113 protein-coding genes and 2 tRNA genes (2 of these 115 cut by a window edge) are annotated in these 113,899 nt (G+C 61.0%); 32 read left to right on the top strand and 83 right to left on the bottom strand.

Translation table 11 applies throughout. The annotated features are described in order from the left end of the window. From L1K66_RS09210 to ahcY, 4 genes are all read right to left on the bottom strand, one after another. Window positions 1–835, bottom strand: partial view of an aminoglycoside phosphotransferase family protein gene (locus L1K66_RS09210; protein ID WP_252257599.1) — the 5' portion only. The gene continues 155 nt to the left of window position 1, outside the view; only the first 835 of its 990 coding nucleotides appear in the window; its start codon is at window positions 833–835; the stop codon falls past the left edge of the window. Next, window positions 832–1,275: a tRNA (adenosine(37)-N6)-threonylcarbamoyltransferase complex ATPase subunit type 1 TsaE gene (gene tsaE, locus L1K66_RS09205; protein WP_252260475.1), complete on the bottom strand. Its 444-nt coding sequence runs from the start codon at window positions 1,273–1,275 to the stop codon at window positions 832–834. The genes L1K66_RS09210 and tsaE overlap by 4 nt, the downstream gene beginning before the upstream one ends. Before the next feature lie 8 nt (window positions 1,276–1,283). Next, window positions 1,284–3,629, bottom strand: coding sequence for a PAS domain-containing sensor histidine kinase (locus tag L1K66_RS09200; RefSeq protein WP_252257598.1), 2,346 nt, complete (start codon window positions 3,627–3,629; stop codon window positions 1,284–1,286). Window positions 3,630–3,739: 110 nt separating this feature from the next. After that, window positions 3,740–5,158, bottom strand: a complete 1,419-nt coding sequence (gene ahcY, locus L1K66_RS09195) for an adenosylhomocysteinase (RefSeq protein ID WP_252257597.1) — start codon at window positions 5,156–5,158, stop codon at window positions 3,740–3,742. A gap of 154 nt (window positions 5,159–5,312) precedes the next feature. On the opposite strand from ahcY, the gene L1K66_RS09190 reads away from it, so the two are divergent. Then, window positions 5,313–5,792 (top strand): peroxiredoxin, encoded by a 480-nt coding sequence (locus L1K66_RS09190; RefSeq protein WP_034953759.1) that lies wholly within the window; start codon window positions 5,313–5,315, stop codon window positions 5,790–5,792. Between the two features lie 245 nt (window positions 5,793–6,037). Here the strand turns inward: L1K66_RS09190 and folE are convergent, their stop codons facing one another. After that, on the bottom strand, window positions 6,038–6,658 hold the full coding sequence (gene folE, locus L1K66_RS09185) for a GTP cyclohydrolase I FolE (protein WP_407931938.1): 621 nt from the start codon (window positions 6,656–6,658) through the stop codon (window positions 6,038–6,040). Window positions 6,659–6,855: 197 nt separating this feature from the next. Between folE and L1K66_RS09180 the strand changes: the two genes are divergently transcribed. Continuing rightward, a complete protein-coding gene (locus L1K66_RS09180; protein WP_252257596.1) occupies window positions 6,856–7,266 on the top strand; it encodes a metallopeptidase family protein in 411 nt (136 codons plus the stop codon). A gap of 69 nt (window positions 7,267–7,335) precedes the next feature. On the opposite strand, the gene L1K66_RS09175 is transcribed toward L1K66_RS09180, so the two are convergent. Together L1K66_RS09175 and L1K66_RS09170 are read right to left on the bottom strand one after the other, a co-directional pair. Continuing rightward, window positions 7,336–7,412: transfer RNA gene (locus L1K66_RS09175), tRNA-Arg, on the bottom strand. A 51-nt stretch (window positions 7,413–7,463) separates the two neighbouring features. Continuing rightward, window positions 7,464–7,895 carry a (deoxy)nucleoside triphosphate pyrophosphohydrolase gene (locus tag L1K66_RS09170; protein ID WP_252257595.1) on the bottom strand — a complete coding sequence of 144 codons (432 nt, stop codon included), beginning with the start codon at window positions 7,893–7,895 and terminating at the stop codon, window positions 7,464–7,466. Between the two features lie 76 nt (window positions 7,896–7,971). On the opposite strand from L1K66_RS09170, the gene L1K66_RS09165 reads away from it, so the two are divergent. Further along, window positions 7,972–8,163 (top strand): Flp family type IVb pilin, encoded by a 192-nt coding sequence (locus tag L1K66_RS09165; protein ID WP_034953757.1) that lies wholly within the window; start codon window positions 7,972–7,974, stop codon window positions 8,161–8,163. Window positions 8,164–8,277: 114 nt separating this feature from the next. Further along, window positions 8,278–8,448, top strand: coding sequence for a Flp family type IVb pilin (locus L1K66_RS09160; protein ID WP_084155636.1), 171 nt, complete (start codon window positions 8,278–8,280; stop codon window positions 8,446–8,448). Between the two features lie 88 nt (window positions 8,449–8,536). Here L1K66_RS09160 and L1K66_RS09155 read toward each other — a convergent pair whose 3' ends face one another. From L1K66_RS09155 to L1K66_RS09135, 5 genes are all read right to left on the bottom strand, one after another. Next, window positions 8,537–10,006, bottom strand: a complete 1,470-nt coding sequence (locus L1K66_RS09155) for a M48 family metalloprotease (RefSeq protein WP_252257594.1) — start codon at window positions 10,004–10,006, stop codon at window positions 8,537–8,539. A 111-nt stretch (window positions 10,007–10,117) separates the two neighbouring features. Continuing rightward, window positions 10,118–11,062: an acetyl-CoA carboxylase carboxyltransferase subunit alpha gene (locus L1K66_RS09150; protein ID WP_252257593.1), complete on the bottom strand. Its 945-nt coding sequence runs from the start codon at window positions 11,060–11,062 to the stop codon at window positions 10,118–10,120. Window positions 11,063–11,071: 9 nt separating this feature from the next. Then, window positions 11,072–11,959: a tyrosine recombinase gene (locus tag L1K66_RS09145; protein WP_256471447.1), complete on the bottom strand. Its 888-nt coding sequence runs from the start codon at window positions 11,957–11,959 to the stop codon at window positions 11,072–11,074. 6 nt (window positions 11,960–11,965) lie between these two features. Continuing rightward, window positions 11,966–13,840: a hypothetical protein gene (locus tag L1K66_RS09140; protein WP_252257592.1), complete on the bottom strand. Its 1,875-nt coding sequence runs from the start codon at window positions 13,838–13,840 to the stop codon at window positions 11,966–11,968. After that, window positions 13,837–14,046 (bottom strand): hypothetical protein, encoded by a 210-nt coding sequence (locus L1K66_RS09135; protein ID WP_252257591.1) that lies wholly within the window; start codon window positions 14,044–14,046, stop codon window positions 13,837–13,839. Before L1K66_RS09135 ends, L1K66_RS09140 begins: the two co-directional genes overlap by 4 nt. A gap of 38 nt (window positions 14,047–14,084) precedes the next feature. Between L1K66_RS09135 and L1K66_RS09130 the strand changes: the two genes are divergently transcribed. The 4 genes from L1K66_RS09130 to L1K66_RS09115 are packed head-to-tail and all read left to right on the top strand — an operon-like array spanning window position 14,085 to window position 17,084. Next, complete coding sequence (locus L1K66_RS09130; RefSeq protein ID WP_252257590.1) at window positions 14,085–14,651, top strand: shikimate kinase; 567 nt, start codon at window positions 14,085–14,087, stop codon at window positions 14,649–14,651. Continuing rightward, window positions 14,642–15,772 (top strand): 3-dehydroquinate synthase, encoded by a 1,131-nt coding sequence (gene aroB, locus L1K66_RS09125; RefSeq protein WP_252257589.1) that lies wholly within the window; start codon window positions 14,642–14,644, stop codon window positions 15,770–15,772. The genes L1K66_RS09130 and aroB overlap by 10 nt, the downstream gene beginning before the upstream one ends. Next, entirely contained in the window at window positions 15,769–16,536 is a 768-nt protein-coding gene (locus L1K66_RS09120) for a cyclase family protein (protein WP_252257588.1), read from the top strand. The genes aroB and L1K66_RS09120 overlap by 4 nt, the downstream gene beginning before the upstream one ends. After that, window positions 16,536–17,084, top strand: a complete 549-nt coding sequence (locus L1K66_RS09115) for a chloramphenicol phosphotransferase CPT family protein (protein ID WP_252257587.1) — start codon at window positions 16,536–16,538, stop codon at window positions 17,082–17,084. The genes L1K66_RS09120 and L1K66_RS09115 overlap by 1 nt, the downstream gene beginning before the upstream one ends. Here the strand turns inward: L1K66_RS09115 and L1K66_RS09110 are convergent. From L1K66_RS09110 to pgi, 17 genes are all read right to left on the bottom strand, one after another. Then, complete coding sequence (locus tag L1K66_RS09110; RefSeq protein WP_252257586.1) at window positions 17,081–17,350, bottom strand: hypothetical protein; 270 nt, start codon at window positions 17,348–17,350, stop codon at window positions 17,081–17,083. The genes L1K66_RS09115 and L1K66_RS09110 overlap by 4 nt on opposite strands. Before the next feature lie 216 nt (window positions 17,351–17,566). Then, window positions 17,567–19,609, bottom strand: a complete 2,043-nt coding sequence (locus L1K66_RS09105) for an ATP-binding protein (RefSeq protein WP_252257585.1) — start codon at window positions 19,607–19,609, stop codon at window positions 17,567–17,569. Between the two features lie 85 nt (window positions 19,610–19,694). Further along, entirely contained in the window at window positions 19,695–20,102 is a 408-nt protein-coding gene (locus tag L1K66_RS09100) for a lysozyme inhibitor LprI family protein (RefSeq protein WP_252257584.1), read from the bottom strand. Then, complete coding sequence (locus tag L1K66_RS09095) at window positions 20,099–20,563, bottom strand: hypothetical protein (protein WP_252257583.1); 465 nt, start codon at window positions 20,561–20,563, stop codon at window positions 20,099–20,101. The genes L1K66_RS09100 and L1K66_RS09095 overlap by 4 nt, the downstream gene beginning before the upstream one ends. Next, window positions 20,563–21,357 carry a heme-dependent oxidative N-demethylase family protein gene (locus L1K66_RS09090; protein WP_252257582.1) on the bottom strand — a complete coding sequence of 265 codons (795 nt, stop codon included), beginning with the start codon at window positions 21,355–21,357 and terminating at the stop codon, window positions 20,563–20,565. The genes L1K66_RS09095 and L1K66_RS09090 overlap by 1 nt, the downstream gene beginning before the upstream one ends. Further along, a complete protein-coding gene (locus L1K66_RS09085; RefSeq protein WP_252257581.1) occupies window positions 21,358–22,188 on the bottom strand; it encodes an alpha/beta hydrolase in 831 nt (276 codons plus the stop codon). It abuts the gene before it with no gap. Continuing rightward, window positions 22,185–22,571, bottom strand: coding sequence for a hypothetical protein (locus L1K66_RS09080; RefSeq protein WP_252257580.1), 387 nt, complete (start codon window positions 22,569–22,571; stop codon window positions 22,185–22,187). The genes L1K66_RS09085 and L1K66_RS09080 overlap by 4 nt, the downstream gene beginning before the upstream one ends. Before the next feature lie 53 nt (window positions 22,572–22,624). Continuing rightward, window positions 22,625–24,778 (bottom strand): methylmalonyl-CoA mutase, encoded by a 2,154-nt coding sequence (gene scpA / locus L1K66_RS09075; RefSeq protein ID WP_252257579.1) that lies wholly within the window; start codon window positions 24,776–24,778, stop codon window positions 22,625–22,627. A gap of 90 nt (window positions 24,779–24,868) precedes the next feature. After that, complete coding sequence (mce, locus tag L1K66_RS09070; RefSeq protein WP_252257578.1) at window positions 24,869–25,321, bottom strand: methylmalonyl-CoA epimerase; 453 nt, start codon at window positions 25,319–25,321, stop codon at window positions 24,869–24,871. After that, window positions 25,318–26,085, bottom strand: a complete 768-nt coding sequence (locus tag L1K66_RS09065) for an Abi-alpha family protein (RefSeq protein WP_252257577.1) — start codon at window positions 26,083–26,085, stop codon at window positions 25,318–25,320. The genes mce and L1K66_RS09065 overlap by 4 nt, the downstream gene beginning before the upstream one ends. Window positions 26,086–26,094: 9 nt before the next feature. Continuing rightward, entirely contained in the window at window positions 26,095–27,627 is a 1,533-nt protein-coding gene (locus L1K66_RS09060) for an acyl-CoA carboxylase subunit beta (RefSeq protein ID WP_034953726.1), read from the bottom strand. Window positions 27,628–27,715: 88 nt separating this feature from the next. Next, window positions 27,716–28,438, bottom strand: a complete 723-nt coding sequence (locus tag L1K66_RS09055) for an SDR family oxidoreductase (RefSeq protein ID WP_252257576.1) — start codon at window positions 28,436–28,438, stop codon at window positions 27,716–27,718. A gap of 8 nt (window positions 28,439–28,446) precedes the next feature. Continuing rightward, on the bottom strand, window positions 28,447–29,802 hold the full coding sequence (gene gorA, locus L1K66_RS09050; RefSeq protein WP_252257575.1) for a glutathione-disulfide reductase: 1,356 nt from the start codon (window positions 29,800–29,802) through the stop codon (window positions 28,447–28,449). Window positions 29,803–29,902: 100 nt separating this feature from the next. Beyond that, the gene (locus L1K66_RS09045) at window positions 29,903–30,931 is read right to left on the bottom strand and encodes a hypothetical protein (protein WP_034953720.1); all 1,029 of its coding nucleotides are present in this window, start codon (window positions 30,929–30,931) and stop codon (window positions 29,903–29,905) included. Between the two features lie 102 nt (window positions 30,932–31,033). Further along, window positions 31,034–32,473, bottom strand: a complete 1,440-nt coding sequence (locus tag L1K66_RS09040; RefSeq protein WP_252257574.1) for a DEAD/DEAH box helicase — start codon at window positions 32,471–32,473, stop codon at window positions 31,034–31,036. A gap of 233 nt (window positions 32,474–32,706) precedes the next feature. Beyond that, window positions 32,707–33,123: a hypothetical protein gene (locus L1K66_RS09035; protein ID WP_252257573.1), complete on the bottom strand. Its 417-nt coding sequence runs from the start codon at window positions 33,121–33,123 to the stop codon at window positions 32,707–32,709. A 299-nt stretch (window positions 33,124–33,422) separates the two neighbouring features. Then, window positions 33,423–34,976 (bottom strand): glucose-6-phosphate isomerase, encoded by a 1,554-nt coding sequence (pgi, locus tag L1K66_RS09030; RefSeq protein ID WP_252257572.1) that lies wholly within the window; start codon window positions 34,974–34,976, stop codon window positions 33,423–33,425. A gap of 50 nt (window positions 34,977–35,026) precedes the next feature. On the opposite strand from pgi, the gene lepB reads away from it, so the two are divergent. The 4 genes from lepB to L1K66_RS09010 all read left to right on the top strand — a co-directional run bounded on the left by lepB (window position 35,027) and on the right by L1K66_RS09010 (window position 38,196). Then, entirely contained in the window at window positions 35,027–35,869 is an 843-nt protein-coding gene (gene lepB, locus L1K66_RS09025) for a signal peptidase I (RefSeq protein ID WP_252257571.1), read from the top strand. After that, window positions 35,866–36,567, top strand: coding sequence for a ribonuclease III (gene rnc, locus L1K66_RS09020; protein WP_252257570.1), 702 nt, complete (start codon window positions 35,866–35,868; stop codon window positions 36,565–36,567). The genes lepB and rnc overlap by 4 nt, the downstream gene beginning before the upstream one ends. 76 nt (window positions 36,568–36,643) lie before the next feature. Beyond that, window positions 36,644–37,540 carry a GTPase Era gene (gene era, locus L1K66_RS09015; RefSeq protein ID WP_252257569.1) on the top strand — a complete coding sequence of 299 codons (897 nt, stop codon included), beginning with the start codon at window positions 36,644–36,646 and terminating at the stop codon, window positions 37,538–37,540. Between the two features lie 17 nt (window positions 37,541–37,557). Next, on the top strand, window positions 37,558–38,196 hold the full coding sequence (locus tag L1K66_RS09010) for a hypothetical protein (protein WP_252257568.1): 639 nt from the start codon (window positions 37,558–37,560) through the stop codon (window positions 38,194–38,196). Between the two features lie 3 nt (window positions 38,197–38,199). Here L1K66_RS09010 and L1K66_RS09005 read toward each other — a convergent pair whose 3' ends face one another. The 6 genes from L1K66_RS09005 to plsY form a co-directional block, all read right to left on the bottom strand. Beyond that, a complete protein-coding gene (locus L1K66_RS09005; RefSeq protein WP_330221221.1) occupies window positions 38,200–38,709 on the bottom strand; it encodes a response regulator in 510 nt (169 codons plus the stop codon). A gap of 122 nt (window positions 38,710–38,831) precedes the next feature. Then, on the bottom strand, window positions 38,832–39,155 hold the full coding sequence (locus L1K66_RS09000; RefSeq protein WP_252257567.1) for a hypothetical protein: 324 nt from the start codon (window positions 39,153–39,155) through the stop codon (window positions 38,832–38,834). 69 nt (window positions 39,156–39,224) lie between these two features. Beyond that, window positions 39,225–41,768, bottom strand: coding sequence for a type I DNA topoisomerase (gene topA / locus L1K66_RS08995; RefSeq protein ID WP_252257566.1), 2,544 nt, complete (start codon window positions 41,766–41,768; stop codon window positions 39,225–39,227). 103 nt (window positions 41,769–41,871) lie between these two features. Continuing rightward, entirely contained in the window at window positions 41,872–42,504 is a 633-nt protein-coding gene (locus L1K66_RS08990; RefSeq protein WP_252257565.1) for a glycerophosphoryl diester phosphodiesterase membrane domain-containing protein, read from the bottom strand. Further along, window positions 42,504–43,664, bottom strand: coding sequence for a DNA-processing protein DprA (dprA, locus tag L1K66_RS08985; protein ID WP_252257564.1), 1,161 nt, complete (start codon window positions 43,662–43,664; stop codon window positions 42,504–42,506). Before dprA ends, L1K66_RS08990 begins: the two co-directional genes overlap by 1 nt. 16 nt (window positions 43,665–43,680) lie before the next feature. Continuing rightward, complete coding sequence (plsY, locus tag L1K66_RS08980) at window positions 43,681–44,280, bottom strand: glycerol-3-phosphate 1-O-acyltransferase PlsY (protein ID WP_252257563.1); 600 nt, start codon at window positions 44,278–44,280, stop codon at window positions 43,681–43,683. A 116-nt stretch (window positions 44,281–44,396) separates the two neighbouring features. Between plsY and murI the strand changes: the two genes are divergently transcribed. The 6 genes from murI to L1K66_RS08950 all read left to right on the top strand — a co-directional run bounded on the left by murI (window position 44,397) and on the right by L1K66_RS08950 (window position 49,533). Beyond that, on the top strand, window positions 44,397–45,194 hold the full coding sequence (gene murI / locus L1K66_RS08975; RefSeq protein ID WP_252257562.1) for a glutamate racemase: 798 nt from the start codon (window positions 44,397–44,399) through the stop codon (window positions 45,192–45,194). Between the two features lie 171 nt (window positions 45,195–45,365). Next, window positions 45,366–46,586: a 5-aminolevulinate synthase gene (gene hemA / locus L1K66_RS08970; protein ID WP_252257561.1), complete on the top strand. Its 1,221-nt coding sequence runs from the start codon at window positions 45,366–45,368 to the stop codon at window positions 46,584–46,586. Window positions 46,587–46,619: 33 nt separating this feature from the next. Then, window positions 46,620–47,477, top strand: a complete 858-nt coding sequence (locus L1K66_RS08965) for a TauD/TfdA dioxygenase family protein (RefSeq protein ID WP_252257560.1) — start codon at window positions 46,620–46,622, stop codon at window positions 47,475–47,477. An 82-nt stretch (window positions 47,478–47,559) separates the two neighbouring features. Further along, window positions 47,560–48,252, top strand: coding sequence for a nitroreductase (locus tag L1K66_RS08960; protein ID WP_252257559.1), 693 nt, complete (start codon window positions 47,560–47,562; stop codon window positions 48,250–48,252). Between the two features lie 112 nt (window positions 48,253–48,364). Further along, entirely contained in the window at window positions 48,365–49,006 is a 642-nt protein-coding gene (locus L1K66_RS08955; protein WP_252257558.1) for a cytochrome b/b6 domain-containing protein, read from the top strand. Continuing rightward, window positions 49,003–49,533 (top strand): helix-turn-helix transcriptional regulator, encoded by a 531-nt coding sequence (locus L1K66_RS08950; protein ID WP_252257557.1) that lies wholly within the window; start codon window positions 49,003–49,005, stop codon window positions 49,531–49,533. Before L1K66_RS08955 ends, L1K66_RS08950 begins: the two co-directional genes overlap by 4 nt. A gap of 14 nt (window positions 49,534–49,547) precedes the next feature. Here L1K66_RS08950 and L1K66_RS08945 read toward each other — a convergent pair whose 3' ends face one another. Together L1K66_RS08945 and L1K66_RS08940 are read right to left on the bottom strand one after the other, a co-directional pair. Continuing rightward, window positions 49,548–50,753 carry a type III PLP-dependent enzyme gene (locus L1K66_RS08945; protein ID WP_252257556.1) on the bottom strand — a complete coding sequence of 402 codons (1,206 nt, stop codon included), beginning with the start codon at window positions 50,751–50,753 and terminating at the stop codon, window positions 49,548–49,550. 197 nt (window positions 50,754–50,950) lie between these two features. Next, window positions 50,951–51,508 (bottom strand): LemA family protein, encoded by a 558-nt coding sequence (locus tag L1K66_RS08940; RefSeq protein WP_252257555.1) that lies wholly within the window; start codon window positions 51,506–51,508, stop codon window positions 50,951–50,953. 71 nt (window positions 51,509–51,579) lie between these two features. Here L1K66_RS08940 and L1K66_RS08935 point away from each other — a divergent pair, with 71 nt between their 5' ends. After that, window positions 51,580–52,539 (top strand): DUF3137 domain-containing protein, encoded by a 960-nt coding sequence (locus tag L1K66_RS08935; protein WP_252257554.1) that lies wholly within the window; start codon window positions 51,580–51,582, stop codon window positions 52,537–52,539. Here the strand turns inward: L1K66_RS08935 and L1K66_RS08930 are convergent. Both L1K66_RS08930 and L1K66_RS08925 read right to left on the bottom strand, forming a co-directional pair. After that, a complete protein-coding gene (locus tag L1K66_RS08930; RefSeq protein ID WP_252257553.1) occupies window positions 52,536–53,729 on the bottom strand; it encodes a carboxynorspermidine decarboxylase in 1,194 nt (397 codons plus the stop codon). The genes L1K66_RS08935 and L1K66_RS08930 overlap by 4 nt on opposite strands. Further along, window positions 53,729–54,940: a saccharopine dehydrogenase family protein gene (locus L1K66_RS08925; RefSeq protein WP_252257552.1), complete on the bottom strand. Its 1,212-nt coding sequence runs from the start codon at window positions 54,938–54,940 to the stop codon at window positions 53,729–53,731. The genes L1K66_RS08930 and L1K66_RS08925 overlap by 1 nt, the downstream gene beginning before the upstream one ends. A gap of 228 nt (window positions 54,941–55,168) precedes the next feature. Between L1K66_RS08925 and L1K66_RS08920 the strand changes: the two genes are divergently transcribed. From L1K66_RS08920 to L1K66_RS08900, 5 genes are all read left to right on the top strand, one after another. Next, window positions 55,169–56,182 (top strand): threonine ammonia-lyase, encoded by a 1,014-nt coding sequence (locus L1K66_RS08920; RefSeq protein ID WP_252257551.1) that lies wholly within the window; start codon window positions 55,169–55,171, stop codon window positions 56,180–56,182. 32 nt (window positions 56,183–56,214) lie between these two features. Next, window positions 56,215–57,429: a DUF3419 family protein gene (locus L1K66_RS08915; protein WP_252257550.1), complete on the top strand. Its 1,215-nt coding sequence runs from the start codon at window positions 56,215–56,217 to the stop codon at window positions 57,427–57,429. Continuing rightward, window positions 57,429–58,079, top strand: a complete 651-nt coding sequence (locus tag L1K66_RS08910) for a class I SAM-dependent methyltransferase (RefSeq protein ID WP_252257549.1) — start codon at window positions 57,429–57,431, stop codon at window positions 58,077–58,079. The genes L1K66_RS08915 and L1K66_RS08910 overlap by 1 nt, the downstream gene beginning before the upstream one ends. Window positions 58,080–58,147: 68 nt before the next feature. Continuing rightward, on the top strand, window positions 58,148–58,603 hold the full coding sequence (locus tag L1K66_RS08905; RefSeq protein ID WP_252257548.1) for an MAPEG family protein: 456 nt from the start codon (window positions 58,148–58,150) through the stop codon (window positions 58,601–58,603). Between the two features lie 17 nt (window positions 58,604–58,620). Next, window positions 58,621–59,046 (top strand): MAPEG family protein, encoded by a 426-nt coding sequence (locus L1K66_RS08900; RefSeq protein ID WP_034953676.1) that lies wholly within the window; start codon window positions 58,621–58,623, stop codon window positions 59,044–59,046. Between the two features lie 19 nt (window positions 59,047–59,065). On the opposite strand, the gene trxB is transcribed toward L1K66_RS08900, so the two are convergent. After that, window positions 59,066–60,043, bottom strand: a complete 978-nt coding sequence (gene trxB, locus L1K66_RS08895) for a thioredoxin-disulfide reductase (RefSeq protein ID WP_252257547.1) — start codon at window positions 60,041–60,043, stop codon at window positions 59,066–59,068. 56 nt (window positions 60,044–60,099) lie between these two features. Further along, window positions 60,100–60,891, bottom strand: a complete 792-nt coding sequence (locus L1K66_RS08890; protein WP_252257546.1) for a tyrosine-protein phosphatase — start codon at window positions 60,889–60,891, stop codon at window positions 60,100–60,102. Window positions 60,892–61,051: 160 nt separating this feature from the next. Between L1K66_RS08890 and L1K66_RS08885 the strand changes: the two genes are divergently transcribed. Further along, window positions 61,052–61,513: a response regulator gene (locus tag L1K66_RS08885; RefSeq protein ID WP_252257545.1), complete on the top strand. Its 462-nt coding sequence runs from the start codon at window positions 61,052–61,054 to the stop codon at window positions 61,511–61,513. Here the strand turns inward: L1K66_RS08885 and L1K66_RS08880 are convergent. From L1K66_RS08880 to L1K66_RS08825, 12 genes are all read right to left on the bottom strand, one after another. Continuing rightward, window positions 61,510–62,916, bottom strand: a complete 1,407-nt coding sequence (locus tag L1K66_RS08880; RefSeq protein ID WP_252257544.1) for an alpha,alpha-trehalose-phosphate synthase (UDP-forming) — start codon at window positions 62,914–62,916, stop codon at window positions 61,510–61,512. The genes L1K66_RS08885 and L1K66_RS08880 overlap by 4 nt on opposite strands. Beyond that, on the bottom strand, window positions 62,913–64,709 hold the full coding sequence (locus L1K66_RS08875; RefSeq protein ID WP_252257543.1) for a glycoside hydrolase family 15 protein: 1,797 nt from the start codon (window positions 64,707–64,709) through the stop codon (window positions 62,913–62,915). Before L1K66_RS08875 ends, L1K66_RS08880 begins: the two co-directional genes overlap by 4 nt. A gap of 3 nt (window positions 64,710–64,712) precedes the next feature. Then, window positions 64,713–65,456: a trehalose-phosphatase gene (gene otsB / locus L1K66_RS08870; protein WP_252257542.1), complete on the bottom strand. Its 744-nt coding sequence runs from the start codon at window positions 65,454–65,456 to the stop codon at window positions 64,713–64,715. Between the two features lie 69 nt (window positions 65,457–65,525). Then, on the bottom strand, window positions 65,526–67,646 hold the full coding sequence (locus L1K66_RS08865) for a proprotein convertase P-domain-containing protein (RefSeq protein WP_252257541.1): 2,121 nt from the start codon (window positions 67,644–67,646) through the stop codon (window positions 65,526–65,528). Beyond that, on the bottom strand, window positions 67,646–72,772 hold the full coding sequence (locus tag L1K66_RS08860; RefSeq protein WP_252257540.1) for a hypothetical protein: 5,127 nt from the start codon (window positions 72,770–72,772) through the stop codon (window positions 67,646–67,648). Before L1K66_RS08860 ends, L1K66_RS08865 begins: the two co-directional genes overlap by 1 nt. A 70-nt stretch (window positions 72,773–72,842) precedes the next feature. Further along, complete coding sequence (locus L1K66_RS08855; RefSeq protein WP_252257539.1) at window positions 72,843–73,949, bottom strand: hypothetical protein; 1,107 nt, start codon at window positions 73,947–73,949, stop codon at window positions 72,843–72,845. Between the two features lie 97 nt (window positions 73,950–74,046). Beyond that, complete coding sequence (locus L1K66_RS08850; protein ID WP_252257538.1) at window positions 74,047–74,526, bottom strand: hypothetical protein; 480 nt, start codon at window positions 74,524–74,526, stop codon at window positions 74,047–74,049. A 25-nt stretch (window positions 74,527–74,551) separates the two neighbouring features. Continuing rightward, a complete protein-coding gene (locus L1K66_RS08845) occupies window positions 74,552–75,532 on the bottom strand; it encodes a hypothetical protein (RefSeq protein ID WP_252257537.1) in 981 nt (326 codons plus the stop codon). A 242-nt stretch (window positions 75,533–75,774) separates the two neighbouring features. Continuing rightward, window positions 75,775–76,767: a DUF2891 domain-containing protein gene (locus tag L1K66_RS08840; RefSeq protein WP_252257536.1), complete on the bottom strand. Its 993-nt coding sequence runs from the start codon at window positions 76,765–76,767 to the stop codon at window positions 75,775–75,777. Further along, a complete protein-coding gene (locus tag L1K66_RS08835) occupies window positions 76,758–77,708 on the bottom strand; it encodes a DUF979 domain-containing protein (RefSeq protein ID WP_252257535.1) in 951 nt (316 codons plus the stop codon). The genes L1K66_RS08840 and L1K66_RS08835 overlap by 10 nt, the downstream gene beginning before the upstream one ends. Continuing rightward, a complete protein-coding gene (locus L1K66_RS08830) occupies window positions 77,705–78,376 on the bottom strand; it encodes a DUF969 domain-containing protein (protein WP_252257534.1) in 672 nt (223 codons plus the stop codon). Before L1K66_RS08830 ends, L1K66_RS08835 begins: the two co-directional genes overlap by 4 nt. Beyond that, a complete protein-coding gene (locus tag L1K66_RS08825; RefSeq protein ID WP_252257533.1) occupies window positions 78,373–81,930 on the bottom strand; it encodes a hydantoinase B/oxoprolinase family protein in 3,558 nt (1,185 codons plus the stop codon). The genes L1K66_RS08830 and L1K66_RS08825 overlap by 4 nt, the downstream gene beginning before the upstream one ends. 179 nt (window positions 81,931–82,109) lie before the next feature. Between L1K66_RS08825 and L1K66_RS08820 the strand changes: the two genes are divergently transcribed. Continuing rightward, window positions 82,110–82,901 carry an enoyl-CoA hydratase-related protein gene (locus tag L1K66_RS08820; protein WP_034953659.1) on the top strand — a complete coding sequence of 264 codons (792 nt, stop codon included), beginning with the start codon at window positions 82,110–82,112 and terminating at the stop codon, window positions 82,899–82,901. On the opposite strand, the gene L1K66_RS08815 is transcribed toward L1K66_RS08820, so the two are convergent. Further along, window positions 82,898–84,562, bottom strand: coding sequence for an acyl-CoA dehydrogenase family protein (locus L1K66_RS08815; protein ID WP_252257532.1), 1,665 nt, complete (start codon window positions 84,560–84,562; stop codon window positions 82,898–82,900). The genes L1K66_RS08820 and L1K66_RS08815 overlap by 4 nt on opposite strands. Before the next feature lie 78 nt (window positions 84,563–84,640). Between L1K66_RS08815 and L1K66_RS08810 the strand changes: the two genes are divergently transcribed. Beyond that, a complete protein-coding gene (locus L1K66_RS08810; RefSeq protein WP_252257531.1) occupies window positions 84,641–85,324 on the top strand; it encodes an SDR family NAD(P)-dependent oxidoreductase in 684 nt (227 codons plus the stop codon). A 321-nt stretch (window positions 85,325–85,645) separates the two neighbouring features. Further along, complete coding sequence (locus tag L1K66_RS08805; protein ID WP_252257530.1) at window positions 85,646–87,439, top strand: DEAD/DEAH box helicase; 1,794 nt, start codon at window positions 85,646–85,648, stop codon at window positions 87,437–87,439. Window positions 87,440–87,460: 21 nt separating this feature from the next. Here L1K66_RS08805 and L1K66_RS08800 read toward each other — a convergent pair whose 3' ends face one another. From L1K66_RS08800 to L1K66_RS08775, 6 genes are all read right to left on the bottom strand, one after another. Then, window positions 87,461–88,324: a hypothetical protein gene (locus L1K66_RS08800; RefSeq protein ID WP_252257529.1), complete on the bottom strand. Its 864-nt coding sequence runs from the start codon at window positions 88,322–88,324 to the stop codon at window positions 87,461–87,463. 29 nt (window positions 88,325–88,353) lie between these two features. Further along, window positions 88,354–89,673, bottom strand: coding sequence for a mechanosensitive ion channel family protein (locus tag L1K66_RS08795; protein WP_252257528.1), 1,320 nt, complete (start codon window positions 89,671–89,673; stop codon window positions 88,354–88,356). Between the two features lie 40 nt (window positions 89,674–89,713). After that, window positions 89,714–91,060 carry a serine hydrolase domain-containing protein gene (locus tag L1K66_RS08790; RefSeq protein ID WP_252257527.1) on the bottom strand — a complete coding sequence of 449 codons (1,347 nt, stop codon included), beginning with the start codon at window positions 91,058–91,060 and terminating at the stop codon, window positions 89,714–89,716. Between the two features lie 98 nt (window positions 91,061–91,158). Then, on the bottom strand, window positions 91,159–91,608 hold the full coding sequence (locus tag L1K66_RS08785) for a hypothetical protein (protein WP_252257526.1): 450 nt from the start codon (window positions 91,606–91,608) through the stop codon (window positions 91,159–91,161). A gap of 3 nt (window positions 91,609–91,611) precedes the next feature. Further along, window positions 91,612–91,995 (bottom strand): hypothetical protein, encoded by a 384-nt coding sequence (locus L1K66_RS08780; protein WP_252257525.1) that lies wholly within the window; start codon window positions 91,993–91,995, stop codon window positions 91,612–91,614. Window positions 91,996–92,061: 66 nt separating this feature from the next. After that, a complete protein-coding gene (locus tag L1K66_RS08775; RefSeq protein WP_252257524.1) occupies window positions 92,062–93,507 on the bottom strand; it encodes an alginate export family protein in 1,446 nt (481 codons plus the stop codon). A 187-nt stretch (window positions 93,508–93,694) separates the two neighbouring features. Between L1K66_RS08775 and L1K66_RS08770 the strand changes: the two genes are divergently transcribed. Then, window positions 93,695–94,135, top strand: coding sequence for a helix-turn-helix domain-containing protein (locus tag L1K66_RS08770; protein WP_252257523.1), 441 nt, complete (start codon window positions 93,695–93,697; stop codon window positions 94,133–94,135). 8 nt (window positions 94,136–94,143) lie between these two features. Here the strand turns inward: L1K66_RS08770 and L1K66_RS08765 are convergent, their stop codons facing one another. The 3 genes from L1K66_RS08765 to L1K66_RS08755 form a co-directional block, all read right to left on the bottom strand. Beyond that, complete coding sequence (locus L1K66_RS08765; protein WP_252257522.1) at window positions 94,144–95,079, bottom strand: outer membrane protein; 936 nt, start codon at window positions 95,077–95,079, stop codon at window positions 94,144–94,146. Beyond that, on the bottom strand, window positions 95,080–95,583 hold the full coding sequence (locus L1K66_RS08760; RefSeq protein WP_252257521.1) for an META domain-containing protein: 504 nt from the start codon (window positions 95,581–95,583) through the stop codon (window positions 95,080–95,082). A gap of 167 nt (window positions 95,584–95,750) precedes the next feature. Further along, window positions 95,751–96,383 carry a TetR/AcrR family transcriptional regulator gene (locus L1K66_RS08755; protein WP_252257520.1) on the bottom strand — a complete coding sequence of 211 codons (633 nt, stop codon included), beginning with the start codon at window positions 96,381–96,383 and terminating at the stop codon, window positions 95,751–95,753. Between the two features lie 77 nt (window positions 96,384–96,460). Here L1K66_RS08755 and L1K66_RS08750 point away from each other — a divergent pair, with 77 nt between their 5' ends. From L1K66_RS08750 to mhpA, 3 genes are read left to right on the top strand one after another with little or no spacing between them, the layout of a single operon-like run. Continuing rightward, window positions 96,461–97,477, top strand: coding sequence for a VOC family protein (locus L1K66_RS08750; protein ID WP_252257519.1), 1,017 nt, complete (start codon window positions 96,461–96,463; stop codon window positions 97,475–97,477). Continuing rightward, window positions 97,474–98,313: a fumarylacetoacetate hydrolase family protein gene (locus L1K66_RS08745; RefSeq protein ID WP_252257518.1), complete on the top strand. Its 840-nt coding sequence runs from the start codon at window positions 97,474–97,476 to the stop codon at window positions 98,311–98,313. The genes L1K66_RS08750 and L1K66_RS08745 overlap by 4 nt, the downstream gene beginning before the upstream one ends. Before the next feature lie 3 nt (window positions 98,314–98,316). After that, complete coding sequence (mhpA, locus tag L1K66_RS08740; protein ID WP_252257517.1) at window positions 98,317–99,780, top strand: bifunctional 3-(3-hydroxy-phenyl)propionate/3-hydroxycinnamic acid hydroxylase MhpA; 1,464 nt, start codon at window positions 98,317–98,319, stop codon at window positions 99,778–99,780. Between the two features lie 693 nt (window positions 99,781–100,473). On the opposite strand, the gene L1K66_RS08735 is transcribed toward mhpA, so the two are convergent. The 20 genes from L1K66_RS08735 to aspS form a co-directional block, all read right to left on the bottom strand. Continuing rightward, window positions 100,474–100,875: a hypothetical protein gene (locus L1K66_RS08735; protein ID WP_252257516.1), complete on the bottom strand. Its 402-nt coding sequence runs from the start codon at window positions 100,873–100,875 to the stop codon at window positions 100,474–100,476. A gap of 347 nt (window positions 100,876–101,222) precedes the next feature. Then, window positions 101,223–102,212 carry a tyrosine-type recombinase/integrase gene (locus tag L1K66_RS08730; protein ID WP_252257515.1) on the bottom strand — a complete coding sequence of 330 codons (990 nt, stop codon included), beginning with the start codon at window positions 102,210–102,212 and terminating at the stop codon, window positions 101,223–101,225. Continuing rightward, complete coding sequence (locus tag L1K66_RS08725) at window positions 102,199–102,399, bottom strand: hypothetical protein (protein ID WP_252257514.1); 201 nt, start codon at window positions 102,397–102,399, stop codon at window positions 102,199–102,201. The genes L1K66_RS08730 and L1K66_RS08725 overlap by 14 nt, the downstream gene beginning before the upstream one ends. Then, complete coding sequence (locus tag L1K66_RS08720; protein ID WP_252260472.1) at window positions 102,396–102,914, bottom strand: MerR family transcriptional regulator; 519 nt, start codon at window positions 102,912–102,914, stop codon at window positions 102,396–102,398. Before L1K66_RS08720 ends, L1K66_RS08725 begins: the two co-directional genes overlap by 4 nt. A 62-nt stretch (window positions 102,915–102,976) precedes the next feature. Further along, the gene (locus L1K66_RS08715) at window positions 102,977–103,381 is read right to left on the bottom strand and encodes a hypothetical protein (protein ID WP_252257513.1); all 405 of its coding nucleotides are present in this window, start codon (window positions 103,379–103,381) and stop codon (window positions 102,977–102,979) included. Between the two features lie 152 nt (window positions 103,382–103,533). Then, window positions 103,534–103,878 carry a hypothetical protein gene (locus L1K66_RS08710; protein WP_252257512.1) on the bottom strand — a complete coding sequence of 115 codons (345 nt, stop codon included), beginning with the start codon at window positions 103,876–103,878 and terminating at the stop codon, window positions 103,534–103,536. Beyond that, window positions 103,875–104,318, bottom strand: coding sequence for a hypothetical protein (locus L1K66_RS08705; RefSeq protein WP_252257511.1), 444 nt, complete (start codon window positions 104,316–104,318; stop codon window positions 103,875–103,877). Before L1K66_RS08705 ends, L1K66_RS08710 begins: the two co-directional genes overlap by 4 nt. Then, on the bottom strand, window positions 104,315–104,779 hold the full coding sequence (locus L1K66_RS08700) for a hypothetical protein (protein ID WP_252257510.1): 465 nt from the start codon (window positions 104,777–104,779) through the stop codon (window positions 104,315–104,317). The genes L1K66_RS08705 and L1K66_RS08700 overlap by 4 nt, the downstream gene beginning before the upstream one ends. Before the next feature lie 221 nt (window positions 104,780–105,000). Further along, window positions 105,001–105,135, bottom strand: a complete 135-nt coding sequence (locus L1K66_RS16455) for a hypothetical protein (RefSeq protein WP_256471446.1) — start codon at window positions 105,133–105,135, stop codon at window positions 105,001–105,003. A gap of 116 nt (window positions 105,136–105,251) precedes the next feature. Then, on the bottom strand, window positions 105,252–106,547 hold the full coding sequence (locus L1K66_RS08695; protein WP_252257509.1) for a phage major capsid protein: 1,296 nt from the start codon (window positions 106,545–106,547) through the stop codon (window positions 105,252–105,254). Between the two features lie 140 nt (window positions 106,548–106,687). Then, window positions 106,688–106,963: a hypothetical protein gene (locus L1K66_RS08690; protein ID WP_252257508.1), complete on the bottom strand. Its 276-nt coding sequence runs from the start codon at window positions 106,961–106,963 to the stop codon at window positions 106,688–106,690. After that, window positions 106,956–107,189, bottom strand: coding sequence for a helix-turn-helix domain-containing protein (locus tag L1K66_RS08685; protein ID WP_252257507.1), 234 nt, complete (start codon window positions 107,187–107,189; stop codon window positions 106,956–106,958). The genes L1K66_RS08690 and L1K66_RS08685 overlap by 8 nt, the downstream gene beginning before the upstream one ends. A 264-nt stretch (window positions 107,190–107,453) precedes the next feature. Further along, window positions 107,454–108,797 carry an AAA family ATPase gene (locus L1K66_RS08680; protein WP_252257506.1) on the bottom strand — a complete coding sequence of 448 codons (1,344 nt, stop codon included), beginning with the start codon at window positions 108,795–108,797 and terminating at the stop codon, window positions 107,454–107,456. A gap of 270 nt (window positions 108,798–109,067) precedes the next feature. Further along, a tRNA-Met gene (locus L1K66_RS08675) sits at window positions 109,068–109,144 on the bottom strand. A gap of 123 nt (window positions 109,145–109,267) precedes the next feature. After that, entirely contained in the window at window positions 109,268–109,924 is a 657-nt protein-coding gene (locus tag L1K66_RS08670) for a Crp/Fnr family transcriptional regulator (RefSeq protein WP_034953429.1), read from the bottom strand. Between the two features lie 53 nt (window positions 109,925–109,977). Beyond that, window positions 109,978–110,496, bottom strand: a complete 519-nt coding sequence (locus tag L1K66_RS08665) for a 2'-5' RNA ligase family protein (protein ID WP_252257505.1) — start codon at window positions 110,494–110,496, stop codon at window positions 109,978–109,980. A 1-nt stretch (window position 110,497) separates the two neighbouring features. After that, entirely contained in the window at window positions 110,498–111,466 is a 969-nt protein-coding gene (gene mltG, locus L1K66_RS08660; RefSeq protein WP_252257504.1) for an endolytic transglycosylase MltG, read from the bottom strand. Window positions 111,467–111,470: 4 nt separating this feature from the next. Further along, window positions 111,471–112,730, bottom strand: a complete 1,260-nt coding sequence (gene fabF / locus L1K66_RS08655; protein ID WP_252257503.1) for a beta-ketoacyl-ACP synthase II — start codon at window positions 112,728–112,730, stop codon at window positions 111,471–111,473. A gap of 164 nt (window positions 112,731–112,894) precedes the next feature. Then, entirely contained in the window at window positions 112,895–113,131 is a 237-nt protein-coding gene (locus L1K66_RS08650; RefSeq protein WP_034953426.1) for an acyl carrier protein, read from the bottom strand. A gap of 129 nt (window positions 113,132–113,260) precedes the next feature. Continuing rightward, window positions 113,261–113,899: the end of an aspartate--tRNA ligase gene (gene aspS, locus L1K66_RS08645; protein ID WP_252257502.1), read on the bottom strand. Its footprint extends 1,155 nt past the window's final position; only the last 639 of its 1,794 coding nucleotides appear in the window; its start codon lies off the right edge, out of view — the gene reads right to left on this strand; the stop codon is at window positions 113,261–113,263.

Here is a 113,899-nt window from a genome sequence, read left to right as displayed (position 1 = left end):
GTTTGTGGAGCCGGGTAAAAATACCGACAATCTTGGCGTTCCGCTGAGCACCCAGCGTGGCGTAATCGCCGATGAAATGTTCGTCGAACTGCCCCGCCTGTTCGCGATAATGCTCCAGCATCAGCTCGGCAAAACCGGGATCGACGTCGCGGCGTGCGTCCTGCAACAGCGACACCAGATCATAGGCCGGATGGCCGACCAGCGCGTCCTGAAAATCGATCAGCCCCTGCGGCGCGGTCGCCACGCCGCCCAGCAGCATGATGTTTTCGGCGTGATAATCGCGCAGCACCGTCACTCCCGGCGATTGCCGCGCCTCAAGCGGGGCCAGCACTTCGCGCCATGCGGCCTCGAAACCGGCCTCATCCACGGTAAGGCCCACCGCCGGAGTGTACCATTCTATGAACAGCCGTGCCTCGCGCAGGTAAGTCTCCATGTCGTAAGGCGCGAACGGCCCCGGTGGCTGCCGATGCAATTCGACAAGGGCATCGATTGCCGCAGTATAGGCTGTTTCTTCCTGTGCCGGGTTCACGTCCAGCCAGTCACGCATCCGGTCATTGCCGAAATCCTCGGTCAGCACCCAGCCCAAAGCAGGATCGGCGGCGAGAATCTCCGGCGCGCGCATTCCGCAATCATTCAGCCACGCGGCGACCTTTAGGAAGGGCTCCGGGTCTTCGTGCGGCGGCGGCGCATGCATCAGCATCGCCGTCTCATCCGAAGCACGGCGCAGGCGAAAGTAGCGACGGAACGAGGCATCACCGGGGATCGGATCGATATCCGCATCGCCCCAGCCTGCCTGCGCAACGAATTCGGTAAGACCCGCAGGGATTTCGATCATGGCAACCGCCCTAGCCAATCTCGCCCCGGTTTCACAATTGCAATCCGCCCCTGTTCCGCAACTTCGAGCGCAATCGTGAGGCAGGCGGGTTCATGGTCAAATCCGCCCGCATGATCGGGCCATTCCGCCAGCAAGGCGGCACCGTCGCGATAATCATCAAGGCCGAGTTCCTCGACCTCCGCCGGATCGTCGAGCCGATAGAAATCGGCATGCAACACGGGCAGCCGCAATGGCGGCGCGTCATAGGTTTCGATGATGGTGAAGGTAGGCGAAGGGACCTCGCCTTCATGCCCCAGGGCTGCAAGGATAGCGCGTGACAGGGTTGTCTTCCCCGCCCCCAGACCGCCTTCGAGAGCGACGACATCGCCCGGCTCCAAGCGCTCCGCAATGCGGCCTCCGAATGCGTCCATTGCGGCAAGATCGGGCAGTTGATGTCGCACGTGTTCGCTCACGGAAGGGTGATCGCGGCGACTGTCCCGCGGCCTTTCTCGCTCGCCATTTCCAGAGTGCCGCCGTGCGCTTCGACCAGTTGGCGCGCCAGACGGATGCCCAGCCCGGTGCCCTCGCCCGCTTCATCGCCGCCCCGCAAGGACCCCTCGGCACGGGCGAGTTCGTCAGGCGTCATGCCTTCGCCATTGTCGCTGACCACGATCATCCCTCGCCATTCGTCGTTCTCCGAAGGCTTCGGTATCTCGATCACGATCTTGCCGCCCTCCGGCGTGTGTTCGATCGCGTTGTCGAGCAAATTGCCGACCGCCCGACCCAGCTGGCGCGGATCGGCATCGACGACGCGCCCGCGCCGTCCTTTGAGATCTAGCCCAAGCCTTGCGCCGATGATCGCCTGTTCCCTTTCGCGCACCAGACCCGTTAGGAACGCCAGAAGATCGATCTCCTGCTTGTCGATAGGCAGCAACCCGGCCTCGCTTTGCGACAGGTCGAGGACGTTTTCGACCTGCTCGGTCAGTCGTGCGGTCGAAGTCAGGATCGCATCGACATATTCGCCCGCCTGCTCGCCCAGATCGCCAGCCGCTCCGCTCTTGAGCAGTTCGGCATAGCCGCCAATCGTGGTCAGCGGCGTGCGGAATTCATAGGACATGTTGGCAAGGAAGCGGGCCTTCACCGCGTCGGCTTCCTCGAGCGCGATTGCCCGTTCGCGCAGCGCCTTTTCCGCCTTCTGTGAGTCGGTGATATCGAGCACGGTCAGCAGGCCGTTGCCGTCCGGCAGCGGAACGCCCGCGAACCTGAGTGTCCGGCCATCGGTGAGAGTCACCTGACCGTTCTTCTCACGCCGATCCAGCGTGGCTGCGCGCACGACGCTGCCGATCAGTTCCGCCTCTTGTGGATTGGCAAGGTTCTGCCCGATTGCCTCAAGCAGCCCTTCCGCGCTGGGATGGGTATCGAGAAATTCGCTCGGCAGACCCCAGGTCCCTGCAAAAGTGCGGTTCCATAGCTGCACCGATCCGTCAGGCGCGAAAATGGCCAGAGCCTCGAACAGGCTGTCGAGCGTCGCCGTCCGCGTCCGCAAGAGCGTGTCACGGGTGGCGGAAAGCGCCAGTTGCTCGGTCCTGTCCTCGGCAATCATCACCAGACCGCCATCGGGCATCGGTTGCGCGACCACCCGCAAGTGAGTGCCGCCGGGCAGAGGCCAGTTTTCTTCCTGCGTGTCTGCCGCGTCGAACCATGCCGAACGTTCGCGGCGCCATTCGGGAAAGTCGCGGACTTCAGGCGTGCGGCCGAAATCGCGCGCGTCCGACAGAAGCCGCTCGAACGGAATGCGCGCTTCCACCACGCCCTGCGACAGGCCGAACTGGCGACGGAATGGCCGGTTGGCAAAGGTCAGCTGCTCCTTCGCATTGAACTGCGCAACGCCAACAGAGAGCTGATCGAGCATGGCGCGCTGGGCATCCTTGAACGCCCGGAATTCGCGAGTGACCTGCTGCTGTTCCTCGATATCGATGGCGTATCCTGCGACGCCGTCGTGCCCCAGCGGCAGCTCGGTCACCCTTACGCTGCGACGCTCCCCGTCAATCGTCACCGCATCATCGCGCTGCAATTCGGCCTGCCGCTCAAGGCATTCGCGCGCAATCTGCGCGGGAGTACGCCCGCCTTCGGGTTCGAGCAACTCGATTTGACCGTCGATCACAGCCTGAAGGCTTTCAGCCCCCACAGCTTCAACATAGGCCTGATTGACGAGGCGCAGGCGCATATCGGGATCGCGGAACCACATCGGCACCGGCGCCGCTTCGATCAGGCCGATCAAGGCGGTGAAATCGGCTTGGGATCGTTCCGCGACCTCCCGCAGGCGGACCAGTTCCTCTTCGCTGCTCGTGAAGTCGAAGACCCAGACAATCGCCGCGCCAGCGGGTGAGACTTGCGGGTCAGCCAGCGCGCCCTGCATCGCAAGGCTGCGGCGCGAACCCGGAGGAGTGATCACAATCTGGAACGGTGTCGCGCTTTTCTGCGTCAGCCTGACCTTTGCATTGAGCGTCTCGACCTGATCCTTTGACAGGCCTTCGCCATCGGTTCCTTCAAGCTCGCTCAGATACTTGGGGACCGATTGCAGCCCCAGCCATCGTGCGAGCCGCTCAGGCGCTTCGATCCTGCCGTCAACCCGTACCAGCATCGGTATCGCAGGCGCGACATCCAGCATCCGCTGCATCCGCTTGAGCGAGGTCTGCAAGGCCTTGGCCCGCCTCGCCTTGGCCGATGCTCGCAGGATGACCACCGCAGCCGCGATCGTCCAGAGCGCCAGAAGCAGTCCGATTACAATCAAGGCTGTGGGCGTGATTTCCATCCTGTCCAGCTATGCCGGACCTTTCTTCCTTGCAACCGTTACAGAGACGGAAAGCCCCCGCAATCTGGTCGGATTGCAGGGGCTGTCTGAACAAGTTGACCGGATCGATCCTAGTAGCGGTAGTGATCCGGCTTGAACGGGCCTTCCTGCGGCACGCCGATATAGTCCGCCTGCTTCTGGCTGAGCTTGGTCAATTGCACGCCGAGCTTCTCCAGGTGCAGTGCGGCGACCTTTTCATCGAGGTGCTTGGGCAGGACGTAGACGTCGTTTTCATATTCGTCCGACTTGGTGAAAAGCTCGATCTGAGCCAGCGTCTGGTTGGTGAAGCTCGCGCTCATCACGAAGCTGGGGTGGCCGGTGGCGCAACCCAGATTCACAAGGCGGCCCTTGGCGAGGATCAGCAGCTTCTTGCCATCAGGCAGCGTCACCATGTCGGTGCCTTCCTTGATTTCCTTCCACTCGTAATTGTTGAGCGCGGAAATCTGGATCTCGCTGTCGAAGTGGCCGATGTTGCACACGATGGCCATGTTCTTCATCGCCTTCATGTGTTCGCCGGTGATCACGTCTTCATTGCCGGTCGCGGTCACGAAGATGTCGGCACGCTTGCACGCCTCTTCCATCGAGACGACTTCATAACCGTCCATGGCCGCCTGCAGGGCGCAGATCGGATCGATTTCGGTGACCATCACGCGGGCGCCGCCGTCACGCAGCGACGCGGCAGAGCCCTTGCCCACATCGCCATAACCGGCGACGCAGGCGACCTTGCCCGCCAGCATCACGTCAGTTGCGCGGCGGATCGCGTCAACCAGCGATTCCTTGCAGCCATAAAGGTTGTCGAACTTCGACTTGGTCACGCTGTCGTTCACGTTGATCGCGGGGAACGGCAGCTTGCCCGCCTTGGCGATCTGGTAAAGCCGCATCACGCCCGTGGTCGTCTCTTCCGACACGCCCTTGATCGCTTTCACCGAACGGGTGAGGTAGCCCGGCTTTGCCTTCACAAAAGCCTTCAGCGCGCGCTGGAATTCGATTTCCTCGGCATTGGCAGGGGCCGGCATTTCCTCGCCCGCTTCGATCCGCGCGCCCCACAGCGCGAACATGGTGGCATCGCCGCCATCGTCGAGGATCATGTTGGCGGTGAGATCGGGATCGGCCTCGCTCGACCAGTCGAAGATGCGGCCAACATAGTCCCAGTAATCCGCCAGCGTTTCACCCTTCACCGCGAACACCGGAATGCCTTGTGCGGCGATTGCGGCAGCGGCGTGATCCTGGGTCGAAAAGATGTTGCAGGTCGCCCAGCGGACTTCGGCACCCAGCGACACCAGCGTTTCGATCAGCACCGCAGTCTGGATCGTCATGTGCAGCGAGCCGGTGATGCGCGCACCCTTCAACGGCTGGGCCGCGCCATATTCCTCGCGCAGTGCCATCAGGCCGGGCATTTCGGTTTCGGCGATGGAAATTTCGTCGCGGCCATATTGGGCGAGCGAAATGTCCTTGATGATGTGTTCCTGAGCGGGCGCGAGCGTAGCCATGACTGTCTCCTGATATTTTCTTGCCCTGCGCCCTAGCTGCGGGCTGCGTTCTTCGCAAATATAAACTTATCTTTATATCTGTAATTGTTGCCGCACGGCGATCCGGGTCTATATCGTTCCGGCAAGCTTCCCTCACACGAAAGGATATTTCTCGATGACTATTTCCGTTGGCGACAAACTCCCCGAAGTAACCCTCGTCAAAGCCACCGCCGAAGGGCCGCAGCAGGTGAAGTCGTCGGAATATTTCGCGGGCAAGAAAGTCGCGCTGTTTTCCGTTCCCGGAGCCTTCACCCCGACCTGTTCGGCCCGCCACCTGCCCGGCTTTGTCGAGAAGGCCGCCGACCTGAAGGCCAAGGGCGTCGATGAAATCGTCGGCACCGCCGTCAACGATGCGTTCGTCATGGGCGCATGGAACAAGGCCGCCGGATCGGACGAGATCACCATGCTGGCTGACGGCAATGCCGAATTCGTCGAAGCGATCGGCCTCACCATGGATGCCGCCGGTTTCGGCATGGGCAAGCGCGGTCAGCGTTTCTCGATGGTGGTCAACGACGGCGTCGTCGAACAGCTCAATGTCGAAGCACCCGGCGATTTCAAGGTGTCGAGCGCCGAGTTCATGCTCGATCAGTTGTAAGACCTTCGTGGCAGGTGCAGCAGCGCAATGCTGCACCTGCGAACGAAGTTGACAAAGCCGACACGGTGTCAGCCGGGTTTTCTCCCGGCAAGTTTCTGAATTCACGTCAAAATCGCCCCAAAAGGCGAAATTGACACTTATCCAAATTTAGAAAATTTTCCCGCCGCATCACCATTGATGCAAGCCCTCGCACGGCGACGGGCCTGTAGGAAAGCGGCGCGGAAAATCGGGCAGGCGTTACCGCCTCAATACCCCATCAGGCTCATGACTTCCTGGCGGCTGCGGTGATCGTCGAGGAAGCAGCCGAGCATGCGGCTGGTCAGCATCTCCACCTCGTGCACCTTCACCCCGCGGCCCGTCATGCAGCCATGTTCGGCGCTGATCACCACGGCGACGCCGCGCGGTTCAAGATTGTCCCAGATGCACTGTGCGACCTCTGCGGTCAGCCGCTCCTGCACCTGCAGGCGATTGGCAAACCCGTGCAGCACGCGGGCCAGCTTCGAAATGCCGACGACCTTCTTGTCAGGCAGATAGGCGATGTGCGCCTTGCCCGTGATCGGTGCCATGTGATGTTCGCAGTGCGACTGGAACGGAATGTCTTTCAACAGCACGATTTCGTCGTAGCCGCCGACTTCCTCGAAGATGCGCGACAGGTGGATCGCTGGGTCTTCCTGATTGCCACGGCAGTATTCCAGCCACGCGCGGCCCACGCGCTTGGGCGTATCAATCAGTCCTTCGCGGGTCGGATCATCGCCCGCCCAGCGGATCAGGGTGCGGACGGCTTCCTGCACGTCTTCGGGTACGTCTGGCTTGTTCAAGGGATTATCCGGGTCAAAATCATCATGGTCATGGGACATATAGTTCATGGCGTTATCTCTCTGTAGCCGTTTTCCGGCCTATTCGTGGCAAGCAATTGGACCCGGTCCACGGTCCCTTACTTCCTCATTGTGATCCCTGGGATTAAAAGCCACGAGACTTCAGGGAGTTCCATGCGAAATTTGCAACTGAAGCCGAAGCGGACATTTGCGGCAGCGTTTTGCCGCTGCGTATGGGTGATATAGGCATGACTGAGAGCAATTCACCCCTCGCCCAGCCGACTCGCGCCGATTTCGAAATTGCCGCGCAAGCGGTGATGGCGCGCATCCCGGCGCGTCTGCGTGAGGAATTGGCGGAGGTGACGGTGCGAATCGAGGAGTTCGCGACGGCAGAACAGCTCGAATCGGTCGAGATCGAGGATCGCTGGGAACTCACCGGTCTGTACGAAGGCACGCCCCTGCCGGAGCGATCGCTGTGGGATGAACCCTCCCTGCCGCCAGTGATCACACTGTTCCGGCAACCGCTGCTGCGGGAGATGGACGAGACCGGCGTCGGGTTCGAGGAACTGGTGCGTCACGTCGTGATCCACGAGGCAGGCCATCACTTCGGTTTCTCCGACGAGGACATGCACGCGCTCGAAGCCATGGTCGAAGACTGACGCATCCACGGCGCCCCTTCCCTGATCCACAAACAAAAAAGCCGGCCCCGCTGGGACCGGCTGTTTTGTTGGCGCACCCGAAAGGATTCGAACCTCTGACCCCCAGATTCGTAGTCTGGTGCTCTATCCAGCTGAGCTACGGGTGCGCGCTGAGGGGCGGCACATAAGGGGGTGTGCGCGGCATTGCAATCCCTGTTTCACGCTTTTTCGAACAGATTATGCGCCAGTTCCCGATCAAGCGGCGGCTTTTCAAGCGCCATCACGCCCGCTGCGTCGAACCATCGGATTTCCTCACCTTCGACCGCACGCGGTTCACCGGCCCAATCCGTGATCTTGTAAAGGAGAATTAAAATCGCCGGGGAAGCCGCCGCAGATCGGTCTTCGGCAAAGGCAACCGGCCGACAAGCGTCCGGCATGACATTGATCGCGAGTTCCTCCTCCAGTTCCCGCACCAGTGCTTCTATTGGTTTTTCAGCACCTTCGACCTTGCCGCCGGGGAATTCCCAAAGCCCGCCGTGGTGCTTGTCAAACGGTCTGCGATGCATCAGCCATCGCCCGTCCCTGCCCTGCAGCGCACCCGCCACGACCCAGATCGGCGCATCGGCATTGTCGGAAATTTTTCCAACCATCGGGCTTCCTTCAACCATTTCTTAACGCCTTGAGCCGATTACCGGTCTCATCAGGGACGTAGCCACGGGTGACATCATGAAATTGACGACATTCCTCAAGCACATTGGGAACGACAATTCTGGCGCCACCGCTGTTGAATACGGACTGATCGTTAGTCTGATCGTGATCGCGATGATCGGTGCTCTCCAAGGCGTAGCCACGGCGACCATCGAAACATGGAGCACGGTCGAGACGCAATCCGTGGATGCCATGAACGGCAATAACTGATTGGAAAGGTTCCAAGTTAGGACTTTCTCAACTGCTGCTCATTAATCCCACGTATGTCTGTTCGGAATTTTTGGACGGGCACGGGTACCGAAGACTGAAACCAGGAGACTTACAATGACCTTTTTCAAGAACCTCGTTCGTGACGAGCAGGGCGCAACCGCCATCGAATACGGCCTGATCGCTGCTCTGATCGCCGTCGCTGCAATCACTGCCATGGGTTCGCTGGGCAACACCCTGTCGGACACCTTCTCGGAAGTGAACACCTCGATGCAGAACGAAGGCTAATCGCCCGTTCGAAACGAGTTAAACGTTTCAAGGAAGCGGCGGGGTTTTCCCCGCCGCTTTTCTTTTGTGCCCGGCGCAGGTGATCCGCCTAGCGACCGCGCACCACCAGCTTGACCTTCTGACCCGCCACCAACGAATCGTTGGCACCCAGCCCGTTAAGCACCCGGAACCGTTCTACCTGCCCGCGATCATAGGCCATGCGCCGTGCGAGGCTGGCAATGGTATCGCCCCGCTGCACCGTTACGACCTGAAGCCGGCGCGGAATCACCTGCCCTGCCTCGGCCTGCGTGATTCGCCGCATCGACTGGAACATCGGCGCAAAGGTGTTGCTGCGCCCGGCGGGCGTGATCGCGGCGAAGTGATAGGCGCGGTCATTCGAAAATTCATAGGCGTAGATCGTCACATCAACCTGGCTGTTGCCGTTGTTGACCCGCGCCTGCCCATAGGCTGCGCGCAAGCCGTTGACCGTGGTTCGCTCCAGTGTTTGCGGGGCGAGATTGTTGTTCTGCCCGCCCAGCGCACGGAATTGCTGGCGCACATAGCTGTCGAGATCGCCATTATAGGGCGCGAGCGACAATTGCGCCTGCCCGCCCTGCCCGTTGATGCTGACGGCGGTGGTCGAATTGACCATGTAGAACCCCTGCGGCGCGGTGAAGCTGAGCCGCAGGACGGGATGGATGAAACGGCTGCCTTCGATCACGCCCTGTTCGGGATCATCGCCATACAGCAGCCCGTCGATCCGGGTCAGGAATGTGTCACGATTGGTCACACTGCCCGGCAACCCCTGCGATGCCGAGAACGCGCGCTGCACTCGGCTCGCGGGATCGGGGTGAGTCGAAGCCCATTCGGGCACGCTTGCATTGCGGCCCTGCAATTGCGCGTCGAGACTATTCTGCGCTGCAAGGCTGGCCAGCACGGTCGACATGGCGCGCGGATCGTAGCCCGCACGGGTCAGATACTGGATACCCAGATCATCCGCCTCAAGTTCCTGAGAGCGCGAGAAGCTGAGCGTAAGCAGCTGCGAACCCTGTAGAAACCCACGCGACAATGTGCTGCCAAGGCTGCTGTCGCCCAGCAGCAAGGAGCTGCCGATTGCGCCCAGAACGCCGAGGATCGAATTGCGTTGCGCGGTCTGCTGGCGGCGCTGCGAATGGCGTGCGGCGACGTGGCCGACTTCGTGGCCCAGCACCCCTGCCAGCTCCGCCTCGTTGTTCATCAGAGTGACCAGCTGGCGCGTGGTGTAGATATAGCCGCCCGGCACCGCGAAAGCGTTGTTCACCGGGGAATTGAGCAGGCTGACGGTAAAGCTTTCGCGCGCATTGCCGAGGTCCGATTGCACCGCGATATTCTTGCCCACCTGCTCGACATATTGCGCCTGCGAGCCGCCCATCGCGCCGCCGAACTGTGCCAGCAATTGCGGGTGATATTGCGCGCCCTGTTGCGCTTCGGAATTGGTGATCGGTGTTGATGCCGAAGGGATTTCCCCGCCACCCATGCACCCGCTCAGCGCCAATGCCAGCGGCGCGGCCCCGGCAATCCAGAATTTGCGTGCAGTCATCCCCATCGCGTCTCTCCCGCATCGGGGCGTCGCATGATGACCGCGACTTACCCACCCCGGCGCATGGTTTAACTATCGGGAAATTACGTGGCAGGGCAAGCCCGCCTGTCTCTATCCGCCCAGTTGCAGGAACCGTTCCTCGCGCATCCGCATCAAGCTCTGGCTGTCGAGTTTGTCCAGCGCATCAAGCTCTTCGTTGATCGCCTGCCCCAGATTGGCCGCAGCCTCGGCCGGATTGCGCTGGGCGCCGCCGACGGGTTCTTTCACGATTCGGTCAATCACACCCAGTCGCTTGAGATGCTGCGCGGTGATCTTCATCGCCTGCGCCGCATCAGCCGCCTTTTCGGCGGTGCGCCACAGAATCGAGGCACAGCCTTCGGGCGAAATGACCGAATAGACCGCGTGTTCGAACATCAGCACGCGTTCGGCACTGGCCAGCGCGACTGCCCCGCCCGATCCGCCTTCGCCGACGATCACCGAAACCATCGGCACCGGCAGTGCGAGACACGCCTCGGTAGACCGGGCAATCGCTTCGGCCTGGCCGCGCTCTTCCGCTTCGATCCCCGGAAACGCGCCTGAAGTGTCCACCAAAGTCACGACCGGCAGGCCGAACCGTCCCGCCATTTCCATCAGGCGGATCGCCTTGCGATACCCTTCGGGTTTGCCCATGCCGAAATTGTGCTTGATCCGGCTCTGGGTGTCGTTCCCCTTTTCGTGGCCGATCAGCATTACCCGGCGGCCGTTCAGCCGGGCAAAGCCGCCCATGATCGCCTGATCGTCGCCGTAATAGCGATCCCCGCCCAAGGGCATGAAATCGATGAAGGCATGCGCGACATAGTCACGGAAGTGCGGGCGCTGCGGATGGCGGGCAACCTGAGTCTTCTGCCACGGCGTAAGCGAGGCATAGGTGCTGGCCAGCAATTCGGCGCTTTTCGCTTCCAGCCGCTCGATCTCGGCTTTCACGTCGACATCGCCATTGCCATCGAGGCCGCGCAATTCCGCAATGCGCTCTTCCAGATTGGCGACGGGCTTCTCGAATTCGAGGTATGAAATCATGCCTCGTCGCTAGTCGCAACTGCGCCGCGCGGCAAGAGGATGGCGGGAATTTACAAGTTCGACCAGCCGCGCCGCATCAACATGGGTGTAAATCTGCGTGGTGGATATGTCGGCATGGCCCAGCAGCGTTTGCAGCACCCGCAGATCCGCCCCGCCTTCCAGCAGGTGGGTGGCAAAGGCATGCCTGAGCACATGCGGGCTGATCCCCTCCGGATCGAGCCCGGCGCGCACCGCCAGATCCTTTAGCAACTGGAACAGCCGCACCCGCGTCAGATGCTTGCCCCCGCGCGAAGGAAACAGGAACCGCGAAGGCGGTGTCGTGGGCCGCACCTTGATCCATTCGGACAGCGCCAGCCGCGCCCTTTCGCTGACAGGCACCATGCGCGCCTGCCCGCCCTTGCCCGTCACCGTGATCAGCGGCGCATCGCGCGGCACGGCGGATAGCGGCAGGCTGACCAGTTCGGTCGCCCGCAAGCCCGAACCGTACAGCATTTCGATCAGGGCCAATTGCCGCAACGCTGCGGGATTGCCGCTGCCCGCCTCAAGCTCCGCGCGTTCGAGCAGGGTTTCTACCGCTTCATGCGACAACACCTTTGGCAGGGGCCTGCGATTGCGCGGATTGGGGAGCGCGCCCGAAGGGTCATCCTCGCGCCAGCCTTCGTCCACGGCGAAGCCGAAGAACTGCCGCAAGGCGGAGCTCTTTCGCGCGATCGTGGAGGGGGCGAGATCGGCCCATTGCCCCGCCAGTTTGGCCACCGCCGCGCGGCTCGCCTGCGCCAGATCGCCCAGCGCCTCCTCCGCGCCATCAAGATCGCGCCGGTATGCTGCCAGAGTGTTTGCCGCAGCGCCGCGCTCTGCGGCGAGCATTTCAAGGAAAGCCTGTGTCGCCGCCGACACCGGAAATCAGCCGCGCGCGACCGCTTCGGCAGCGATCATCCGGGCTTCGGCTTCCATCCCGACACGGCGCAGGCTGGAGGTGAGGTAATAGAGATGCAGCGGGGTCATCTGCGACCAGCTTTGCCCCTGCATCCCCAGTCCTGCCAGCAGCGCGACCATCACCGGGTTTTCCACTTCCGCCGCGCGATCGATGATCCGGGTCCAGCGGGTCTGACGCGAAAGGTCAACGCCATAACCGTCCGCCGCATTCACCGGCAAGCGGCCCAGCCCCGCCAGAGCGGCCACGAGAAAAGCGGACTTGCGTTCTTCCTCGCTATCGTCGGACGCGACGAAGGCGTTGAGCGCATCGTCCTCAACCCGGCCCGCATCAGGATCGGCGAGCGCGATCAAGGCCCAGCCGAGCGATCCCGCTTCGACCGTTCCGGCCCATGCCGCCGCATCCTTGTCCAAGCCAGCGGTAAGCATCGACGCGATCAGTTCTCCTGCATCATCGGCCTGATCGGCGGCAGGGGGAATACGAGCAGCGGCAAAGGCCGTCAGGATCTGCCCAGAAAATCCGATGGTCCCTTCACCCCACAGGCCGCGCATGGCGGTGATACGGCTATCCGGCTCGACGCCCAGATAGGCTTCGCGCAGCCGCGCTGCGCGGTCGGAGAATTCCCCGCCAATCGTGGGTTCGGCGTAAATCTGGCTGTAGAGATCGACCATGGCCGATGCCGAAAGGATACCCCGGCTCGCCGCGAGCTCCGCATACCCGGCACGCACGTCCAGCGGCAGCATCGGCGCGGTTGCGCCTGCCATTGCGTAATAGTCGGCGCGCGGCCCCGCGATCGCATCTTCGATCAGTCCCGCCGGGATTTCCTCGCCCAGCGCATTGGCAAGCGCGAACCGCCAAGGGGTCAATTCCTCAACCCCGTCCCAGCTTACAGTGGTTCCGCCCCGGCCCCGACCGGCCGCTCCGGCAAAGCGTTGTGCCAAAAGCAGGTCAATCTCTGGTGCGATCTCGCGGTTCTGCGCGGCGTTGAGCTGCGATGCGGCGAGCGCCCCTTCACCGGCATAGGCGTTGCAGATTGCCTGGAGCATGTCCCACTGTGCATCCTCACGCGCCGAACCCTGCAATCGCACAGCCGGGCAAGCGCCGACGATATCGGACGTCGCGATATAGGCTTTCAACGCCTCCGTCGTCATCGCCGGGCTCCAATTGCCGGCATCTACATCCTGCACCAGACCGCGCGCGACAGCGAATTCACCCATGGAATTGAGCACTTGCGCGCGCAATGCGACGAATTCTGCCGGGTTCATTCCGCGTGGCGCTGCCAGACGGCTCGCCAGAGCGCGCCGCATCATGATGTGGCCCCAGCGCGATACCAGCGGGCCCTTTGTCCCCTTCAGGATGGCTCGCACCAGCTTGGCCGGTTGGCGGGCCAGCGCCTGCGACGGCAAACCGCCTTCATCGGTGCTGATCAGCCCAACACGCGCCATGGAGCGGCGCGCTGCAGGCGGGATGTCGAATTTCGGTTTGAGCCCGAGCAGATCGTCAAGCTGATCGGTGGACAGTTCCTCCAGTTCCTCAAGCGAGGGCAGGCGCGACAATTCCTCCTCGGACAATTGCGGGGCAGCGGGCAGATCTGCAGGAGTACCGGGAACGGGAGGCGGCAAGGGGCCGGTCGGCACCGCACCCGGCGCGGCAGGCACCGGGGTTGGAGCCGCGGTCGGCCGTGGAGCCGGGGTCGGCGTGGGGGCCGGATCGTCAAAACCGGGCGGCAAGAGGGATTCAGGCGCCTGCTGCGCGCTCGCCAGGCCAGTCGAAAGCCCTGCTGCCAACGCGCCGCCCAGTGCAATCGCGGCCACTCCCGCGACAAGACCCTCGCGCCGCATCATTGCGCACCTTCCGATGTCGGCATGGCGACCGGTTCGATGATCGGGCGGATCGGCTCCTGCCCACCGTCGATATAGGCAACAATCAGCACCGCGATCACCACCAGACCAAGATACAGCGGCCACCGGCGCGGCGGACTGCCGCGCTTGATCGGAGAACCGGAAGGATTTTTCGGTTGTGCATGGGTCGCGCCCGGATTGTCAGACATATTGCGCGCGCTCTACCCCATCTATAGGCCAAGCCGCAATGACTGGTAACGCAAGTTTGACCCGCAAGGATATTGCCGATGTGGCCGCAAGGCTGGATCGGCCTGTCGTGCTGGTCGGCCTGATGGGGGCTGGCAAGTCGACAGTGGGGCGCAGGCTTGCCGGGATGCTGGGCCGCAAATTTGTCGATGCCGACGACGCGATCGAAGAAGCGGCGCAGCGTTCGATCCCGGAAATCTTCGACGAATTCGGCGAAGCCTATTTCCGCGACGGGGAACGCCGCGTTATCACGCGCCTGATCGAAGAGGAACGCGGGGTGATTGCCACCGGGGGCGGCGCCTTCGTCGATCCGGAAACGCGTGCGCTGATCCTTGAACGCGCCGTCGCAGTGTGGATCGATTGCGATATCGACACGCTGGTGGAGCGTACCGCGCGCCGCAACACCCGCCCGTTGTTGAGAAACGGCGATCCCAAGCAGATCCTGACCGATCTCATGGAAAAACGGCGCGAATTCTACGCGCAGGCGCATATCCGCGTGACAAGCGACAACGCCCCGCACAAGGACACGGCGCGTTCCATTATCGAGGCGATAGACAAATGGCTGTGACCAACCCGCCACCCGTCCGGGTCGAATTGGGCGGGCGATCCTACGACGTGCTGATCGGACAGGGCTTGCTCGACGACGCAATCGTACAGGCGCGCAAATTCATCGAACCCTATGCCGGGCGCACAGTGCCGGTGGTGGCGGACGTGAATGCCCGCAAGTATCACGGGGAACGCCTTGCCCGCTCGCTCGCCAGCAACGGCTATGAGATCGCATGGTATGAAGTCGCCTCGGGCGAAGCTTCGAAAAGCTGGGACAGCCTTGCGCGGTTGACCGACTGGCTGCTCGGCCTCGGCATTACCCGCAGCGATCACGTCTTCGCGCTGGGTGGCGGCGTAGTCGGCGATCTTGTCGGCTTTGCCTGCGCGATTCTGAAGCGTGGCTGCGGATTTGTGCAGATACCCACGACACTTCTCTCGCAGGTCGATTCTTCGGTCGGCGGGAAGACCGCGATCAACACCGCCGCGGGCAAGAATTTGATCGGCGCCTTTCACCAGCCCTCGCTGGTGCTGGCGGACACCGCGACGCTCGACACCCTGCCCGACCGCGAGATGCGCGCCGGTTATGCCGAGGTCCTCAAATACGGCCTGCTTGGCGATGCCGAATTCTTCGCATGGCTGGAGGCAAACGGCGGCAGGGTACTGGCACGCGATCCCGAGGCCTTGAACCAAGCCGTCGCCACATCGATCCGCGCCAAGGCCCGCATCGTGGCCGAGGACGAGCGCGAGACGAGCGGGGTGCGCGCTTTGCTCAATCTCGGCCACACATTCGGCCACGCGCTTGAGGCGGAAACGGGCTTTTCCGACAGGCTGCTGCATGGCGAAGCCGTGGCGCTGGGCATGGTGTTGGCTGCGCGATATTCGGCGAGGCGAGGCGAGCTTTCACAAGCGGAGGCAGAGCGCACCGCCAGCGCCATCGCCGCTGCGGGCCTGCCGCCGGAAATCGGAACGCTCGGCATGGATTGCGACGGACGGCGGCTGGTCGATCACATGCTTCACGACAAGAAGATGGAAAGCTCCGGCACCCTTCCTTTCCTGCTGATGAAGGGAATTGGCGCAGCCTACATGGCGCGCGATGTCGCACTGGCGGATGTCGCCGCGTTTCTGGATGGGGAGCTTGAATGACCCGCTTCGTCGATCTGTCGATCCCGATCACCAAGGACGTGATCTCCGATCCCGAAGTCATGCGGCCCAAAGTGACCTACATGACGCATCAGGACACTTGGGCGCAGATCGCGATGTTCTTTCCGGGGCTGGAAAAGGACGACCTGCCCGATGGCGAAGGCTGGGCGGTCGAGATGCTCGAACTCAGCACGCATAACGGCACCCACATGGACGCGCCGTGGCATTACCATTCGACCACCGATGACGGTGCATCCCCCGCCCCCAGCATTGACGAGGCTCCGCTGGACCGGTTTTTCCGCCCCGGCGTGAAGCTCGATTTCTCGCACCTGCCCCACGGCCATGTGGTCAGCGCGGCGGAGGTGGAAGCGGAATTGGCGCGTATCGGATACGATCTGCAACCGCTCGACATCGTGCTGGTTCAGTCAGGCGCGGTTTATGGCACCGACAATTTCACCGACCAAGGCGTAGGCCTGGGCGCCGAAGCGACGCTGTGGCTGACGCAGCGCGGGGTCGAAGTGGTCGGCACCGACGCGTGGAGCTGGGACGCGCCCTTCAGCCACACGGCGAAACGCTGGGCTGAAAGCCGCGATCCGGCGATCATCTGGGAAGGCCACAAGGCCGGGCGCATCCGACCCTATTACCAGATCGAAAAGCTGACCAATCTCGAAAGCCTGCCCCTGCACGGCTTCATGTTCAGCTGCTTCCCGGTGAAGATCGAACGCGCCAGCGCAGGCTGGATCCGCGCCGTGGCGATTGTCGACTGATGCCAAAGACCGTCATCATCCTCAACGGGGTCAGCAGTTCGGGCAAGACCACGCTCGCCAAGGCGATCCAGAAATACTCGCACGAAATCTGGCTGCATGTGGCGATGGACAATTTCATCGCCATGTTGCCCGACGGGCGTGAATTCGACCGCGAGTGGTTTCCCATGGCCGAAGTCAGCCGCGAAGGCGAAGTCTTGCCTCAGATGACAAACGGGCCTTCGGGCGAGGCATTGCTGCTGGAAATGCGCCGTCTTGTCAGAGGGCTTTCGGAAACCGGCTTCAACGTCATCGTGGATGAGGTTGCCAAAGCGGACACGATAGCGGATTACCGTGCGCGCTTGGGGAACAACTGCCTTGTCGTGAAAGTCGATGCCCCGCTGTCGGAGCTTAAGCGGCGGGAAAGAGAGCGCGGGGATCGGCTCATCGGGCTTGCGTGCGAGCAGTCCCAACGCGTGCACAATGGCATCAGCTATGATTTGGAAGTCGATACCCACGCACAGACGCCGGATGCTCTGGCGCGGCTGATTCTGGAACGGATCGCAGCTTAACCCGCAGGCCGCGGCAGTTTCGTAACCTTGTCGCCCAGATCGGCATCCTTCGCCGCTTCGTGTTCGGCGAGCATCTCGTCATGTTCGGCAAACAGCCGCTCAATTTCCGTCAGGCGGTCCAGCAGCATGTGCGCGATCCCCGGCGCAAGGCTTTCGCCCTCGCCGATCTGGCCCAGCAATGCGGCAAGATCGCTGACAGTCGCATCGCGCGGGGTTTTGAAGAAATGCCCCTTGCGGTCGAAGTATCCAGTGCCTTTCTTAGCCATAATCAAATCCCCCACAGGTTGATCATGCGGACACAGTCCGAATCAGCACTTGAATTGTCCTACAAAACCCATCCTGTAGAAAGTGCAGCTGTGGAGAAAGCCGCTGTTTCCACGGCTTTCGTCGTCCGCGTACAATGAGGAAGCGGATTAATAACAGGCGTTTGAAATAGAATTTCGCCAGCAGGAAAGTTGTGGGCAATCCTGCTCGCGACCCGTCTACTCAAGTTCCAGAATCACCGCGTCAACCGCGAGGCTCTCACCCTCGTTCGCGTTGATCTTCGCGATCACGCCTTCCTTTTCGGCGCGCAGGATGTTTTCCATCTTCATCGCTTCGACCGTGGCGAGCGGCTGACCGGGCTGAACTTCGTCTCCCTCGCCAACGTGCAGCTTCACCAGCATCCCCGGCATCGGGCAGATCAGCAGCTTGGACAGATCCGGCGGGATTTTTTCGATCATCCGGCTTTCGTGGCTGGCCAGCCGCAGCGGCAGCACCAGTGCGCGGGTGGCAGCGCCGCGGGTCGTGATGATCCAGTTCGCACCGTCGCGTTCGACGATCAGGCCATAGGTCGCGCCGTCTGCGGTGGTGGCCGTCGCCTGCGACATGCCGGGCAGCCAGTCACAGTTCCCTTCGACACGGTGCCCGTCAACCATGGCATGGCCATCACCCAGGATGACTTCGTGCCGCGTATCGCCGATCTTCACCATCCATTCGCTGGTGACAGCCAGCGCCCCGTCAAGCTGGCCCGAAATGCGCCGCGCCCGGCTCTGCCAGGTGAATTCATTGCCCGCACAGATCGCCGCGAGCATCCGCTGGAAGTCCTCGCTGATGGCCGCACCGTGGAAGCCATCGGGGTATTCTTCCGCGATGAAACCCGTGGTCAGCTCGCCCGAGCGGAAGCGCGGGTGCTGCATGATCGCGCTGAGGAAATCGACATTGTGGCCCAGCCCCTTGATGCGGAACCGGTCGAGCGCCTCGATCTGCAAATCCGCCGCCTCTTCGCGGGTCGGTGCCCAGGTGATCAGCTTGGCGATCATCGGGTCGTAGAACATCGAGACCTCGCCGCCTTCGAACACGCCATCGTCGACGCGCACGCTACCCACGCCATGTGCGACCCCGCGCCGCGGCTTGCCTGCAACCTCTCCGTCATCGGTCCAACCCGGAACCGTGGGCGAATAATGCACCAGCCGTCCGGTTGATGGCAGGAACCCGCGATAGGGGTCTTCGGCGTAGACGCGGTTCTCGATCGACCAGCCGTCGATGCCGATGTCGTCCTGCGTCAGCTCCAGCTTCTCACCGGCAGCCACGCGGATCATCTGTTCGACCAGATCAACGCCCGTGATCGCCTCTGTCACGGGGTGTTCCACCTGAAGCCGGGTGTTCATTTCAAGGAAGTAGAAGCTCTCGCCCGTCGGGTCCGCACCGCTGACGATCAGTTCGACCGTCCCGGCGGAGTGATAATCCACCGCACGGGCCAGAGCGACGCATTGTTCGCCCATCGCCTTGCGCATCTTGGGCGTAACGAAGGGCGAAGGCGCTTCTTCGACCACTTTCTGGTGGCGCCGCTGGATCGAGCATTCGCGCTCGTTCAGGTAGAGGATGTTGCCGTGCTTGTCGCCGAGGATCTGGATTTCGATGTGGCGCGGGTTTTCGATGAATTTCTCGATGAAAACGCGATCGTCGCCGAATGAATTGAGGCCTTCGCGCTTGGTAGCCTCGAACCCTTCGCGCACGTCCGCTTCGGACCATGCAAGGCGCATCCCCTTGCCCCCGCCCCCGGCAGAAGCCTTCATTATCACCGGATAGCCAATGTCGTTCGAAATCTCGACCGCGTGATCGGTGTCGCGGATTTCGCCGACGAAGCCGGGGACGACGTTGACGCCCGCTTCCTTTGCCAGCTTCTTCGATTCGATCTTGTCCCCCATCGCAGCGATGGCTCCGGCGGGCGGGCCGATGAAGGCGATATTCTCCGCCTCAAGCGCCTCGACGAAGCTCGCGCGCTCGGACAGGAAGCCATAGCCGGGATGCACGGCTTCGGCCCCGGTCTGCTTGCACGCAGCGATGATCTTTTCCGGGATCAGATAGCTTTCCGCCGCGGGCGAAGCGCCGATATGGACCGCCTCGTCCGCCATCCGCACAAACGGCGCATTGCGATCCGCGTCGGAATAGACCGCGACGGTCGCAATGCCCATCTTGCGGGCGGTCTGGATCACGCGGCAGGCAATCTCACCGCGGTTGGCAATCAGTATCTTCGAAAACATCGTCTCTCCACGCGAGGAATTCGGGGTTGGCAAAGGCCTATGCCGCGCAGTTGCGAGCGGCGCAACCTAGCTGATTTGCCTTGCCTCAATAGGTTTCGGCCAGTTCGCGCAACTGGGCCGTGCGCAGTTCGGTCAGATGGATCTTGCAGGTCGATACCAGCAGCGGCTCAAGACTGCCGCCGCGCGCCGAGTAACCCTCCGACCGGCAATGCGCGTCGCGATAGGCGATCCAGGCGCGCTGCGCCTCCAGCAAAGTGTCGAAATAGCCCGGACGTTCGTCCCAATCGGGTTTTTCGGCCTCGCTGTCGCGCTCCTGCATTGTCTGCCGGGTCAAACGCCATTGCGCGTTGAGCGCCGCGTCCGCGATCAAATAGTCGCGATGGGCGCAAATGTTCATTTCCTGCTGCACGCCCATTTCCGCTGCCTGCTCGTTGCATTCAGGCAAGTCATCGCCGGGTGCAGCGATCAGCAACATCAGGGAAATCCAGGTCATTGGTCACCTCTGGTTCGCCAATTGGGCACAAATCGGTCTACGTCATAGTGGCGCATTTCGTAGAAATTGCCGGTCCTGTCGGGCGCATCAGGAATGCTTTCGTCGGGAACTGCGCTCCGCTCGATAAAGAACACGCCCGCTCCTTCGACCTGAGGCTGAAAGAAGCGCGTGCACATCACGATCAGGTCTTGTTGGAAAGAGTGGATCGTGTTCCACCCGGTCCCGCGCGGGGTTTCGATCCGGCCAATCAGGGTAACGCCGACCTGAGGGTTTCCTTCGTAGTCGACGAAAGGCGTCTCGATCCGCTCGATTATCCGGAAGGTGCCTTTGACCTTTCGGAAACTGTCCAACTCCTGCTGGCGTTCGGCAATGACACGGTCGCTTGCCTGACCGCAGGCGAGCCCGGCAGTCGGAGCCGAAAGGGCCGCAATGGCAAACGCAACAGGCAAGAGGCGGTTCACTATTTGTGTTCTACTGCATCGGCATATCCGGACAAAGCCGAAACATAGGCGGGCGCCCCGCGCCGGTCGCCTTCGCCGCTGACAAGCGTTTGCACCGCGCGGCCCAGCATGGCGATATTGTCCGCAGACAGCGCACCGAGCGGTTCGACATAGATGCCGATGGTGAACAGGATCGCCCCCGTTTCAGGAAGGCGGCGCAGGGTCTGGCGTTCGGAACGCACGAACAGCGTCTCGCCAGCGTTCTCCGGAGTGACATGGGCAAAGGCCTCTTGCGGGGGCCTGTCGGCGATCCAGCGGCGCTCTCCCGTCGCGGCGATGAACCAGTTGCAGCGCGCATAGATCGGGCCGGGGCGCAGCGTTTCCATGAAGCGGTCGACCCCGCTCGCCAATTGCTCCTCATAACCCGCAATCGGCGCGTGCAGCGCTCGGAGCGGCAGGCCGAGCTTGTCCTTGGGATGCCAGTCCGATGGCCACGCCACCGCCGCGCCGATCAGGCGGTAGTAATCCTCATCCGCGAAACGTTGCAGCAGGCACATGTCCTCATGCGCGGCCAGCGCGGCCTCGGGCAATCCGCCATCGGTGCCGAGCATCGCGGCCAGCTCCCGCCCCGGCGCCTCGGCATAGCGGGTAAGCGCGATCCCTTCGGGCCAGTCGGCAAAGCCATGTTTCCGCGCCGCAAGGTCGGGTTCGGGCTGAAGCCATTGCTCTTCCGTCAGCTTGACCAGCCCCATGCGCAACTGCCCTCCGCCGCGCGCCTTGGGCAGCAGCGAGTCGACGGAGAAGCCGAGCGACATTCAGCCGCCTCGCCGTTCGCAGCGCAGCACCATGCCATATTCCTCCAGCCAATCCGCATCGGTTGCCAGCAGATATTGCAGCGCCTCGGGCAGAAGGCCGTGGAGGCTGTTGGCGTGGACCAGCTCCGTGCGGCGATACGAAAAGCAGAAGGCCTGGCTTTCGGGAAGGCTCGCCAGTAGCCGCTCCATCCCGCTTTCCGTCGCGCCCCCTTCATCCGCGAGGCTGAGGTAGATCGGCGGACGGACGGCATCACCCGGATCGCGGCGGCTCAGCGCCTCGAAATCCCATTGCAGGCTGGGCGAGATCGCGGCGTAGCCGGTGAACATCGCGGGCGGATCGGCCCATGTCTCAACCACGAAATGCCCCGCCGCACTTTCGCCCACCAGAACGGCGGTGCCATCGTGGCGATAACGCGCCTCGACCATCGGCTTGACCACCTCGGTAAGCCATTGCCGGAACGCGGCGCTTTCCCCGGCGGTCGGATAACGTTCGCGTTCTGCAGCATCGCCGGTGGGCGGCAGCAATTCGCGCTGGCGATCCTTCGTCTCGATCCCGACGACAATCGCATCCCGGCTGCGCCCCCACAGCGCGCCCCAGCGCATCAGGCCGACCCCCATCATCAGATCCTGCGTGATCGCGCCGTCGAGCATATAGACCACCGGCCAGCGCCGATCCGGCTCCGCCGCGTAATCGGGCGGCAGGATGACGTTGACCGCGCGTTCTGACCCGACTGCCTCAAGCGTATACGCTTCGCCAATCGTGACGGGCTGCGGTTCCAGCTCTGCCGGAGCCATGGCAGCTGCCGCCCCCGCGAGGATCAAATCAATCACTTTCTCGCCCCACGTGGCTCGAAGTGGACGAAGCTGAAGTTGTCGATCACCCCGTCTTCAAGATCATCGGGATCGGGGTCTTCGTCCCTTTTCAGATAGAAAATTCCGCGCTCTCCATCCTGCACGTAGTAATTTGGAAAGCCGCAATTGATCACGTCTCTGAGGTAAATCCGGTATCGGCGCATTCCCCTGCGGGTTGTGACGTCAACATATCCGATCCGCGCTTGGGAATCCCATTCCTCCTCGACGACTTCCCCTTCAAGATGGAAGGTTCCAGTGATCCTCTTGTCGCTTTCTTCGGCCAGATACCGGGTCTTGTATCGCTGGAATTGCGCGAGGCCTTCCGGCGTCAGGCTCGGGCAAGCGAGAACAGGCGAACTCATAGCGGCGGTTGCCACGCCAAGCGCAGACACAACCACCGCAAGAGGCTTCGATCTCACTCCGCCGCCTCGTCCAATCCCTCGCCTAATGGCGGCATGTTGTGGCCGAGCAGCACGAGAATATCCGCCGCGCATTCGACCACGTTCGAACCCGGCCCGTAGATACCCTGCACCCCTGCTTCGCGCAGGAAATCATAGTCCTGCGGGGGGATCACGCCGCCTGCCGTCACCTTGATGTCGCCGCGGCCCGCTTCCTTGAGCAACCGGATCAGTTCGGGAATCAGGGTCTTGTGACCTGCCGCAAGGCTCGATGCGCCAACCACGTCAACGTCATGCTCCAGCGCCATTGCGCAGGCTTCGGAAGGGGTCTGGAACAGCGGGCCGGAGACGACATCAAAGCCCATGTCGCTGAACGCGCTGGCGATCACGTTTGCGCCGCGATCGTGGCCGTCCTGGCCCATCTTGGCGACCATGATGCGCGGAGCCCGGCCAAGGCGGCGCGCCACGGCATCCACACCGTCCGTCACCTGCGCCCAGCGGCGATCGAATTCATAGGCGCTCTTGTAAACACCCTTCACCGGCGCGGGCGTCGCATCGTGGCGGCCGAACACCTCTTCCATCGCGGCCGAAATCTCGCCCAGCGTCGCGTCGGTGCGTGCAGCCTCTACCGCCAGCGCAAGCACGTTCGCCCCGCTCTTGCAGCCATCGGTCAGCGCAGCCAGCGCCGCGCGGCATGCCGCCTCGTCACGACCGCCACGCACCCGCTCGATGCGAGCGATCTGCCCGGCGCGCACTTTCTGGTTGTCGATGTCGAGCGTGTCGATCGGGTCTTCCTTGTCCTTGCGGTACTTGTTGACCCCGACGATCACGGTTTCGCCCTTGTCGACCTTGGTCTGCTTTTCCGCTGCCGCGCGCTCGATCGCGGCCTTGGGAGCGCCGGTGGCGACATAGGCGGTCATGCCGCCGGCTGCGTCCACTTCTGCGATCAGCTTCTCGGCTTCCTCCACCAGCGTCGCTGTCAGCGCCTCGATGTAATGCGAGCCGCCGAGCGGATCGACCACGTCGGTGATCCCGCTTTCCTCTTGCAGCACCAGCTGGGTGTTGCGCGCGATGCGGGCGCTGAAATCGGTCGGTAGCGCTATGGCTTCGTCCAGCGCGTTGGTGTGGAGCGATTGCGTGCCGCCCAGCACCGCCGCCATCGCCTCGATCGTGGTGCGCATGACGTTGTTGTAGGGGTCCTGCTCCTGCAAGGACACGCCGCTCGTCTGACAGTGGGTGCGCAGCATCTTGGAGCGTTCATCCTGCGCGCCAAGGCCATCCATCACCCGGTACCACAGCGTGCGCGCGGCGCGCAGCTTGGCGATCTCCATGAAGAAGTTCATGCCGATGCCGAAGAAGAACGACAGCCGCCCAGCAAAGGCATCAATATCCAGCCCGCTGGCACATGCACGGGTGACGTACTCCTTGCCGTCGGCGATGGTGAAGGCAAGCTCCTGCACCGCTGTCGCCCCGGCTTCGTGCATGTGATAGCCCGAAATCGAAATGCTGTTGAATTTCGGCATGTTGGCCGAAGTGTATGCGATAATGTCCGAAACGATCCGCATCGATGGTTCGGGCGGATAGATGTAGGTGTTGCGGACCATAAACTCTTTCAGGATGTCGTTCTGGATCGTGCCTGAAAGCTGCGCTTGCGAAACGCCCTGACGTTCCGCCGCGACGATGTAGAACGCCATCACCGGGATCACCGCGCCGTTCATCGTCATGGAAACGGACATGGTATCGAGCGGGATCTGGTCGAACAGCACTTCCATGTCGGCCACGGTGTCGATTGCGACCCCTGCCTTGCCGACATCGCCGGTCACGCGCGGGTGATCGCTGTCATAGCCGCGGTGGGTGGCAAGATCGAAAGCGACCGACAGCCCCTTTTGCCCCATCGCCAGATTGCGGCGGTAAAAGGCGTTGGATTCCTCGGCGGTGGAAAAGCCCGCATATTGCCGGATCGTCCACGGGCGCCCCGCATACATGCTTGCCTTCACGCCTCGGGTGAACGGCGCAAAACCGGGCAGACCGGGATCGAAGCCTGCGTGATCGGCCTCGGTGTAAAGCGGCTTGATCGTGAAGCCTTCGGGCATGGCGCGGGTAAGATCGCGGCCCTTCACTTCCTTGTCTGCGAGCGATTGCCAATCGGCGGTGGTGGGTTTGTCGGTCATGCGATGCCTCTAAGCATAATCGTCATGCCAGTGAAAGCTGGCATCTCGGGCGGCCGGAGACCCCAGCTTGCGCAGGGGTGACAGGAAAATTCAGTTAGACCAGTGCCCGTCGTCCTTGGGCGTTTCCATGATTTCGGTAAGCATGCCCTGCATGTCCTTGGGATGGACGAAAAAGATAGGCGTGCCGTGCGCCCCGATGCGCGTGGGGCCGAGGATGCGCTTGCCCAATGCCTCGAATTCGGCGCGGGCGTCTTCGATGTCGGGGACTTCGAAACAGACGTGATGCTGCCCACCCAGCGGGTTCTTGGCGAGGAAGCCTGCGAGGGTGGAATTCTCACCCAACGGCTCGATCAGTTCGATTTGCGTGCCATTCATCGCCCCATCCGCGCCCGGCGTGTCGACGAAGCAGACCTTCACGCCCTGTTCCTCAAGGTCGAACGGCGTGTGGATCTTCGTCGCGCCCATCACGTCGCGGTAGAAGGCGATCGAGTCCGCGATGGAGGGCGTGGCGACCCCGATGTGGTTGAGACGGCCGAGTTTCATATCTCTCCCTCGCAATTATAGACGAATTTGGCTCCTAACCATGACAATTCAAAACCCTCTAAGTAAACTGACAAATTATTATCTGTTTTAGAAAATCCAAAAGCTTGTACTAATGCCTGACGCTGAAGAGACATCAAAGAAATATCGATGCTTGTACCTTGGACGTAACCTCGCCAAATCTGCCGATACCCTTTCGGGTGACTTTTCTCTCTTACGGTCTCAAATCTCTTGTAAATAACGCAACCGTCAAATGGAAATTCCGGGAAATCCTTCATTATTTCTTTCTCAGAATCTTTTTCTTCGGCTTCTTCAAATCTATTGAAAATCAACGATCTCATAAAGCGGGCCTTGTCCGGAGGCCATGTCGTTGAATTTTCTTGATACATGCCTTTGTACAATTTCAAGAGGTTTTCAGCGTCTTCACTACTTATTTGCGATAGTATATCGAGATACAAGCTATGCCTATTCGAAAAATTCTTGGACGCGGATGAGATTAGGCCAGCCCAAAGGTCGGTGAGAATGGAACTGTCTTCGGAAAAAGAAGCTTTTTGAATTAGAAGGCCAGCAAACCCGGGAGGTAAAGAATTGACGTCCCCATTCTTCATTTTTTCTTCTGCGCGCTTAAAAATCTTCTCAAGCCGGTCGGACCCATATTTTTTGATTTCTTCGCCGATCGCATCGGCTGACGGGCCAAATAACTTATTCAAAAACCAGGCTGATACACCGACAAGCGCTGCGCCCGTTGAAATGACAGGTTCGACCATAATCTTTCCTCACAGCGGAATATTGTCATGCTTCTTCCACGGGTTCTCCAGCTGCTTCGTCCGCAGTTTGCGTAGGCCCAAGGCGATCCGGCGGCGGGTTGAGCTGGGGTGGATCACCTCGTCGATATAGCCGCGCTGGGCGGCGACGAAGGGGTTGGCGAAGCGGTCTTCGTATTCCTTGGTCTTTTCGGCGATCTTGGCCGGATCGTCGCGATCCTGACGGAAGATGATCTCCACCGCGCCTTTCGCGCCCATCACCGCGATTTCGGCGGTGGGCCATGCGTAGTTGAGGTCGCCGCGCAGGTGCTTCGATGCCATCACGTCATAGGCCCCGCCGTATGCCTTGCGGGTAATGACGGTGATCTTGGGCACGGTCGCCTCGGCATAGGCGAAGAGCAGCTTCGCGCCGTGCTTGATGATCCCGCCCAGCTCCTGCGCCGTGCCGGGAAGGAAGCCGGGCACATCGACGAAGGTGATGATCGGAATTTCGAACGCGTCGCAGAACCGCACGAAACGCGCGGCTTTCTTTGACGAATTGATGTCGAGCACACCCGCCAGCACCATCGGCTGGTTCGCCACCACGCCCACCGTGCGCCCTTCGACCCGGCCAAACCCGCAAATGATGTTCGCCGCGTGGCCGGGCTGGATTTCGAAGAAATCGCCCTCGTCCAGCGTCTTAGCGATCACTTCGTGCATGTCATAGGGCTGGTTGGCATTGTCGGGGATGATCGTGTCGAGGCTCGGCTCCTCGCGGTCCCACGGATCGCTGGTCGGGATCTCCGGCACGTCCTCGCGGTTCGACAGCGGCAGGTAGTCAAAGAACCGCCGCGTCGCGAGCAGGGTCTCGATGTCGTTCTCGAACGCGCAATCGGCGACGCTGGTCTTGGTCGAATGGGTGATCGCGCCGCCCAGTTCCTCTTGCGTGACGACTTCGTTGGTGACGGTTTTCACCACGTCCGGGCCGGTGACGAACATGTAGGAGCTGTCCTTCACCATGAAGATGAAGTCGGTCATCGCCGGGGAATAGACCGCCCCGCCCGCGCACGGCCCCATGATCAGGCTGATCTGCGGCACGACACCGCTGGCGAGCACGTTGCGCTGGAACACTTCGGCATAGCCGCCAAGCGATGCGACGCCTTCCTGAATGCGCGCGCCGCCCGAATCGTTGAGCCCGATGACAGGCGCACCGACCTTCATCGCGGTGTCCATCACCTTGCAGATCTTCTCCGCATGGCGTTTCGACAGACTGCCGCCGAAGACGGTGAAATCCTGGCTGAAGACGTAAACCAGCCGCCCGTTGATCGTGCCGCTGCCGGTGACAACGCCGTCGCCCGGAATGCGTTGATCCGCCATGCCGAAATCGACGCAATCATGTTCGACATAGGTGTCGAGCTCTTCGAAGCTGCCTTCGTCGAGCAGCACGTCGAGCCGCTCGCGCGCGGTCAGCTTGCCCTTGGCGTGCTGTGCGTCGATGCGCTTTTGCCCGCCACCCATGCGGGCGGCTTCGCGGCGGCGTTCCATTTCGGCGATATTGGCTGACATTCGTCCCGTCCCTGACTTGTGGGTCTTTTGTCAGGGGTCGTTGCCGCAGCCTTGCCGCAAGGTCAACGTGTCAAAATCACTGGTCGGTTCAGAACCTCAGGGTGACACTGCGGGCCAGAGCCGGAGAAATACTCTCCGCGATCCGCAGCGCCTTGGTCATGCCGATGTTGGCTTCGTCGCGCCCTTGCTCGATAGCGGCGATGATCTGGCGGGCGCATTCGTCGGCGGGCATTTTCTTCATGGGATTGCCATCGTTCATCTGCGTATCGACCACCGGTGGCAGCGCCTCGATCACTTTCACGCCCGTCCCCTTCAACTGCTCGCGCAAGGCCAGCGTGTAGAACCGAAGGCCCGATTTGGTCGCGCAGTAGACAGGAGTGCGCGCTGCAGGCGAAATGGCAAGGCCGGAGGTGACGTTGACGATGGCTGCTTCGGGCCGCGACTTGAGCGCTTCGACCAGCCCGGTGATCAGGCGGATCGGGGCGTTTAGGTTGGCGTAGATCGCAGCATCTGCCGCATCGGCATCGGGCACGCCTTTCCGAAAATCGTGATCGACCAGCTGCCCGGCATTGTTGAGCAAGACATCGATCGCACGCTCACCCCATGCCGCCAGCAAAGCGTCCACACCCGCTGCATTGGAAAGGTCTGCCTCGATCACTTCGAAGCCTTCTGCACGCATCGCCGCGACGCGATCAGGGTTGCGCCCTGTCAGCACGGCCTGCGCGCCCTTGGCACGAAGCTGTAACGCGATTTCGCGGCCGATCCCGTTGGTGCCGCCTGTAAGCAGTACGGTCTTGTCGGATAGGTTCATGGTGCCCCCTATTTCATCAGCACGAGTTCTTCGGCCATGGTCGGGTGGATCGCCACCGTCGCATCGAAATCGGCCTTGGTCAGCTTGGCTTTCACGGCAATCGCGGCGGCCTGCATGATTTCCGGCGCTTCGGGCGCGATCATGTGAATGCCGACGATGCGATCATTCGCGGCATCGACGATCATCTTGTAAAGGCCCCGCTCGTTCCGGCCTGCGACGACGTTCTTCATCGGGCGGAAGTCGGACTGGAACACTTTGACGCTGCCCAGATGGTTGCGCGCCTCGCCTTCGGTCATCCCGACAGCGGCGATCGGTGGATGGCTGAACACCGCGCTGGGGATGCAGGAATGGTCGACAGAATAGGGTTCGCCCGGCCCGAATACGCTATCGGCAAAGGCTTGGCCCTCGCGGATTGCCACCGGGGTCAATTGCACCCGGTCAGTCACATCGCCGACGGCATAGATGTAATCGACATTGGTTTTCGAAAATTCATCGACCTTGATCTGGCCCCGCTCGCCCAGTTCGACGCCGACCTTTTCAAGGCCCAGCCCTTCGATATTGGGGACGCGGCCTGTCGCGATCATTACCTGGTCGAAAACGCGCTCCTCATGCCCGGTCAGCTTGACCAGCAGCGTGCCGTCTTCCTGCTTCTTCACATATTCGAATTCGGTGTTGAAGCAGAACTCGATCCCCTTCGTCAGCGAGATCTGCAACAGCCGGTCGCGCAGCGCCGCATCATAGCTGCGCAGGATCACGTCAGAACGGTTGGCGATCGTCACCTTGCTGCCGAATTCGTTGAATATGCCGGCGAATTCGGTGGCGATATAGCCGCCGCCAGCGATCAGTATGCGCTTGGGCACTTCGTCGAGGTGGAATGCCTCGTTCGAGGTGATTGCGTGCTCATTACCTTCGAAATCGGGCATGTGCGGACGCGCGCCGGTGGCGATCAGGATGTATTTCGCAGTGACAACCTTGCCGCTCGCCAGCGTGATTTCGTGCGGGCCGGTGATTTCAGCCCGCTCGCGGAAGATGGTGACGCCGTGATTGTCGAGCGTTTCGCCGTACAGCCCTTCGAGCCGATCGATATCCTTCTGCACATGATCGCGCAGCTTCACCCAGTCGAAGCTCTTGCCCTCGATCGTCCAGCCGAAGTTCTGCGCATCGACAAGGTCCTCGGCAAAATGCGCACCATAGACCAGCATCTTCTTGGGAACGCAGCCACGGATCACGCAGGTGCCCCCGACCCGGTATTCCTCGGCGGCGGCAACACGTGCGCCGTGTCCTGCCGCGATCCGGCTGGCACGGGTTCCGCCAGAACCGATGCCAATGGTGAATAGGTCGAAATCGTATTGCGTGTCAGCCATCTGTGTTCCTCGCGAATTTGGCCTGTCTATGGGCATGTTCGCCCATATGGGCAACCGCGTTACCGGATGCCCGCAGACATTCGCTTTGGATCAGGAAAGATCAGCTTTCGAGGAACCGCCCGTAATCGCGCAGAAGCTCGAACGCCTTCATGTTTTCCAGCGTGATCAGGCTTTCGTCGGTGATGCCGGTGAGGCGATAGATCAGGCGCAGGATCGCCTTGCGCTCCACTTCGCCGATGTCGACGAGGCTGATCAGCATGTCGGGATTGTCATGTTCGAGCTCGTCAAACAGCATGGCGACGTTCATCGGATCGAACCCGAAACCAAGGAAACCCAGACGTTTCCCGCGCGACATTTCGGCGCGGAGATAGGACTGGAACTGGCGCGAGGCAGCGCGCTGGCTGGCGGTGAAGATGCGCTTTGAAAGCTGGACGATGTTTTCCGGATCGTCCTGCCCCCAGGTCGCGCCGTTTTCCTCATCCCCCTGCCACGGCAACCGCCCGGCAACGCCATAGGGGTGCACGATGCGCAGCCGCCCGGCGACAAGCTCGCACGATTCCTCATAGGTCATGCCGAATGCCCGCTGAACCACCCACGGCAGGTAATGTTCGATTGCCCGGTCATAGTTGAAGCAGACGATCGATAGCTTTTCGAAGCATTCCTCCGCCTTGGCTCGCGGCACGCCTTTCACGATCAGCTGGCCGAGCTGGTACAACCAGTTTTCGGTGCCGCGCAGCGGAAGCTCACCCGCAGCGCGCGGTTCGGCGGCCAGCGTGGACTTCGATTCCGCCTGAAGCGTGTAATAGACAATCGCCAGCTTGCCCGCCGCAAGCACCGCCGGATCATGCCCATATTGTTCAAGGATGGCGTCGATCGAGGTGCTGACAATCGTGGCTTCGCGGATAGCCATCGCCCCGCCGACCAGTTCATCATAGGAAAGGCCGATTTCATCCGAGACGCGCTCGAACAGATTGGCCAAATTCACCAGATCGCGCGATTTCACGTCCGAATGCAGGCGATCGAATTCAAAGCCCGCAGCGATTTTCGCCAACAGGTCAGGCCCGTCGGGCATTTCGATCTCACGATTCGCACCGGCCCCGACAATCAACGTGGTATCGGTGCGGATCATGGGTTTAGCTGGGCCTCTCGTTTGCGACGGAGGCTCCAGATAGGCGTGACATGCTTAATTTTGGCTTAGCTTCGACAGGAAAATTGCTCCCGTTTCTGAAACTTATGCCGACCGTGATCCCGATCCGCGCTGGCCCTTGCCGCCCCGGCGCATTCCGCCCGGCTTCCCGCCAGAACGCTGGCCGGAATTGCCGCCCGGACGGCCACCGGGACGCCCCGATGGCTTGCCCTTGCGCGCAGGATGTTTGCCGCCCGGCTTCTTCGGACGTGGCGCGCCATCACCCTTCGCCTGATCAGCCGATTGCCCTGCGGGCCGCGGCCTGATCTTCTTGGCGGAAACGCGAGTGGCTCCGCGAGGTTCGGGTTTGGTTGGTCCGACACCTTCGACCACGGCACGGAAATTGTCGGGCAGCGGCAGGCGCTCCAGTTCGGCACCGGTCGTCTTGCGGATATCCTTCAAATATGCGCGTTCGTCCTCGGCGCAGAATGCAATCGCCACGCCATCGCGGCCCGCACGCGCTGTGCGGCCGATGCGATGGACATATTGTTCGGGCACGTTGGGCAGTTCGTAATTGATCACGTGGCTGACGCCGGGAATGTCGATCCCGCGTGCGGCGACATCGGTGGCGACGAGGATCGCGGTCTTGCCCCGCCGGAATTCGTCCAGCGCGCGCTGGCGCTGCGGCTGGCTCTTGTTGCCGTGGATCGCGTTGGCCACGATCCCGCGCTGCGACAGCTTCTTCACCACCCGGTCCGCGCCGTGTTTGGTCCGGGTGAAGATCAGCACCCGCTCGAACTCGCCGGGCACCTTATGACGACCGGAAAGGATCAGGTCGAGCAGCGCCTGCTTTTCGTCCTGCTGCACCATGAACAGATATTGTTCGATCCGTTCTGCCGTCGTGCTTTCAGGGGTAACCGATACCTGCACCGGGTTCTTGCAGTATCCGCTCACCAGTTCCTTGATCGCCTTGGGCATGGTGGCACTGAAGAACAGGGTCTGGCGCTCAGCCGGCACCAGCTTGTTGATGGTGCGCAGCGCATGGATGAAGCCGAGGTCGAGCATCTGATCGGCTTCGTCCAGCACCAGAACTTCCACCGATGAAAGGTTGAAGGCCTTCTGGTCAATCAGGTCGAGCAAGCGGCCCGGCGTCGCGATCAGGATGTCGGTGCCGCGGTGCAGCTTGTTGCGATCCTTGCCGACAGAAGTGCCGCCGACGATCGACTGCACCTTCAATCCGGCCAGCGCACCATACTCCTTTGCGCTGGCGGCGATCTGCATCACCAGTTCGCGCGTCGGTGCCAGCACCAGCATGCGGCAGGATTTGAACGGAATACGATTGTCGGCTTCGCGCAGACGATCGATGCTGGGCAGCATGAAAGCGGCGGTCTTGCCCGTCCCGGTCTGGGCGATGCCGAGCAGGTCGCGGCCCGCCAGAACCGGCGGAATGGCCTGTTCCTGAATCGGGGTCGGGGTGGAATAGCCCTTGAGATCAAGCGCCTGGAGAACGGGCTGCGACAGCCCGAGGTCTGAAAACTGTGTCATGAATACTCGCAATAAATGCGGTGCGCACGCGCAAATGGGGCGTGCGAAGCGCGGGGTTTCGAGAACCGCCCGCGTGAATAGGGAAGCTGTAGGGATTGGATCGTGACGCTGCCGGGGCGGAGTTTATGCCGCCGCTTCACGCTGGCAGGTTGCATCACGTGTTGGTGAGCAAATGGGCGCGACCCCGCCGTGTGTCAAGTTATATTGCAGCGCAGCAATGCTGGCGCAGCAGCCTATTCAAGCCGATCGCGCACGTCGGCATAGGCGATACGCGAGGAATAGCTGCCCTCGACCGGCTCCCCCGCAGCGTTTTGTGCGGGTTCGAAATGATGATGTTCGGACAAGACATCGCAGAGCGAATCCGTCACGTGCTTCAGGCGAAAACTCTCGGTCAGTTCACAACCTGTCACGTTGCCTTCTGCATCCACTGTCAGCCGATACGCGAGATGCGAACGCCACACGCGCATGCGGCGCGATGTCTTCATCAGTTCGAAATCGCCATCCCACGAAACCAGCCTGACCGGCGCCTCACCCGTGGCTTCGCCAGAGGCCGAATGCTGCACCATCTCACCGGCGTCATCCTTGGCCAGCGCGGCTGGAGAAAGCGCAAGAGCAAGGACTGCTGCGGGGAGCATGGCAAGGCGGTTCATCAGATGGACCTCGTGGGGAGATGGTTAAGGGGCGGTTGCGACAGGGACAAACTACGCGGATTCTCCAAAAGTGCAAATGTGACTCTGGAGCAGTGAGCAGTTGCAACAAGAATGCGCTTACTCCTGTCTACTCGACATAATCATTCACGTGGTAAAATCTTTATGGCGCTCGCCCGGAATAAGATGCCTCACCATGTCAACAATGTAACACCCGCCGATTCCGGCGTTGCGCACATGCAACAGGCCGCAGGATCGCCACTCCCGACCCCGTCACATCAGACGATTTTATCGTGATCCGCTCAGGCTGAAAGGCCCGCGGCCTTCATCAGTGCTGCCGTGCTGGGGTCGAATTCGCCTTCGCCGCTGTCGATCGCCTTGGCCATTTTCTTGCCCAACTCCACCCCGAACTGGTCGAACGGATTGATACCCATCAGCACGGCATTGGCAAAGGTCCGGTGCTCGTGAAAGGCGATGAGCGCGCCAAACGTTGCAGCATCGCAATCGTCGAGCAGGATCATCGCGGATGGGCGATCCCCGGCAAAGGCACGCGCGGGGTCTTTCCCGTCAGCCGACATATTGCCGCCCGCCATCAATGCGGCCCCTTGCGCAAAGCAATTGGCGAGCAAGGCCTTGTGATGCGCGGGGTCCAACTCGTCACCGGGTGCGATGCTGGCGATGAAATCGACCGGGATCAGGTGCGTGCCCTGATGCAGCCACTGGAACACCGCGTGCTGCGCGTCCGTCCCAACGCCGCCCCAGGTGATCGGCGCGGTCGGCTGGCTGACCGGCTTGCCCGCGCTAGTTACGCTCTTGCCGTTCGATTCCATCTCAAGCTGCTGGAGATAATCGGGCAGCAGTGCGAGCCGTTCGTCATAGGCGAACACCGCGCGCGTCTGGCATTCGCGCACACGGGCATAATAGAGGTCGCCAAAGGCGGCTAGCAGCGGGCCGTTGGCGCGGCCTTGTGCCTCGCGGAAATGCGTGTCCATCGCCTGCGCCCCGGCCAGCATGGCGCCGAATTCCTCCATCCCGATAGCCAGAGCCACGGGGAAACCAATGCTCGACCACAGCGAATAGCGCCCGCCCACGCTTTCGGGGAAAGGCAGCACGCGGGTTTCGTCCACGCCCCATTCGACCGCGCCTTCAGGGTTGGCCGTCAGCGCGATCACCCGGCCACCGGGATCAGACACGCCGTTGTCAGCCAGCCATTTCAGCGCGCTGGCGGCGTTGGTCATCGTTTCGATCGTGGTGAAGGTCTTGGACGCGACCGCGATCAGGGTTGTCGCCGGATCGCAAGCGGCAAAGGCCTGTTCGAGCGCCAGCCCGTCGATGTTCGAGACAACGTGCACATCCACAAGCTTCAGATCACGCGTCAGCGCATCCACCGCCAGATCAGGGCCAAGCGCCGATCCGCCGATACCGATATGGATCAGGTGCTTCACCTCACCCAGAGCGCCATCGTGAATCGCCTCCACCAGCATGCCCATGCGCGCCAGCAGCGCCTCGGCCTCTTCGACCTGCGCATCGGTTCCGCTACCGCGCATGGCTCCGTGGGTCGCGGGGCGTCCTTCGGTCGGGTTGACGATCCCGCCACTGAAAAGCGCGTCTCGCGCCGCATCGAAACCGCTCGCGTCGGCCAGCGCCTCGAATGCGTCGATCACCCCGTCATCCAGATGGGTTTTCGACCAGTCGAGCAGCATGCCCACCGGGCCAAGTTCGCCCAGATCGAATTCGAGCCTTTGGCTGAGCTTGCTCACCCGGTCCGCATCATCGGCGAACAATTCGCCGAGGCTGGGGCGAGGCAATGCCCGCAATTGCTCCCAAAGGGCGTCGGTCTTCGCGGTATCGGTCATCAAGCAAACCCTCTTTGCCAAGGCTAACTGGGCGCGTAAGGGGACTGGTGATGGATGTTAAGACCCAATCTGCCGGCATGCCCGCTGCTTCCACGGATTTGGCTCCGGAACAGAAGCCGGAAAGCCTGCTCAGCTTCCTGTGGTTCCTCGCAAAGCTGTTGATCGCGGTGCTGCTGTTCCGCAGCTTCGTATTCTCGCCGTTTTCGATCCCGTCGGAAAGCATGCTGCCCCGGCTGTGGAACGGGGATTACCTGCTCGCAGCCAAGTGGCCCTATGGCTATTCCAGCAATTCGCTGCCGTTCGACGCCCCGCTCATTCCTGGCCGCATTCTCGCCAGCCAGCCGGAGCGCGGAGACACTGTGATCTTCAAGCATCCGGTGGACAAGACCGATTACATCAAGCGGGTCATCGGACTGCCGGGTGACACCGTCGCAATGGTTGACGGGCAGATCGTGCTCAATGGCGAGCCCGTGCCGCGCGAACCGCTTGGCGATTTCCAGATCCCGCTTTCGGTCAACACCTCGTGCAACTGGGGCGGGAACGAGACGGTGAACGCGGCGGGGGAGCCGGTGTGCAGCTATCGCCGTTTCCGCGAGACTTTGCCGGGCGGCGCGAGCTACGAAGTGCTCGATTTCGGCAACACGCCCGCCGACAACATCCGGCCCAGGATCATTCCCGAAGGTCACATGTTCGTGATGGGCGACAATCGCGACAATTCGCGCGACAGCCGGTTCGAAGCGCGCGCCGGCGATGCGGTGGGGATCGTCCCGCAGGAAATGCTGGTGGGCAAGGCCAGCGTCATCATGTGGTCGACCGATGGCAGCGCGGAATGGATCAAGCCGTGGACATGGTTCACCGCCGCCCGCTGGAACCGGATCGGATCGCAGCTGTGAGCGATCTTCCCCCCGAAACCAGGGATTGGCTCAATTCCGTCGGCTTTGCGGTCAAGAACGAGGCCGTGTGGCTTGAAGCGCTGACCCACGGCAGCTTCAATTCCGGCAGCAATGCGGCGCGCAGCGAAACAGCCGACATCGACTATCAGCGGCTCGAATTCCTGGGCGACCGGGTGCTGGGCCTGTCTGTCGCAAGCTGGCTTTACGGCGCCATTCGCGGGCAGGAAGGCCAGCTTTCGCAGCGGCTCAACGCGCTAGTCAGCGGTTCGATCTGCGCCCGCATCGCCCGTACCATCGGCGTGCCCGACCACATAAGGCTGGGCAAGCAGGCGCGCGAGGATGGCGGCGCGGACAGCGACAATATCCTTGGCGATGTGATGGAGGCCCTCATTGGCGCGAGCTTCCTCGACAATGGCTATGACGCGACCCGCACCGTGATCTATCGCCTGTGGGAAAAGGAACTGGCGGGCGATGCAGGCAAGGCGAAACACCCCAAAAGCGCGCTTCAGGAATGGGCGGCGGGCAATCGCCGGGCCATGCCGCGATACGAGGTGATTGACCGTTCCGGCCCCGATCACGCGGCGCGATTCACCGTCAAGGTCAGCATTCACAAGGTCGGCGAGGCCGAAGCCACCGCATCAAGCAAGGGCGCGGCAGAAAAACTCGCCGCACAGGCATTTCTGGAGCAATTCGGTTGAACCGTCTGAATACCCTCACCAATCGGAACAACTGCACCGCGCCAAAGCGGAGGAATGGCAGCGAGGAAATCACGCAATGACCCAACAGAAATGCGGCATGGTCGCCGTCATCGGCGCGCCCAATGCGGGCAAATCGACGCTGGTGAACCAGCTTGTCGGGCAAAAGGTCGCGATCACCTCTGCCAAGGCGCAGACCACGCGCGCCCGGATGCTGGGGATCGCGCTGCACGACAATGTGCAGATGATCCTCGTCGACACGCCCGGCATTTTCGCGCCCAAGCGGCGGCTTGACCGGGCGATGGTCAGCGCCGCCTGGGAAGGCGCGGAAAGCGCGGATGCGGTGCTGCTGCTGGTCGATCCGATCAAGCAGCGCCGGCACGAACTCGAACCGCTGCTGGAGGCGCTGGCAGGCCGGCCGGAAAAGAAGATCCTCGTGCTCAACAAGGTTGACCGGGCGAAGAAAGAGCCGCTGCTCGCGCTGGCGCAGGAACTGACGGCCAAGGTCGATTTTGCCGAGGTGTTCTTCGTTTCCGCGCTGACTGGTGACGGCGTGCCGGAAATGAAGGCCGCCCTCGCCGCGTCGATGCCCGAAGGGGTGTGGATGTATCCCGAGGATCAGGTGTCGGACGCATCCGAGCGCCTGCTGGCGGCGGAGATCACCCGCGAACAGCTGTACAAGCAGCTGCACGAAGAACTGCCCTATGACAGCGCGGTGCGGCCCGAACAGTACAAGACCCGGCCCGACGGCAGCCTCGAAATCCACCAGCAGATCGTCGTCGCCCGCGACAACCAGCGCGCCATCGTGCTGGGCAAAGGCGGCAGCCGGATCAAGGCGATCGGCGAAGCGGCACGCAAGGAATTGAGCGAAGTTCTGGGCGTGAAAGTCCACCTGTTCCTGCACGTGAAAGTGCTGGAGAACTGGTCGGAGGACAAGGAAGTGTTCGAGGAAATGGGGCTGGACTGGGTGCGTTGATGCATCGCGTGTTCGCCATGCTCATCTTGCCTGCCGCAGCCGCGCTGGTCGGTTGTTCGGGAAGTGGGCCGGACGAAACGGCGGCCATGGATTCCGGCGGGGTGGAGACTTCGATCAGCATCGACATTTCCCCTTACATAAGCGCCGATGCACGCGAAGTGGGCTGTTCGATCGTCACCGACTTTGCGAAAAGCAGGATGGAGAAAGCCGACAAGCCTGTCGTCCTCACCGATGCCAGCAAATCGGGGTTCGACATGCCGGCAGAGGAAGCTGACTTGCTGTTCGCCTATCTGGTTGACGATGAAAATGGCGATCCCGAGAGCGTGGGTATCCGGCAGAGAGCGGGCGCATTCCTCGCACTCACCAAGGAAAGCGCCATCGAGCAATGCGGTGAGCTGACCGCCCTTCACCGGGCGCGTTCACACACACCTGCCCCTAGTGAAGACTCACCTCCCGTAAACCTTGAGGACATGTCCTACGAATACGAGACATATGTCCTGTCGATCCCGCTGGTCGATTTCGATCGCGGCAAGGCTTTCATGTGGTACGGCCACGGTTGTGGCCCGTTGTGCGGCGGAACCGGAATAGAGATCTACACCCGTCTGCCTGACGGCGGCTGGCAAAGGACTGATTATCAGGGCCTCAGTATCAGCTGAGCGTTACCCCCGCCCCAGCCGCTCCAGCTTGTGCCGCAGTGCCGCTTCGTCGAAGGGTTTGACGATGTAGTCGTCTGCGCCTGCCTGAATTCCGGCGTGGACATCGGCGGGCTTGTTCTTCGATGTGCAGAACACCACCACCGGCGCCTTGGGCGTGGGGATGGCGCGGAGCTGTTTGACGAACTCCAGCCCGTCCATTTCCGGCATGTCCCAGTCGGTCAGGATCAGATGCGGCATCGCCTTGCGGCAACGCGCCAGCGCCTCGAAACCGTCCTGCGCCTCCACCGGGACATAGCCCAGCGATTTCGCGATCTTGCTCGACACCTTGCGGATCACGCGGCTGTCATCGACGATCAGGCACATTTTCTGCGCCGCCTGCCGCGCCTGTGCCGGGGCCGCACCGTCGCGCATGGCCTTTGCCGCGCGCACGATGGCATCGAAATCCTTGTCCGGCTCGACAACTTCGCCGCTGACCGGATCGATCAGCTCCTGCACGTCATCCGGAGCTTCCACAGGTTCGCCTTCGGGGACATGCGTGTCACGGGCACGGTTGCGCTCCGCCTGGGCGAGCTTTTCGGCCAGCGTTTCGCCTTCGGAACCCTGTGCCTGCTTGTGCGGGCCGGTCGTGCGTTTGATCAGATTTTGAATGGCTCTGCCTCCCCTGCCAGCGAGGCGAAGTGCCCTTCGTTGCGCAGATCATGCGCAAGGTCTTCGTCGAAATCGTCAAACTCTGCGTCTTGCCCTGCGGCGCTTTCGCCTGGAGTCATGCAGACGTGCAGATAGGGCATCCAGATGTCGCCATATTCGGCTTTCTGATACCAAACGTCGATCACGTCATAGCTGGCCCAGATGCCATCGGGCTCTCTCAGGCGAATTCCTTCGCCAATGCGCGGCACCGCCGCAAAGCGAAGGCGCTGCTGGCTTTGGTGAGTCTCGTTCTGGACTTCGATCTCAATCATGGCACTTGTCCCTGGTCTGACGACAGGGATAGGCGACAATACTAAACGAATTGCCAACGCCGTAAGCGTTCAGCCCTTGGCAGCGGCCTTCTTTTTCGGAGCGGCCTTTTTCTTGGGGGCGGCTTTCTTGCGCCCCTTTTTCTTGGCCGGTCCCTTGGCCGCGCGCGCGTCGATCAGTTCGATCGCCTGCGCCGCCTCGATATCCTCGGGCTTCACGTCCTTGGGAATGGTCGCATTGGTGGTGCCGTCGGTGACATAGGGGCCGTATCGGCCCGGCATCACCTTGATCTCGCCGCCGCTGGTGGGGTGTTCGCCCAGCGTCTTGATCGGCTCCGCCTTGGCCCCGCGCCCGCCGCCTTTGCGATTGGCAGCTTCGGCCAGCAGCGCGACCGCCGCGTTCATGCCGGTTTCAAACACTTCGCGCGTGTTCGACAGCTTGGCGTATTTCCCGTCGTGCCGCAGATAGGGGCCATAGCGCCCGATCGCGGCCTCTATCTCCTTGCCCGTTTCGGGATGCGCGCCGATGATGCGCGGCAGGTCCAGCAGCTTCACCGCCCAATCGAGATCGAAATCGTCCAGGTCCTTGGGGATCGAGGCTCGCTTCTTGGTGCCGTCCTCCTCCATCTCGATGTAGGGGCCGAACCGTCCCGACTTGCGGTGGATGTCCGCACCGGTTTCCGGGTGCTGCCCCATCACGCCTTCCTCTGCCGGATCGGCTCCGTCCGCGCCCGGCTGGGCGAAACGGCGGGTGTACTTGCATTCGGGATAGTTGTGGCAAGCGATGAACGCGCCAAACTTGCCCCCGCGCAGGCTCAGGCGGCCATTAGCGCGGCCTTCCTGCTCGCACAGCGGGCACATCCGCGCATCCTTGCCATCATCACGCGGCGGAAACAGGTAGTCGGATAGGTAATCGTCGAGCACCTCGGTCACTTCCGAAGGTAGCTTTTCCATCACCTCGTCAGCCTTGGGCTTGAAGTCCGCCCAGAAGCGGGCGAGCAGCTTTTTGTAATCCTCGCGCCCGTCCGAAACCGTGTCGAGTTCATCCTCCATGCCCGCCGTGAAGTCATAGGCGACATAGGTGGGGAAGAACCGTTCGAGAAACGCCGTCAGCAAGCGCCCGGATTCCTCGGCAAAGAAACGGTTTTTCTCCATCCGCACGTAATCGCGATCGCGCAGCGTCTGGATGGTGGAGGCATAGGTCGACGGACGGCCGATGCCCAGTTCCTCAAGCCGTTTGACGAGGCTTGCTTCGGAAAAGCGCGGCGGCGGCTGGGTGAAATGCTGGGTCGCCTCAACGGCGTTCTTGGCCGGGAGATCGCCGTTCTTCAGCAGCGGAAGCAAGCCGTCCTCATCCTCGTCCTGATCGTCGAAGCCTTCCTGATAGACCGCGAAATAGCCAGGGAAGACCACAACCTGCCCGGTCGCGCGCAGTTCATGCTGGCCGGTCGCATCGCGCAGAGTGACCGTGGTGCGTTCAAGCTGCGCGGTCGACATCTGGCTGGCCATGGCGCGTTTCCAGATCAGCGCATACAGCTTTGCCTCATCGCCCGTCCCGGCGCGATCGCGGCTGAAATCGGTCGGGCGGATGGCCTCGTGCGCTTCCTGCGCGTTCTTTGCCTTCGTGCTGTAGAAGCGCGGCTTTTCGGGGCAGTATGACGCTTCAAACCGCTCCGAGATTGCCTGGCGACAGGCGGCAATCGCGCTGCCGTCCATCTGCACGCCGTCGGTCCGCATATAGGTGATCGCGCCCGCCTCATACAGCGACTGCGCCAGCCGCATGGTGTGACTGGCGGAGAAGCCGAGCTTGCGCGCGGCCTCCTGCTGCATGGTCGACGTGGTGAACGGAGGCGCAGGATTGCGCTTCAGCGGCTTTTTCTCGACATCCTCAACGGTGAAGCGACCTGCCTCGACAGCCGCTTTCGCCTCCATGGCGATGCCTTGCTCGCCAAGCGAGAGCTTCTCCAGCTTGTCCCCCTTGTAGCGCACCAGCCGCGCGTCGAACTGTGTCCCGTCATGCTCCAGCTTGGCGAGGACCGACCAATATTCGTCAGGCCGGAAAGCCTCGATTTCGCGCTCCCGGTCAACGATCAGGCGCAGGGCGACCGATTGCACCCGCCCCGCCGATTTCGCACCGGGCAGCTTGCGCCAAAGCACCGGCGAAAGGGTAAAGCCGAACAGGTAATCGAGCGCGCGGCGGCCCAGATAGGCGTCGATCAACGGCTGATCGAGCTCGCGCGGCTTGCCCATCGCTTCGGTCACGGCGGGCTTGGTGATCGCGTTGAATGTCACGCGGTCAACCTTGGTCGGCAGGGCCTTGCGCTTCTTCAGCAGTTCCTGAACGTGCCAGCTGATCGCTTCGCCTTCGCGATCAGGGTCAGTTGCCAGCACCAGCCGCGAGGCATTCTTTGCAGCGTCGGCGATTTCCTTGAAGCGGCTCTGCTTGTCCCGGTACAACTCCCAGTCCATCGCGAAGTCTTCATCGGGCCGTACGCTCCCGTCCTTGGGTGGCAGATCTCGGACATGGCCATAGGAGGCCAGGACCTTGAAGTCGCTGCCGAGGTATTTCTCGATGGTCTTCGCCTTGGCGGGCGATTCAACGATGACAAGCTGCATGAGAGAGGTCTGATTTCCTTACACGTGTACGTACGCGCGAGAGTGGGGCCCGGCTTCGGGAAGCGTCAAGTGGGATTTGATGACGCCCGAGGCAAGCCGAAATCTACACTCTCGTGCGCGCCGCGGCATAGACCCCCAAACCGATCGCGATCAGGGTCGCACCGGTTGCGGCGGCGAAGAAATTGGACATGATTGTGGGGCCGAGCGGCACCTGAAGCGATTTGTCCGCCCACGAAGCGATGATCGCAAAGGAAATCACGGACAGGACAAGCGGCACGAACAGCGCCCCGGCGATTTCCCAGAAATGGCCCTTGGTCGCATTCCAGGATCGCCCGAATGCGTCCCTGAAATCACCCGTTTCGCCCATTCCATATCCCAGCACGGCAGAGAAACGGATTCCGAAATAGAATGCGGGAAACACCAAGGCTACCCAGCCAAGGCCGATCACAATCGCATAAAGGAATGTGAGGCCCAGAAAGGCCAACAGCCCTTTTTGCACTCCGTTCGGAGCCAATCCCCCGAAATAGAGCATGTTGATGGTCAGCCAGTAGGACATGAAAAGCGTAATCGCCGAGCCAGCCCATCCGACGGGGACAATTTCGGGAAACCGGTCAACCACGGTTTCCGACAGCGTCATGATCACGAGATAGGCGCCCAGCGTCCCCTTGGCCGAAACCAGCAACCGCCGGGCCTCGGACCAGATATCGATCGTTTCGTAAAGCTTCAGTCCCGCCATCAATCCCCCGTAGCGCCGGACAGGCTGACCGCCCCGTCCGAATGCCGTTCAATCCCGCCCGCCAGTTCGAGTTCGAGCAGCGCCATGTGCACTTCTGCCGCGCTTGCGCCCGATTGGCGGATCAGTTCGTCTATCCCGATTGGAGCCTTGGTCAACAGATTGGTGATGTCGCCGCTCAGATCGGCCCGTGCCTCGCCCCATTGCAGCTTGCTCAGTTCGGCATAGTCGAAAGGTGCGCCCGCATCCTCGACCCGAAAGCTTGATCGCGGCGCGCCGGTGAAGCCTTCGAGCAGTTCGATCACCTCGTCCGGCGTGCTGACCAGCACCGCCCCGTCGCGGATCAGCTGGTTGCAGCCGTGCGAGCGTGTGTCGAGCGGGGAACCGGGGATCGCCATGACCTCGCGCCCTGCCTCCCCGGCCAGCCTTGCGGTGATCAGCGATCCGGATTGCGGCGCGGCCTCCACCACCAGAGTGCCGCTTGCCAGCCCGGCGATGATCCGGTTGCGGCTGGGGAAATGCCGCCCGCGCGGTTCGGTGCCGGGGGGCTGTTCGGCGATCAGGAAGCCTTCGGTGGCGATCCGCTCCTGCAAATCGCTGTGCTGCGGCGGGTAGGCAATGTCGATCCCGCTGGCGATCACGCCAATGGTGCCGCCGCCATGCGCTCCCAAAGCCGCTTCATGGGCTGCCCCGTCGATTCCGCGCGCAAGACCGCTGACGACAGTGAAACCCGCGTTCGCCAGTTCGGCCGCGAAATCGCGTGCCAGCTTCACCGCCGCCGCGCTGGCGTTGCGCGCGCCAACCATCGCCACACAAGGCGCATTGGCGAGTTCGAGCCTGCCCCGGCAAGTCACAATCGGGGGCGCGCTTTCCAATTCGCCTAGCAGCGCGGGATAATCGGGCTGATCGTGGAACAGGTAGCGCGCACCCGCCGCGCGCACCGCCTCTACCTCGCGCTCGACCCGGTCTGCCGCGATCGGGCGATAAGGCGTTTTCCCGCGCGATCCGAGATCGGGCAGCGCCTCCAGCGCGTCCGCTGCCGTCCCGAACCGGGCAAGCAAGGCGCGATAGCTGACCGGCCCGATATTGGGCGAACGCAACAGGCGGATGCGCGCGAAGGCTTCCGGCTGGCTGAGCTTTGGCTGCGACCCCGTTTGCTCCATCAGATGAGCGTTTCCGTCATTTCTTGCCGGCGCCGATTTTCGGCTCCTCACCTTTCATGAGCCGCCCGATATTCTCGCGGTGGAGATAGATGATCAGGGCCGCAATCGCGGCCAGAACGGGGAAGAATTGCGGATAACCGAAAAGCGCCGATGCGGCAGCGGCGGCGACGACCGCGCTCATCCCGGCAAGGCTGGAAATCCGGAAAATACCGAGCATCGAAAGCCAGATCAGCGCATAGGCCAGCCCGACAGGCCAGGCGAGGCCGAAGGATACGCCCGCATTGGTCGCCACACCCTTCCCGCCCTTGAAACCGAGCCAGACCGGGAAACAATGCCCCAGCACCGCGCCACCGGCAGCGAAAGCCTTAGCGACATCGCCCATGTCTCCGGCCCAGATCATCCCGGCCGCCAGCACCGGGGCCAGCCCCTTGATCAGATCGAGCAACAGCGTGCCTGCCGCCAGCCCCTTGTTCCCGGTGCGCAGCACATTGGTCGCGCCGATGTTGCCGCTGCCGATCTGGCGTACATCGCCCAGCCCCGCCGCTTTTGTCAGCAGCAGGCCGAAGGGGATCGATCCGGACAGATATCCCAGAAGCGCTGCGAGTATTGGTTCCACGAATCCCTCTCAACCTATCGCCCCGAACTTGTCGAAGGGCGGTACTTTCTTCTAATGCCCCGCATCGAAAAGAAAAGGACAGGGCTTCGACAAGCTCAGCCCGAACGGAGATAGTTTTGTCGGAAAAGTCCTCCCCCATCCTGCTGTTCGATTCCGGCGTTGGCGGGCTGACCGTCTATGACGCGCTGCGCGAGGTGCTGCCGGGTGCGCCGGTGATCTATGCCGCCGATCTGGCGGGCCTGCCCTATGGCGAAAAGACCGAAGCCCAGGTTGCCGCCCGCGTCGCCGGGCTGCTGGGGCGGATGAGCGAACGGTTCCGCCCGCGTCTCGTCTGCATCGCCTGCAACACGGCGAGCACCATCGCGCTGGGAAATGTGCGCGAGGTGCTGGAAGTGCCGATTGTCGGCACAGTCCCCGCGATCAAGCCCGCCGCCGCAATGACCCAAACCGGCGCAATCGGCCTGATCGGCACGCAAGCGACCATTCGACAACGCTATGTCGATGAGCTTGAACACCAGTTTGCAGCCGACAAGACCCTGCTGCGGATCGCTGCGCCCGAATTCGTCGGCGCGGCAGAGGCGAAGCTGCGCGGCGAGCCGGTCGACATGGCGGTGATAGAGCGCGTGGCGGACGCTTTGCGCGCCATGCCCGGCGGCGACCGGATCGATACGCTGGTGCTGGCCTGCACACACTTCCCGCTGCTCGCCGATGAACTGCGCTTGGTGTTCGGCCCGCAGGTCCAACTGGTTGACGGGGCGGCCGGGATCGCGCGCCGGATCGCGCATCTGCTCGATGGGCAGCCGATGGAAAAGACCGGGCCGAACCGCTTTATCGTCACCGGCCCGATTGACGCGGCGAGCGGGTTGGACGCTGCACTTTCCTCTCGCGAATTCAGCGCCGCAGCGGCTTTTTGACCTGCAAATCGCTCGCAAAGATCGCTGTGGCCAAGCCCGTTTTGACTCCTTAGATAGTCGTCTGAAACCTTTGGGCCGTCGACGGGTTGTATGGCCTGTGTGTATTCGGAATCTGGACGTCAAGAGCGCGGAGAAAGCCGTGCCGTCCACACCAGACATGAAGCGTGAGACATGAATTACGACCAGATCTTCGACCAGGCGATTGACCGTCTTCACGAAGAAGGCCGCTACCGTGTGTTTATCGACATCATGCGCAACAAGGGTGCCTATCCCAATGCGCGGTGTTTCCACGGTCACAACGGGCCAAAGCCGATCACGGTCTGGTGCTCCAACGATTACCTGTGCATGGGCCAGCACGATGTCGTCATCGGCGCAATGGAGGCGGCACTGCACGATGTCGGCGCGGGTTCAGGCGGCACACGCAACATCGGTGGCAACACGCACCTGCATGTCGAACTGGAACGCGAGCTTGCCGAACTGCACGGCAAGGATGCAGCGCTGCTGTTCACCTCCGGCTATGTCTCGAACGATGCGACGCTTTCGACGCTGGCAAAGCTGCTGCCGGGCTGCGTGATCTTCTCGGACGAATTGAACCACGCCAGCATGATCGCCGGCATCCGCAATTCGGGCTGTGAAAAGCGGGTGTTCCGCCACAATGACGTGGCGCATCTCGAAGAGCTGCTTGCCGCCGAGGACGCCAACACCCCCAAGGTGATCGCTTTCGAAAGCGTCTATTCGATGGACGGCGATGTCGCCCCGATCCACGCGATCTGCGATCTGGCCGAGAAATACAACGCCCTCACCTACATCGACGAAGTCCACGCCGTGGGCATGTATGGCGATCACGGTGGCGGCATTTCGGAGCGCGACAACGCCGCGCACCGCATCGACATCATCGAAGGTACGCTGGGCAAGGCGTTCGGCGTGATGGGCGGATATATCGCGGCGAGCAACAAGGTCGTCGACTGCATCCGCAGCTATGCCCCTGGCTTCATCTTCACCACGTCATTGTCGCCCGTTCTGGTCGCGGGCGTGCTCGCATCGGTGAAGCACCTCAAGTCTTCCAATGTCGAGCGCAACGCGCAGCAGCAGGCCGCCGCCATGCTCAAGCTGAAGTTTGCCGAAGCCGGCCTGCCGGTGATGGACAGCGTTACCCACATCGTTCCGCTGATGGTCGGCGATCCGGTGCGCGCCAAGAAGATCAGCGACATTCTGCTGGCCGAATACGGCGTCTATGTGCAGCCGATCAACTATCCCACGGTTCCGCGCGGGACGGAGCGCCTGCGCTTCACCCCCGGCCCGCATCACACCGAAGCGATGATGACCGAGCTGACCGAGGCACTCGTCGAAATCTGGGACCGGCTCGATATGGAATTGCGCGAGGCGGCGTAAGGCGGCACACTCTCCCGCAAGAGGGAGAGGAAAATGGCCACCACATCCGACCGGGCAAAGCTCGATACGGGCACGCTCGATATACGTCCGATGACACCCGCCATCGGCGCGGAAATCCACAGCATCGATCTGGGCGCTCCCGACATTGCCAAACGCGTCCCCGAAATCCGCGCCGCTCTGCTGAAGCACGGAGTCATCTTCTTTCGCGATCAGCACCTGACGCAGGAAGCGCATATCGCCTTTGCACGCCATTTCGGCGAGCTGGAAGTGCACCCGGCCACACCCAAGGACCAGCCCAACCCCGAGGTGCTGAAGATCGCCTACGGGACGAAAAGCCGTGGGCAGGAGAACCACTGGCATTCCGACGTGACCTGGCGTGAATGCCCTTCGCTCGGGTCCATCCTGCTCGCCCGCGAAGTGCCCGAATGTGGCGGCGACACGCTGTTTGCGAACATGCACCTCGCCTATGAACGGCTGAGCGACCAGATGAAGCGGTTGTGCGAAGGTTTGACGGCGGTGCACGACATCAGCCGCGTCTTTGCCAAACGGCTGGGCAAGCAGCCCGAGGAATTGCACGACACCTATCCGCCGATGCGCCACCCGGTGATCCGCACCCATCCCGAAACGGGCGAGCGCGCGATCTACGTCAACACCGCCTTCACCAGCCATATCGAGGGGCTGTCGAAGGAGGAATCGCGCTGGCTGCTCGATCATCTCTACAAGACAGCATGGGACGTGGAGATCCAGTGCCGCTTCCGCTGGCAGGCGGGATCGGTTGCCTTCTGGGACAACCGTGTGTGCCAGCATTTCGCCGTATCCGATTACTTCCCCGCCCGCCGGGTGATGGAACGCGTGACGATTGCCGGGGATCGCCCCTTTTTCACCCCGTAAACCGGACGCTTTCCGTAGGGGATTTTGCGGCAGCCCCGTGCTGCGCTAGCTCTCCTCGCAAACAGATTCGGGAGAGTGATGCGTGTACGGCAATCCAGATCAGAAATATGACGAAGTCGTCCTCGGGCGACGCTCGATCCGGGGCTATCTCGACAAGCCTGTTCCGCGAGAGCTGATCGAGGAAGTGCTGACGATGGCGATGCGTTCGCCGTCCTCGATGAACACCCAGCCCTATCACTTCCACGTCATCACCGGCGAACCGCTCGATCGCATCCGCAAGGGCAATACCGAGCGCATTCTGGCGGGCGAACCCGACAGCCGCGAATTCCGCAAGGGTCACCCGTTTCAGGGCGTGCACCGCGATCGTCAGGTCGGCTGCGCGATCCAGCTGTTCGAAGCGATGGGCATCGGCCGCGACGACAAGGAAAAGCGGCAGGACTGGGTGCTACGCGGTTTCCGCCAGTTCGATGCGCCGGTGTGTGTTATCGTCACCTATGACAAGGAACTGTCCAACGCCGACGACACTGTGTTCGATTGCGGCGCTGTCACCACCGCGCTCGTCAACGCGGCATGGTCACGCGGGCTCGGTTGTGTGATCAACTCACAAGGGATCATGCAATCGCCCGTAGTGCGCGAACACGCCAATATCCCGGACGATCAGGTCATCATGAAAGCCATCGCAATGGGCTGGCCCGATCCGGATTTCCCCGCCAACCCGGTAAAGATCACCCGCCGCAGTGTTGACGAAGCGGCACGGTTCGTGGGGTTTGATTGATCCGCTGCGGGCATAAGCATCTGCTTATTCGCCCTGCATAAGCGCCACTCCAATCGAAAGCCCTGCATTTCGGGCGCATTGTTCCTTCTGCAATTTCTTGCGGAGGAATACGATGACACAGGACCAGACACCCGCGAAACGCTGGGACCCGCTGGTGAAGATAACCCATTGGGGCGTTGCCGCTATTGTGGTGTGCAACGCGCTGATCGTGGGCGAAGGCTCGATTGCGCATATCTGGGCGGGCTACACACTGGCCGGCTTGCTTTCGCTTAGGCTGCTGTGGGGCGTGATTGGCACCCGCCCGGCGCGTTTTGCCTCTTTCCCGCCAAGCCCTTCGCGCGCGCTGGCGCATATCCGGGCAATCCGCGAAGGGCGGCGTGAAGAGCATGACTCGCACAATCCGCTGGGCGCGCTGATGGCTTATGCGATCTGGGCCTGCATTGGCGTGATCGTTGCCAGTGGCATCGCAATGGCAGGTGCCCCGCCAGCCATCGACGCTTCGACCACTCCGGCCCAGATCATTTCGGGCGAAGCAGAAGAAGGCGAGCATGGCGAGTATCGCGAGCACGGCGAAGATGATGAGTATGGCGAAGGCGGCGAAGAAGACGAAGGCGAGGAAGTGCTGGAAGAAGTGCACGAGATAGCCGTCAACCTTCTCTATCTGCTGATCCTGCTGCATATTGGCGGCGTGGCATTCGAAACCGCACGCAGTGGCAAGCGGACAATCACGGCAATGCTGCCCGGAGGGAAATGACCAAGGCATCAACATCGACGCAAAACCGCGGCGGCCTGCGCATCTCGCTGGTCGCCGCGATCGTCGTGATCCAAGCGGTTGCTGCGGTTTTTTTCATCGCCGACGCGGCGATGGATCTGGCGGCGGGAGAATGGGGCCTGCACATCATCGCGGAAGTGGTGATTGCCCTCGCCCTGATGGCGGGCGTGGGCCTTGGCGCGTGGCAGACCCGCCGGATGATCGAACAGTCGCGGCGCGACGAGCAGACGCTCAAGCTGGCGCGCGGAGCCATTGCCGATGTCATAACCCAGCGCTTCAGCGAATGGGGCCTGAGCGATGCTGAAAGCGAAGTCGCGCTGTTTGCGCTGAAAGGGTTTGAAACCGGCGAAATAGCCGGCCTCAGAAGCGTGGCGGAGGGGACCGTGAGAGCGCAACTAACGTCAATCTACGCCAAGGCCGGAGTCGGATCGCGCCACGCTCTTGCAAGCCTGTTTCTCGATGAATTGATCGAGATCGGTCCGGGCGAGGAATCAAGCCAGCCCGCATAATCCGAAATCACCCCTTAGCGCAAACTCACCACATTATCGCTGTCGACGCGCACGCGGCTGCCGTCGAACATGCTCATCATCGGTTCGTCCTCGACGATAACGACTTCGGCTTCGCCGAAACCGTTGAAGCCGGTCTTCATCGCTGCGCCGTATGCCCCCAGCATTCCGATCTCGATGAAATCGCCAGCCTGGATGTCTCCGGGCAGAGCGAAGGGACCGGCCATATAGTCGGCATCATCACAGGTCGGGCCGTAGAAGGCGAAGTCTTCCTTGGCGTCGCGCAAATCGTCTTCCAGCGCCTCCACCGGGAATCGCCACGCGACATGCGCCGCATCGTAGAGCGCGCCGTAAGCGCCATCGTTGATGTACAATTCGTTCCCGCGACGCTTTTCGACCTTGACGATCATGCTCGAATATTCGGCGCACAGCGCACGGCCCGGTTCGCACCACAGCTCGGCGTTGTAGGCGATCGGCAGCGCGTAGAAGTGCTGGTGGATGATCTGGAAATAGTCCTCCAGCGGCGGCGGCTCCATGCCCGGATAGATCGACGGGAAACCCCCGCCGACATCGATCATGTCGATCACCACCGAAGCTTCGGCAATCGCGGCACGGGTGCGGTCAAGCGCCTGGACGAAGGCAAACGGCGTCATCGCCTGGCTGCCGACGTGGAAGCAGATGCCCAGCCAATCGCAATGCTGGCGGACTTGCTGCAACAGCGCAGGCGCTTCGAGCAGGTCGCAGCCGAATTTCGACGCCAGCGACAGCTCCGAATATTCCGAAGACACACGCAGGCGAACGCACAGGCGCAGGTCGCGCGCAGCTTCGCCGGTTTCGGGATTACGGCAGGCCTCGACGATCTTCTCCAGCTCTTCGACGCTGTCGAGGCTGAAGGTCTTCACGCCATGCTTGAAATAGGCTTCGCGGATGGCGCTAGGCGTCTTGATCGGGTGCATGAAGCACAAGGTCGCTTCCGGCAGCGCAGCGCGCACCAGTCGAACCTCGGCGATCGAGGCGACATCGTAATGAGTCACGCCCGCGTCCCACAGCACCTCGATCAGATCGGGTGCGGGGTTGGACTTCACCGCATACAGAACCTTGCCGGGAAACTTGTCGACAAAGAAACGGGCGGCGCGCCGCGCGGCATGCGGGCGATTGAGAATGACTGGTTCGTCGGGGCGAAGTGCCCGCGCTACAGCCTGGGCGTCAGGATAGATGTGCAACTCAAGGGACCCCCTAAAGGTTCAGTGTTCAACCAAACGGTTACGAGCCTGCCTTGCGGTCATGTCCCTTGGGGCAGAAGAAGGGCGCATATAGACACTATCAGCGGCTGCGCAATGAAAATCGCGTGTGCAAACGCGCTTTTCCCGTCCGGCATTTACCTAACCAACGGGCGCAGCAGTGAAAGTTCCGAAAAAGTCTAAAATCCGACGTGCGGGACCTGATCCACGGTGCCGCGTTCGCTGTCGTCAAGCTGGTTGAAATCGGCGGGCTGGAAACCGAGCGATCCGGCCACCAGAACGGCGGGGAAATTCTCGCGCGCGGTGTTGTAACGGGCCACCGCGGCATTGAGCGCACGGCGGGCGGCGGCAAGCTTGTCCTCGATATCGGCAAGCTCGCGCTGCAATTCCTGAAAATTGGCCGAGGCCTTGAGATCGGGATAGGCCTCCCCCAGCGCGAGCAGATTGTCGAGCGCGACGCGCAGCCCCTTTTCGCTGCCGCTGTCGGGATCACCCTTGGCCGCCGCGTTGCGGGCCTGGATCACCGCTTCGAGCGTCGACGCCTCATGCCCGGCATAGCCTTTCACCGTTTCGACCAGATTGGGGATGAGATCGTGCCGCTGGCGCAATTGCGCGTCGATATCGGCCCTGCCCTGCCGCACGTTCTGCCTGAGGCCGACGAGCCGGTTGTAGATGCCGATCACCACGAAGGCGATCACCACCAGCGCGCCAAGAACGATCCAGGTCGAAAATCCCATTTGTCCATCCCTCCTTTACCGGGCTAGGTCATCATAACCGGCAATCGTTAAGGGGAAAGGGAAAGCGTGTGATGCGCGCCGATATTCAGGGATTGATGGGAGGGGAGCTGGGAAACTGGCTGGCCGATCAGCAATCCATGCGCGAAGCGGCGCGCAAGAAGGCGTTCAACCGCTGGTTTTACGGCGGGATCGCGCTGTTGCCGCTGATCGCTTTCCTGTGGTTCGTGCCGGGCATCGGATCATGGCGCATGGTTGTTCCTCTGATCGCCTTCACCGCGCTTTCGGCATGGGGATATGCGCCGATCAGCGAAGCCAAGCGCGCGATCAAGGTCGGCATCAATTCCGTCATCGCACGCGAGTTCGGCATTGAGTATTCGCACGATGTCACCCCCGGCCCCGAATACGAGGCTGCGCGCACCTACGGCCTGATCCCCGGCTGCGACCGCGACGGTTTCGAGGATTACTGGCACGGCACGCTCGAAGGGCACGGCTTCGAGCTTTACGAGGCCCATCTTGAGGAACGACGCGGTTCGGGCAAGAACCGCCGCTGGGTCACGGTGTTTCGCGGGGCGATCATGCGGATGGAGTTCGGCCGCCCGTTCCATTCCACCACCCTGCTCCAGCGCGCGGGAAAGCATCGTAAGTGGCTGGGCCTTGGCGGGCGGGCGGACCATGCAACCTTTCGCGGCCACCGGCTCGACTATGTCGATCAGGTCCACCCCGATTTCGAGGACGTGTTCGAGGTCTGGAGCGATGATCAGGTGGAGGCACGCGTGCTGATCCACCCGTCCTATGTCGAACACCTGCTCGCGCTGGAAAATGCTTTCCACGGTGATGCCGTCAGGGCGATTTTCACCCGCGGCGAGGTGATCCTCGCGGTCGAAAGCGGCGATCTGTTCGAAAGCGGTTCGATGAACGCGGACGAAGACCACGCCCGCGTCGCCGAAGCCGCACAGCAATTTGGCGCGATGGCGGGCCTTGCGCTGGCGATCAACCAGAACGAACGCGGGCGGGTGCTGCGCGCCGATTAGCTCAGCCGGTCGCGGAAATCCTCGTAATCAAACCGCTTCACGCATTCGAGCGCGTCGGTTTCGCTGTCCCACAGCCAGATCGACGGCAGCTGCACCCCGTTGAAAGTGTTGGTCTTCACCATCGAATAATGCGCCTGATCGAGGAACGCGAAACGCGCGCCCGGATCGGCGGGGACAGGCAGGCGATAGTCGCCGATCACGTCCCCTGCGAGGCAGGACGGCCCGCCCAGACGGATCGGGATCTGTGCCTCGTCGGTCAGTTCGCCCAGCATCGCGGGGCGATAAGGCGCCTCCAACACATCGGGCATGTGGCAGGTTGCGGAGATGTCGGTCACGCCGATCGGCACTTCGTTGAAGAAGGTGTCGAGCAGCGTGCCCACCAGTATCCCCGCATCCAGCGCCACGGCCTCGCCCGGCTCCAGGATGATTTCCGCGCCCGTATCCTCGGCTGCGTCTTTCAGGAATTCGACCAGTTCATCGCGCTCGTAATCGGCACGGGTGATGTGGTGACCCCCGCCCATGTTGATCCACTTGAGCTGCCCGAAATAGGGCTCGATCGCATCGAAAACCCGATCCCAGGTCTGGCGCAGCGGCTCGAAGGTTTGTTCGCACAGATTGTGGAAGTGGATGCCCTCCACCCCTTCCATCATCTCCTCGGTCAGCTGGTCGAGCGGGAAGCCGAGCCGCGATCCGGGTGCGCTGGGATCATATTTGGCGACTTCGCCCGTGGGCACCTGCGGATTGATCCGCAGGCCAACGGAGACATCGCCCCCGGTCGTCGCCGCGTGATCGAGGATCAGCGCAGCGCGCTGCATCTGCGCCGGGCTGTTGAAGATCACGTGATCCGAAAGGCGGCAGATTTCCTCAAGATCTTCGGGCTTGTAGGCGGCGGAATAGGTCGCGATCTCGCCATCGTAGAACTCGCTGGCGAGCCGCGCTTCCCACAATCCGCTGGTCGAAACGCCATCGAGATATTCCCCGATGATCGGCGCGACCGACCACATTGAGAACGCCTTCAATGCTGCGAACACCTTGATATTCGCGCCATCAGCCGCCGCAGCATCGCGGATCCCGGCCAGCACCTGACAATTGGCGCGGATCTTCGCCGCATCCACCACGAATGCGGGCGTATCGACGCGCGACAGGTCAAAATGGGCAAAAGCCCCCGGATCGCCGGCTTTGGTTTCCATCAGAAAGAAACCGGCCCGTCCATTTCCACGACCTTCCACGGCAGGCCGTGCGCGTTCAGCATGTCCATGAACGGATCGGGGTCCATTTCTTCCATGTTGAACACGCCGTCCCCTGCCCATTTTCCGGTCACCATCATGGCCGCGCCGATCATGGCGGGGACGCCGGTGGTGTAGGACACCGCCTGATTGCCGGTTTCCTCATAGGCTGCTTCGTGGCTGCAGATATTATTGATGTAGAACGTCTTTTCGCCCGACCCGTCGAGCGCCTCACCCGTCGCGATCACGCCGATATTGGTGTTGCCCTTGGTCGTCTCACCCAGTGTCTCAGGCTTGGGCAGCACGGCGGCAAGGAATTGCAGGGGGATGATTTCCTTGCCCTGATACTTCACCGGTTCGATGCTGGTCATGCCGACATTCTGCAGCACCGTGAGGTGGGTGATGTAGGCATCGCCAAAGGTCATCCAGAAACGCGCACGCTCAAGCTCGGGCACAAATTTGGCGAGGCTTTCCAGCTCTTCGTGATACATCAGATAGGCGTTTTTCGGGCCCACCGCTTCAAAGTCGAATTCGGTCTTCACCTGCATCGCCGGGGTTTCGACCCACTCGCCGTTTTCCCAATGACGCGCGGGCGCAGTCACTTCGCGGATGTTGATTTCCGGGTTGAAGTTGGTGGCGAAATGCTGACCGTGATCGCCGCCGTTGCAATCGAGGATGTCGAGCTGGCGGATCGTCTTCAGTTTGTGCTTCTTCAGCCACATGGTGAAAACGCTGGTCACGCCTGGATCGAAACCCGAACCCAGCAGCGCCATCAGCCCCGCTTCCTTGAAGCGATCATGATAGGCCCACTGCCACTTGTATTCGAACTTTGCCTCGTCCTTGGGCTCATAATTGGCGGTGTCGAGGTAATCGACACCGGCAGCAAGGCACGCATCCATTATCGGCAAATCCTGATACGGCAGCGCGAGGTTGACGACGAGTGTCGCCTCGACCTTCTTGATCAGGTTGATCATCGCCGGGACTTCCTCGGCGTCGATCTCGTAAGTCTTGATATCGACCCCGGTGCGCTGCTTCACGCTGGCGGCGATGGCATCGCATTTCGATTTGGTGCGGCTGGCGAGATGGATGTCGGGGAAGATATCCGCATTCATCGCCATCTTGTGGACGCAAACGCTGCTGACGCCGCCTGCCCCGATTACCAGCACTTTCGACATAACAATCAACCTTTCGAATTCGAATCTGATGCGCGCATTAGGGCAATGCACGGGAAGGCTCAATCGATCCGCGATTTCCTACGCCGAGTGCAGATTGTATATCGCGGTGATGGTCGCAATTCTTTCCCTCCACCGCCTTGCCCATGGCTCCATTGCCGGTCCCGCCAACCCCGGAGTTTTTTCCTCCAGGACTGTGTTCCATGTGTTCCATCCTGTAGGGATTCACTCATGAAGGACAGCATCCGCAAACCGACTCAGGCAGGCGTGATCGCCGCCGCAGACAGCATCGCCGCTATCCTGCCCCCCACCCCGCTGTTGCCGGTGGAGATCAACGGCACGGGCTGCTGGGTCAAGGCGGAGAACCTGCAACCCATCGGCGCGTTCAAGATCAGGGGCGGCTGGTGGCGGCTTTCCTGCCTCGACGAAGAGGGCCGCAAGGGCGGCGTTGTCGCCGTGTCTTCGGGCAATCACGCGCAGGGCGTCGCATGGGCGGCGAAGCGGCTGGGTATCGCCGCGACAATCGTGATGCCCCGCGACGCGCCGCAGGTGAAGCTGGCGAACACTCGCGCGTTGGGCGCAGACATTGTGCTGTACGAGCGGCCCGGAGAAGACCGCGACGAAGTGGCGGCAAGCCTGATCGCGGAGAACGGCGGCACGCTCGTTCATGCCTTTGGCGATTCGTGGGTGATCGAAGGGCAAGGCAGCGCCGGGATCGAAGCGACCGCGCAAATGGGCCATGCGCCGTCGCGCTTCATCGTGTGCTGCGGCGGCGGAGGGCTCGCGGCGGGGCTGGCTCTGGCTTGCCCCAACAGCGCGATCCACGTGGTCGAACCCGAAGGCTGGGACATGGTCGGCCAGGCGTTGACGGCGGGAGAAATCGTCCACGCCGCGCCCGATGCGCCCAAGACGATCTGCGATGCTCTGCAACCCAACGCGACCAAGGCAATCAACCTTGACGTGCTGCATGGCCGCGCGGAGCCAGGCGTCAGCGTCTCCGATGCGGAGGTGCGGACGGCGCAGCGATGGGCTTTTGCCAACCTTCGCATGGTGATCGAACCGGGCGGCGCGGCGGCGCTGGCGGCGGCGCTGGCGGGCAAGGTGCCGGTGGATGCGGATACCGTGATCATGCTGACCGGGGGCAACGCCGATCCCGCCCGCTTCGCCGAAACGATCACGGGCGGCGATGCATCTGTGGATACCGTCACATTGCCGACACGCAGCGGCAATATGTCGGGCGTCTGATCCCGCCCCCCCCCTAAGGACACGCCCCGGACATGACAGTGCAGCCCAAACGCATCATCGCAGACGCAGTCGTGCGCAAGGACGCCTCGGTCGGCGACAAGCTGCTCGACAAGGCTTTCGCCCTCGCCTTCAATGGCCTCGTCTATGCCCAGATATGGGAAGACCCGGTTGTGGACATGGAAGGCCTCGCGATCCAGCCTGACAGCCGCGTGATGTGCATCGCCAGCGGCAGCTGCAACGCGCTGTCCTATCTCATCGCCGATCCCGCGCAGGTGACGGCGGTGGACCTGAACCGCGCACATGTGGCGCTTGGCCAGCTCAAGATCACAGCGATCAAGCATCTGCCCAGTTACGAGCGTTTCCAGCGCTTCTTCGGCCATGCCGACCACGCCGAAAACAAGGCTGTTTATAAGGAGATGATTGCCCCGCATCTCGACGCGGAAAGCCGCAAGTACTGGGAAAAGCGCGACATCAAGGGCCGGCGCCGGATCAGCTACTTCACCAAGGGCCTCTACAAGCGCGGCCTGCTGGGCAACTTCATCGGTTTGGCACACCTGTTTGCCAAGCTGTACAAGATCGACCTGTCAAAGCTGCTCAAAGCCGAAACGCTGGAAGAACAGCGCGAGGTGTTCGAGAAAGAGCTGGCACCGGTCTTCGACAAGAAGTTCATCCGCTGGCTGACCGATCAACCCGCCTCGCTGTTCGGCCTCGGCATCCCGCCCGCCCAGTTTGACGAGTTGGCCGGTGACGAGCGGATGGCTGAAGTGCTGCGACGGCGGCTGGAGAAGCTCGCCTGCGACTTCGAGATCAAGGACAACTACTTCGCGTGGCAGGCATTCGGCCGGGGTTACGACCGCAAGGAAGACGCGCCCCTGCCACCCTATCTCCAGCGCCAGAACTGGGAGATCATGCGCGAGCGGATTGACCGGCTCGATGTGGTGCGCGCCAACATGGTGCATTGGATCGGCGAGCGGGAGGAGGCATCGCTTGACCGGTTCGTACTGCTCGATGCGCAGGATTGGATGAACAACGCCCAGCTCGACGAACTATGGACCCGTATCACCCGCGCTGCCCGGCCCGGTGCGCGGGTGCTGTTCCGGACGGCTGCCGAGCCAAGCCTGCTGCCCGGAAGGCTGGACGATGCGATCCTGTCGAAATGGCGGTATCTGGAGGAGACATCGGCGGACCTGACTGCGCGCGACCGCTCCTCGATCTATGGCGGCGTCCACCTTTACGAGCTGGCGTGATGGCAACAGGAGCTGCCCCCACCCCTCACGCGGCGCTGATGGACAGCGTCTACAAGGGCCAGCGCCACATCTATGATCTGACGCGCAAATACTACCTGTTCGGACGCGACACACTGATTGACGGGCTGGACGCAAAGCCCGGAATGCGCGTGCTTGAGATCGCTTGCGGAACCGGACGCAACATGGGGAGGATCGGCAGGGCATGGCCGGGAGTGCGGCTCTATGGGCTCGATATCTCGGCCGAGATGCTCAAGAACGCGCGAAAGGCCTTGGGTGATGGCGCTACATTGGGCGAAGGGGACGCCTGCTCCTTCGATCCGCTCGAACTGCTGGGCGAAGCGACGTTTGACCGGATCGTCCTGTCCTATGCGCTTTCGATGATCCCCGATTGGGAAGCTGCGGTTTCTCACGCGACCGCGCAATTGGCACCGGGAGGAGAATTGCACATCGTCGATTTCGGCGACCTTGGCGGAATGCCCGGCCCGCTGGAGAGAATGCTGCACCGCTGGCTGGCAAAATTCCACGTCGAAACTCGCAACACTCTGCCCGAAGCGGCCCGGCGGATCGCCATGGCGCAGGGAATGGAGCTAACTTCGCAGCGGGGAATGCTCGGCTACTTCCAGTTGCACGTCCTGTGCATGCCCGGCTGAAGCAAACGCATTTGACAATCGCAAACGCCTCTCGCAGTTAGTCGGCAAAAGAGAGAGGGGATCACTCAATGCAAGCACAAATGCTCGCGCCCGCCGCCGTGCTGGTGGTTTGGACGCTTATCGTACTGCTGTGGATCATTCCGTCGCGTTTCGGCGCGATCGCCAAGCTGGAGGACAAATCCGCGCTCGCAGCCAAGCAGGGCGCACGCGGGAATGATCTGGAAGGCGTGATCCCGGACAAGGCCAACTGGCCTTCGCACAATCACACGCACCTGCATGAACAGCCCACGCTGTTCTACGCGGTCAGCGCGATCCTCGCGATTGTCGGTGCAGGCGCGCTCGATGTGACGTTGGCGTGGGTCTATGTCGGCCTGAGGATCGTGCATTCCCTGTGGCAGATCCTGGTCAACAAGGTTCCGGTGCGATTCCTGTTGTTCCTTGCCAGCACAACCGTGCTGATCGTTCTTGCAGTCAGGGCGGTGATGGCCACGGCCTTCGCCGATCCCGGCATGGCACCGCAGTAAAGGGAGCGCAGAAGATCATGATCGGAATGGATATCTTGCAACCCGTTGTCGCGCTGATGATCTGGACGATGATCATCTGGGCGTGGATGTACATCACCCGCATCCCCGCGATGCAAAAGGCGCAAATACAGCCTGACGATGCTCAGATCGTAGGGCTGCTTGATCAGAAGCTGCCACAAAGCGTCCAGTGGAAAGCGCACAATTACAATCACCTGCACGAAGCGCCGACGGTGTTCTACGCGGTCGCAATCGTGCTGGCGATCATCGGGCAAGGCGATGGCATGAATGCCTTCATCGCCTGGATTTACGTCGGCCTGCGCGTGATCCACAGCCTCGTCCACGTTACCGCGAACAAGGTGATGGTGCGTTTCGTGCTGTTCCTGCTTTCAAGCCTCGCGCTGATCGCATTGATCCTGCACGCGGCGATGGCGGTGTTCCACTAAGCTGGCGGAGCGGCGGAGTTTACTCCGCCGCTTCAACCGCTTCCTCGCGGGATTCCTCTAGGGTCGCCAGAAAACGCTCGCCATCCAGCGCGGCCATGCAGCCCATGCCTGCCGCCGTCACGGCCTGACGATAGACGTGATCGGTCACGTCGCCGGCGGCAAACACACCCGGAATCACAGTTTTGGGCGTGCCCGGCTCGGTCAGCAGATAGCCGCTGTCATCCATCGGCAGCTTGCCCTTGAACAGTTCCGTCGCCGGCGCATGGCCGATCGCGACAAATGCGCCATCGACTTCCAAAGTCGAAGTCTCGCCGGTTTGCGTGTCCTCCAGCACCAGATGGCCCAGCGTGCCGTCTTCGCCCGGCTGGAAGCTGGTCACGCTCTTGTTCCACAAGGTCGAAATCTTGGGGCTCTTGAAGAGGCGTTCCTGCAGGATCTTCTCGGCGCGAAGCTCATCGCGGCGGTGGATCAGAGTCACATCGTCGGAATGGTTGGTGAGATAGAGGGCTTCTTCGACGGCGGTGTTGCCCCCGCCGATTACCGCCACCTTCTTGCCGCGGTAGAAAAAGCCGTCGCAGGTCGCACAGGCCGATACCCCCTTGCCGCCCAGTTCGACCTCTCCCGGTACGCCGAGCCATTTGGCCTGTGCTCCGGTGGCAATCACGATAGTGTCGGCAATGTATTCGTCGCCGCTGTCGCCAACCGCACGAAAAGGCGAGCCGCCTTCGAAATCGACCTCGGTGATAATGTCGTACATCATGCGCGTGCCGACATGCTCGGCCTGAGCCTTCATCTCTTCCATCAGCCACGGGCCCTGCACCACATCACGAAAGCCGGGATAGTTTTCGACATCGGTGGTGATGGTAAGCTGGCCGCCAGGTTGCAGCCCCTGAACCACGATCGGTTCCAGCATCGCGCGCGCGGCATAAATGGCGGCGCTATATCCGGCCGGGCCTGATCCGATGATCAGCATCTTGGTGCGGTGGGTAGTAGCCATGTTGAATACTCTTCAGTGTCGTTGAGCCCGCGATATGGGACGCTAAGCCCTGCTTGTCACGTCAACAGGCGTTCCCTCAGGCGAGCTTTCCTTGTCTCATCCACACCTAATCTTTGCGCAAGATAGGCATCGATCGATCCGTGATCGCGGGTGACCTCGTTCCAGTAGGTTTCGATATATTCGGGCAGCACGCCCATCACGTTGCGCAGCGCATCGGGTTCGATCTTCCCGTAATGGGCTTCCATGCGTGGCAGCGACTGCCGTTCCAGAATGTGCTGCGTGGGCGCATCATTGGTCCGCAGGAATTCGGCGACGATATCGTCCTTGTGAACGCCAAGCACATGCAGCAGCAGACTGGCGGCGATCCCGGTGCGGTCCTTGCCCGCGAAACAATGCACCAGATTGCCGCCATCGCGATCCGACAAGGATTTGAAATAACGAGCGAACATGTCGATCATCGCGGGGTTTACGGGCATCCTTGTATAAACCGCGAGCATTCGTTCGCGTGCCTTTTGCGGGGTCATTTCCACTTTGCCGCCGCCACCTTCGTGAGGGGGCGAATTGCTGGTCTCGCCGTCATAGGCAATGACATCGGCTTCGAATGCCTCATACCGCCGGCAGGGGAAATTCGTACGCTCGCTGGTGCCGCGCAGATCGATGATAGTACGGATGTCGAGCGCGCGGATCGTTTCGAGATCGCCATCGCTGGCTTCCATGTGCTGGCCGGATCGGAACAGCAGTCCGATCTTTACCCTTGCCCCGTCAGCAGCAGCATAGCCGCCGTAATCGCGCAGATTGTGAATACCCTCGGTCGGGATGAACGGATCGGCTGGAGTGTGTCGAATCATCGCCCGCATCACTGGCAGCGCTCCGGGCCTGCCGCAACCCGCTTACCGATCGGCCGTTAGGTAGAGGTGCGGAGACGAGGAAAAAGCGCGGATTGGTGAATCCGGAGTTAAGGATCGTTTCGCTCCTTCAGTCCCCAAACCTGATTTCAGACGGTACCCCATGGCCCATATCCTGATTGCCGATGATGATGAACTGATCGCCGAACTCGCCTCGCAGGTGCTGATCGATGCAGGTCACGCCTGCGGCTGGGTGACCAGCGCTGATGCAGCCTGGAGGCTGCTGGCCCGAAAGCGTCCCGACCTTATGCTGCTGGATCAGGATATGCCGGGCACCTCCGGCGTTACCATGTTGCGGAAATTGCGGTGCTCGCCCGACTTCTATGATCTGCCGGTGATCATGTTCACTTCGATGAACGGCGCTCAGGACGAAGAACAGGCGATCTATGCGGGCGCACAGGACTTCATTCGCAAGCCTTTCGACCCGCGCGGGCTTACTTCCCGTGTCCAACGCGTGCTGGCCAAGCGCAGCGACAAGCCCAAGCATACGGAATTGAAGACCCATCTCGCCCAAAGCGCTGGGATCGTGCGAGAGGTGCCTGCCGCTCCTCGCCGCTTCGTCTAGCCAGCAGCCAGATCGTTGCAGAAACTGGTGGTCCAGGCGCGGACATTGTCGTCGCGAACAGTGCCGATCATCGCCTGATACCGGCGCTTTCGTTCTTCCAGCGGCATGTCCAATGCCCTTCGGATCGCACTGGCGAGCACATCGGGGCTGTGCGGATTGACCAGCACGGCTCCTCCATCCTTGCCGTTCGGCCCCTCGAGGCCAAGTTGATGGGCGGCGCCGGCAAACTCGGAAAGGATCAGCACGCCCGGGTCTTCCGGATCCTGAGCCGCGACATATTCCTTTGCCACGAGGTTCATGCCGTCGCGCAAAGGCGAAACCAGCCCGATCTTGGCCGCCCGGAAAAATCCGTAAAGCTCGGAATGGCTGTAGCCGTGGTTCACATAGCGGATCGGAACGATATCGACTTCGGAGCGGGCTCCGTTGATCTGGCCGGTCTTGCGCTCCAGCTCAGCCCGGATCTTCTGGTAGCTTTCGACATCCTCCCGGCTAGGTGGAGCAATCTGGATGAACACCAGATCGCGCACCCTTTCTGGATGCTCGTCAAAGAAGCGTCCGATACCGTCGATCCGTTCAGGAAGCCCTTTGGAGTAGTCGAGCCGGTCGACACCAATCATCCCGGTTCTTCCCCGGATGGAAGCAAGGAAGCGCTGCTCCGCCGCCTTTGCCTCCTCGGTTTCACCAAGCGCGCTGAAGTGATCCCAATCGATTCCGATGGGATAAGCGCGGGCAATCACCGTTCGCCCTTCAAAGTCTATGCGACCGGTTTCGCGATCAACCTGCGCGCCCAGTTCCGTTTCGCAATAATGGACAAAGCTCGATAGCCACTCGGTCGTCTGGAACCCTATCAGGTCATAGGCCAGCATCGTGCGCACAAGCCGCTCGTGATAGGGGAGCGAGGTCAAAAGCCGGGTCGGAGGCCACGGTGTGTGGAGGAAAAAGCCGATGCGGTTTTCCACCCCGCGCGCCCGCAATCGCTCTCCCAGCGGGATCAGGTGATAATCGTGAACCCAGACCAGATCGTCCGCCTCGATCAGCGGCAGGACGCTGGTGGCAAAGCGATCATTGACCCGTTCGTAGCCTTCGCCGGTCCGCTGTTCGAACCGGGCAAGATCGATGCGATAATGAAACAGCGGCCACAAAGTGGAATTGGCGTACCCATTGTAATATTCGCCCACGTCGCGCGGCGACAGGTCGATGGTCGCTGTCGTCACCCCGTCATTGCGTTGCAGGTCCATATTGCCGGTGCGGTCTTCGCTTTCCTGCCCGGACCACCCGAACCAGACCCCGCCACGGTCCTTCAGCGCGGCGTTGAGCGCGCCCGCAAGTCCGCCCTGTGCACCGGCAACACCGCGCGCTTTGGGAACAGCGACGCGGTTCGAAATGACGACCAGACGGCTCATCGCACCTCACTCCACGGTTTGGACAGCAGGCCGGCACAATTGATGACGCCCACAAGTGAATAGGTCTGCGGGAAATTGCCCCACAACTCGCCTGTTTCATAATCGAGATCCTCGCTGAGCAGGCCCGATTGTGTCGTGTGGCTGAGCATTGTGCAGAACAGCGTGCGTGCTTCCTCGTCGCGTCCAGCCAGATGCAGCGCCTCGATCAGCCAGAAAGTACAGACATTGAACGCCGTTTCGGGTGCGCCGAAGTCATCTTCTGCAGCATAACGCAGCATGTGATCGCCGCGCCGCAGGTGCTTCTCAACCGCTGCGAATGTCTGCTTGAAACGTTCGTTTTCGGGCGAAAGGAAGCGCAGTTCGACCATCTGAAGCAGGCTCGCATCGAGATAGTCGCTTTCAAAGCTGGCACCGTAGTGGCCCCCTTCCCCGTTTTCCTTCCACGCCTTTTCCTCAATCGTGGCGGCAATCGCGTCGGCGCGTTCGCGCCAGACCTCGGCCCGGTCCGGTTTCCCGATATGCGCCGCGACATTGGCAAGACGATCGCACGCCGCCCAGCTCATGACGGCGGAATAGGTGTGCACTTCCTGCCTTGTCCGGAATTCCCAGAGGCCGGCGTCGGGCTGATCGTGCATGGCCCATGCCATCTTGCCCACCTGTTCGAGATTTTCGAAGTCGCGCTCATCAGCCGGGCGCAGCAGACGGCTATCGAAGAAGCCTTGCGCGCTTGGCAGGACAATCTGGCCGTAGCAATCGTGCTGGATCTGCTTGTAAGCCGCATTCCCGCGCCGCACCGGCCCCATGCTACGATACCCGGCGAGATAGCTGGCCGTCGTTTCGTCGAGTTCGCTTTCGCCCATCACCGAATACAACGGCTGGATCTGCCCCCCCCGTGCCCCGTCGACGATGTTGCGCAGGTAAGCGAGATATTTCTCCATCACGTCCAGCGCGCCGAGCCGGTTCAGCGCCTGAATGGTATAGTAGGAATCTCTGATCCAGCAGTACCTGTAGTCCCAGTTCCGCTCCGAATGCGCGGCTTCGGGGATCGACGTGGTAAGCGCAGCGACAATCGCGCCCGTCTCTTCGTGCTGACACAATTTCAATGTGATGGCGCAGCGGATGACTTCTTCCTGCCATTCCAGCGGAATGGCCAGCATCCGCACCCAGTTCTGCCAGTAATGCCTGGTGGACTGCTCCATCGAACGGACTTCCTCGCGCAGGTTCCCGACGAAAGGCTCGTCCGGGCCTAGGAAAAAATGCGTGTCCTGCTCGACCCGAAAAGTCCTGCCTTCGATTATGTATCCAACCGGCGCGTCGGTGGAGAGGCGCAGGGCTTGCGGCTCGACGAGATACCGGATGTGGTTGGTGCCATGGGTCGTGTCTGCCAGCCCAGCGCCGTAATTCTTCGTCGGCTTCAGGACGACACGGATGCGTGGGTTGCCCGAGATCGGGCGCACGATCCGGACATAGGAAACCGGCCGATACATGCGCCCAGAACGTTCAAACCGGGGGCAGAAATCGAGGATCTGCACCGCGCTGCCATCGGATGCCTTTAGCGTGGTGACGAGATTGGGCGTGTTGCGGATGTATTCCTGGGTCGCGCCGGTCTGACCCTCCAGCTCGAACCGCCAGATCCCGGCATTTCGCTGGTCGCCATTGAGCAAGGCCGAGAACACCGGGTCACCATCGACGCGAGGGACGCAGCCCCAGACCAGAGCGCCAGTCTGGTCGATCAGGCCGGAAACCTGACAATTGCCGATAGGCCACAGTTCTAGATTGGAAACGTGTTGCAAGGATCAGAACTCCAGCCATTGGTGTACGGATTGAACATCGGGCAGGCGGTATCTGGCACGGGTATCCGGGCGATTGCCCACAAGGATTCCGGTGCCGCCATGGGCCTCGCAGGCGGCGAAGCCCGCTTCGTCGGTGAGGTCGTCACCGACAAAGAACGCGCGCGCACCCTTGAACGGTTCAATTTGCATAATCTGATGAACCGCAGCCCCCTTGTTCGCATCCGATGCGACAATCTCCACCACGCACTTGCCGCCTTGCACAGCCCAGCCATGCTTCCCCGCAAGCTGCGTGGCAAAATTGAGCACCGCGTCGCCGGCGGACGGATTTTGACGATAGTGCAATGCTCCGCCGTGCGGCTTATGTTCGTAGTCGACCGAGGCGTGTGCTGCGAACGCCCGCAATTCCGCCTCTATCTCGGGCGGGAGCTTGGAGGCTCCCTTACCAATGCCAGCGCCATCCGGACCGCGGATGTCCGACCCGTGCGAACCCGCCATGGGAAGGTCAAGCGGGCCAATATGCCGCTCGATGTCGTCGATTGCCCTCCCACTGACGATAGCACAGCGGCCATCCAACCAGTGAGCCAGAGAGGACAATTTCTGCGAAAGTCCGGAGATCGGGGCAATCGCATCAGGCGAAGGGGCGATGTCAACCAGCGTACCGTCAAAATCGAGGAACAAGGCAATCGCCGAATGGTCCAGCAATGCTGAAATCGGCGGCGGTGCGCTCAATGAGAGGCCGGACTCCATCCCCCTTGCATAAAGGCTGGCCCCATCCGGTCAACGTGTACGCTGCACCGCAGCAAGGAATTCGACTGCCTATTCGATCCGATACCGAACAGTTATGGTGAAGTTCCCACCCCCGGCAAAGGCGCCGCCGGGTCTGACGCGAAAATCGGTAACCGCGGTGTCACACCCTTCTGCATCAGCGCTCGGCGTGTAAGCAAAGCTCACTCCGTTATCGTTGGAGAATTCCAGATCGTCGATTGCGGACGCAAGGCTCGCGAAACTGTAAGTCAGATTGGAATTGGAGCCGGGATCGGCGAAAATCACCGGCCCTCCGGCGCGCGTAATCAGGCACAATTTGGCATCCGCCGGACCATCATCCCACACAACCACGCTGTCCGCGTCTGCAGGCTCGCTGCCGGTATTGCTTACGGTGATCAGATATTCGACCGTCGCACCGGGAATGGCCTTGGGGTTGGTGGCGCCGTTGACCGGGTCGGAGATGATCGAGCTCACCTTGCTAACGGACAGGGTAGTAAAGGGATCGCAAACGGTAATGTCGTGCACACCGATGCCTTGCTGGCCGGGATCAGCCGGTGCGTTCGTGTGGTTGCCATATCGAATGACAACTGTGTCGACCGACTGCGTGAACGTGACCACGACGTTGCCCAGCGCCTGATTGTTGGCTGACGCGCCATCACCAATTGCCACATTGCCCGAAACGGTATTCACATTGCCGTTGGTGAGCGTGGGCAGAACAGTAGCACCACCGCTTCTGCCGATAACTTCGACCCTGTCGGTGAATTGGTTGGCTGCAAAATCGACATCGAAGATCGTGAATTGCAGGCCGGTGAAACCGCGCGGCAGAGTGATAGTGATCTCTACATCGCCGGCTTGGTTGGGCTGGTTCGACAAGATCGTCAGGCTGTCTTCTGCGGGCACAAGGCCGCCGGTGAACGCATCGAAGACTGTTGGTGTCTGCCCGCCAACGGTTGCGTTGTTCAGATATGCGCCGTCGTTAGTAAGCTGGAACCGAACATTGCCAAAGCTCGCAAAAGCATAAGTGTTGTCGATCGAGCCATTTGCCCAACCCGGGATCGCATCCCAGTCGAACACCGAAAAGCCGGCCGGACAGGAAAGGATTGGCGGAACTCCGGGAGCACGGCCGCTTTGTACGACAAAGCTGGCGCTCGCGTAGTCATCTTCACTGGTAACCCCGTTGTTCACCGTTGAATCGATATCGAGCACGCTCGATGCAGTGATTTGTGCGGTATTCGTGATCGTGGCACCGGCAGCGCTGGAAATGGTGCCGACCAGAGTGAGGGTTTTCGTCTCACCCGGAGCAAGTGATCCCACACTCCAATCGCGGGTCGTGGAATTGAAACTTCCATCACCGCTGGACGAACTGAAGCTGAAGCCGCCGGGAAAGGTGTCGCGCACGACAACATTGTTTGCCGTGCTCGGCGAAGTTGCTTCGTTGGCTACCGTCAGTCGCCAGGTTGCGGTGCCGCCCTGAACCGGCGGAGAACCAACCAGAACCTTCGTCAGCGAAAGGTCGGCATAGTTGCTGGGTGCGGATGTCAGATAAAGGTCGGCACGACGAAAGCTGCCATTGTCCGCCGAAGGGAACAGGTCGCAGATTTCGAGCCGCCACGTGCCGGCGGAGTTCTCGCCATTGAAGGCCGACAGCAAGTTCCGCGGCCGGAAGGTGTTTTGATACGGCGGCGCGCTAGTCGAGTGATTGCCGGTGGGGCTATCGGTGTTCACGAGCTGCGCGGCGGAATCGTCGAGCAAGACGTTGAAATTGTCTCCACTCGTGTTCTGCGTGTCGCCATTGGTCAATTGGACGCGCGTACCACTGGGCGATTGCAGCGTGAACTGGAGATCCCCGCGCCAGGTGTGTGTGGTCAGAATGCCGATATTGAAATCGGCAATCGAGAAATTGCTGCCCACGCTGAAATTGCGCACCAGAGGGGCTGCGCAGGTGTTTGTGCCGTTCACCGTGCCGGTGGTTGTGTTCGAAAACGTGCTGGTCGATTGAGCCATCACAGGCTGCGCGAACGCGAGGCACAGCATCCCTGCAAGCAGCATTGCCGCCATGAACAGGGAACGCTCGACCGAGACATGCAGCATGCGCCAGGACATGAACTGCCGATAGCGCGGCATGGTAAACAGCGCGTTTACCTCGTTGGAAATGGGCGATAAAATCGACATCACCGGCGCCCCAAGCCCAGGAAATCGAAGGTATTGGTGTCGAACTTGAGGCGGACCGCAGCGAACACACCCTTTTCGGTGTTGCGCGCAGCGGAGAAATCGCCGTCGCGGAACCCTTCGACGTTGTATCCCACCGTCAGCAGCATCCCATCGACCGGCACGAAACCGACCGTAGGCCCATAGGAGAAGCTGGTGACATTGTCTTCGAGATTGGCGCGAACAGTGCCGCTCGCCCCGATTTCGAACCGCTTGCCGATACCAATCCGCGCATCAGCGCCAGCCAGAACGGTTGTGCCGGAGAACTCGGTGCCTTCGAATTCATCGAAGTTGTATCGCGCACCGACAAACAGCGTGTACTCGTCACGGCGGGTCTGATGCTCGATACCGAACTCGTCAGCATCCCATCCGCGCGGGCTCCAATTGGTCGAGAGGCTGCCCACAAGACGCCGCGACACGGCATCACCATCGACGATCAATGCCGTCCCCCCAGCACCGCCTGAGACGCCCGCCGCCTGGCCAGCGACCGCGCCGGTGATGTCATCGCTGCGGAATTCGATCTTGCCGAGCATGGCGATTTCCGATTCATCCGGGCGATGCGCAAAAGCGATGCTGGCATCGAAGATTTCGGCCGTCGCACCGTTGCGGTCTTCGGCATGGGTCCAGGTAACGCCCGACCCGACAATGCTGCCCTCACCCAGTTGGCGGATCGCGCCGAAGGTCACGCCCTTGCGGTCAGCCTGCTCGCCGTCACGATATTCGCCGCGAGCCGTAACGCTCCAGCGATCCTTGCGCCATGCGCCACCGAAGGTAACCGCTGTGAAGTCCTCGAACTGGAAGTCACCGACAATCTGACCGCCGCTCGCAGCCGGTTGCTGGGGGTTGACGAGATCGGCTGCTGCGGGACCACCGTTGAGGCTACGGTTGCCGTCGATGGTCGCATCAAGCGTGAATTCGGGCGTAACCTGAAGCGTTTGCGCGAGTCCGAATGCAGCGAATGTGCGATTGCCGAATTCGCCGATTGATTCCTGACCAACGGTGGTGATCAATTGGCCGCCCTGCCACGGAGTCGCTTCGATTCCTCCACGAAGCTGGCGGGCATCCACGTTTTCGCCGTCAGCGATTTCATAGGTGCCGACAAGCCGGACGTTGCGCGTCAACGCATAGCGAGCGCCGATCCGGTGGCGCGCCGGCAGATCAACGCTCTCCGCGTCGTCCAGCGCGATTGCGCTCGCCACAGACAGTTCCAGCGAATTGTTGAGCAGGCGCTGAGTCACGCCAGCCTCAAGCACGGTGGAGGTGTTGTTTGAGCCATCGGCCAGCTGGTCGTCGAAATGCGAAAGGCCGAGGCGAAGATCGGTGTTACGGCGGGTCAGGTTCAATTGAGCCTGTGCCGCGCGACGCCGCGAGGTGTCCGTTAGGCTGTCGTCCTGCCAAACGCTACCGGTCAGGCTAAGCTGCTCTGCCAGGAACACGCGTCCATCAAGCCCGAACTTGCGGCGGCCAAGCTCCGCCCCGTTCTGCTGGCCCACGCCGTAGTCGGCATCCAGCTGGCGGGCATAGGCAAGCAGGTCGAGATCGCCCGTCTGGTGCTGCACTTCGGCAATCCAGCCAGTGGAATTCTCGCCCGCGCTGCGGCTCATGGCGAATTCGCCGCGTACTTCGGTGCTTTTTCCGATGCGGGCACGAAGGTCTACCGCGCCGATATCGGTGCGCGCACCCTCGCCCTTGTCCGTGATGGCATTGGCCCCGATCCGCAGGTTTCCGTCGGCGCTGGTCCAGTCGGCGCGAACACCGGCGTTCAATTCGCCTTGGCCGAACCCGTCGGTTTCATACTCGACCACGATGAATTGCGGATTGAGATTGTCGTCACGGCTGAGGATCGGGCGCGAAAAGGTGATAGTTCCCGACAGCAGATCGACGTCGTAGTCGATGAACCGCGTGAGCGTCTGGCTCGACACGATCAGCTCCGAACGGAAGCGATCCCGGACTTCGAGCGTCACTCTTTCGCTGTTTGCCAGAATCCGGCGGCTTCCCAGTTCATAAGGACCGCTGATGCCCTGCCCCTGGATCTCGTCGCGACGCAGACGGGTGGAGATCTCGGCCGCGAAGCCTGTGGCCTTGACCTGCCCCATCCGCGCTTCGCCGCGAACACCCGTGGCCGTGCGATTGTAGCGGGCAAGCCGGGTCTGATCGAAGGCCGTCTCGAAATCGCCATAGAGCGCATAGAATGTCGAAGTCTCGATGCGGACATAGAGCTTTTCGCGGCTAGCAGCATCGAACCGGCGCGACGAACCGTCCGCGAAAACGGTGTAATAGGCCTGCGGATCGATCGTGCCGAGCACCCGTTGATCTTCGCGCTGCTTGGCGCTGTCATAGGCGAGCGTCAGCAAGTAGCGCCCAAGCACGCGGCCCTTTGCATAGAGAGCCACCCGGGCATCATCGCCCAGATCGCTCTCGAAGCGCCCGTCGCGCTCCATGTTCTCTGCGACAGAGCGGGCACCGGCGGTTCCTTCTGCCAAACCGACTATCGTCCATTCGATATCGCCCGGCTCGATCCAGGTTTCCAGCTGCTGCTCGCGTACAAGTTCGCCATCGTTGAAATCGAAATCGAGGCGCAGCGAACCGCTGACCATGGTCGGAGCCAGTTCAATTCGGGCAATGCCATCGGTGCCTTCTACGACCCAACGTGCAGATGTCGGCGCAAAGCCGGTAAGCTGGTTAAGCTGCTGGCGATCAATTGCCTCGGCGCTCTCATATGGCGCGTTGAGTTCGAAGTTGCCCGACACACCTGCGCGCAGCGGGCGATTGTTGCGATCAAGCACGCGAATGGCAACCACGGGACGAGTGCGACCATCGGCAATCAGGTTCGATTCTTCTGGGACGAGTTCGACACGCGCAGGGGTGGTCGTGAAGAACACTTCACGGGTCACAGTCTTGCTCACCATCCCAAAGCTGTTGACGATATCGGCTTCAAGCAGCGTGCGCTCGTTCTCGAGCAGGATGCCGCGCCAAGTGCTGACGGCGAACTGTCCCCGCTCCGGCGTAAGCGTCCCGTCAAAGCTGAGGTTGCTGACTTCCTTACCGTCAACCTTCAGGATGACCGTCTGTCCGCGCCGATGCCTGATGGCGACCCTGATGGATGGCGCGCGCGGGTTCGCTGCAAGACCCGGTGTCAGGAACCCGTCTTCACCGTCGCCGAGCGCAATCCAGTCAGTATTCGGGGCATAATCCATCACCGGAGCGCCATCGGCATGTGCATCGACATCCTTGGCGGCTTCGCGAGCAATCGCATCAACCGCCCGAGCGCCCTCGCCGTCGGGGCGGGTTTCAGCCAGATCAGCTGCCTGTGCGAGCGAACCCACCGGGACGATCGCATGGAAATCGGCAACCACGAGGCTGCCGCCTTGCCCGATCACGAAGCGCGAGCTTGCATTACCGGCACCGCGCGTGTCGCGATAGCAATCAACCAGTTGCGCACCTTCAGGCAAAGTCATGCCCGAAACGGCGACAACATGCGTGCCGGGGACAACGCCTTCAAAATGGTAACGCCCATCGGCATCAGTAATGGCATAGCTGCCATCTTCCATGACGACGCGAACACCCTGGATGCCGGGGCGCGGATCATCAAGCGTGCACGGACCGGCCGTGATGCGACCAATAATCGTCATGCGATCCGCAATCGTTTCGCGCTCGACATCGACGGCGACATTTGCCCGCGCGATGCGACCGAGGCTGTCCGTCACTGCGGCATCGTTGAGCGCACGGCCCGGAGCGGCATCAGGACGAACAGACATGGCGTATGTCACACGGCGGGCGGCCCCACCCGCAATATCGCCAAGGTTGATCGAAAGCGTCCGGCCGTCGGCAGCAATCGTTACCGCTTCGGGAGCTTCTACCCCGTCCACCCGGATGGTGTCGGGACGCAGGCGAAGCGCGCTCGAAGGCGTATCAACCAGCACAACGTTACGCTTGGGCCGCGAGGGATCCTGATTGCGCGCCGTGATAGAATAGAACACGACATCGCCCGGCTGCACCCGCTCGCGCGAGGCAGTCTTCACAAGACCGAGGTCAAGGCTCGGCCGATCGAGCGGAATATCAACCTGCACCGGGGTCGGATCGCTGAGGGTGAATGTCCCGCCATACGAGGCGTCGAGGATAATGAATGAACGGCCATCAGGACGCGAAATCTGCGCAATGCTGGCGGGGCTTGCGACCGAAGGAGCCGAATAGGGTTCGGGCGGACTGATCTCGAGCCGATAGGTGCCGAGGAAAGTCAGTGGGAACCAGAATTCACCCGGCTCCATGTCGATGACATTGCCCGCGCCATCGGTGATGTCCTGACCGGAAATCACGCTCGACGGCCACGCAGTCACGCCGTCTTCGGCGAATACCGTTGCGGGCTGACCTGTCACGGCATCAACCAGTGTGACCCTTGCACCGTCTACCGGCAGGCCCGTTTCACTGTCGAAGACAACGCCAAACGGATCGGCCAGCACGTCAACTTCGGTTTCGACAATCACAGTGTTGTCGTTGGGAAGCGATGCGGCAATGGAAATCCCTGCACCGTCCACTATGCCCAGTCGGCAATCGCCCTGGACAACAGGCGGAGGCATGCGAACAGTGCCGATCTGCCCGACGAAGACGCCGGTGTTCGGCCCGGTTTCAAAAATCGTCTCTGTCTCACGGTCACCAGTCGAAGTGGTGATGGTGATCGAGAGTTCGTCGACCTGAGAGGGATCGACATTTGCCGCAAGCGCGGTCACTTCGAATAGGATAGTCTGTCCGGCACGCACGGAGCTGGTCGGTTCGACTCTGCCTTGCATGGGATCAATCGAGATCTGCGAATTCGCGGTTCCGTTCCCACCGCTTTGCGCCGACTGTCCGGCTACGCTGCACAGCGGTGCCTGAAAGTTGAGTTCCAGCCCTCCCTGTAAGGTCGGGCGGAAAGCGCGGATTTGGGCTGGCGGGATCGTCACATCGAATGTGACGGTGTTGGAGGTGGCCTGCACCCGTCGGCCACCAAAATCCCAACTTGCTTCTGCGGTATTTGTAATCGTGCCGATTGTCTCGGCATTGCCGCTTTGAGCGCTCACCCCCTCTTCGAGCACGCCAAAAGGCAGCAGCACCAACGAGAGTGCTGCTGCCAGACGCCTCAAAGAGGGGGCCACACGCAAAGCCTAGTTCCGAATTTCGATCTTAGTTGATCGTTACGCGGAAATAGAGCGAGCGCGTCGTGCTCGCCGGAATGTCGCTGAGCGTGCCCGAGATCAGGTCGAGACCACCCGTGCCGCCCCCGGCGGTGTAGGTAGCGCTCGTGCCTTCGCCATCGGTGCCGTTCGAGCAGGTCGCGACACCTGCGTTGACAACGGCATCGCCATCGACCCAGATACCGAAATCGTTTTCGGCAAACGTCACGTCGGCAGGCAGATCGTCAGCCACGTTGACCGCAGTTGCCGTCGCTGCATCCGCTCCGTTCGAAACCGCGATACAGTATTCGATCACCGCACCCGGGATCGCCTTCGGATCGGTTGACCCGTTCACCGGATCGCTGACGATGCGGCTCGACTTGACGACAGTGATCAAAGCGCCTGCCACTTCGAACTGACCTTCGTCAGAGAAGTCGCCTTCATTGTCGTTGTCTTCGCCGGTACCGCCATTGCCGTCGGCAAGGACCGTATCGACGCCAGCAGTGTTGGCGCCCGCAGTTGCGGTGATTTCCGCACCCAACACCCCATTGCCGCCCGCTTCATGGGCATCAGCCACCAGCGCGATGTCGAAGATGTCGTCGTTGATTGCATCAGTAGTGATGTCAGCGACGACGAGGACAGAAATGGTCTGCGTCCCGTTGCCATCATCGGCAGCCACTTCATCAAGGAAGGTGATCGGACCGGCGTCGATTTCCGCCTGGTCCAGCACACCGTCGCCATCCAGATCCTGATAGATCGTGATGTTTTCGATGTTGGCGTTGTTGCCAGCCGTCAGCACGGTCGACAGGTCAAGATCGATCGCCGCGTTCGACAGGTTGGTCACATCAAACGAAAGCACGGCCTGGTTCTGGCCGGGTGATACCGACACCGGGGTCGCGCCGGTGAAGTTGACGTTCACGTCGATCCGACGGTCAACCGTGAAGGTATCGCTGTCGGTGACTTCGTTCTGAAGTTCGCCACCGACCTCGAAGGTAACGGTGACGTTGTTAGTAATGTCCGTGCCGGCGGTCGTTCCGACCGCCAACGCAGGACTGCTGGACATCGCGACCAGCGCAAATGCGCTGACCGCACCCAGCAACTGGGTGGTACGTGTCATTGTTGTGGTCCTCTGCGTGTGCCCCGCGTCAAGAAATCCGCCCGCAGGACTTGGCGGTTACCAACCGTCTTTCGACGGAAGATCTCAGGTGCGGCGATCAGCGTATGATCGCCGGATATTCGAGCCGTCCGCTTTCGCCCGGCGCGATCACCGGCAGCGTCCAACGCACATGCGTCACATCGGCATGGCTAGCGGCACGGGGGGAGCCGTCCTCACCGGCGACCGTCAGCGAGGCGAGCACGCCCCAGCTTTTCCCGGCATCGACCGATACGACCAGCTGCGGATCGGCATCGGGCGCAAGGCGCACAGCCGCGGGCAGCGGGTTGGTGACGACAAAGTTTTCAACCGGTTCCGCGCCGTTGTTGGCGTAATCCGTGCCGAATACGAGGCGATCTCCAGGTACGATGACATCGGGATCGACGAGCTTGGTCACCTCGTTCCCGGCATCGTCAACCGTGGTTTCGACCGCTTTCACATCGCCCGAAAGCGAAACCGGGCTTTGTGCGAATGCAGCGACAGGGGCAGCAGTGCTTGAGAGGACAAGCAGAGCTGCGACCATTTTCTTGAACGTATTCATGGCTCTTGTTTCCTCAGTTCAGATTTCAGTCGATCGTGACGTCAAAGGTGATTTCGTGGACGCTTCCCGCCGCGACAGTGCCGAGGTCGACGCTGATCCCGTCAGCATCGGAAGCTTCACCCGCGTCGTCGCCGCTGGCATCGGTCAGGCCTGCGCCATCCAGTGCGAGAGTGCCGGCCGCGTAGGTCGTGCCTGCGGGGATGGAGTCGGTGACGACGAAGTTGTCGACCGAGCCGCTGCCCGAAACGGTGGCGGTAATGGTGAAGGTGGCGACCGTTCCCGGAACTGCTCCCGTACCGCCGAACGGATCAAGCAGGCTGACGCTCTTGTCGAGATCGACCGTCGCGATGCCGACGATCATCGAACCGGTTGCGCTGGCTGCCGCTCTGGTGGAACCGACGATCGCATCTCCGCCATCGACACCCTGACCGGCAAAAGTGGTCCGAGGGGCGCCGGTGCCGGTGACGGCTTCGGCGAGCAATTCGACTTCGCTGGCTTGCCCGTCAATCACACCGTCGGGGACAGTGGCGATAACGAAAACAGTGATTGCCTCCTCAGCCGCGAGTTCAGGCGTAGTGAGTGGGGCGGTCAGGATTTCGTCGACACCCGGATCGTAGGTGCCGTTACCATTGGTATCGATTGCGACCGCCACAATGGCGGTGTCGAAGTCATTGCCGGCAACCGTTGGGTTGGCTGTGAGCAGATAGGCTTCGGGCCCGTTGCCCTTGTTGGTGATCTCATAGGTCAACACCACTTCACCGGGCTGCGCACCAATCGGGCCGCTGTCGAGCGACGTGGTGGTTACGTCGAGCAATTCGTCGACGCGAACGGTTACGGTATTGGAATCGACCGTGCGGGTCGTGTCCCCATCGTCATAGGTTGCCGAAGCCGTGTTCTCGATCAGCGTTCCCGCGCTGACACCGTCCGCCAAGGCAGGCGTGGAAATGGTGAACACCGCCACAACGGATGTGACGAAAAGCGATTTAGTGAGAGTCTGCGTATCCATACTTAGGGGCGGATACTGAGTAATGGTTAGCAAGCGGTTAGCGAACGCCGGAAAACCTCTGAAAATCAGCGGTTTTCTTACTCTAAGCAATGGTTAACAGGATCGCTCAATCTCGCGAAGATCTTGCCGAGTTTCTGGAACAGCCCCTAAATCCAAAGCTGAAATTCTACCGTTCGGTCAGCAGCTTACTGTCAGACCCTGAGGCTTGATCGGGGAACGATTACGCACTCATTTCCGCCGTTTCAGGGCCGAGATTGCAGCGCCAGAAGGGCGAAACTCGCCAACCAATGTTCGCCCATATAGTCGCCCGCGACATGGGGCATAGCGGCGCTGAAGTGGGTCTGAGCGCGTTCCAGCACGAGATTTTCGAGCTCTGGCCGCCCCCGGCAACTGGCCGACAATTCCCAAAGGCACCAGGCCCGGCTGAGGTTGAGGCCATCGAGGTGCGCGATCTTGCCGTCGCTGCGATCGGACACGGTAACGGGATGGCACTCACATTCCAGCCAGCCATTTTCGACCACCAGACCTTCGAACCACGGCAGGAATTCGTCAGCAGGGGTCACAGACTGCACCAGCAGCGCCGCTGTCAGCACCGGCGAGAGGAATTCATCGCCCCCCGGCTCCCACCCGCGATAATCCGACCTGCTGCCAAACTGGCGCGCCGCCCATTCGGATATCTCGCCGCGTAGCGCAGGATCGAACGCGTCGGCCCACTTCCCTGCAAGCCAAAGGGCAAAGGCGGTGTTGAAGTGCGTGCCAACCGTAATCGGATAGGTCAGCACCGCGAGGTACGCCCGCAATCGTTGCGCGATTTCCCGCGCCAGCGGCTCAAGCCGCGCTCCCCACGGTTTGTCACCATGCCTGCTCGCCTCCAGATGGAGGTACAGCAGCCAGCCCCAACCGTAGGGTCTTTCGAAACCTCGTGCTTCAGGCCTCTGAAAATAGGCGAGTTCTGTAGCCAGATTTTCATCGGTAAAGGTCGCGTCCGCCAGCGCTTCGATCTCCCGCGCTTCGGACAGGCCGGCAAACCCGCCGCGCACGGTGAGCAACAGCCACCAGCTGTGCACGCAGGAGTGCCAGTCAAAGCTGCCGAAAAACGCCGGGTGGAGTTCGCGCGGGGTCCGCGCATCGGCATCGCAGCCCAGCACATGACCGGGCGAATTGGGATATTCGCGACCGACATGGCCCAACGCGATCCGGGCGAATTTCGCGGCGATTTCGGCAGTCAGTTCCACAGCAGGAACGCCCCCACATAGACGATCACCACATTACACACCCACAGCGGGACGGCCGTGCCGACCTGCTGGCGGATGACGGCATTCTGGTCTTTGAGCTCCAGCAATGCCGCCGGGACGATGTTGAAGTTGGCCGCCATGGGCGTGAGCAATGTTCCGCAAAATCCGGCCAGCATACCCACCGCACCGATCACCGCCGGATTGCCACCATAGGTTTCCACCAGCAGCGGAATGCCGATAGCAGCAGCCATCACCGGGAAGGCCGCAAAGGCATTCCCCATGATCATCGTGAACAGTGCCATACCCAGCGCAAATACCACCACGGTGAGAAAGACGCTGCCTTCAGGGATCGCGCTTCCGGCAAGGCCGCCGATGATGTCACCCACCCCGGCCAGCGCAAACACCGCACCGAGCGCCGCCAGCATTTGCGGCAGGATCGCTGCCCAACCGATGGAGTCGATCAACCTGCGCCCTTCCTCAGCCGGAGCAAGTACCGGAGGCTTCAACCACACCATTGCCGCAACCAAAGCGATCACGACACCGATCCCGAACAGGATCAGTGTTTCACGCCGGGCTTCGAACAGGCCGGTTTCCGACAAGGGGGTATAATTGTAGAGCAGTGTCCCTGCGACGGCCGTGACGGGAACAATCAAAGCAGGAAAAAACAATTTACTACCAAGCTTACTTGATAATGTTTCTCGCTCCTGAAGGGTCGTCGTTGCCGGATCACTGCGGTTCAATCCACCCAGTCCCGCAATACCCACGAGCGCCAGAACGAGGATCCCGTTGGCGAGATCTGACAGGTGTGAACCAAGGAAGAAACTGCCCGACAATATCCCCCAAAATGCAGCATTTCCAGACCTTTGATCGCGTAGGCTGAGGATCGCCCAGACCGCGAAAAAGGCGCCGGCAAGCCAATAAAGCCATTCATAGGTGATCATGGGCGAACCCTCCCCAACCGGCGATCCAGCGCCCTGATGCGCCATGAATGGATGAAGAATGCACAGATCGCTGTCGGTATTGCCCAGACCGAAAGTTCGAGCGGGGTAAGTGGGTATCCTGAACTTTCAAAAACACCTTGGATCAATAGGATAGAAGCGATAGCGAAGAAAATGTCTTCACCAAAGAATAGCCCGACATTGTCGGTCGCTGCAGACATGGCGAGGACCTTTTCGCGGTCGCCTTCGTCCAGCTTGCCGTGCGATTTTTCCGCCGCGGCCTCTGCCATCGGCGCCACCAGCGGACGCACCGCCTGCGGGTGGCCGCCGATATCCTTCATGCCCAATGCGGCCGTGATCTGGCGGAACAGCAGATAGATCGTCAGCAGCTTGCCCATGGTCGCCCCGCGCACGCTTTCGATCAGCGCCCTTGCCCGTTGCTGCAACCCGTGCCGTTCGAGCAGGCCGATCACCGGCAGGATGATCCACGTCACCGAGATATAGCGATTATCGTTGAACGCCTTGCCCAGCGCCTCCACCACGGCGACGAAATCGAAACCCGCCAGCAATCCGGTTGCCACCGCTGCCGTCACCACGACAAGCAGCGGGTTGAACCGCAAGGCAAAGCCGATCACGACAAGGGCAATTCCCAAGAGCGGCCAATAATTCATACCCCCTCCTTCCCGAAACCGCCGCCCCCCGGCGTCAGAATTACGAATGCGTCGCCTGGCTGCATCTCCGCCGAGCCGGTCGCGCTCAATTGCTCAATTGACCCATCGCCACGCTCCACCCAGTTGCAACCCGGTGCAGCATCGCCGCCGCCACAAATGCCGCTTGGCGGGATCGCTCTGCGATTGGCAAGCATGTTGGCGCGCATCGTTTCAAGGAAGGTCACGCGCCGTTCCACTCCGTCCCCGCCATGATGCAGCCCCGCCCCGCCCGAGCCGTGACGGATCGCGAACCGATCCAGCCGAACGGGCAGGCGCGTTTCGAGGATTTCCGGATCGGTCAGCCGCGAATTGGTCATATGGGTTTGCACCGCGCTGGTGCCGTCATGATCCGGCCCCGCCCCGGAACCGCCGCAGATCGTTTCGTAATATTGGTGCTGATCGTTACCGAAGGTGAAATTGTTCATCGTGCCTTGCGACGGCGCGAGCCTTCCGGTTGCTGCGAACAGGGCATCGGTGACAACCTGACTGGTTTCGACATTACCCGCCACCACCGCCGCACCGGGGCGGGGATTCAGCATAGAGCCTTCGGGCACGACCAAGTCCACCGGCCTCAGGCAACCGTCGTTCATCGGGATTACATCGTCGATCAGCGTGCGCAGGACATAAAGCGCGGCCGCCCGTGTGATCGAACGGGGGGCGTTGAAGTTGTCCGGCAGTTGATCGCTGGTGCCGGTAAAATCGAACACCGCCGAACGCGCCTGCCGATCGATGCGGATAGAGACCGCGACTTTGGCCCCGTTGTCCATCGGATAGGTGAATGCACCATCCTCAAGCCGATCAAGCAGACGGCGCACGCTTTCTTCGGCATTGTCGAGGACGTGGCCCATATAGGCGCTGACCACTTGCGTCCCCTGATCGCGGGCGGCCGCAGCCAGCAATTCGGCGCCGCGGGTGCAGGCCGCAAGCTGCGCGCGCAGGTCGGACAGGTTGCGATCAGGATTGCGCGCCGGATAGCGTGCATTGGCCAGCACCTTGCGCACGGCAGCTTCCTGAAACGCGCCTTCGTCCACCATCAGGAGGTTGTCGATCATCACGCCCTCCTCCTCGATCGTGCGGCTTTCAGGCGGCATTGATCCCGGCGCTATCCCGCCGATGTCGGCATGGTGGCCGCGCGCGGCAACAAAGGCGTCAGGCTGCGCGCTTTCATCGCTGTAGAACACAGGCACAATCACCGTGATATCGGGCAGGTGCGTGCCGCCGCGATAGGGATCGTTCAGGACATAGGCGTCGCCGCGGCGGAAGCCCCTGCCGTCTTTGGGCGTGCCGTGCTCTGCCCCGCGTGCCTCGATCACACGGGCGATGCTGTCGCCCATGCTGCCGAGATGCACAGGGATATGCGGCGCGTTGGCGATCAGCGCGCCTTCCCGGTCGAACACAGCGCAGGAGAAATCGAGCCGCTCCTTGATATTGACCGAGGTCGCGGTGGATTGCAGCACCACGCCCATTTCCTCGGCAATCGCCATAAACAGGTTGTTGAATATCTCCAGCCGCACCGGATCGACCGCAGTGCCGGCGGCACGATCCCGCTGAACCGCTTCGACCCGCGAAAGGACAAGGCTGCCGTCGTCCGCCAATCGGGCTTCCCAGCCCGGCTCCACCACTGTGGTCGATCCCGGATCAATGATGAGCGCCGGACCGTCGATTGTGGCGCCCGACTGCATCCCGCTGCGTTCGATGGTGCGCCATGCGCCTGAAGCCTGATTTCCGGTAGGAACGGGTTTGACCGTTTGTCTGCCCAGCCCTCCGGCATCGCCGATCGCCTCGACACTCAAGGCTTCGACGATGATCCGGGCATCGGCATCGGAATAGCCGAAGCGCTGGCGGTGCAGCTGGCGGAATTCTTCGGCCATGGCGGCGGCTTCACCACAAACGACGGGAAGGACGGAATCGCTCCCTTCGAACCGCAGCCTCGCATGGCTTTCGATACGGATCGCGCTGTCGGCGATCCCCTGCATGATCAGGTCATCACGCGCCTTGCGTTCGAGCGTCTCCAACGCGGCAGCAAAGCTATCCTCCAGCGGGCGGACCACACTGGCCTCGCGCATGGCCTTTACCGGGGCGAGGCCGATGCCGAAGGCGGAAAGCAGGCTGGCGAGCGGGTGGACCAGCACCGTCTCCATCCCCAGCTCATCAGCCACCCGGCAAGCGTGCTGCCCCCCTGCGCCGCCGAAACATGCCAGCGCATAGGTCGTCACATCGTGACCGCGCGCAACCGATATCTTGCGGATCGCATTGGCCATGTTGTCGACCGCAATGGCGAGGAAGCCCTCGGCGATCTCCTCCAGCGTTTTCGCTTCGGGCAATCGCGCCGCCACCGCTTCGAGCGCGGCGCGCGATGCTTCCGGGTCAAGCGGTTGGTCGGCATGGGGGCCGAAGACCGGCGGGAAGAATGCAGGGTCGATCCGGCCGAGGAAAAGGTTGCAATCGGTGACCGTCAGCGGCCCGCCCTTGCGATAACAGGCAGGGCCGGGATCGGCGCCCGCACTTTCGGGACCGACGCGAAAGCGTGATCCGTCAAAACTGCAGATCGACCCTCCCCCTGCGGCTACGGTGTGGATCTTCATCATCGGCGCGGCCACCCGCACCCCTGCTACAACGCTGTCTCCGGTGAGCTCGTAGCGCCCGGCATAATGCGCGACATCGGTGCTCGTGCCGCCCATGTCGAAGCCGATCAGCCGATCATGCCCCAAAGGCGCGCAGGCAGCCACCATCCCCACCACACCGCCAGCGGGGCCGGAGAGGATCGCATCCTTTCCGCGAAACGCGCCGACTTCGGCAAGCCCCCCGTTGGACTGCATGAACCGCAACCGCCCGGCCTCGGGCAATTCGGCGCGCAGCGTGTCGGTGTAGCGGCGCAGAACGGGGGACAGATAGGCGTCCACCACCGTCGTATCGCCGCGCGGGATCAGCTTGATCAACGGCGCGACTTCGTGGCTGACACTGATTTGCGCAAATCCTGCTTCGTCAGCGATACGGGCCAGGCGTGCCTCATGATCACGGTATTTCCAGCAGTGGAGCGAGATGATCGCAATCGCATCGAAGCCATCCGCACGCAGCTGGCGAAACTGATCACGTGCAGCGACCTCATCCAGCGGCACCAGCACATTGCCGTGGACATCGACCCTTTCGTCAATCTCCACGACAGCGCTCGGCAATTGTTCGGGCAACAGGATATGCCTTGCAAATATCTCAGGCCGGGCCTGCGTCCCGATCCTCAGCGCGTCGGCAAACCCGCGGGTGATCGCCAGCGCGACGCGTTCGCCTTTGCGCTCCAGCAAGGCATTGGTGGCGACCGTGGTGCCGATCCGCAATTCCTCGACAGGCCCGGCCCCGTGACGCTCCATCAATCGGCGAACGGCCTCGCTCGCGGCATCAGCATAGTGTTCCGGATTTTCGGACAGCAGCTTGTCCGTGACCAGTTCGCCATCGGGCGTAATCGCCACGACATCGGTGAAGGTTCCGCCCCGGTCGATCGCAAAACGCCAGCCGCTCATGCGTCAGGGTGCCATCGGTTATGCGAGCTGCGGATCATGGCCCAAGCTCATCGCAACCGTATCGCTCCGCGTCAATTGGACCGTGGAGTTCGGCCACACCTGCAAATTGAGAGGTTGCTTTCGCCCGCGCTTTTGGCTGTGTGCATGCGCAAGAGTTACCGAGAACTGGAGAGAGACACATGGCGCAATACGAAACGATCAAGCTGGAACGCGAAGGCGATGTCGCGATCCTCACCCTTAACCGTCCGGAGCGCCTGAACGCATGCCCCCCGGCCATGGCGGACGAGATTTTCGCTGCCATTCGCGATCTTGGCGATGCCCGCGCATTGTTGATCAGGGGTGAAGGCCGCGCTTTCTGCTCCGGCGCCGATCTGGCTGGCGGACGCGGCGAGGATTCCGCCACCTCGGGCGGTGATCGCTCGTACACCGTACTTCAGCAGAGCTACAACCCGATGATGGCTGCGCTCTGGAACCTGCCGATCCCGGTGGTCACCGCCGTAAATGGCCCGGCTGCGGGTATCGGCTGCTCGATCGCGCTGGCAGGCGACTTCGTCCTCGCTGGCAAGAGCGGCTATTTCCTTCAGGCCTTCGTCAATATCGGGCTGGTTCCCGACGGCGGATCAAGCTGGATCCTCCCCCGCCTCGCCGGGCTGGCACAGGCGACCCGCATGATGATGCTGGGCGAACGCATCCACGGGGAAGAAGCCGAACGGATCGGCCTGATCTACAAATGCGTGGAAGATGACGCGCTGGCCGCCGAAGCCCGCGCGCTTGCTGAGAGGCTCGCCGCCGGCCCGACGGTCGCCCTCGCACGGATGAAGGCGAATGTCCGGAACGGATTGCAGAGTGATCTCAACACAGCGCTGATGCTGGAAGCTGATGGCCAACGCATTGCAGGTTCGACGCAGGATGCCCGCGAGGGTGGCCTGTCTTTCCTCGAAAAGCGCAAGCCTGTCTTCAAGGGCTGCTAATTCGAATTCGCGCGCGCGGCCTGTTCTTCCAGCAGCAGGCCGCGCCCGATCACTTGCGCCTGAATCTCGCCCGCACCTTCGAAGATGTTGAGAATGCGGGCATCGCACAGCACCCTGCTGATTTCATACTCCAGCGCATAACCATTGCCGCCATGGATTTGTAGCGCATTGTCCGCATTGCTCCATGCGACCCGCGCGGCCAGCAGCTTTGCCATTCCCGCTTCGATATCGCACCGTTCGCCGCGATCCTTGTCCCGCGCGGCTGAATATGTCAGCTCGCGCGCGAGTACGGTTTCGGTCACCATCATCGCCAGCTTGTCTGCGACACGCGGAAAGGCGATCAGGTTCTTGCCGAACTGCTTTCGGTCCAACGCATATTTCAGCGCGAGATCAAAACCGTTCCATGCGACACCGATAGCCCGCGCGGCTGTCTGAATACGGGCGCCCTCGAAAGTGCGCATCAACTGCTTGAAGCCCTGCCCCTCCCTTGCTCCGAGCAAGCCAGCGGCATCGACTGCGAACCCGTCGAATGCGAGCGCATATTCCTTCATGCCGCGATAGCCGAGCACCTCGATCTCGCTACCGTCGATACCATCGTCAGGGAAGGGATCGACATCGCTGCCGCGTGTCTTTTCAGCCAGCAACATCGACAGCCCGCCATATCCCGGCACATCGGGATCAGTGCGGCAAAGCACCGTCATCAGATCGGCCCGGGCGGCATGGGTGATCCAGGTCTTTGCGCCGTTTATGCGCCAGCTGCCGTCATCCTGCCTGACGGCTCTGGTGCTGACAGAGGCGAGATCGGAGCCGGTATCGGGTTCGGTAAAGACCGCAGTCGGCAGGATCGAACCGTCGGCTATTCGCGGAAGATAGCGCGCCTTTTGCTTCTCAGTCCCGTTTTCGCCGATCAGCTCGCTCGCGATTTCCGAGCGCGTGCCAAGCGACCCTGCGCAAATCCACCCGCGTGAAAGCTCTTCCGAAACAAGGCACATGGCGGTCTTGCCAAGGCCGAGGCCGCCATATTCCTCCGCGATACACACGCCGAACACGCCGAGTTTGGCCATCTCCTCGACAATCTCGATCGGGATCAAAGCATCGGCAAGGTGCCATTGATGCGCGTGGGGCGCGATGCGATCCCTGGTAAAGGCGCGGAACTGCTCGCGGATCAGATCGAGCGTTTCGTCATCGAAGCATTCGTCGGGGCGCGCCCCATCCGCCACCAGTGCAGCCAGAGCCGCGCGAGTGCCTACGGTGTTGCCCTCCGTCAGAAACCGCGACACGCCGCAATCTTCCAGGAAATCGCGCGCCGCTTCCTCAATGCCGAGGTCATTAGGCCGAACGAACTCGCTCTGGCTCATCGACAATCCGTGGCCCAGCTGGTGACAGTATTCACCAAAGCCGATGCGGAGAACCAGTTCCTCCGTTTCGCCAAAGCGTCCACCTTTGGCCGCCCTTGCCGCCCAATCGACCAGCGATTCAAGCGCGGCAACGCTCGTCTCGATCCATGCAAGACCGTGCACCATCCTTTGGTGCTGTTCCATCAACTGCGCCGATGGTTTGCCTTCGGGGGCAACCACGCGTGCGGTTGCGATGCGGGCGGCGCTGCAATAGGTCTGAGCAGCGCTGCAGGCCTCTCGTCCAAGGATGATCCACTCGTTCATGGCCAATGCACTAGCTTGACAGCGCGGCGAACTGAACCGAATTCCCACTGCCAAATTTATGAATACAGGAGCCCTTTCATGACCGCGCGCACCATCATCGTCACCGGAGCATTCGGACATCTCGGCAGCGCGGTCGCCGATCATTTCGAGGCGCTGGGCGATAAGGTGGCACGGATCGATTACGCGCCTGCTCCGGCAGGTTCCCCGGCGCATCACATCGGCGGGGTCGATCTCAGCGATGCCGAGGCCGCGAAGGCGGCGCTGGAGCAAGTGACCCAAGCATTGGGCGCGCCAAGCGTTCTGGTGAACATTGCCGGGGGCTTCGTTTGGGAAACGCTCGATGATGGGGGCCCGGACACGTGGGAGCGCATGTTCCGCATGAATGCTCTGACTGCGGTTACGATGTGCAAGACCTGCGTGCCCAACCTCATCAGCCAACCGGGTGCGGCCATCATCAATATCGGGGCGGCTGCCGCAGCAAAAGCGGATGCCGGCATGGGTGCCTATGCCGCGTCCAAGGCCGCCGTTGCACGGCTGACCGAAAGCCTCGCCGCCGAACTGGCTGGCGAGGACATCACCGTCAACGCCGTCTTGCCAACCATTATCGACACTCCGACAAATCGCGCCGACATGCCCGACGCCGATACGTCCGGCTGGGTTCGCGCCGCCGATATTGCGAGTGTGATCGCCTTCCTCGCCTCGGATGCGGCGCGATCAATTACCGGGGAGTCGATCAAGGTTTCGCGTGGGCGCGGCGACTAACGCGACAACCTAGATCAGGCGCGTTCTGCATCCGGTTTGGCGGTAATGCCGGACTTCCCTCCGAATTGGCTACATCAATCCAGCGCGATGCTATGCGGCTAGGCCCCTGAGTCGCCGCCGTCCGGCAGCGCGCGAAAAGCCGAGCGCCATTGCGTCAGAACAATCCGATCGACGCACGACAGCTTTTTTGCGAGCCAAAACCCGTTTTGCAGTCTAAGGGGCCACAAAAGCGCAAACACGATGCGCCTTGCCACGCTGAATTCCGGTGACTCTGTAAGTCGCCAGATCGTGACGGCTCTCTCTTTCTACAGGCCCTCAAGAATGAACTTCCCCCCCCTACCCGCAGCCCTTGAGGCTGCTCTTGTCGAGCGTGGCTATTCCAGCGCAACTCCGGTGCAATCGGCGGTGATGCAGCCTGATGCTGAAGGGCGAGATCTGCTGGTTTCGGCGCAGACCGGTTCCGGCAAAACGATCGCTTTCGGTATCGCCATGGCCAAGGACATTCTGGGCGAGAGCGACACAATCGCATTCTCGGAGCGTCCACTCGCACTCATAATCGCGCCAACGCGCGAGCTTGCGCTGCAGGTTAGCCGCGAACTGGCGTGGCTTTATGGCAAGGCCGGCGGCCGTGTTGCCACCTGCGTGGGCGGCATGAACCCGCAGCAGGAACGCAAGGTGCTGCGCTCGGGCGCGACCATCGTTGTCGGGACACCGGGTAGGCTGCGCGATCACCTGGAGCGGGGTGCGCTGGATCTCTCGGATCTCAGGGCCGTGGTCCTCGATGAAGCCGACGAAATGCTCGACATGGGCTTTCGCGAGGAGCTTGAGGAAATTCTCGATGCGGCCCCGGCCACCCGCCGGACATTGTTGTTTTCGGCCACAATCGCTCGCCCTATCGAAACCCTCGCCCGCCGCTATCAGAGCGATGCGCTTAGGATTGCCACGATTTCCGAAGGAGTTGGCCACGGCGACATCTCATATCAGGCCGTCACCGTGTCCCCGCCCGAGATAGAGAATGCAGTGGTAAACCTGCTGCGCTTCCACGAGGCGGAAACGGCGATCCTTTTTTGCGCGACCCGTGAAAAAGTCCGGCACCTGCATTCAACCTTGCAGGAACGCGGTTTTGCTGTCGTCGCGCTTTCGGGTGAGCATTCGCAATCGGAGCGCAACCATGCGTTGCAGGCCTTGCGCGATAGGCGAGCGAGGGTGTGCGTGGCTACCGATGTCGCGGCCCGTGGGATCGACCTTCCCTCCCTCAGCCTGGTCATCCACGTCGAATTGCCTCGTGATGCCGAAGCACTGCAGCATCGCTCAGGCCGCACAGGTCGCGCAGGCAAGAAAGGCACCGCCGTCTTGATCGTGCCTTTCTCCAGGCGCCGTCGAGTGGAATCGATGCTCCACCATGCCAAGATCAAGGCGGAATGGACCGACGCGCCAGATCGCGACGCGATCAAGTCGCGCGACCGCGAACGTTTGCTTGAAAAGCTGCTTCAGCCGATCGAAGTCGAGGACGGAGACCGGGAACTGGCGGACCGGCTTTTGGCAGAGCGCACGCCGGAGCAGATTGCGGCTATGCTGGTGCAGGCCCACCGTGCCAACTTGCCCGAACCCGAAGAATTGATCGCGAACACGCCCGATGCCCGGCGCGAGGCACAAAAGGAGAAGCACCGCGCCGGTTTCGAGGATGTCGTCTGGTTCCGGATGGACATCGGCCGACGCGACAACGCAGACCCTCGCTGGATCCTGCCGCTGCTGTGCCGACGTGGGCATATCACTCGCAACGAAATCGGGGCGATCCGGATTGGGCAGAACGAAACCTTCTTCCAGATACCCCGTGCCATTGCCGACAAGTTCGCCGAAGCGACCGTAAGGACCGCACAAGCGCGAGGGGAAGGCGACGAAGAGCCAGTTTTGATTGAACCCTCAAATGGCGGGCCACGCGATATGGCAAAGGACAATCGCCGCCGCTTCAAACCGCGTGACGAACAGGACGCACCACGGGTCAAAGCAAAACCACGTTTCAAGAAGTTCGACAAGAAAGAGCGAAAGCAGGACAATAGGCCCAAACGCCCCAAGAAGGGCTCAGGCACCTTTGGCCGCTCCAAGCGGGTCTGACCCTTTGGGCAGGTGGTAGCGTTAGAAAATCTTTCGCAGATTCAGCGAAAGCCCGAATTGACGTTGCGAGTCCAGGAACGAGGTTCCCACCCGTCCGGACAAGGCAACAGAACGCGACAGCATGGTGCCGTATTCGCCTTCTAGGTCCAGTGTTTCAGCTTCAAGGCCCGTGTGGGACTTCGAATATTTTATGTCCCCCAGGACCCAAGTCGCATTTGTGAAAAGCCTTGCGAACAGCGCTTGGCCTTCGCTTCGGTTGATGTCTTCTCGCTGATCGTCGCCCGCAATCGAGAAATAGTGTTTGTAACCCGCAAACGCGAAAGTCTGCTGATCGAAGGCGTAGACGGCACCAACGACCGGGTTGATTTGCCATTTACCCGTTCCAATGAGGTCATCGGTGGCGGTGGGCACCACCAGCTCGACTGCCGACAGCACTGATACCCGACCGTACGTCCTGACATTGCGGCTGCGAAGTCTGAGATCGCCGATCCCGAACGCGTCGAAAGTAGCGCCTGGCGAGCCCGTGACCGGTCGTTCGGTGTCTTCAACCAATAGCGCAGGGCCACCTCGGGAGGTGACCGGTGGGACTGGGCCACGTAGATTGCTTATCGGCATCTCGATGTTGGCGCCCCAATTGGCATCGAAGGCGATGTCGTATTTCAAAGCCATTGTCGTGACGCTCACCCCATTTTCGAGGTTGTCATGTTGGAAAATGACCTCTGCTTTGGTGATGTTGTCCTTGGGGTTTACACCAGGCGCTGTCTGGGGATTCTCATTATCGGCTGGGTCGTCCAATTCCTGAGCCACCGCAGCACCCGGAAAAGCTGACGCAGACGCTGCGAGGGCTATGGCAGCAATGGTCTTTGCAAGTGTTCGCAGCGTCATGCCCGCGCTCTCAAGAGTGAGTTTCGAATTCAGTTCGCAGGTACATGCTTCAAATGCACATCCTGCTGCGGATAAGGCATAGACAGGCCGTTCTTGTCGAACGCCTCTTTCACCTGCCGGGTCAAATCCCAATAGACATCAATGTAGTCGTCGGATCGCACCCAGGGCCTGCAAATATAATTGACCGAGCTGGCCGACAATTCGTTGGCTTGCACTTGCGGCGCAGGGTCTTCGAGGACTTTCGGATGAGCCGAAACCACACCGTTTATTGTTTCCAGAACAGCTTGAATCGGGTCATCATAAGAGGCTCCGAATGTCAGATCGACCCGGCGAATGTCGCTGGCAGAAGCATTGACGATCACATTGCCCCAGACATTCTTGTTAGGCACGACAATGATCTTGTTATCGGGCGTCGCGATCGTCGTGCCTACGATGCTTACCTTCTGGACCGTTCCCGCGACCCCGCCGACTTCGATGAAGTCTCCTTCGTCGAAAGGTTGGTTGATCATGATCATCAACCCGCTAGCCAGATTGCCGAGCGTGTCCTGAAATGCGAATGCGAGGATGAAGGACGCCCCCCCAATAACCGCAAACAATGGCGTGATATCAATGTCGATGGCGGAAAGGACGACGAGCAGGCCGAGCAGTATGAACAGCCAATAGAAGGCTCCAACCAGAAAGTTCTGCAGGAGTTTTGACAGGGAGGTTCTCCGACCGATCCAGAACCGAGCACCACCCCTTGCCAAACGAGCGACAAAAATGATCGCGCCCAATGCGATGATCGCGACCGAGATGCTGAGCAACACGGCAATTCCGCCGTCACGCCTGCCCAGCCATGCCAGCAACGAGCCTGCAAGCGCACCTGCGCTGGCGAGTGAGGTCTCTTCGTAGAGAATGCTCGAGCGATACGCTCGCAGTTCGTTCACCAAGGCTTCGTCGCCGCCTTTACGCTCTAGCGAGTCCACGACAAGAGTGTATCGCTCCAGTAACCTTGCCCGCTGTTCAACCAATGAAACGATCCGATTAACCCGTTCGTCCCGAACCTCGGCGGGATTCCGGACCCGCTCTGCTTGAAGCAGGGATATTTCGCTGGTCTTGTCCTGGACAATCTTGAGCCACTCACCGCTGACGGACTCAAGCTGCTGCTTGGTCAGTGGGACGAGCAAGTGAGACAGTTCTGCCGTCGAGATCGAAGGATTCGTAATGCGCCCTTCCCAATGAATCGCGGGGTCGGGTTCGGCTGCCTCAGCTTGCGGGCTTTCCGCTGCTGGTGTCTGCGCCTGGATCGCGGGATGAAACAAAGCCATCATGAGGCCTGCCATTGCCAGCACCAGTCTCAGAAAGCGCATTTGAAAGCTCCGAAGCATCATGAATCTTGAATGAGCAGGACTACTCCTTGGACATCAGGTAATCGGCTACCGCCTGGTACGCCGGGAGTGATGTCGGATCCATCCTTCCGTTGGCGGCGGTCGGGAACGAGGCAAATCGTACAAGCACCATTTCTGCGGTCGGATCGACGTAGATGGTCTGCCCGTGTACGCCTCGCGCCGCATAGGCGCCGTTCTCATTGTGGAAGACCCACCATTGACTGGTGTAGCTGCCATTGGGAATGGTCGGAAATCCGCCAAACTTTGACTGGTCGCCGCCTTGCCGAATGCGGGAAACAACCTCCGCCGGGAACAGCCGCTCCCCGTTGATCTCCCCTTCGTTCAGCATCAACTGGCCAAGCCTGCCCAGATCACGCAGGCCTGCGGTCAATCCGCCGCCGGCGAAGGGAACACCTTTGCCGTCGACTGTCTGGTAAGCGGATTGCTCTGCCCCCATCGGCTTCCACAAACGTTCGCTTGCCAACTCCGTAACCGATTTGCCGGTGACACGCGTGATGAGCCAGCCGAGCATGTCGGAGTTGATCGTCTTGTAGTGGAATTCGTCGCCGTGATTGCCCTCCGGCTGGACTTGCTGGAGATACTCCCAATACCCATTCGGGCCGGTATAGCCTTCAGGCTTGGGCAGCGGGCTCGCAGCGCGCGAATAGACCCAGATATCGGCATTGGGATCTGCGTAGTTCTCGGAGTATTTGACCCCGGTGGCCATATCCATGACCTCGCGCACTGTCGCCGAAGCGAAAGCGGAAGTTCCGATTTCCGGGATGATATCGCGAACCAGCGCAGTCTCATCAAGCACGCCTTCCGCAACCAAAATCTGCGCCAGCAATCCGGTGACGGATTTGGTCATCGACATGGCTGCATGCTTTCCGTCTTCTTCAAGACAGCCGAAATAACGTTCGTAAACGACCTTGCCTTTGTGCAGGATCAGGATGCCGTCAGTGTAATTCGCATAGAGCGATTGTTCCCACGACATCGGCTCTGAACCGTTCATCGGCGTGAACGTAAGCGCGTCGATCGCCTGCCGTTCGTCCGCAAAATCGGCGGGCGGAAGATAAGATAGCGGCACCGGAGCTTCGAGCCCCCGGCTGATCTCCTCGGTCGGCAGGAATTCACGCAAATGGCAGACCGACCATCTGAGACGCGGGAAGCTGAAATAGACCGAGTCTGGCTGGGTGATGATCTTGTCTTCCGGCGGCGGAGACCCCTGCATCCAGCCCATCACCCGCGGATCGGAATCCTGTGCAGAAAGAGGAGGTTGGCCTTGCTGAGCATTGGCCGGAGTGAACGAAGCCGCAAGCAGCCCTGCCAAGCCAAGAGCCTTGCACAGATTGGTATTCCAAAGGCGCATCACCATTCTCCAAACGGTTGCGGAGCACGTCCGCACTCAAAACATTCAATTTTTCCCGCCACAGGGCTGGCGGCTGCAAGGCAGATCACTCAGGTCGTTCAGTCGTCATCAGCAATGGCGGCGATCACGCCGACAACGGCTGCTGCAACAACTGCGCCTTTGAGGACGTCAGCACCGTCATTGTCGCGCCGTGCGTAATATCGACGCAGGTATTCATCGCGGTTCCAATATCGGCCATCGCGCCACCAGCGACCGTTCCCGCGGTAGAAGCGATCATAATAATCCTCTCGGATTTCGCGTATGACTTCCCGTCTTGCTTCGCGACGTTCACGCGCCACTTCGCGGTTTGCCTCACGGAATTCACGCTCAGCGCACTCACGCGTCTTGCATCGCATGATCTCACGTGCTGCCTCGCGGCGTTCACGTGCAACCTCGCGGTTTCCTTCACGGATTTCCCTGCGCACTTCCCAGCTTTGCGCCGACACATCTTCAGGCAACGCAGTGAAGACTGTAGCGGCGGCAAGCAGGAACAAGATGTTCTTCTGCATCGGTCAGCCTCCTTGCGCAGCGTTGCGATATTTCGCGGAGCGGGCCTCGTACTGGCGGATCACTTCGGCGCAGTTTTCCTGCTCGACAACCACGCTTGATCCGTATCCGAACGCTGCCGAAAACAGGAACGCCCGGTCGATCCCGAGAAGACGCGTGATGGAAGCGTGAATTTCCAGTACGTCGCGCTCAAAGGCCATCTGCTGGTTTTCTGCGACACAACCACGCGAAAGCCCTGCGATATAGCCGAAGTTCTTCAAGCCGTTGTCGACCTGCTCTTCCTGGCTCATGTCGGGTGCTTCTTCCTGCGCAGAGGCAGATGCGGCGAACATCGCAGTTACAGCGAGAACGGCTGCTCCAAGAGAGCCGGTCAAAACCATTTTCATCATTTCTCCTCCATCCTTTGCTTTCGATCGCAGCCCATTCCCCGCGAACTGCAGATGCATTGCGGTGGCTCAGTAATTGACCACAATGTTCACGAACCCTCCGGTCCAGGCAGGTGCAGAACCGCCAGCAGCAATGCGAATGCCGTCGCCGGGCACGGACACGCTGAATCCGCCGGTCAGAAAGATGTTTGGTGTCAGGACTCGCGTGTATTCGATGAACACATCGTCGGACAAATGAGGGTCGGTAACGCCGGCTACGACACTGCCCAGATCATCCGTCAGATCAAGCCGCGTAGCCTGACCAAACTGGATCGGGCTTCGCAACTCGTTCACCCGAATATGTGCCGTTCTGAGCGTCACAAAATCGCGCGGACTTGGCATCATCTTGAACGTCAGCTGATGCGACTGGACGTTTGAATTGATGAAGACCAAGGCAGACTTCGAACCAGTAGCCCAACTGGCTGGCGAGCCTTCGTAGTTGAGCGGATCGAACCGTTCCAACTTCGTGGTGTTAGGATCATCGCCGGAAAAGGTCTGATAGGTGTAAAACACTTCAGGCCGCCATGGCTTGTTGTTCCATGCGTGCCCCAACTGGATACGTCCTGCCCAGGCGTCCAGATCGATGCGTTCATTCCACTGATATGCGCCATCCAAAGCCACATACAGCCCGGGAAAGGCACCTTTGAGCGGATGGACGCGCCCATAGAATGAAAGCGAATTGAGACCGTCACGCCCCCCATTCAGGAACGCAGGCGGGCCAAAGCCTCCAGGCGCCGCCTGAGGATAAGGCGCGCCGGATTCGATAAGGTTCACATAAGTGGCTCCAATGAAGTCGCCATCCCAATCATAGCGAAGGTCGCCGCCGACGATTTCCGTTCCGGTATCGTTCGAAGCCAGCTCGTTCGGATCCAGATAGAATGCTCTGGCCGTCAGCCCATCGAGCGAAAATTTTGCGATCGCGGTCCGCTCCCAGGCCTTGCGCGGCCCAAGCTTGACGGCCCCACGTTCAAACCCGTTCGAGGCACCATTGGCGATCTGCATCCCCGTGCCCAGCTTGAGCGTCTGCGCACCGATGGAAAGATCAAGCTCTCCGGTTTCTCTCGAGCCTATGCGCAAACCGATGTATGCCTCTTCACTCGTGAGGCGGTTGTTGTTGCTTTGGCCAAGCCCATCCTGCCCAGTCGTCATTGAAGCGACGAATGATCCCCCGGCGTAGACGGTCGCGGAACTGCTAACGCGGCTCTCAATGACGATGCCGGGCTTGATGTATGCTTCAAGCCATTGGGTATCGGAGTTGAAATCGGCCGTCGGAGCAAAGATCTCGGCGAGGTTCCAGAACAGGTTCTCCTCGGCGACAGCGTTAAGGCCGCCTTCGAACGTGACTTTTACATCAAGCTCTTCGCTGCGGCTGTCACCAGCTTGAGTTACCTCCTGTGCCATTGCGGCGGGTGCGGCAACAACGCCAAGCGCAAAAGCTGAAATCAAAACACCGGATTTGGCAGGACGGCGAGCCATAGCACTCCGACCTGCTTCATGACGAATAAGCCTGCAATCGAACAAGGGGAAACCTCCGTAGCGCGACTCCGGTGGTTATGTTTTCTTATGGTGCGAGGCTCCCCAAAATCGGTGCCGCAGTAAACAGAGCCATTGCCCAAAATGGGCGCTGGAGGCTAGTAATCTTACTTTACCCGAGGAGTGACTGATGAAAATCGCGGAATTGCACTTCGGAGCGGTTTGGCCCGTCCATGTCGAAGGCTTCATCCGGCTTCTCTCAGGTCTACGTCAGGTATTCGACGGCGATCTGGATTCGGTGCTGATCCTTGCCGTTGTCGGGTCTGCGGTATTGCCCCGCGACAGATTGCCAAAGGATTTGGCCTACGAAGACTTCCTTACAGGAGAATCGAGGCGGAATCTGGTGACCCCGCTAAATACCCATTCGATTTCGCAGATCACCGGGATCTCGCGTGAATCCGTCAGGCGGAAACTATCGAAACTTCAGAAGAAGGGTTGGACTGTTCGCGACAACCGGGGCCATTGGGCAATCGGAGACGAAGCTCGATCACAACTCCACCCCGTAACCGATATGTCGATGGAGTATTTGTCCAGCGTGGTTCAAGCCTTTGACAAGGCCAGATCTCGCTAGAGGTGAACTCAAAACCGGTATGCGAGCCCGATCAGGGGCCCTTGTATGGTGATATTCAGATCGACCGGAGAGCCTCCTCCGATGGCGGGGCTTTCGCGATCAACGCTAAGCGCCCTGTAAACCAGTTGGAGGGACAAATTGTCCGAAGCATCGTAGGATGCCCCGGCCGCAACGTTCCAGCTGAAATCAGACCCTACCCCGAAACCGCCGATGTCGCCCTGTGCAATCAAACGCCAGTCAGAAGAGACGGAGTGGAGGTATCGCGCGCCGATAATCGGATCGATCCAGTCATCGCCTGTCCGGATGGTATCGTTGAAGAAGAATGTCTCAATTGCGACATCGACATCGGCGTTCCAATGCCGGATGCCCGCGTACGCATCGAGCGCGTGTTGATCGAAGTCGATCCGACGGACAATCGCGACTTCCGTGATGCCGGCATCAATATCCGCATCCACATCGCCGATCAGAATGTCCACACCGGCACCAAGGTCTGCAAAAATGTGATCGACAGACAGCCCCCAGCCTGACTTGTGCCGAACTTCACCGCGAATGAGCCCGCCAAACTCGAATACGTCCAAGAGATCACCGGCATCGAGTTCGAACTGCAGCCCCTGAGCCCCGACACCGATGTCACCGGTAACGGTGGGAATCCAGACATAGGGGCTTACGATGAAGGTAAGGTCATCCCCCTCGGACACCACGGCGCGGCGGGCAGAGGGCGCAGCCGCAGTCGCAGCCGCTTGCAGTGCCAGTGGCATTTCGTTGGGAGGCAGAACATCTGTCTCGCTCGAACCGGCTTCATGCGAAATCAATTCGAACCGAGGGCGGTTCTCTTCGCCAAGCCTCTCCTCTGATTGGGCAGCGGAAAGAGGTGCCGAAAAACCGGCAAGGAAAAATAGGGCAAAAGACGATCTTGCCGCCATCCCGATAAATGGTGTTCGCACCTATTCGCTTCCTTCGATCAAGGCTTCCTGGTCGGTTCTGACCCAATGATAGCTCACGTTCTTCTGTTCGATCTCGAGCTCAAGTTGTTCGCCGGTAATTCTGAAACGGTCAAACGCGGCGAAATCGGCGATTACACGATCGCTGATGGAAGTGGGAGGACACAGCGCCTTGGTGACCCCCATATCGGTAATTGCTATTGATCCTTGGCCCGCGCCGCCATCTTCGACAACCTGCCAACGTCCGAATCCGCGATTGCAATCAAAGCGCATTGCGGCGCTGCCATCGGCACGGAAAAGCAGCGTATAGAGCCCTTCATCTACCGTTTCAGACTGCGCATCCGCCGCTTGCCCTGCAGTGATTTCAGCCAATACCCAACTGCTCTCGGCAAGTGAGAGCGGCGGTTCGCTGTCTGAAGCTCCATCGCCTTCAGTTACCGAATTGGTGCATGCCGAGGCCAGCATCAAGGTCATTACCGTCACCAAAGAGGTAGGTTTCCAGTTCATTTTGCGCACCATTCTAGCCGATATACCTGTGCCAGAAATGTCGCCCCAAGAGGCAGACTTGGGCAAGGGGCACTCTGCCCAATATGGGCTAGATACGCTTGATGTCAGGGTCGTACCGGCCAGACCTGAGAGCCAAGTCACCGTATTTCTCGAAGCGAAATAATGCCTTACTTCGAGGCTGGATTTGGAGAAACGCGCGCAAGTTCTTGCGCGCGGGGTAAGGGAACGCCCAGCCCGGAAAGGCCAAGCGCCAGCATGTCGCTCAAGATCTGCGCGGCCTCCTCGCGCGAAGGTCGGGTGTCGACCAGGTTGACCATCAGCACGTGGCACAGACCCAGCCAGTAAAGGACACCTGCACCGCGCGCCTCCGGGCGCAATAGCCCCATTTCAAGTGCCGCTTCGATATCCGCCCTCAGTCCACGATTGAGCGGGTGGCTCTGGCTCGTTGCTGGGGTTTGACTACGCAACAAAACCGTTGCGAGGCGGGGCTCCGTTTCGGCGAATGCGGCAGCAACGACCATCCCGCCAGCGATGCGCGCGACCGGATCGGCAACACCGGCATTCGCGCGTGCCACCCTCCCCTCAACCTCCTCCCGAACTTCGGCGGCAACAGCCGCAGCAAAGTCCTGCTTGTCAGCGAAGTGATTGAAGAAACTGCCTTTTGCAACCCCCGCACGCGCAACGACATCGTCGATCGGGATCGCGTCGATGGGCCGATCAACCAGCAGATCAAGACCGGCGGCAATCAGCGAAGCACGGGTGCGCTGCGACCGGGGCGAAGGTGAATTTGCAGTTGCCATGAAGCGGGTATACTTGACCAAATAGTCAATTTCAAGGATATTGACCAAATAGTCAGATACGAATCGGAGAGGGGACAATGGCAATCATCAAGGTCGAGGACATCGCGCATGTCCGTTTTGCCGCGCCCGACATCCAATTGATGCGCGAGTTTCTGGATGACTTTGGTCTTTCCTGCTTCGAAGACGGGGGACGCCTCTATGGCCAGGGAACGGACGGACGCCCATTCGTCCACGTGACCGAACCGGGACCGGCCAAGTTTCTTGCCGTTGGCCTCAGAGCTTCGAGCATCGCTGATCTCGAACGCCTCGCCGACCATGAGGGATTGACAGTCGAGCCTTTTCAAGAGCCCGGCGGCGGCATGGTGGTACGCCTGACCGATCCCGACGGTTATTGCGTCGAAGTCGTTGCAGGCCAGAAAACGGAAGCCCCCTCCCCGGTTCTCGACCCCTTGTTCAACAGCGCCGCCGCCAAGCCTCGCTTGCGATCTGCGGTGCGCCTAACCTCGGCCCCCGCACACGTCCGCCGCATCGGCCATGCCGTGCTCAAGGTCCGCGACTTTCGCAAGTCGGAGGCATGGTGGAAGGAGCGTTTCGGTTTCCTGACTTCGGACGAAATCGAGGCCGCAAAAGGCGTCGCGCTGGGCGCGTTCATGCGCTGTGACAGGGGCGATCTCCCGTCCGACCATCACACCATCTTCCTCGCCCAATTGCCGGGAGACCTGGGCCTTTTGCACGCCGCCTTTGAAGTCGAAAACCTCGACGATCTTATGCTGGGCCACGACCATCTCAAGTCTCGCCAACGCGAGGCGGCATGGGGCGTCGGCCGCCACATCATGGGCAGCCAGATCTTCGACTATTGGAAGGATCCATTCGGAAACGAACTGGAGCACTGGACCGACGGTGATCTCTTCACGGCCGATGACCCGCCCACAACTCAGACGATGCAGGCGCTGCTGGCAGTGCAATGGGGCAGCCCCCACCCGATGTTCAGCGGAAAGGTCGCTCCCCCGCCAGGTCTCGTCGCTTTTATCACGGCCATGCAACTGCGCATCAAGCGTCTCGTCAGCAATTCATCCACGGAGCCCACCACATGAAACTCTGCACTTTTACTATTGATGACACGACAAAAACCGGGATCGTAGTGGGCGATCAGGTGATCGAGACCGGAGTGCCGGGCACAATGATCGACCTGATCCGCGACTGGGATTCTCTGAAGTCTGAACTCGAAGAAAGAGCTTCGCGCGGAGGGGGCATTCCCCTTTCCTCGGTCAAGCTGGAAGCGCCAGTACCCCGGCCAGGCAAGATCTTCGCGATCGGCCTCAACTACGCTGACCACATCGAGGAGTCCGGCCTTGGCACTCCGGAGCGGCAGGTCTGGTTCACAAAGGCGCAGACGAGCGTCAACGGGCCTTACGACCCTGTGCTGATCGCCCGCGGAACAGCTACCGCCGATTACGAGGCTGAACTGGTTGCAGTGATCGGAAAGGGCGGCAAGCACCTTGATGCATCAGAGGCACCAACAGCTATTTTCGGCTACTGCGTCGGCAATGACTTCACCGAGCGCATGTGGCAGCACGCCGTGCCGCAATGGTCGCTCGGAAAGAGCTTCGACACCCATGCGCCAATGGGTCCGTGGATCGTCACTGCTGACGAATTGGGCGACCCTCACGATCTCGGCATCCGCTGCTATGTCAATGGCGAGGAACGGCAGAATTCGAACACGCGCCATCTCGTCTACAATGTATGGCAACAGGTCGAGCACCTGTCGGTCGGCATGACGCTTGAGCCGGGCGACTGCCTGTTTACGGGCACACCCGGCGGGATCGGTGCGGCGATGGACCCGCGCCGCTTTTTGCAGCCCGGTGACGTTGTGCGCACCGAGATCGATCACCTCGGCCATATCGAGGGCACCATGGTCGCGGAAGATTGAGCCATGTCACGCAAGTTTGACTACGACGTACTGATCATCGGTGGCGGCCCCACCGGGGTAACGCTGGCGAGCCTGCTCGCTAGGCGCGATATAAGTGTCATGGTGGCGGAGAAGGAAGCTGAGATTTTCCCGCTCCCGCGTGCTGCCCATATCGACCACGAAGGCATGCGCATCCTGCAGGAAGCGGGAGCTGCCGAGGCAGTCATGGCAACCAGCCGCCGTGCAGATCGCTACGAGTTCCGTAATGCGAGAGGGGATCTGCTGCTGTGTTTCGACGGAGCCGAAAAGATCGGCCCGGGCGGTTGGCCCGTCGCCAACATGATCCACCAACCCTCTGTCGAAGCTGCACTCAGGTCAGCACTCGCGGAACAACCGAACGCTGAATTGCGCAGCCAATGGGAAATGCTGTCCTTCGAGGATGATGGCGAAGGCGTCACCGCCAATTTTCTCACTCCCGACGGTGAACGCGCGGTTCGGGCACGCTACCTCGTGGGGGCCGATGGCGCGCGCAGCCCCGTTCGCAAGGCCTGCAACATTGCCTTTGAAGACCTCGGGTTCGAAGAACCGTGGTTGGTGGTCGATGTGATGGTCGACAATCCGTCCCGCCTCCCCGGTGCCAACCTGCAGATTTGCGATCCGGCCCGGCCCACCACCTGTGTGCTTATGGGAGAGGGACGGCATCGATGGGAGTTCATGATCCTGCCTGGCGAAGAGCCAGAAGAATTGAGCGAAGACGGCTCGATTGCACGCCTTCTCGCCCCATGGAAAGTAGAGGGCGCTGTGCGGATCGAACGCAAGGCTGTCTACACGTTTCGCGCACGGATCGCACAGGAATGGCGCAAGGGGCGGATCATGCTGGCGGGCGATGCAGCTCACCAGACTCCGCCGTTTGCGGGGCAAGGACTTTGCTCAGGCTTACGCGATGCCTCCAACCTCGCATGGAAGCTTGCAGCGGTAATCCATGCGGAGGCTGACGAAGCATTGCTTGATACCTATCAGCCCGAACGTGCGCCCAATCTGCGAGCGACAATCGACATGGCGATCATGATGGGGCGGATGGTCTGCACAACCAGCCGGATTGGCGCGGCTATTCGCGACCTGAAATTCCGCCTTGCCCGAATGTTGGGCAAGCTGCCGGATGGCCCACCCGCCTATCCGCCGATCGGCGCAGGCGCGGTCCGCGCCGGGTCGCCAGCAGCAGGCAGCTATTTTCCGCAACTTATTGCTAATGACGGCACGCGGCTGGACGACGTGCTTGGCTGCGATGCCTGGCTAATCAACCGCCATGATTGCGATCAGGGTCGGCTTTTGCCGTTTGCTTCCGATTTACAGTCGTGGTTCGATTATCACTCGGCCGAAGCGGTGCTCGTACGTCCTGACCGCCATGTTTTTGCGACGGGAAGTGCCGACCAGCTAAAGCTGGAGTGGAAAACCATCTCGGCGAAAGAACTTATGCAATGCGTGTGAAGGCAATCACTGCGATCCTTGTGACGCAACATTGTTGGTAGCGGAGCATGGACCCGCCCCGAATGTGATTCCGGCGAGAATGACCGTATGCGACCTTATTTCAGACATGCAGCCCTGTTCGTGTTATCGAAAACGGATGATTGGGCCACGTTCTTTGTGATGAACGCGTTCATCTACATCGTTCCGGTGTATTGCGCTGCTCGGGCGTTCTCCGACCTTAGAGCGGGGATGCCACTTCTATCGATGGCGGGTGGCATTTGTGCAGCAACGCTTGTCTTTCCGCTTGCAGCCGCTCATTTTCTTCCGGATTCGGAGGCCTTGGCTTGGTCTCTCCTAGGCGTGGTTGTCCTCGGCAACATTGGCGTGGCAATCTACGTAATTGCTCGAACAGTACGTGACGCTCTGGAGCGCAATATTAAGTGGGCTCTCGCTGGAGGACTTTGCGTTGTCCTGCTTACTCTGCCGTGGGCTTGGACTTTCCTCATGCCGTCCAATGAAATAACCATAGGCTGAAAATAGACGGGAAAGGCGCAGGCTCGACAGAGTTGCGCAAGAGCATGATATTGTGGTGCACACACACCCCAGCGTTGTTCGCTAGCTCTAATAGTCCGAAATGGCATGGAAGCGGAGGAGCGACCCGACTTGCCGACGCGCGGAGTGTGAGCCACTCCTCCTACTAGCCGCCATATGTAGCTACATGGTCAGCGGCTCATATTCGACACGCGTGACTGTCAGCGCTTGTCCCTTGTCGCTCGTGATGTCCATGCTTTCGCCCACCGCGATTTGGGCAGGCGTAGTCCAGCATTCCTGACCCTCATCGTTCATTGCGCTGGTGAAGCACTGCATTCCGTCTACCAGAACGTATGTGCCGTGATCAAAATGCTCATCCCCGGCGTTTGCGATGTAGTTTCCGTCTGCATCGATGGATTCCAGGATCTCCTTGTCATCCATTACAAACGTCCAGCTCGTTTCGTTCAGCGACATCACTTCAGCAGGAGCATCGGCCTCGACAACCGCAACGTCTTCTTCGACGTTTTCAGGGCTCCCACAGGCTGCGAGAGCGGCAATGCTGCAGACGACAATTAGTTTCTTCATGGCAATATCCCCCCTTCAGGAAGCGCATAAATTACCACTGCGCGCTCTCCTCCCCTAACGGTTTCTGGGTCAGCGCCTTTTCCTATTGATCGCTATGATTAAATTAGGAGTGGCTGGGCGTCTCGCTTGGCACGAAGGGCACACAAAGGCTGAAACTCTGCGACCACGACTCACGCATGGTCGGCACAATGCAATGATCGAAAGATTGGTAGCGGAGGAGGGACTCGAACCCCCGACACGCGGATTATGATTTCTCGGCCAATCCAACAAATTCAAAACCTTAGTTGTAAACCGACGCCCCATTGCGCCCTTAAAGATCAATGACTTGCCCACGTGCAGTAAACCGATCACGCGCTAAGCCGATCGACTAGGCTGACGATTACCCGCGCCTCGTCAACATAACGCGCCCGCACCCCGGCGATGCGCTGCGAAGTCCAACCCACAACGCGCGCGATTTCATCATCAGTCAGGCCCTTCATTGCGAGCCAAGTTACGTAAGTGCCGCGCAGATCATGAATCGTCCTGTCGAAGCCATCCGGCTTATTGCGCTGGAAAACCGTCCCAAGCCCGCTCTCCGTCCATGCCGCGCCGCGACTGTTGCGCAGCACTGGCCCTTCGCGATGCTCGACCCCATCAAGGAATGATCGCAATTCCGGAAAGATCGGAATAACCGCTCTGCCCTTCCGCTTCCGTGTTGTCAGGACAATTGCCTTGTCTGCAACGTGCGACCAATCGAGGCGCACCAGATCGCCAAGGCGCAAGCCTGTCATGCTGGCCAAACGCAGCGCAGCCATCAAGTGTGCAGGGGCGTCAGCGAATGCCTCCCAATGCCTCGCCTCCCACACCTTGTCTGATTTGTCTGCCGTGTGCAGGTGATTGATCCCGGCGGCGACATTCACCGTCAGCAAGGCATTGTGCACAGCCCACCCCAGGACGGTTGCAATGGTGACTGTTGCCTTGTCCGCAGTGCGAGGCTGCCCGCGCCACTGATCGCGCCATTCAATAATTTCCCGGCGCATCCGTCGATCCTCGAACGCGCTGATCGGGGCCGATCCAAAATGCTCGGAAATCCTGTCCAGCGTCCGGTTGTAATCGCGCTTCGTGCTAGCAGCCAGACGCTCGAACTCCGGCGAGGCACGGTAAGCCGTCAATATCGCATCGAAGGAATCGCTTGGCGCAGTGGTCGCCTCATTCCGTGCAGCCAGCGCCTGCGAGAGTATGGCCTGCGTGATGATCGGCCTCGCCCCGTCTTGGCGATGAATGCAAGGCCCCCCGCGCCACGCGTAGACATTCCAGCGGATAATGCCGCTGGCCAGTCGCTTCTTAACGACGTGCAACCCGGTCAGGATTCGATTGCTTTGCCTTCCACGCATCGAACGCACTCCCTTGTGCCTCGTTTTTCAGATAGACGGTCATTCCGTCGGATCGGAGATCAACCGCCCCCGGCTCGATACCCAGCTCGCGCAGCAACTCGATCGCGCTGCGAATTTCGCTTTCCGGTAAGAGGCGACGCTTGGCTGTCATTGCGCGCCACCGAAGGGCGAGAGGATGCGCTTAAGGTCGAATACAACCTCAGCGCGGGCGACCATATCGAGCTGGTCTGGCATGGCACGAACCAGCCAATCCCCACTTTCATCGACCGAAAGGCCAACCCCTCCCTCGCCATCGACAACGCAGCCCGCCACCCAGAACAATTCGCGTGGCCCCCCATCTTCTCCGACCGCATCATACAAGTCCTCAAGACTTGTATCGGCAAAGCGAGCAAAGTGGGCCGCATGATAGACCAGCCCGCGCCGCACCTGAGTTGCCAAAGCCCGCAAGGCGCTAATGTTGAGTCCAAGCGTTCGCGCTTCACCGAGCAGCGCCGCGATCTTCGCCTCGCCCTCATTAAAGCGCCGGTGTTTTCGCGCCTCGGCAGGCTCGGGAATGAGAAGGCCCTCACGAAACCAGAAGGGCAAAACAGCGTCGTCGACACCAGCGAGCGCCACAAGATCGGCGCGGGTGTAGAGCTTCGCAGCGGGATTCGGATTATCAGCCATATCCACCAAATAAGCCTAAAAGCTCTAATTGTAAATAGAGCCTTTAGGCTTATTTCACAGCCTTAGCCTTGCGCCATGTCCTCGAACGCATCCGCGCCGAACATCTCGAACTTGGCGATGCGTCCAACGTCCGCCTCGATCATGTCAGCGACGGTCAGGTCACCGGGCAAAAGGCACAAAAGCCCCCCCCAATCGCCCTCGCGAACCGCTTCCAACTTCATCGCCAGCGCGGCCCCGGTGCGGATCGGTGTGGTAAGCATCGCATCACGCAGCAATGTCGCGCGATCAAATAGACGCTGCGCGACCTCGCATTCGTCGGGCATCTCCGCCCATGCCTCGAAATCTGTCTCCGCCACGCGCCAAGCCGCGTGCGCCTGCCAGAATTGCGCATCGCGCGCTTTCAACGCATCAATGCCTGCGGGAATCTTGAAGGGAAGCGGTCGCCCGCCTAGAGGCTGATTAGCCATGTGTCGCACTCCTGTTGCGAATTGTGGTCAGGCTCGGCCCGGTGTTGCTGCACCTGGTCGAGCCGCTCGGTTATGGCTTAAAGCGCACCTGTTGGGAAGAAAGGATATTTCCGCGACTTGCTCGGAAAAATCCGCCGCGGGGTTTGCGGGAATTAAACCCCCCTATTTGGCGCGTCGCACTCCCGCGCCTCACCTTTGCTGCCACCAGCGCCGCTATACTTTCGCACCCGCTCATCGAAGGGGATCACAAGCGCGCCGCCCTCCCCCGCCCGATCAGCGACCAGTTGCGCGGCCTGTTTGCGGGTAATCTTGCCCGTTCTGTCCACCATAGGCCAACCCAGTGCCGCGCCAGCATTGCTCGCGAAATCCAGTGCAGCGCCGAACGGATTAAGCGTTTCTGTCGGTGAAAATCGCCGCCGGATTGCGGGTAGATCGGGAATGGTCGAAACCTGAAACGAGCCCTGCCCTCGCGCCTCGATCAAGACTTCGCCGCTCATGCCTTTGTGCATCCCGTGACTGTCTGCGGTTGCCTAGCGCAAGCCATCTGCCCGGCGCGGCCGTCAAATATCAGCTTATGCGGCAAGTCCCGTGCAATGACGAAATCGAAAAATGTCGTGTGCACCGCCGGGTGAACCCGCAGCTCGCACTTTGCTACAACCGCCGGCCAGTGCAGCCGATCGAATACCGGGGCATTCACCGGAACCGGATAGCGCGCAAGAAATGCGGCAGTGTCGAACTCGCCTTCGCGCTCGATCAATTCCACCGCTACGTCGAGATCGCCAAGCTTATGCCTATGCGAGAGAACGGAACCGAATAAGGCCACGCGACCGATTGAATGCCGCATCAATGGCGAGGCGTTCACTCTCTTAGCCCGCTCGATCAGGTGCGGCACCAGCTGCAACGCCCGCCTTCGTAAAATCGGCTTGCTATGCGTCATGCGACGGCAAGCCCTTCGGCAAGCTGAAGCGGTTTGCCAATCTCATCTGGCCAGCGGTGAATAGTGTCGAAGCGAACACCGTCACGCGATACCGTCGCCCGCTCGATCGCACCGCCAATGCAAGCAAGACCGTCGATTTCCGGCACTGGTGAAACGAACGGCGCGTTACGCTGCGCCTCGATCAGCCGGACCGCCTCGGCATCGGGGCAAAGCTGTCTGCGGCAAGCCAGCGCATCGACCGCCCGTTTTGCCTCGGGCAATTTCTCATCGCCAGCGCCAAGGAAATAGTCGAGCTCCTGCACCTTCATCTGTGCGCCAAGCTCGAACATTGATGACGCGTGAAACAATCGTATCTGGCGCTTGCGGCTGCACCATGCGACCAGCACAAGCCGGGCAGCGGCATTCGGCGCCCCATTCTGCCGCGCTGTCTCGCAAAATTCCTCGATGGCCGCCGGGAGCATCTGCCGAAGACTTGTCAGGTTCTTTGCCTCGGCTGCGGCAAATGGCGCGATGATCCAAGGCAAAACCCCGCCCACCATCGTCACACCTATCACTGCTGGGAAGTGCGCGCAGGTAAATGCTTTCGAACCGAACGCCGCCACCGCGCCTGTTGATACGTCAACGTGTGCCGTGTCCGTGAACAAATAGCCTTTGCGCCCATTGCGCCACGCGTTGACGACGCTCACGCCCGAACCCGTGCAAGAAAGGCTCTACTTGGCGGCGATGCAATGCCCGCCAATGCAGGATTGCCCGTCACCAGGGCAACAGTCGCAACCGCCCCCGCTACCGTGCCGATCGCTCGAAAAACGCCGCTCATTGATCATTCTCCTGAAATCTGAATCAGCCGGGGAAGCCTTGCGGCTTGACCGTCCCCCCGGCTGACCCGGAATCCCCGGCGCGCAATGTCACCAACGCGCCGGGTAAAGACAAAGACTAAGCGGGGATCACGCCCGTCAGCACCGAAAACGCCTTCGGCTGTGACAGCTGCACATCGGCGCGCATCCACGCTTGGACGTAAAGCTGACCAGTAGCCGCATAGGTCTGGTCAAAGATGCGGATTTCAACGCTCTGGCGCAGACCGATCATCAGGTGCGAGAAATTGCCAAAGACAATCGAACTGGCGTTATCCGCCGTGCCCTCGGTCTCGTCGATCGGTGCAGCCGTGGTCACGAATGGCGGAGTGTTGCGGATCCACTCCGGCTGCGTGAGCGGGTTGTTCTGGCTGTCCTTGAGCTTCTGGATCGCGAGCTGGGTGCGCGGGTGCATGATCCCGGCATACGGCCCCGGCACATCGTCGAGCGTCAACTCGTAAATTGCGTCCAGCAGCTTGTCGTAATCCGCAATTGCCGCGCCGTTCGTTCCCATGCTCACGGTGTTGATTCCGCTCGTATTGGTCACACCCGTAGGCGATGCGCCCGAACCGTCGCCCCAGATCGCCGCGCGATCGAGCTCCAGCGCCATCTTTGCGGCAAGCTGTTGTTGCACCAGCGCGCCGATATTGAGGCTGTCCGCCGCCAGCTCGCGCGACATCTTCACGCCGCCCGCGAGCGTTTTCGCGGTGAACGTCACCCGGTCATACGTCGGATCGGTTTCCGACACAGCGGCATTCTCCGCGCGCCATGCGACGGACGGATCGCCCGTTGCCCGCGCGATCGCCAGCGTCTCCGATTCCATCGGAACCGTGATAGCCCCGGCTGAAATCGCGGAACTGTTCCGGCGCATCAGGTCGATGAAATCTTGCGCCAGCGGCTCGGGGACGGTGAAGCCGCCCGCGCTGTTGGTCGATGCGGACAGGGCGCGTTCCTCGGCCTCGTTGCGCGGCCCCGAAATCTTGGCGGCGATCAGATCGCCAACGCTCGGCCCGGTGTAGCTACGCTGGGAGAATTGATCGGCACGCGAAAGCACCCGCACCGGATTGCCGCGTGCGTCCACCCAATCGGCGCGACGGCCAGAAAGGAACGCCCCCGGCCCGTCAACACCCGCCGCCGCCGTGCCGCCCATTTCGGGGCGAGCGGCTGCGCGATGTTCTTCGGTTTCGGCTTCAAGTTTGGCCTGGTCGATGTCGAGCGCGTTTGCGTCGATCGCCCGCATTGCAGCATCGTGGCGCGCCTCCAATTCCTTTGCGCGCTTCGCATCGGTGTTGTTGTCGATCGCGCGCAGCGCAGCGCGCGCTTCCTCGATCAGGTCGAGACGTTGCCGTTCAAGCTCGATCAGTTTTGCGGTTTTCATGTTTGAAACGTCCTGTTCTGCGGACGGATCGCGAATACAGCTGGCCCGTCCATTGTGATGAATGGCGGGGAATCAGCACCCCGTGGGCCTCCGGCGATCGCCGGGAATGGAACAAAACATGAATCAATTGCCGCCGAAATTCAAGCCCCCGGCGCGCTACGTTTTCCACCGTCTGCTAGGCACTGCGCCTCGAACGCATCGGCTGCATCGCGCAGCCGCTCGATCGCGCGGAACGGATCGCCCAGCTGCCCCGCCACCACCTCGACCAGCGCCGCCAGCGCCAGATTCGCGGTTTCGTCCGGCCCCATGCCAAGCCGCGCGGCTCGATCCTGAAACCCCAGCGCCACCCGCCGCGCTGCGCGTGTAAACGCTGCGTCCGTTGTCGGGCGCATCGGCCCCTTGCCAAATTCAGCCATCGTCATTTTCCTTTCTCACTTCTGCACCGTAGAACTGGTAAAGCGTCGTCCGCCCGATACCGATCGCCACCGCGATCGCCGCAGCCGTCGCGCCGCCGCGCCGCAGCTCGACCACCCGCCGCCGCGTTGCCTCATCGGGGACATAGGCGGGCCTCCCCCGCCCCCGGCGCACCGGGATGGGCGCGCCGAACAGATCACACTGCGTGTAACAATATTCACCCCTCAAATTGACCTCCTGCACCTTACGAACCCGCAGCCGAAAAGCGCCACCAGCGCCACGCTCGCCCTCGATGGGCGATGATTGAGCCTCTTACCCCGCCGCGCGGGATCGCATGAATGCGCGCGCGCAGCGGGCAACCACAGGCCCCACCGACAGCCCACCACCGCTACCGCGTGCGAATATCCCGGTCCCCGGCAAAAAAATCTCGCAATGACTGGGGGGGCGGTTTTCGCGCCGCCGACGTTCTGGAGATTGACCCACCCCCTCCCCCTAGTCATCGCCCGGCATCCAATCCGGATCGGGCGCACCACTCCCAACGGGATTAGATGGGGAACCCAAGTCCCCATCTATCCCGTTAGGGATAGGGGGTGAGTGTGCACCCGCTTTGTGCAGTTGTGCCGACTGGTCTTGTGCGTCTTGTGCACCGTCTTGTGCAGGGCTTTGTGCAGGGCTTTGTGCAGGGCTTTGTGCAGCCTGATCGACTTGCTTTAGGCCCCGGCGCGCTGTCCGATTTGCATACTTGCCAACCTCCTGATCGGCTAAGATTGTTCCCTTGTGCAGCAGCCTCTCCATAGCCGCTTCCATGTCGTCCTGGTCGAAACCCTTGGCCTCCGGCATCTTGGCGAAAACACGCGGCGCGAAATTCGCACCACGCGAATGAGACACAGCTCGGCCCTGTCCATCCACCGTGTTGAGACATCGCAAGAACGCCTCGTTGGCTGCGGTTGCCCTCGACGTTGCCGCCAACTGGCCAGCAATATCCGCTGGCAAATCCTCGGGCCTGATCAGGTAATGATCATGCCACCGGAACCGTGTCACCTCGCCCGGTTTCACATAATTGCCCTTCGACACCTTGAGCACCCGAACATCCGGATCGCCGCCTTCTTCCTTCTCGATCGAAGCGTGCGAGCGGATCGCGTTCTGCCACGCGGTTGAACCGCTATAGTCGGCTCCGTTTTTTGGAGTGTGCGCCAGCAGGAGGATCGCCGCCCCGGTGTCGCTGGCAAGCTTGTTAAGCAGCGACAAGAACCGCGTTGCCTGCATTCGGTCATTCTCGTTGCCGAGAAACAGGTGCGCCAGATTGTCCAGCACAAGCAGCTTTGAACCTGTCGCCTCGATCAGCTCTTGCGCTTGGTGATAGAGATCGCTCGGCTCTATCTCCCCGGCATGAGTGAAGCTCGCCAAGCCGTTGTGAAGCTCCTGACGCATCGAAACCACGTGCAGCCGCCCCGCAAGGTCGCGCATCGCCACGCCAAGACCACTGCAAGCATGGTGGATCGACCAGTGCAGCCGGGACTCCGAATCCTCCATGCCAATGTAAGCAGCAGGCCCCGGCTCGATCGCCATGCCAAGAACGCTGTCGCGCCCCGCTGCCATCGCGATTGCGATCATAAGCGATAGCGTGGTTTTGTTTCCGCCGCCCGGTGCAGAAAGCCCCGTAGTTTCCCCCGCTGGCAATAGCCCCTCGACTATGAACCGGACGGGTTGCGGCTCGACCCCGGCGAGCGCGGCAATATCCATCGCGCGCAGCGGAGTGATGGCAGTGAGCGGATTATCGACCCACCTGCCTCGCTCCGCATCCCACGTGCGCTTTCCATCATCGAACGAAGCCATCAGCGCGCCCACCAAGGTTTGAACTCGTGCCAAGCGAGCCGCCGTTGCATCGCCTCATTGGCGACCAGCATCGGGCGCATCGGCTTGGATTTCGGGCGCGGGGCGGGCGCGGGTTGAGCAGGGCGCATCCGCCGCCGATCAATGGGCGCGGCCTCGCTGCGAGCGGGAAGCGAAAGCCAATTCCAACCCCTGCCAGATGCTACAAAATGCGTCACGGTTTACACCGCCGTGTAAACCGCCCAGCGGGCACATCGCTAAGTGATTGAAAAATGGTAGCGGAGGAGGGACTCGAACCCCCGACACGCGGATTATGATTCCGCTGCTCTAACCACCTGAGCTACTCCGCCCCAAAGGGCAATTGGCCGGTAAAACAGCCAAAACTCGCGAGGCAAATCGCCTCAAGCGAGCGGCGCATTTAGGGCGGGGAGTGGCCGTGGTCAACCACAAGTTTCAGGCTCCGACAAATGCCGTCAGCGCGCACTTTCGTTCATGCGCAAAACCTTTACCGCAAGCGAGCGATTGAAGGCCCTGTCGACAGCCTTGCCAACCTCTGGCAGGCTCTTGGCCAGCTGTCCCAACGCGTCGCGATCCAGCCGCGCCATGCGCATTTCCTGCGTGACCGTGACGGTGGCGCTCGCGCGTTCGCCAGACACGTGACTCATCTCGCCAAGGAATTCACCCGCGCCACATTCACTTACGATAGCCAGGTCACGCTCGATCTCGGCCCGACCGCTGGCGATGTAGATCAGAGGCGGATCGATTTGCCCCTGTTTGATCAATGTCGTTCCGACGGGCACATCCTGCCATACCATGAGATCGCGCAAACGGCTTTGCTGTGAAGGCTCTTCGATCTTCATGACGTGATCGAACAGCTCGCGCTCCTCGCGTGTCATTACGCCCGAGCGAGCGCGTTGCCGTAATTCGAAGAGGCGCCCCGCATTGACGAGAGTGAAGGCAACAGAAAGCGCAAGTCCGGCGCCGAAACCGTGAACCAGCGCGAAATAGGCGACAGCCAATACCCCAGCGCCAAGGCAGATGCGGCGGATATCGCGAACCTGATGCGGGGCCATCGCCCACACGAGCGCCATCGCTCCAAGCCAGCCCAGCCATTGCCCCCAGTTTTCCATGTCAATGTCCTATCAGCCTTAAGCCTCGCCTGAATAGCCAAAAATGCGCCGGTTTACAGAGCCTCGCTACCGCGAAAGGAGTACCGCTTTATCAAGTCCCACGGACCGTCGCGATACAAGTGCAGTTCCAGCGCCGGGAAGGAGAAGCTGCGGGGTGTAATAGAGGGGGCCAGTTCCGCTTGCAGCGCCCTCGCCTCCTGTTTCGTGACCTTGTTCTGGATCGTTATGTGCGGGCGAGGGTCGTACAGGTCTTGTGCAGTTAGGCTGCCGTGGAAATGGTCTGCCATTGCCTCGCGAAGGGCAAGCAACTGGGGGCTTTTCAGCGCTATCGCCGTGCCCGTTCCCAGATCAAGCAAACCACTTACTTCGCCACAGGGTGCAGCGAAATTGCGGGTCAGCTTTGGCAGGTAATCCTTCAGTTCCTCGAACAGGGATGGCGCAAACGAATGGAACATGGTGACGTGCGCATGCAGATGATTGCGCTGGGGCGGATAATGTTGCCGCCTCAGTTTTTCGGCCCAGCCCTGAATGTCAGGCGGCAGGGCCGCCGTCACGATAAAGGGCTTGCCCACCCTATTCCATCTCGCCGCGCTGGCGGCGCAGTTCGAACCAGCGTCCGACAGCCTCATTGTGGCCGTCGAGCGTCTCGTTGAATTCGTGGCCGCGCGATCCGTCTGCAACCATGAAGAGGTAATTGTGCTTTTCGGGATCCAGCACGGCTGCGATGCTTTCGCGCCCGGGATTGGTGATCGGGCCGTCTGGCAGGCCCAGCATAGTGTAGGTGTTGTAGCCGTTCACCGCGGCGATTTCCGATTGGCGAATGCGGCGGCCCAGCGGTTTGCCCTGAGTTATGGGATATATGATTGTCGGGTCCGCCTGCAGCATCATGCCGACCCGCAAACGGTTGGAATATAGCCCTGCGACAGTGCGCCGCTCTTCAGGTTTTCCGGTTTCCTTTTCGACGATCGAGGCAAGGATCAAGGCTTCGCGAATCGTATCGACCGCTATGCCGTCAGCGCGCTTCGCCCAAGCCTCAGCCAGGTAGAGGTCCATCGCCGCCTGCATCTGCTCGACCAGTTCGGCCCGCGACTGCCCGCGTTCAAAGGCATAGGTGTCGGGCAGGATCGATCCTTCGGCGGGAACCTCGATCTCGCCGGTCAGCAGCGGTTCTGCCATTAGCCGCTCCCAGACGAGCACTGAAGGCATGCCTTCGGGAATGGTCACAAACCGGCGGATCACATCGCCTGATTGGAACGCGGCAAGGATGTCTCCCTGCGACATGCCCGGCTTCAAGGAGAATTCGCCCGCCTGAATGGGATCGGACGATCCGAATATGCGCGCATTCAGCAGGAAGCCGTCAGCCGAGGAAATGTGCCCGGCAGCCTCCAGATCCCGGGCAACCGCGCTCAGCGAGGAACCGGCAGGAATCAGAAACTGGGTTTCTTCCTCGATCGTGGCCTCGCCCAGCAACGCAGGAGCCGCGAAAAAAGCGGCAGCCAGCAGCAGAACCAGGCTGACGATCAACAGCCCTGCGCGCTTCACCGGTCTAGTCGACTTTCTGCATGATCAGCGAGGCATTGGTCCCGCCAAAGCCGAAGCTGTTGTTGAGAACGGCGCGAACCTCGCGCTGCCTTGCCTTGAACGGGACAAGGTCGATGCCTTCGGTGCCGTCATCCGGATTGTGGAGATTGAGCGTCGGCGGGACGATCTGATCGCGCATGGCAAGGATGCAGAACACCGCCTCAACGGCGCCTGCGCCACCCAGAAGGTGTCCGATCGCGCTCTTGGTCGAGCTCATCGACGCGCCGCCGAGGTCATCCCCCAGCACCCGCTTTACTGCCGCGAGTTCGATCGTGTCCGCCATCGTGCTGGTTCCATGGGCGTTGACATAGTCGATATCCCCTGGCCCAAGACCTGCCTTCTTCATCGCCATGCGCATGGCGAGTTCGGCGCCCTTGCCCTCGGGATGGGGCGCGGTGACGTGGTAGGCATCGCCTGACAGGCCATAGCCCGTCACTTCGGCGTAGATTTTCGCACCGCGCGCCTTGGCGTGTTCGTACTCCTCAAGCACGAGCACCCCTGCGCCTTCGCCCATGACAAAACCGTCGCGGTCCTTGTCATAGGGGCGGCTCGCCTCGGTCGGGCGATCGTTCATGCTCATGTTGAGCGCGCGCGCCTGAGCGAAACCTGCAATGCCGAGCGGGTTGATGGTACTTTCCGCACCGCCCGCCAGCATGATGTCCGCATCATCCATCATGATCATGCGCGCCGCATCGCCAATCGAGTGCGCGCCAGTCGAACAGGCGGTGACGACGGCGTGGTTCGGCCCCATGAAGCCGTATTTGATCTGCACTTGCCCGGTGATGAGATTGATCAGTCGCCCGTGGACAAAGTGCGGGCTGACCCGGCCCGGACCGCGTTCGTGGAGGTTGACGCTCTCAATCTCGATCCCCGGCAGACCGCCGATGCCCGATCCGATCGAGCAACCGGTGCGCTCCTTGTCGGCGTCGGACATGTCGGTCAGACCTGCATCTTCCAGCGCCTGACCGGCAGCATCAATGCCATAGACGATGAAGGGATCGACCTGCCGCTGCACCTTGTGGTCAACCCGCTTGTCGGCATCGAAGCCCCATGGGTGATCCTTGCCCTTCACTTCGCAGGCGATGGTGCATTTCTGGTTCGAGGTGTCGAAACGGGTGATCTGCCCTGCACCGCTTTCGCCAGCGATCAGGTTCTTCCACGAGGTTTCGACATCGCCCCCGAGCGGGGTGACAAGACCAAGACCGGTCACAACAACACGGCGCATTCCATTCTCCACAGCCCGGACGGGCGCAAATCCACCCTGCATCAAAGCGGCAGGGCCAAAAACACTACAGGCCCGCGACCCTGCAAGAGGGCTCGGGCCTGTCGGTCAGACGCCCGCGCACCGACAGGGGCAGCGGGCATTCTGAGGGCGATTAGCCCTGTATATCAGCCTTTGTTCTCTTCGATGAACTTGGTCGCGTCGCCGACGGTGCTGATCTTTTCAGCTGCATCGTCGGGGATTTCCACGCCGAATTCTTCTTCGAAAGCCATCACCAGCTCGACGATGTCGAGGCTGTCTGCGCCCAGATCATCGATGAAGCTTGCTTCCTGAGTTACCTTGTCTGCTTCGACGCCGAGATGTTCGACGACAATTTTCTGCACGCGGTCGGCAGTATCGCTCATAGTTTTCCCTCTTGGATTTGGGGTTTTGAAAATCGTTATTCGCCCTAAAGGGCGGTTCGACGTAGCGCAAGTCAAGATGCATGCGCCAATGCGCACATCCCCAAGATTGCGCGGCCGAGCCGCCTCGGCCTAGCCCGTCTGTCCTTCCTTCTTCGGCGGTTCGACCAGACGCAGGTGCAATTCGCGCAGCTGCTGCGGCGACACCTTCGAAGGTGCCCCCATCATCAGATCTTCGCCCTTCTGGTTCATCGGGAAGGCGATAACCTCGCGGATAGCTTCTTCACCGGCAAGCAGCATCACGATCCGGTCAATCCCCGGTGCCGATCCGCCGTGCGGCGGTGCGCCCAGCTTGAAGGCTTCGATCATGCCGGAGAATTCGCGGTCGACGGTTTCCTTGTCGTAACCGGCGATCTCGAAAGCCTTGTACATGATTTCCGGCTTGTGGTTCCGGATCGCACCCGAGGACAACTCGTAACCGTTGCAGACGATGTCGTACTGCCACGCCTTGATCGTCAGCGGGTCCTGCGTTTCCAACGCTTCCATCTCGCCCTGCGGCATCGAGAACGGGTTGTGGCTGAAGTCGATCTTCTTCGCTTCTTCGTCATATTCGAACATCGGGAAATCGACGATCCAGCAGAACTTGAAGCAATCGGGTTCGATCAGGTCGAGTTGCTCTGCCACCTGCGTCCGGGCAGCACCAGCCAGCTTGGCCGCGTCCTTTTCCTTGCCGGCGGCAAAGAACAGGCCGTCGTCCGGGCCGAGGCCGAG

It is taken from the genome of Erythrobacter aurantius (genome assembly GCF_023823125.1).
Lineage (GTDB): Bacteria > Pseudomonadota > Alphaproteobacteria > Sphingomonadales > Sphingomonadaceae > Erythrobacter > Erythrobacter aurantius.
This window is presented reverse-complemented; position numbering and strand designations above follow the sequence as displayed.

Coding starts and splice junctions, on each gene's coding strand:
- L1K66_RS08680 (WP_252257506.1), bottom strand. CDS start 108,797: ATGGCTTCGTTCGATGATGGAAAGCGCACGTGGGATGCGGAGCGAGGC.
- trxB (WP_252257547.1), bottom strand. CDS start 60,043: ATGGCTACTACCCACCGCACCAAGATGCTGATCATCGGATCAGGCCCG.
- L1K66_RS08850 (WP_252257538.1), bottom strand. CDS start 74,526: ATGAATACGTTCAAGAAAATGGTCGCAGCTCTGCTTGTCCTCTCAAGC.
- L1K66_RS09150 (WP_252257593.1), bottom strand. CDS start 11,062: ATGATTTCATACCTCGAATTCGAGAAGCCCGTCGCCAATCTGGAAGAG.
- L1K66_RS08845 (WP_252257537.1), bottom strand. CDS start 75,532: ATGGATACGCAGACTCTCACTAAATCGCTTTTCGTCACATCCGTTGTG.
- L1K66_RS08760 (WP_252257521.1), bottom strand. CDS start 95,583: ATGAACTGGAAACCTACCTCTTTGGTGACGGTAATGACCTTGATGCTG.
- L1K66_RS08915 (WP_252257550.1), top strand. CDS start 56,215: ATGACAGTGCAGCCCAAACGCATCATCGCAGACGCAGTCGTGCGCAAG.
- L1K66_RS08810 (WP_252257531.1), top strand. CDS start 84,641: ATGACCGCGCGCACCATCATCGTCACCGGAGCATTCGGACATCTCGGC.
- L1K66_RS08780 (WP_252257525.1), bottom strand. CDS start 91,995: ATGATGAAAATGGTTTTGACCGGCTCTCTTGGAGCAGCCGTTCTCGCT.
- L1K66_RS08725 (WP_252257514.1), bottom strand. CDS start 102,399: ATGACAGCCAAGCGTCGCCTCTTACCGGAAAGCGAAATTCGCAGCGCG.
- L1K66_RS09130 (WP_252257590.1), top strand. CDS start 14,085: ATGACTGGTAACGCAAGTTTGACCCGCAAGGATATTGCCGATGTGGCC.
- L1K66_RS09160 (WP_084155636.1), top strand. CDS start 8,278: ATGACCTTTTTCAAGAACCTCGTTCGTGACGAGCAGGGCGCAACCGCC.
- L1K66_RS08920 (WP_252257551.1), top strand. CDS start 55,169: ATGAAGGACAGCATCCGCAAACCGACTCAGGCAGGCGTGATCGCCGCC.
- L1K66_RS08835 (WP_252257535.1), bottom strand. CDS start 77,708: ATGATCACCTATGAATGGCTTTATTGGCTTGCCGGCGCCTTTTTCGCG.
- L1K66_RS09105 (WP_252257585.1), bottom strand. CDS start 19,609: ATGTTTTCGAAGATACTGATTGCCAACCGCGGTGAGATTGCCTGCCGC.
- aroB (WP_252257589.1), top strand. CDS start 14,642: ATGGCTGTGACCAACCCGCCACCCGTCCGGGTCGAATTGGGCGGGCGA.
- topA (WP_252257566.1), bottom strand. CDS start 41,768: ATGCAGCTTGTCATCGTTGAATCGCCCGCCAAGGCGAAGACCATCGAG.
- L1K66_RS08710 (WP_252257512.1), bottom strand. CDS start 103,878: ATGAGCGGCGAAGTCTTGATCGAGGCGCGAGGGCAGGGCTCGTTTCAG.
- L1K66_RS09055 (WP_252257576.1), bottom strand. CDS start 28,438: ATGAACCTATCCGACAAGACCGTACTGCTTACAGGCGGCACCAACGGG.
- L1K66_RS08715 (WP_252257513.1), bottom strand. CDS start 103,381: ATGGCTAATCAGCCTCTAGGCGGGCGACCGCTTCCCTTCAAGATTCCC.
- L1K66_RS08800 (WP_252257529.1), bottom strand. CDS start 88,324: ATGACGCTGCGAACACTTGCAAAGACCATTGCTGCCATAGCCCTCGCA.
- L1K66_RS08745 (WP_252257518.1), top strand. CDS start 97,474: ATGAAACTCTGCACTTTTACTATTGATGACACGACAAAAACCGGGATC.
- L1K66_RS09155 (WP_252257594.1), bottom strand. CDS start 10,006: ATGACTGCACGCAAATTCTGGATTGCCGGGGCCGCGCCGCTGGCATTG.
- L1K66_RS08695 (WP_252257509.1), bottom strand. CDS start 106,547: ATGAAAACCGCAAAACTGATCGAGCTTGAACGGCAACGTCTCGACCTG.
- L1K66_RS08795 (WP_252257528.1), bottom strand. CDS start 89,673: ATGCGCTTTCTGAGACTGGTGCTGGCAATGGCAGGCCTCATGATGGCT.
- L1K66_RS09200 (WP_252257598.1), bottom strand. CDS start 3,629: ATGGAAATCACGCCCACAGCCTTGATTGTAATCGGACTGCTTCTGGCG.
- L1K66_RS08690 (WP_252257508.1), bottom strand. CDS start 106,963: ATGGCTGAATTTGGCAAGGGGCCGATGCGCCCGACAACGGACGCAGCG.
- L1K66_RS09060 (WP_034953726.1), bottom strand. CDS start 27,627: ATGTCAGCCAATATCGCCGAAATGGAACGCCGCCGCGAAGCCGCCCGC.
- L1K66_RS09035 (WP_252257573.1), bottom strand. CDS start 33,123: ATGAACCGCCTTGCCATGCTCCCCGCAGCAGTCCTTGCTCTTGCGCTT.
- L1K66_RS08770 (WP_252257523.1), top strand. CDS start 93,695: ATGAAAATCGCGGAATTGCACTTCGGAGCGGTTTGGCCCGTCCATGTC.
- L1K66_RS08790 (WP_252257527.1), bottom strand. CDS start 91,060: ATGCGCCTTTGGAATACCAATCTGTGCAAGGCTCTTGGCTTGGCAGGG.
- L1K66_RS08775 (WP_252257524.1), bottom strand. CDS start 93,507: ATGGCTCGCCGTCCTGCCAAATCCGGTGTTTTGATTTCAGCTTTTGCG.
- L1K66_RS09045 (WP_034953720.1), bottom strand. CDS start 30,931: ATGATCCGCACCGATACCACGTTGATTGTCGGGGCCGGTGCGAATCGT.
- L1K66_RS08705 (WP_252257511.1), bottom strand. CDS start 104,318: ATGACGCATAGCAAGCCGATTTTACGAAGGCGGGCGTTGCAGCTGGTG.
- L1K66_RS08720 (WP_252260472.1), bottom strand. CDS start 102,914: ATGGCTGATAATCCGAATCCCGCTGCGAAGCTCTACACCCGCGCCGAT.
- L1K66_RS08865 (WP_252257541.1), bottom strand. CDS start 67,646: ATGTCGATTTTATCGCCCATTTCCAACGAGGTAAACGCGCTGTTTACC.
- L1K66_RS08820 (WP_034953659.1), top strand. CDS start 82,110: ATGGCGCAATACGAAACGATCAAGCTGGAACGCGAAGGCGATGTCGCG.
- L1K66_RS09115 (WP_252257587.1), top strand. CDS start 16,536: ATGCCAAAGACCGTCATCATCCTCAACGGGGTCAGCAGTTCGGGCAAG.
- L1K66_RS09135 (WP_252257591.1), bottom strand. CDS start 14,046: ATGTCTGACAATCCGGGCGCGACCCATGCACAACCGAAAAATCCTTCC.
- L1K66_RS16455 (WP_256471446.1), bottom strand. CDS start 105,135: ATGAGCGGCGTTTTTCGAGCGATCGGCACGGTAGCGGGGGCGGTTGCG.
- folE (WP_407931938.1), bottom strand. CDS start 6,658: ATGAACTATATGTCCCATGACCATGATGATTTTGACCCGGATAATCCC.
- L1K66_RS09110 (WP_252257586.1), bottom strand. CDS start 17,350: ATGGCTAAGAAAGGCACTGGATACTTCGACCGCAAGGGGCATTTCTTC.
- L1K66_RS08825 (WP_252257533.1), bottom strand. CDS start 81,930: ATGAGCGGCTGGCGTTTTGCGATCGACCGGGGCGGAACCTTCACCGAT.
- L1K66_RS09190 (WP_034953759.1), top strand. CDS start 5,313: ATGACTATTTCCGTTGGCGACAAACTCCCCGAAGTAACCCTCGTCAAA.
- scpA (WP_252257579.1), bottom strand. CDS start 24,778: ATGACCGACAAACCCACCACCGCCGATTGGCAATCGCTCGCAGACAAG.
- L1K66_RS09180 (WP_252257596.1), top strand. CDS start 6,856: ATGACTGAGAGCAATTCACCCCTCGCCCAGCCGACTCGCGCCGATTTC.
- L1K66_RS08880 (WP_252257544.1), bottom strand. CDS start 62,916: ATGAGCCGTCTGGTCGTCATTTCGAACCGCGTCGCTGTTCCCAAAGCG.
- otsB (WP_252257542.1), bottom strand. CDS start 65,456: ATGGAGTCCGGCCTCTCATTGAGCGCACCGCCGCCGATTTCAGCATTG.
- L1K66_RS08990 (WP_252257565.1), bottom strand. CDS start 42,504: ATGGCGGGACTGAAGCTTTACGAAACGATCGATATCTGGTCCGAGGCC.
- L1K66_RS08750 (WP_252257519.1), top strand. CDS start 96,461: ATGGCAATCATCAAGGTCGAGGACATCGCGCATGTCCGTTTTGCCGCG.
- L1K66_RS08805 (WP_252257530.1), top strand. CDS start 85,646: ATGAACTTCCCCCCCCTACCCGCAGCCCTTGAGGCTGCTCTTGTCGAG.
- lepB (WP_252257571.1), top strand. CDS start 35,027: ATGGATGTTAAGACCCAATCTGCCGGCATGCCCGCTGCTTCCACGGAT.
- L1K66_RS08670 (WP_034953429.1), bottom strand. CDS start 109,924: ATGGAAAACTGGGGGCAATGGCTGGGCTGGCTTGGAGCGATGGCGCTC.
- pgi (WP_252257572.1), bottom strand. CDS start 34,976: ATGACCGATACCGCGAAGACCGACGCCCTTTGGGAGCAATTGCGGGCA.
- L1K66_RS09165 (WP_034953757.1), top strand. CDS start 7,972: ATGAAATTGACGACATTCCTCAAGCACATTGGGAACGACAATTCTGGC.
- mce (WP_252257578.1), bottom strand. CDS start 25,321: ATGAAACTCGGCCGTCTCAACCACATCGGGGTCGCCACGCCCTCCATC.
- L1K66_RS08940 (WP_252257555.1), bottom strand. CDS start 51,508: ATGGGATTTTCGACCTGGATCGTTCTTGGCGCGCTGGTGGTGATCGCC.
- L1K66_RS08855 (WP_252257539.1), bottom strand. CDS start 73,949: ATGACACGTACCACCCAGTTGCTGGGTGCGGTCAGCGCATTTGCGCTG.
- gorA (WP_252257575.1), bottom strand. CDS start 29,802: ATGGCTGACACGCAATACGATTTCGACCTATTCACCATTGGCATCGGT.
- L1K66_RS08925 (WP_252257552.1), bottom strand. CDS start 54,940: ATGTCGAAAGTGCTGGTAATCGGGGCAGGCGGCGTCAGCAGCGTTTGC.
- fabF (WP_252257503.1), bottom strand. CDS start 112,730: ATGCGCCGTGTTGTTGTGACCGGTCTTGGTCTTGTCACCCCGCTCGGG.
- L1K66_RS08650 (WP_034953426.1), bottom strand. CDS start 113,131: ATGAGCGATACTGCCGACCGCGTGCAGAAAATTGTCGTCGAACATCTC.
- L1K66_RS08900 (WP_034953676.1), top strand. CDS start 58,621: ATGATCGGAATGGATATCTTGCAACCCGTTGTCGCGCTGATGATCTGG.
- hemA (WP_252257561.1), top strand. CDS start 45,366: ATGAATTACGACCAGATCTTCGACCAGGCGATTGACCGTCTTCACGAA.
- L1K66_RS08830 (WP_252257534.1), bottom strand. CDS start 78,376: ATGAATTATTGGCCGCTCTTGGGAATTGCCCTTGTCGTGATCGGCTTT.
- L1K66_RS08885 (WP_252257545.1), top strand. CDS start 61,052: ATGGCCCATATCCTGATTGCCGATGATGATGAACTGATCGCCGAACTC.
- L1K66_RS09080 (WP_252257580.1), bottom strand. CDS start 22,571: ATGAGTTCGCCTGTTCTCGCTTGCCCGAGCCTGACGCCGGAAGGCCTC.
- L1K66_RS08815 (WP_252257532.1), bottom strand. CDS start 84,562: ATGAACGAGTGGATCATCCTTGGACGAGAGGCCTGCAGCGCTGCTCAG.
- L1K66_RS08905 (WP_252257548.1), top strand. CDS start 58,148: ATGCAAGCACAAATGCTCGCGCCCGCCGCCGTGCTGGTGGTTTGGACG.
- L1K66_RS08700 (WP_252257510.1), bottom strand. CDS start 104,779: ATGCTCCCGGCGGCCATCGAGGAATTTTGCGAGACAGCGCGGCAGAAT.
- L1K66_RS08930 (WP_252257553.1), bottom strand. CDS start 53,729: ATGGAAACCAAAGCCGGCGATCCGGGGGCTTTTGCCCATTTTGACCTG.
- L1K66_RS09010 (WP_252257568.1), top strand. CDS start 37,558: ATGCTCATCTTGCCTGCCGCAGCCGCGCTGGTCGGTTGTTCGGGAAGT.
- L1K66_RS08950 (WP_252257557.1), top strand. CDS start 49,003: ATGACCAAGGCATCAACATCGACGCAAAACCGCGGCGGCCTGCGCATC.
- mhpA (WP_252257517.1), top strand. CDS start 98,317: ATGTCACGCAAGTTTGACTACGACGTACTGATCATCGGTGGCGGCCCC.
- L1K66_RS09120 (WP_252257588.1), top strand. CDS start 15,769: ATGACCCGCTTCGTCGATCTGTCGATCCCGATCACCAAGGACGTGATC.
- L1K66_RS08735 (WP_252257516.1), bottom strand. CDS start 100,875: ATGAAGAAACTAATTGTCGTCTGCAGCATTGCCGCTCTCGCAGCCTGT.
- L1K66_RS09140 (WP_252257592.1), bottom strand. CDS start 13,840: ATGATGCGGCGCGAGGGTCTTGTCGCGGGAGTGGCCGCGATTGCACTG.
- L1K66_RS08935 (WP_252257554.1), top strand. CDS start 51,580: ATGCGCGCCGATATTCAGGGATTGATGGGAGGGGAGCTGGGAAACTGG.
- L1K66_RS09040 (WP_252257574.1), bottom strand. CDS start 32,473: ATGACACAGTTTTCAGACCTCGGGCTGTCGCAGCCCGTTCTCCAGGCG.
- L1K66_RS08755 (WP_252257520.1), bottom strand. CDS start 96,383: ATGGCAACTGCAAATTCACCTTCGCCCCGGTCGCAGCGCACCCGTGCT.
- L1K66_RS09170 (WP_252257595.1), bottom strand. CDS start 7,895: ATGGTTGGAAAAATTTCCGACAATGCCGATGCGCCGATCTGGGTCGTG.
- L1K66_RS08955 (WP_252257558.1), top strand. CDS start 48,365: ATGACACAGGACCAGACACCCGCGAAACGCTGGGACCCGCTGGTGAAG.
- L1K66_RS09000 (WP_252257567.1), bottom strand. CDS start 39,155: ATGATTGAGATCGAAGTCCAGAACGAGACTCACCAAAGCCAGCAGCGC.
- dprA (WP_252257564.1), bottom strand. CDS start 43,664: ATGGAGCAAACGGGGTCGCAGCCAAAGCTCAGCCAGCCGGAAGCCTTC.
- era (WP_252257569.1), top strand. CDS start 36,644: ATGACCCAACAGAAATGCGGCATGGTCGCCGTCATCGGCGCGCCCAAT.
- L1K66_RS09090 (WP_252257582.1), bottom strand. CDS start 21,357: ATGTCGCTCGGCTTCTCCGTCGACTCGCTGCTGCCCAAGGCGCGCGGC.
- L1K66_RS08965 (WP_252257560.1), top strand. CDS start 46,620: ATGGCCACCACATCCGACCGGGCAAAGCTCGATACGGGCACGCTCGAT.
- L1K66_RS08785 (WP_252257526.1), bottom strand. CDS start 91,608: ATGCAGAAGAACATCTTGTTCCTGCTTGCCGCCGCTACAGTCTTCACT.
- ahcY (WP_252257597.1), bottom strand. CDS start 5,158: ATGGCTACGCTCGCGCCCGCTCAGGAACACATCATCAAGGACATTTCG.
- L1K66_RS09100 (WP_252257584.1), bottom strand. CDS start 20,102: ATGACCTGGATTTCCCTGATGTTGCTGATCGCTGCACCCGGCGATGAC.
- L1K66_RS08910 (WP_252257549.1), top strand. CDS start 57,429: ATGGCAACAGGAGCTGCCCCCACCCCTCACGCGGCGCTGATGGACAGC.
- L1K66_RS09065 (WP_252257577.1), bottom strand. CDS start 26,085: ATGGTCGAACCTGTCATTTCAACGGGCGCAGCGCTTGTCGGTGTATCA.
- L1K66_RS08890 (WP_252257546.1), bottom strand. CDS start 60,891: ATGATTCGACACACTCCAGCCGATCCGTTCATCCCGACCGAGGGTATT.